The sequence below is a fragment of the Pseudomonas sp. KCJK9016 genome, assembly GCF_046231795.1.
Lineage (GTDB): Bacteria > Pseudomonadota > Gammaproteobacteria > Pseudomonadales > Pseudomonadaceae > Aquipseudomonas > Aquipseudomonas bananamidigenes.
Genome location: NZ_JBJJMM010000024.1, coordinates 1 through 97,041 on the forward strand (window position 1 = coordinate 1; position 97,041 = coordinate 97,041).

A 97,041-nucleotide genomic window follows, 5' to 3' on the forward strand; every position below is an offset into this window, starting at 1 on the left:
ATACGGCCTTTTCGTGTGTCTGGCGTTTATTTGCTTGGGTGTTTGGCCTGCAGTTCCTTGGCCGCAGCGAGGTGTTTTTCCAGAGCCGGGAGCATTTTCTGGGCGAAACCTTTCAATTCGCTGGCGCCTTTGACCTTGTCGTCGGTCACGGTATTGGCTTCTTTCTTGAACAGCTCGATGGTTTCCTCATGAGCCTTGACCTGATTGTTGGCGTAGGCCGCATCGAAGGACTCATCGCGCATGTCGAGGATTTTCTCCTTGGCTTGTTTCACCAGAGTGGTGGAATCCGGGACCTTGATGTCATGGGCCTGGGCAATGGCCGCCAGTTCATCGTTGGCCTTGCTGTGGTCGGTGATCATCATGTTGGCGAAATCCTTGATGTCCGCCGACTGGCTCTTTTCCAGCGCGAGACGACTGGTTTCGATCTCGGCGATGCCGCCGGCTGCCGCGTTATCGACAAAGCTGTTGGAGGTGGCGGCGAAAGCACCGTTCACGCCGGTGCTCAAGGCGATGGCGAGGGCAAGGTGACGCAGGTTGAATCCGTCCATTGATGTTTCTCCACGCAGGTTTTTGTAGGTGTCATTCAATGGAGGGAAGCGGGGGAAGGAAGGTTTTATCGTATTTGCGTCAGGGCGACGAACGGCTGTCGCCGGTTTGCCGCAGGGGTCGACAGAAGGGGGGCGGACGGGCCATTCTGGAGCCGGTAGCGCAATCAGTGGCGCTCGCCCTCGATCAATTATGGAGGTGTTTTATGCCGGTTCCCCACGATCTTTATCAGGATCTGAACATCACGAAGGAAAAGATCCAGCAGATACGCTCTCAGGACCCGCATCTGGATGCACTGATCAACAAATACCTGCTGGCGGACAAAGACGTCGTCGAGGCTGAGAACGCAACATCGAATGCGCCGAGCGACGATGTCTTGCGCAAGCTGAAAGAAACCCGCGTGTACGTCAAGGATCAGATTGTCGCGCAATTGCAGCCGCATCTCTGACCCGTGGTCGATCTCCCGGCCGCCGGGCGGATCCATTGAAACGATTCCCGCGATCGGCACCTCGAAAGCTCAGAGTCCATTGTCATCGACTCCCTTGCGAGGTGCCTCATGAGCGATACCCGATTCCCCAGTGAAGAGCAGGGCGCATTCGACCCGGTTCCCACCCATCCCGAGCGCAACAGCCCGGCGCACACGACTGCGAATCCCGAGGCAGAGCCGACGGAAGACGAATTGCCGGAAGACGAAGATCCCGACAAGTTCGATCGATCCGGCAACTGATTGCCCGCTATCGCCGGTCGGGGTTCACTTCAAGGCAGTCTCCAGGGGCATCCGCGCCATGTGCGTCGCCTTGAGCGAGCCGAAATACAGCCAGTCGCCATACTCGCGCGCCGTGGTGATCGGCGAGTAGTTGCCAGGGCCGCCATCCTGCAGATTGGCGATCACTTTGCCGTCCGGATCCAGCCCCAGGACAAAGGCGCGCTTCTCCACCGGTTTGGGCAGCACCGTCATGGCCCGAACGATCATCTTGCGCACGAACGGGTGTCCGGCGGTGCCATCGAGCAACGGATTGCGCGGTGTGTACAGCGCCACCCAGAAGCGGTCGCGGCCATTGAACGCGAGGTTATCCGGCAGGCCCGGCAGGTTGTCGATGAACAGGTCATGGGTGCCGGCCTTCGGTCCGGTCAACCAGTAGCGGCTGATGCGATAGGCGCCGGTTTCGTTGACCAGCACATAGGCGTCATCCGGGCCGAGGGTGACGCCGTTGGCGAACTCCAGCCTGTCCAGCAGGACACTGGTCTTGCCGGTCTGGAAGTCATAGCGCAGCAAGCGGCCGTCGCCACCATGCTCGATGATCGCTTCGCCGTCGTGGCCGTAGCCCCAGCGACTGCTGGCATCGCTGAAGTAGGCGTAATGCCCGGACTTGTCGATGGCCACATCGTCGGTGAAACCGAATTTCAACCCGTTGGCTTCAGTGGTCAGCGCGGTCAGCCGGCCCTGGGCATCGAGGGACAGCAAGCCTTTCACGGCGTCGGCAATCACCAGCAAGCCATTGGGATGCCGCGCCAGCCCGAGCGGCCGGCCGCCCGTGTCGGCGAGCACCTGGCGTTGCTGGCCGTCGAGGCTGGTGCGAAGCAGGCGCCCGTCGTGCAGGCCGGTGATCAGAAAGTCGTTTTCCAGCAGCAGGGCTTCCGGACCTTCGATGTCACTCGGGCCAACCTGCTTTACACCTTTGAGACGCTGGTTGTCCGCGTAGCGGCCTTCGGAGAGTGACGGGGCCATTTGTGGCGTCCATGCCACGGGCTCGACTTTGGTCGGCATCAGCAGCAGGAAGGCCAGAATCAGTATCACCAGCAACAGGATCAGATGGCGCAGCTTCACACGTGGGCTCCTGCAAGTGAAAGGTGTCGGGTCGCCCTGTCGCGCAGGGCCAGCATGGAGGCGGCCGACTCGCGTTCGATACGACGCTTGAGCAACAGCTGATTGGCGATGCGCATGCCCAGACTTTCGAAACGGTAATCCAGCGTGCGCACGAACCGTGTGCCGTCGTTATGGGCCGAGCATTCATAGGTCAGCAGCAGAGACAGGCCATGATCGCCCTGAGCCCGTGCACACCAGCGCCGGCCCGGCAGGTATTCGGTCACCTCCCAGCTCAGATGCCCTTCGCGGCCACCGGCGTGAATGTCTTCCTCGAAACGCGCGCCGGCATGCAGCGGGCCGGCTGGGCCGTCGATCTTCAGCGAAGACGGATGCCACTCCGGCCAGCGGCTGACCGTGGCGGCGTAGGCGAGTACGGCAATCGGCTCGCCGGTAATGTCGATCGGGTGCTGCATGCGGGTCATGGGCGTTCTCGAATCGGTCAGAGGGACGGGTTCCGGCTCCCAATAGAGGGTGCCGAACAGGTAATCCATCAGCGGCAACACGATATTGAAATTGCGCTCCTGCATGCGTTCGCGGCGATGGTGCAATTCGTGCAGACGACGCATCTGACGAATCCACGGCAGACGACTCAGGGGATGTGCTTGCGGCAGGTGTTCACAGGCGTGAAACACCTCATAGGTCAGATAACCCAGCACCATGCAGCCGCCGAACAGCCCGGCGACATTGGCGTTGACCTGTGCGAACAGCCACCACAGGGGCAAGGTGATCACCAGGGTGTGTACCACGATCAGCCATGCCGGAAACAGGATCACCCGCCAGTCGCGGGCGCTGTCCCAGGTCATGTGGCCGGGGGTGAAGAAACTGTGATGGTCGCCGGCATGGCGGGCGTAGAACATCCTGGCGAAGGCTTTTTTGTGATGCCCGAGGTGGCGATGCACCACGTACACACCGAAATTGAAGAACAGCAAAGTCAGCGGCACCGTCAGCCATTCCAGCACACGCACCTGCTGCACGCTGCTCCAGAACGCGCCGATGGCCAGCACGCCGAACAGCAGCACGAAGGCGCCGTGCAGCCATGGGTTGTACAGCGGATGAATCGCCGCACGGTAGCGGCTGCGAAATGCCTCGGTGGTCTGCCTCACTGCGGTCACCTGCGGATATTGTCGTTATCCCGGCAGATTAGCCGATCCCGCCGTTTATGCAGGGCCTGCCTTGACGACACAACGGCCATGCTTCGGTGCAAAGTGGCCGTCAGCTCAACGGGTTCCAGCGCTGCGACCAGTCGTCATCGGCCCGGATCACTTCGCGCAGCAGGTCGAACGCATGTTGCAGGGTCGCCGAGTCGCGGTCACGGGAGTAGACGAGGTAGGTCGGATAACCGAATTCCGGGGCTTTGGTCACCACTTCCAGCGCGCCGCTTTCCAGGTAGGTGCGCACGACTCGGGTGCGAAAGTAGCCGCCGCCGCCGTTCTCCAGAATGTATTGCAGGGCCAATGGGCCGAGGTTGAAGCTCAGGGCGGCCTTGGCTTTTTCCGGCAGTGCGGCGTCGTGCTGGCGGCGGAAGTCGCTGCCCCAGTCGATGTACACGTAGGGAGCGGGGCGGTTCGGCGTGCGGACCAGAATCAGTTTTTCTTCCAGCACTTGCTCGACCTGCAGTCCCGGCCAGTATTCCGGTTGATAGACGAGGGCGGCATCGAGCACGCCAAGTTCGAGCTGACGCAGCAAGTTCTCGCCGTCACGGATGTCCATGCGCAGGGCATGGCTGGGGATTTTCTCGCGCAGCTCGGCGGCCCAGCTGAGCATCAGCGGGTTGCACAGGCTGACCTCACCGCCGATGTGCAGCACGTTGTCGTAGCCTTCGGGCAGCGGCAAGTCGCGGCGGGCGGCTTCCCAGGTCTGCACCAATTGATTGGCGTAGACCACGAAGGCCTCGCCGTTGGCGGTCAGGCGCGCACCGGCGCGGTTGCGCACGAACAGTGTGCTGCCCAACTGGCTTTCGAGTTTCTGGACCCGGGCGGTGATTGCCGTCTGGGTGACGAACAGTTTTTCTGCCGCCGCAGCGAGACTGCCGTGGCGGACGATTTCCAGGAAGGTGCGGGCGAGGTCGATATCCATGGGCGGGCCGGAGGTTGAGGTGCCGGCATTGTAGGTGCAGGCTCGCGATCGCGTCATCGGGCAATCGCGAACCTGCATCGGGATTCAACCGGCCAACTCAGCCTCACGCACCCGCGCCCATTCCTCCACCAACCGCGCCGGCGTGCAGCACGTCTTGCGCTTGTACACGAAATTACGGCACTTCTCGGCGAACTGATTACGGTTGTACAGCATGTCTTCCTGCATCTCTTGCAGCTCGGTCTCGCGACATTGGCGGATCAGCTCATGATCGACCCGCAGCTTGCGTTCGCGCACCGCTGCATAGGTCGGATCGGTCAGCGCCGCGTTGGCCCGTTGTAGCAACCACAGACCAAATTCGTCCGGGCAGCGCGGGCCGACTTCCTGGATCATGCCCAGTTGCAGTGCCTGAGCAGCACTGACCGGCAGACAGGCCTGGGTCAGTTGTTCGGCCATGGCCGGGCCGACGGCGCGAGGCAGGCTGTAGGTCCAGTATTCCGAGCCGTACAGGCCCATGCTTTTGTAATGCGGGTTGAGCACGATATCGGCACGGGCGAACACGATATCCGCCGCCAGCGCGAGCATCACGCCACCAGCGCCGGCATTGCCGGTGATCCCGCTGACCACCAGTTGCCGTGCGCTGAGCAACTCGGCGCAGACATCGTCGATGGCCTGGATATTGGCCCAGGCTTCGGCGCCCGGGTCTTCGGCGGCCTGAATCACGTTCAGGTGCACACCGTTGGAGAAACTGCCGCGTCCACCCTTGACCAGCAGTACCCGGGTGTCACGGGATTTGGCCCAGCGCAGCGCTTCGACCATGCGCTGGCACTGTTCGGTGCTCATGGCGCCGTTGTAGAACTCCAGCGTCAGCTCGCCGACGTGTCCGGATTCGCGGTAACGGATCGGCTGATACGCCTCGTCGCTGAACGGCGCATTGGCGATTGACCAGTCCAGCACCGGCACGCCCGCCAGTTGCCCGGCCAGCACATGTCGCGCCGGACGCTTGAAGGTTTCTTCGCCCGGTTGCGGTTTGAGTCGCAGCGAGCCGATCCACAGGCTGTGATCACCGGTGGCCACCAGCACGGCGTCGTCGTGTACCGCGAGGATCTTGCCGGGGATGCCGGTGCGCTGATCGAAGTGCGCGTCGTACACGTAATACTGGCCGCCGGCGAGGCTGGCGAGCACGCCGGGCTGACCGTCCGCGGCGTCGATGCAGCGTTTGATGAAGCGCGAGCAGTCGTGCCAGCTGAAGGTGCGGTCATCCTGCTTCATGTTCGATTGCAGGCAACCGCGAACCTTGGGATCGGTGTAGTCCAGGGGGACCGGAACAAACCCGTCGATGAATTTTTCCACCACTTCGCGTATGCAACGGATCGCCGCATCGGCGACCCGACCGTTGTACAGCTCGGATTTGCGCAGGCCTGCCGGCAGGTTGAATTCGCAGGTGGCCCAGACCGGCCCGGCATCCATTTCCTCGACGGCTTGGAGGGCCGTCACGCCCCAGGTCGGCAGTTCGCGCATGATGGCCCAGTCCAGTGCGCTGGCACCGCGATCGCCAACGATGCCGGGATGAATGATCACCACCGGACGCTGAAGGTTGCTCCACAGTGCATGGGGGACGCGGTCCTTGAGGAACGGGCAGATCACCAGATCGGCGCCGCTGTTTTCGATCTGCTCGCACACGGCGGCTTCATCGGTGAACAGCACCACGCTGGGCGAATGCCCGGCCTGGCGCAGGTCCAGCCAGGCACGTTGGGTCAGACCGTTGAATGCCGAAGACAAAAGAATGATGTTGAGTGATCGCATGATTGCTCTTCCTTGAAAGGTCAGCCGCAGCTCCCGGTGAGCCGTCCGTGGCTATCGATGGAGGCGCAAGGTTAGAGATTGGCTGGACGGACGCCACTGATCGAGATCAACGTTGTGTCAGCCAATGTTGCCGTGGCGACAAAACGTCTTATGCTCAATGGTTTGCATATCCTGATTTTTTATTACTTCAAATGTCCGCGACGCTATTGCACAGTCGCAGCCCTGATCAACGCCGGACGATCCCGGCGTATTCATGGATTTTCGCAGCGGGTGGAGCCCGTTCTCAGGGAGCAAGGCATGGGGAGTCACAACCCGCATTACCAGGTCATCGGGCAGATGTTCCAAAAGGACTACCGATGGTTATGCGCCGCGGTCAGCCGTACCCTCGGTTGCCCGCACAGTGCGCAGGACATTGCTTCGGAAACTTTTCTGCGGGTGCTGGCGCTGCCCGATCCGCTGGCAATTCGTGAGCCGCGCGCGCTGTTGACCACGATTGCCCGGCGGCTGGTCTACGAAGGCTGGCGACGGCAGGATCTGGAGCGCGCCTATCTGCAGAGCCTGGCGTTGGCACCGGAGCCGGTGCATCCGTCACCCGAAGAACGGGCGCTGGTGATCGAAGCGTTGCTGGCGGTGGATCGCTTGCTCAACGGCCTGTCGGCCAAGGCCAAGGCGGCGTTTCTCTACCATCAACTCGATGGCCTGACCTACAGCGAAATCGGCGAACACCTCGGCGTGTCCACCAGCCGCGTGCAGCAATACATGGTCGAAGCCTTCAAGCGTTGCTATCAGGCGATGCAGGCATGAGACCGGACGAAACACTGATCGATGAAGCCGCGCAATGGATGGCGCTGTTGCAGTCGGCGGACGTCAGCCTGCAGGAGCGTGCAGCGTTCGAAGCCTGGCGTGCGGCGGATCCAAGGCACCAGCAGATCATCGAGCAGATGGGCGGAGGGCTGAACCTGTTGCGTCATTCGGACTTGCGCGGGGTGCCCCGTGAAAGTCTGTTGCGCAGCCTCAATGCACCGTCCAGCCGTCGCCGGTTTATCAGCGGCAGCCTGAGCGTGCTCGGTATCGCGGTGCTGGCCGGTCTGATCGGCCGTCGTTATGGCTGGTTGCCGGAGGCTGGCGAGTTGTCCACCGGAACAGGCGAGCGACGTGCATTCACATTGGCGGATGGCAGCGCTCTGACGCTCAACGCCCGCAGCCGCGTAGTGCCGCGATTCGATAGCGTCCAGCGGTTGCTGGATTTGCGCAGCGGTGAACTGTTGGTCGATGTGGCGAAAAATCCGGCCCGGCCCTTCGTGGTCGAAACCGGCCACGGACGGATGCGCGCACTCGGCACGACATTTCTGGTGCAGCGCGCAGAAGATGCGACGCGGCTGGTGATGCTGCATTCACAGGTAGAAGTCGTAACCGCCAGCGGCGTGCGACAGGTGGTGGAGGCGGGCGAAAGCCTGTTGTTCAACGAACGGCAAATCCTCTCTCTGGAACGCAGCAAGGGACAGGAAAGTGCCTGGGTTCAGGGGCGTCTCGAGGTGCGCGACCGTCCCTTGAGTGAAGTCATCGATAGCCTGCGCAACTACCGTCGGGGCATCCTGCACCTGAGCCCCGAGGTCGCCGGTCTGCGCCTCAGCGGTCTTTTTCCGCTGGACGACAGTGACCGCACGCTGCAATTGCTTGAGCGTTCTCTGCCGATCCGCGTGACCTGGCACAACCCGTACTGGGTGAGCGTCGAAGCGCGGTTATAAAACCATAACTTCCCGGTCTATCCGCCACCCTATAAAAAGCGCCGGCCCGCTGCTCATTCCCTGCAGACGCCTTCAACAGGGAAGCCCCTCGATGTTCTCATTCAAACAACAATTACCCCTCCTGACGCTGGCCGCCGTGCTGGTGACAGGCATCGTTCCTTCGGCCGTTCTGGCGCAAGACGCTGCCACGCAAGTGTTCACTTTCGACATCGCCCCAGGTGCGCTCGACGAGGTGCTGCTGGATATCTCGCGCCAGACCGGCGTGCCGATTTCCTTCAATCAGAATCTGGTTCAGGGCAAGCGCAGCGGTGCGGTGCGCGGCGCATTGGGAGGGCGGCAAGCGGTGGAGAAAGCCTTGCTCGGCAGCGGCCTGCAAGTCGAGCAGGGCACTCAAGGCCTGAGCATTCGTCAGGCCGATGTGCCGAGCGCCGTGCCCGTCAAGGCCACCGCTGTGGCGCCCGCCAGCAACGCCGATTACCGCATGGAAAAAGTCACGGTCACCGGCTCGCGGATCGCCCGGGCGCAGAGCGATGGCGCGACACCGGTCAACGTCATCACCCATGAAGAAATGGAAGCGAGGGGCTACAAGAACGTCTATGACGCCCTCGCCACGCAAACCCAGAACACCGGCATGACCCAGGGCGAAGACTATGGCAACACCTGGCAACCGGCGGCCAGCGCCCTCAACCTGCGCGGCCTTGGACCCAACCACACGCTGGTGCTGATCAATGGCCGGCGGGTCGCCGATTACCCGACGCCGTACGACGGCAAGGTCAACTTCACCAACCTTGCCAACATTCCGTCGGCGATCATCGACCGCATCGAAATCCTCAGCAGCGGCGCCTCGGCGATCTACGGTTCGGATGCGATTGCCGGGGTGGTCAACATCATCCTCAAGGACAAGATCAGTGGCGTCGACGTCAATCTCAAGGGCGGCACCAGCGAGCGTGGCGGCGGTGACAACCGGCGGCTGCAAATCAGCGGCGGCGGCAGTTGGGGCGATTTCGACGGGTTGTTCGGACTTGAGCTGACCAACCGCGACCCGATCTGGGCCGATGATCGCGGCTTCATGCAGAGCGGTCCGCTGGCGGATGTCGGCTACCGTCGTGACTTGACCCTCAACCGTTATCTGGGGCCGGGCTGCGGCGCTTATCAAGGCACATTCGACAACAAGCTGTTCAACAACGGCGGGCGTTGCCGCACCGACCAGATGTACAACGATTACTGGACGATCCAGACGCAAAAGGAAAATTACGACGGCTACACCCGTGGTACCTGGCATTTCAGCGACAGCGGTCAAGTGTTCGCCGACCTGATGTACGGCCTCGATCATATCCAGAACAACACCCGTGGCCCGACCTTTACTTCGCCAGACTTCATCAACCAGAACAGCGGCAATCTGGAGCGTTGGTATCGCCGTTTCGGTGAAGAGGAAATCGGTGGGCGAACCAGCAACAACAGCAAATGGCGCGACACCTCATGGACCGGCACGTTGGGGCTGTCGGACAAGATCGCCGACACCGGCTGGCGCTATGACCTGGCGGCCAACCGCTCGGAATACAAAAGCGTGCGCACCACGCGTTACACACCCTTGTCGTCGATCCAGGACTTTTATCTCGGCCCGCAGCTCGGCACCCGTGACGGTTATCCGGTGTTCGCACCGGACGCCTCGCGCCTCGACCGGCCGTTGACGCCCGAGGAATGGCAGCAGTTTCGCGGCAACCTGACTCAAAGCAGCAAGTCGGTATCCACCAGCTACAACGCCTCGGTCAATGGCGATCTGTTCGACCTGCCCGCCGGCCCGGTCGGATTTGCCGGCGTGCTGGAGGCGGGCAAGCAGGAGTACCGCATCGATCCGGATGACAGCCTCAACGACGGCAGTTTTTACGGCGTGACGCCGGCGCAAGGCTCCGGCGGTTCGCGCAAGCGTTACGCAGCCGGCGGTGAATTCAGCATTCCCGTCACCGATACGGTGCTGGCGACAGCGGCGGGGCGTTGGGACCAATACAAATTCAGCGGCCGCACCGAGCAGCAGAAAACCTACAACCTCGGCCTGGAATGGCGCCCGATCACCAGCCTGTTGCTGCGCGGCAGTTACGGCACCAGTTTCCGTGCGCCGGACCTGAACTACATCTACCAATCCGACAGCAACGGCTACTACCCGGCGCAGATCGACTACTACGGCTGCAGCCAGGGCGTGGAAGGCGCCTGTGATCGCGGGCGGGTCGACTACACCCAGAGCGGCACGGCGGATCTGGCATCCGAACGCGGAAAATCCTGGACGTACGGGTTTGTCTGGTCGCCGTCGCGCAATTTCGATTTCTCCACTGATTTCTGGCGGGTGGAAATCGACGACCTGCTGACCACCGTCGACGAAAATCGTCTGTTGCAGGAAGAGAACGAATGCCGCAACGGCACTCAGGACATCAACTCGGCCAACTGCCAGTCGACCCTGGCACGCGTCGATCGTAATCCCGGCAATGCCGCCATCGATCCCAATCAGTTGCAGCGGGTGCGGGTCAACGCGATCAACGCCGCCAGCGAGCGGGTCAGCGGTCTCGACTTCAAGAGCAACATTCGCTGGGGTGCCGGGCAGTACGGAGCGTTCAGTTCGGCGCTGGGTTACACCCTGGTTTTATCGCACTACTACAAGGAATCGGACGAGGCCCCGACCCAGGACTTGCGTACCTCGCGCAGCAACTACGACTGGCGCAGCAAGGTCAACGCCAGCCTGACCTGGGAATACCAGAAGGCCACGGCGACGCTGATGGGCATTCGCTATGGCTCGGTCACCAACGGCGCGGGCGACGGGCGTCTGTCTCCGTGGACGGTGTTCAACGCCAGCGCGCGCTACCGTTTGAACGACCGGGCGAGCGTCGGACTGACCGTGAACAACGTGCTCGATCAGATCAAGCATGACGACTCCGCAGGCTGGCCTTATTACCCCACCGGCAACTACGATCCGTATGGGCGGCAGTGGTGGCTGGATGTGAGTTATCACTTCGGGAGCTGAGTCTCTGTGGTCGGTATCGTCCTACGGAAACAAGAAGGCTTCGCGTGAAATCGGGGATATTTCCGACGACTTTTTCAGGTTGGTCGTCGGAAGCATGATCTATAGCATCGGCTTTGACATTGAAGTCGCAATCGGCCTGGACGTTAAGGCCTCTGATAATGGATGGATCATGCGAACTGCACACCTCGAATACGAAACGCCTGCTTATTCCGCTCGTCATCAATGGCGCAACGATCGTGCCAGGTGCCCCAAGGAGGATGTCGCGTTGCCCAGTGCCAAAGTACCCCGGTTGGCGGGCTTGAAGAAGGTGGAGGGCAAACCTGTCGATTTGCTTGTGCATGGCCGGAACATCGGTGATGACGCCATGCTGATCGTTCACCTTACCGATGAAGGCTTCGAGTTGAGCGACGTCGTCGACATGCTTTCGACCTCCGCGCTTTACCAGCAAGGCGAGATGGTCCGGCGCATTACTGGCAAGTCTGTCAGAACGGTTCGGCGACTGTTGAAAGAAGGCAAGCCGGTACGTCTTGACCCCCAGCAGAGCGTCATCGCCTACCAATATGCACTGGTGCTGGAGTTGGCCATCGAGGCCTTCGGTGGGCAGCCTCGGGCGGAGGCCTGGATGCAGAAACCCTCCACCTACTTTCACGATCGTGTTCCCCTGGAGTTGACCCGACACCCACTGGGCTTTCAGATGGTGGAGCAGTATCTGGGGCAACTTATCTATGGGGTTTATCCATGAACCCATTGCCCTGGGACGAGCATTGGTATGCATGGCGGCTGGATCGCGAGGTTTATGGAAGAACGTGGGACAGCGGGATGGGATCAAAGCTGAGAGGCGGTCGATGGAATAGACCCGGACGACGCGTCGTCTATGCATCGGTCGATCCGTCCTCGGCCATTCTGGAGGTGGCAGCCAACCGCAGTTTCGATGACCTGGATCGCGAACCTTACGTTTTGACGTGTTTCGAAGTCATCAACAATGCGAAGGTCAAAATCGTGCAGCCCGAAGAGGTACCGAATCCTTACTGGCTGAGCCCTGCACGGCCTTCTCCCAATCAGCGATTGTTCGCTGACGCGTTATTGGCGGAGCATCCATTCGTGCTGATCCCGTCGGCAGCGACCCGCTACTCGTGGAATCTACTGGTGAGCTGTGAACTGGCAGAAGGGCAGTTCAGGATGGTCTCGCAGGAGCGGTTCGGCCTCGATACCCGTTTACTCAGGGAAATGGCGTTGGTCTGATGAATCGCCATGCCGCATTTTGCATAACCTCAGTACCCAACGGTCTAAACCGAACTCTATAAATCTTCATTCGCCATCGCACATCCCTGCATAAAACAGAACGCAGGGATGGCTTTTCATGATTCATTTTTCACCCGTTAAATCCCGTTTGAGCCTGGCCTTGCTGCTGGCAATCAACACGTTGCCGGCTGTCGCCGGCGATAGCACGGCAACCGAGCCGACGACCCAACTGCAACGCGTCGAAGTCACCGGCACAGCGATCCGCCGGGTCGATGCCGAAACCGCCGTACCGGTGACCATCCTTCGGGTGGAAGAATTGCAGAAGCAAGGTGTGACGACCACTGAAGAGCTGGTCAGCCGGATTTCCGCCAACCAGTCCTCCGTCGGTTCCGGACGCTCGGTGGGTTCGAGCAGTGGCGGGGCGTCCTACGCCGACTTGCGGGGCATCGGACCGAACAAGACGCTGGTGCTGCTCAACGGACGCCGCTTGAGCAACAACGCAACCAACGCCATCAATGGCTCCGGTGTGGATCTCAACACCATTCCGTTCGCCGCCATCGACCGGGTCGAGGTACTGCGCGACGGTGCTTCGGCACTGTACGGCACCGATGCGATCGGTGGGGTGATCAACTTCATCACCAAAACCAGCCTCACCGAAGGCCAGATCAGCACCGGCTACGACACACCGACCCATGCCGGCGGCGGTGAAAGCCGCAATTTCAGCGGCAGTTGGGGTTTTGGTGATTTACAGGACGATCGCTTCAACGTCTTCGGCGTCGTGAGTTACGACAAGCAGCAACGGCTGGCCGCCGAAGACCGTGGTTACACCTACAACTACCAGCCCGGACGGGGGCTTGATTACACGTCCGGCACAGCATCACCCGCCAACTGGAGCCAGGGCCGCAACGCCACCAACCCGCTGGCCGGTTCCGGATGCAACGCGCCAGGCTTGCTGTTGCGTAACGGCATCTGCCGTCAGAGCCTGTGGAATTACCTCGACCTGGTGCCGGAAACCGAAAAAACGTCGGCCTTCGCCAAAGCCACCGGCAAGCTGTCGGACGATCACAATGTCAGCCTCGAATACTTCTGGGCGCGCAATGAAAACCGAACCCAGATCGGCCCCGGCACGTTGATGGGCAACCAGGTCAATCCCGGCACGGCGTTCTATCCGGGCAACGGCATCACCCCCGGACCGAGCGGTTTCGACCTTGATCCGACGCAACCGGTGGATGTGAACTGGCGTGAAACCGCTGTCGGCGCCCGCCGCCACGAAGACGACAACACCGGCCAGCGCCTGCTGCTGAGTTTCGACGGTGCGCTGGCGGGCTGGGACTACAATCTGGGCGCCTCCTACAACCAGAACAAAGTGGTCAATACCATTCGCAGCGGTTACGTAAATGATCGGGCCGTCAGCCAGGGCATCGCCAGCGGCGTGATCAACCCGTTCGGCCCGCAGAATGCTGCCGGTTCAGCATTGCTGGCGGCCAACGCTGTGGACGGCGATTACGCGACAGCCGTGGGCCGGGTGAAGGCGATCGATGGTCGTGTCAGCCGCGAGATTGGCGACTGGTTCGGCGCCGGTCCTTCGGCGCTTGCGTTGGGTGGCGAGTATCGCAAGGAAGATTTTCATCAGGACTTCGCCGCGTTTGCCGGCGATGTGCAGAGCCTCGGTGTGGACCCCAATGGCAGTGTGTCAGGGGATCGCAGCGTCTCGGCGCAGTACGCCGAGGTCAATGTGCCGGTGCTCGACAGTCTGGAACTGTCCGCTGCGGTTCGGCACGACAAGTACAGCGATTTCGGCAGCACTACAAACCCCAAGTATTCGTTCCGCTTCCAGCCGTTCAAGGAACTGGTGGTTCGCGGCGCCTACAGCGAAGGCTTCCGTGCGCCCTCGCTGTACGAACTCTACAACCCGAACTTCACGACCTTCACCAACGCCAATTACAACGACCCGCGCCTGTGTGCCGGTGGCAATCCGAGCAACGGCGGTATTGCCAACCGCGACTGCGCCCAGCAGTTCAACCGCACCACAGGCGGTAATACTGACCTGAGCCCGGAAACGGCACGCAATGTCACCTTGGGTTTCGTTTATCAGCCGTTCGACCGCCTGACCACCGGGCTGGATTTCTGGTGGATCAGCATCGCCAACCAGATCGCCGAGTTCCCCGAGTCGGCGGTGTTCGAGAATCCGGAGCTGTATCCGGAGCGTTTGATCCGCAAGCCCGACGGCTCCATCGATCACGTTGTCACCGGCCTGGCCAACCTCGGCAAGATCAAGACCAACGGCGTTGACGTCAGTTTCGACTATCGCCTGCCGAGCACGCCGTACGGCGATTTCGGGATTGCTCTGCAAGGCACCTATGTCAGTCGTTACGAGTATCAGCAGCAACTCAAGGGCGACTTCATCGACAAGCTTGGCGATTTTCGGGGTGGCGACTTCGCGTCGGCCGGCGCAGTGGCCCGCTGGCGTCACAGCCTGACCGGCAGCTGGAACTACGGCCCGTTCGGCGCGAGCCTGACCAACCGCTACACCAGCGGTTATCACGACTCGGATCGCGAAACTCACGACTACGTCGGTTCGTACAACGTCTGGGACGCGGCCGGCACCTACACCTGGCGCAAGACACTGGCCGTGACGCTGGGCGTGAAAAACCTGTTTGATCGCGAGCCGCCATTCAGTAATCAGACCTACACGTTCCAGAGCGGCTACGACCCGAAATACGGTGACCCGTTCGGGCGGACGTTGTACACGCGCATCAACTACAAGTTCTGAGATGACCAGTCAGTGCCGGTTTTAGTAACCCATCGTTCTAAAAGCGGCTCTATAAAAAATGCCCGCCTGTTGCACAACACAATCAGGCGGGCGCGGGGTTGAAGGATCTGACCATGTTCTCCCGAATCACTTTGCTGGGTGTATGTCTTTTGCTGAGCCCGGCGTTATTTGCGCAGCCACGGCACGCCCTCACGGTCTACGGCGAAGCCCCGAAATACGCCGCGGATTTCCAGCATCTGGCCTACGTCAATCCCGATGCGCCCAAGGGCGGCAACCTGCGGCGTTCCTCGCTGGAAAGCGGTCCGTTCGATCACCTGATTCCCTACGTCGACAAAGGCACCGGTGTCGCCGAAGTCGATGGCTGGCTATACGCGCCGCTGGCTTATCGCAGCAAGGATGAACCCTACAGCGTCTACGGTCTGGTGGCGCAGCGAATGGAGCTGGATGCGGATCGACGTTGGGTGCGTTTCTATCTCGACCCAAAGGCGCGCTTCGAAGACGGCGCGCCGATCACCGCCGAGGACGTGCGCTACACCTTTGAACTGTTCATCACCAAGGGCAGCCTGAAGTACCGGCAGCAGTTCCGCGATGTCGCCGAGGTTCAGGTCGAATCACCCACCCGGGTGCGCTTCGTGTTCAAGAACAACGACAGCCGCACCTTGCCGATGGATCTGGCGGTGTTGCCCGTTTTGCCTGAACACTGGTGGCGCACGCGGGACTTTGCAGAAGGCGGTGGGTTCGAGATTCCGCCGGGCAGCGGGCCTTACAAGATCAGCGCGGTAGATGCCGGGCGCAGCGTGAAATTCCAGCGGATCAAGGACTGGTGGGCCAGGGATTTGCCGATCACTCGCGGGCTCTACAACTTCGATCAGCTGAGCGTGGAGTTCTTTGCCGACACCGACGTGTCACGGCAAGTGCTCAAGGCCGGCGGGTTCGATTACAACCGCGAGTTTTCTGCCACCGGTTACACCGTCGGCTATGCCGGTGCGGCGCTGGAGCAGGGCAAGCTGCTGCGCGAACACCTTGCACCAGGCGCTGCGCAAGGTGCCCAGGGGTTTGTGTTCAACCTGCAGAAACCGATGTTTCAGGACCGCCGGGTGCGCCAGGCGATTGCCATGCTCTGGGATTTCGAATGGAGCAACCGGCAGATGATGCGCAGCATGTACTTGCGCCAGCGCAGTTTCTTTTCCCATGGCGCGCTGTCGGCCACTGAATTGCCGGACGCCGAGGAACTGAAAATTCTCGAACCGTGGCGTGGCAAAATCCCCGACGAGGTGTTCAGCCAGGTGTTTGAAGCGCCGCGCACCGACGGTAGCGGCAACATTCGCGCGCAACAGTTGCAGGCGTTGAAACTGCTGGAGGCCGCCGGCTGGAAACCCCGTGGCGATCGACTGGTCAACGCTGCCGGCGAGCCGCTGCAATTCACCTTTCTCAATGGCCAGAAAGGCTTTGAGCGCTTGCTGTTGCCGTTTAAGCGCAACCTGGCGCAGATCGGTATCGGTTTCGAAATCCGTCAGGTCGACACCGCGCAATACACCAATCGCGTGCGCAGTCGTGACTACGACATGATCGTGGTCGGTTATCCGGTGAGCCAGGCGCCGGGCCGTGAAATGTTCAATTACTTCGGTTCCGACGGTGCCGATGATCCGGGCTCCAACAACTACATGGTACTGCGTGATCCGGCGGTGGATGCGTTGCTCGAAGGCGTGGTGCAGGCCGACAGTCGCGCAAGTCTTCTGCGTCATGCCCGGGCGCTGGATCGGGTACTGCAGTGGGGGTACTACTGGATTCCCAACTATTACCCGCCCGGAATCTCCACGGTGTGGTGGAACCGTTTTGGTCGGCCGGCGATCGCGCCCCTGTACGACGCAGGCCTGGATACCTGGTGGGAAATCAGTCCGACGGCGTTGACCGCCACTCAGGCGCAAAAACAGCAAAAGGAGTTCGCCCATGTGGGGTTATAGCCTGCGGCGTCTGCTGCTGATCGTGCCAACTCTGCTGGCGATTCTGCTGGTCAATTTCGTGATCGTGCAGGCCGCACCCGGTGGCCCGGTGGAGCAGGCCATCGCCCGGTTGCAGGGGATCGGCGTCGGCGGTGCCGTGGGAGCGAGCCATGTCGAAACCATTGGCGGCGAGTCCCGCGCCACTCGCGGTCTGGACCCGAAACTGGTGGCCGATATCGAGCGTCAGTACGGCTTCGACAAGCCCGCCACCGAGCGTTTGTGGCTGATGCTCAAAAGCTACGCGCAACTGGATTTCGGCAAGAGCTTCTTTCGCGGGGCCACGGTGACCGAACTGATCTGGCAGAAGCTGCCGGTGACCTTGTCGCTGGGGCTGTGGGCGACGCTGATCACTTATCTGGTGTCGATTCCGCTGGGCATTCGCAAGGCCGTGCACAACGGATCCGCGTTCGATGTCTGGAGCAGCGCAGCGATCATCATCGGCTACGCGATGCCCGGATTTCTGTTCGCGCTGCTGCTGATCGTGGTGTTCGCCGGCGGCACGGTGCTGGACTGGTTTCCGGTACGCGGGCTGGTTTCGGACAACTTCGCCGAGCTGACGCTCTGGAGCAAGGTGGCGGATTACTTCTGGCATCTGGTGCTACCGGTCAGCGCGCTGGTCATCGGCGGTTTCGCGACCCTGACGATCCTGACCAAGAACAGCTTCCTCAACGAGATTTCTCGGCTGTACGTGATCACGGCCCGGGCCAAGGGCCTGAGTGAGCGGCAGGTGTTGTACGGACATGTGTTTCGCAATGCGATGCTTTTGGTGGTTGCCGGGTTGCCTCAGGCATTGGTGACGGTGTTCTTCGGTGGCTCATTGCTGATCGAAGTGATCTTCTCCCTCGACGGCCTCGGACGCCTGAGTTACGAGGCGGCAGTATCGAGAGATTACCCGGTGGTGTTCGGTTCGCTGTTCATCTTCACCTTGTTCGGGCTGCTGATAAAACTGCTGGGCGACCTGTGCTACACGCTGGTCGACCCGCGTATCGACTTGACTGCGAGGGCTGCGTGATGCTGACGCTTTCTCCCATCGGGCAGCGCCGCTGGGCGCGGTTCAAGACTCATCGACGCGGCTGGTGGTCGTTGTGGCTGTTTCTGGGATTGTTCGGGCTGAGTCTGGGCGGTGAACTGGTTGCCAATGACAAACCGCTGTTGCTGACGTTTCAAGGGGAATGGTTTTTTCCGGCATTCAAGCGTTATACCGAACAGGATTTCGGTGGCGAGCTGCCATTTCAACCGGACTATCGCAGCGCCCAGGTGCGCCAGCTGATCGAAGGGCAGGGCGGCCGAATGTGGTTTGCGCCAATTCCGTTCGGCTTCGACACGGTCAATTACGATCTCACGGAACCGGCACCGAGCTCGCCCTCCGGCGATAACTGGCTGGGTACCGATGATCAGGCGCGGGATGTGCTGGCGCGGGTGATTTTCGGCACCCGGGTTTCGTTGCTGTTTGCGTTGGCGCTGACTGCCGCCAGTGCTTTGATCGGCGTTGCCGCCGGCGCTCTGCAGGGCTATTACGGCGGTTGGGTCGACTTGATCGGGCAGCGTTTGCTGGAAGTCTGGTCGGGGCTGCCGGTGTTGTATCTGTTGATCATCCTGTCGGGGTTCGTCGAGCCGAATTTCTGGTGGCTGCTGGGGATCATGGCACTGTTTTCCTGGCTCAGCCTGGTGGATGTGGTGCGCGCCGAATTCCTGCGCAGCCGGGGCCTGGAGTACGTGAAAGCGGCGCGGGCGTTGGGCGTCGGAAATACACAGGTGATGGTGCGGCACATCCTGCCCAACGCCATGAGCGCCACGCTGACGTACCTGCCGTTCATTCTCACCGGGGCTATCGCGACGTTGTCGGCGCTGGACTTTCTCGGCTTCGGCATGCCGGCGGGCAGCGCTTCGCTGGGTGAGTTGATCGGTCAGGGCAAGAGCAATCTCCAGGCGCCATGGCTGGGACTGACGGCGTTTTTTGCGCTTGCGTTGATTCTTTCATTGCTCGTCTTCATTGGCGAAGCCTGCCGTGATGCCTTCGACCCGAGGACTTGATATGTGTGAACACTTGATCGAAATACGCGACCTGCGCGTGGCTTTCAAAGGCCAGGCAGTGGTTCACGGTATTGATCTGGACATTCGTCCGGGGGAGTGCCTGGCACTGGTGGGGGAGTCGGGCTCCGGCAAATCGGTGACGGCCCACAGTATCCTGCAACTGCTCGATCCGCACATTACGCAGATCCATGGCAGCATTCGCTATGGTGGCGAAGAGTTGCTTGGCGTACATGAGCGTTATCTGCGGCAACTGCGAGGCAACCGGATCGCAATGATTTTTCAGGAGCCCATGAGTTCGCTGAACCCGTTGCACAGCATCGAGCGGCAACTGGGGGAAAGCCTGGCGCTGCACAAAGGCCTGGCGGGTGTGGCGGCGCGCAAACGGATTATCGAGCTGTTGGAACTGGTGGGTATTCAACGCCCGGTCGAGCGTCTGAAGGCTTATCCGCATCAACTCTCCGGCGGGCAACGGCAGCGAGTGATGATCGCCATGGCGCTGGCGTGTGAGCCTCGGTTATTGATCGCCGACGAGCCGACCACGGCCCTCGACGTCACCGTGCAACGCAAGATCCTGCTGCTGCTCAAGGACCTGCAACAACGACTGGGCATGGCGCTGCTGATCATCAGCCATGACTTGAATCTGGTGCGCACCATCGCCCAGCGGGTGGCGGTGATGCGTGCCGGCGAAATCGTCGAGCAGGCGACTTGCGAGCAGTTATTCCGGGCGCCGCAGCATCCTTACAGTATCGAGTTGCTCAATGCCGAACCCGGTGTTGCGGCGTTATGCCGGGACCGGGCGGAGGATCTGCTGCAGGTGCGCAATCTTAACGTGCGTTTTCGCCTCGGTGGCGGCTGGCTGCGGCGCAAGTCGTATCTGCACGCGGTCAACGGTATTGATTTGACTCTGCAGCGAGGCAAGACCCTGGGCATCGTCGGCGAATCCGGTTCGGGCAAGTCCACCCTCGGTCAGGCGATCCTGCGGCTGATCGACGCCGACGGCAGCATCCGCTTTGCAGGCGAAGCCTTGGAGGGGCTGAGCGGCAAACAACTGCGGCCATTGCGCAAGCGCCTGCAAGTGGTGTTTCAGGATCCGTTCGGAAGTCTCAGTCCGCGCTTGTGTGTTGAGCAGATCATTGCCGAGGGGTTGCAGGTGCACAGTGACTTGAGCGCGAGGGAGCGTGAACAGGCCGTGATCGATGTCTTGAGGGAAGTGGGCATCGACCCTGCCGCGCGTCACCGCTACCCCCACGAATTTTCCGGCGGGCAACGTCAACGCATCGCCATCGCCCGGGCGCTGGTGCTCAAACCTGATCTGATCCTGCTGGACGAACCCACCTCGGCGCTGGATCGCACGGTGCAGAAACAGATCGTCGCGCTGCTGCGCCGGTTGCAGGAGGAACACGGGCTGACGTATTTGTTCATCAGTCATGATCTGGCGGTGGTGCGAGCGCTGGCACACGATCTGATCGTGATGAAGGAGGGCGAGGTCGTGGAGCGCGGCGAAACGGATATGTTGTTTGGCTCGGCGCGGCATCCGTATACACGGGAGTTGCTGGCGGCATCGTTTGCCGGTTCGAATGCCTGAAACGACAAATCCCGCCACAGGGGCGGGATTTGTTCGCAGTCTGGCTGCCGACTTACGCCGGGAACAGCTCGGACAGTTTCATCGACAGCATCATGTCGCCTTCGACGCGCAGCTTGCCGCCCATGAAGGCCTGCATGCCGTCGGTTTCGCCGCTGACGATGCCTTTCAGGGTTTCGCTGTCCAGTACCAGCGTGCAGTTGGCGTCGGCGTTTTCGCCTTCCTGGATGTCGCAAGTGCCGTCTTTGACGATCAGGGCGTAGTGCTTGTCTTCGTCAGTGATGTTGAAACCGAAAACCAGGTCCAGGCCGGCAGCGGCAGCTGGGTTGAACTTGGCTTGCATTGCTTTTACGGCATCGGCTACGGAGGTCATTGTTCGATCCTTTTTGGTTGATTGCAGCAGGGTCACAGTAATCCGGACTCAGCGGAAAGTGATGAGTTCCGGGGCCTTCAGCAGTTGCAGGTGCGCATGACTGTTGAAGGAAGCCAGAGCCACCTCGCGACCACGGAACTTCAGCTGGTTGAGCGAGGTGTTGACGATTTGCCAGTTCAGTTCAAAGGCCTGGCGCGCAGGCATTCGGGTGATGAGGTGGAGCAGGGCAGTGATGGTGCCACCGGAGGTGAAAACGGCGACTGTCCGGGTGTTGTCGGCTTGATCGAGGATGCGGTTCAGCCCCGCCTGGACTCGCTCGACGAATCCCAGCCAGCTTTCCAGACCGGGTGTGTCGTAGGTGCCGGCCAGCCAGCGCTCGATGATCAGGGCGAAGATGCGCTGGAACTCGCCACGGTTCTGCGCGGCGTTGCGCAGGATGTCCAGTGCTTCGGGCTCTTCGGGCAGCATGGCCGGCAGCAGGGCGCGGATCACGGCGTCGGCGTCGAATTCGTTGAAGGCCGGATCGATTTCCAGCGCAGGAACCGGCAGGCCGGCTGCGGCGAACTGTTCCAGCGTGCTGTTCGCCGTGTGCTGCTGGCGACGCAGGTCACCCGACAGGCAGCGGTCGAAGCTGATTCCGAGGTCGGCGAGATGGCGCCCGAGGATCTCTGCCTGGCGTACACCGGTCGGCGACAGGACGTCATAGTCGTCTGCACCGAAGGAGGCCTGGCCATGTCGAATCAAGTAGATGCTGCCCACGTCCGCGTCATCCCGGTACGTTGAAGGTTGTGGCGAGGTTATGGGGATGACGGTGAGCTGTCAATGAAAAAACATACGCTTGTTTGAAATGCCCGTTACAGGGCTGTTTCCAGAGGTTTCACGTCTGGCCGACGAAGCACGGCATGGGTATGCTGGATGCATTCCGCGCCTGGCAAGCAACGGCGCATCGTTTGAAGGAGTCACTGTGGAGTTTTTGACTGAATACGCCAGTTTCCTGGCCAAGACCGTGACACTGGTCATCGCCATTCTCGTGGTGCTGGCAAGTTTCGCTGCATTGCGCAGCAAAGGGCGACGCAAAGCCGCGGGCCAGTTGCAGGTGAGCAAGCTCAACGATTTTTATAAAGGCCTGCGTGAGCGTCTGGAACAGACGTTGCTCGACAAGGATCAGCTCAAGGCCCTGCGCAAGGGCCAGGCAAAGACAGAGAAAAAACAGAAAAAGCAGCACGAAACCAGACCTCGTGTCTTCGTGCTGGATTTCGATGGCGACATCAAGGCTTCGGCTACCGAGAGCCTGCGACATGAAATAACCGCGTTGCTGACCCTGGCCACGCCGAAGGACGAAGTGGTCCTGCGTCTGGAAAGCGGCGGCGGCATGGTTCACAGCTATGGTCTGGCCTCGTCGCAACTGGCGCGTGTCCGTGATGCCGGCGTGCCGTTGACCGTGTGTATCGACAAGGTCGCGGCCAGCGGCGGCTACATGATGGCTTGCATCGGCGAGAAGGTCATCAGCGCGCCGTTCGCCATTCTCGGCTCCATCGGCGTGGTTGCGCAGTTGCCCAACGTCAATCGCCTCCTGAAGAAACATGACATCGACTTCGAGGTACTCACTGCCGGCGAATACAAACGCACCCTGACCGTGTTTGGCGAAAACACTGAAAAGGGCCGGGAGAAGTTCCAGGAAGACCTGGATCTCACTCACAAGCTGTTCAAGAACTTCGTTGCCCGATATCGCCCTCAACTGGCCATCGACGAAGTGGCCACCGGTGAAGTCTGGCTCGGCGTCGCAGCTCTGGAAAAACAACTGGTGGACGAACTCAAGACCAGTGACGAGTACCTGGCGGAGCGGGCGAAAAAGGCCGAGGTCTATCATCTTCATTACACCGAACGCAAAAGCCTGCAGGAACGTATCGGCATGGCGGCCAGCGGTTCGGTGGATCGCGTGTTGCTGAACTGGTGGAGCCGGTTGACCCAGCAGCGATTCTGGTAACAGGTCTTGCACTCGTGCGGCAGTGCCGCACGAGCCTGTATCAGTTTCAACAAGTGCATCTGTCGTACATATAGCTTTCATTGTCCTGCATTGTTGTTTGATTGATTGTGAAAACATCAATTAATCGTGCTGTTTTCGAGTATCTCCACACTTTAGTCTGAGTGTTCCTATACAGATCAAAGGTGTCGGACATGGATGTCGAAAACCATATTGAAACAACGCCTGAAATGAATACGGCCGAACAAGGCGTTTTCTTTGATTTACTGAAACAGCAGATGCCATCCTGGCTGCTCAAAGCATCAGCCGACGACAGACGCGCGCTCTATGACAGTCTGAAGACCAGTTTCCGCTCCAGACAGGCCTTGCTCGAACAGTTGCAGGCACTGAAATCACCAGAGCACTTTTGTGCGCCGTTACTGACCGAAGCCATGTCGCACAAGCTGGGTGAGCCCCTCGATATCGCAGGCGCGGTTTTTCAGCATGTACGCTCTACATCCAGCCTGTTGGGTTTGCGCAGGAAATTGATATTGCCTATCGGCCGGGATCTATTGACCGCAGCCTGCGAGAACTTCGAACGGTCCGAAACGCTGCCGGGTCATTACCACGAATTCTCCCTGCTCTATATTCCTGAGCGAGTGACGGGGAAAGCGAATCGTCTACTGGCAATAAAACCCCACGAGTTCGCCATTTTGTGCCGGGATCTCGATTTAGGGAAACGATACAGAAACCATATAGAGCGTTTTTTTGGAGGCGGGAAACAACCTGCAATTCTGCTTGACGCGTCCATTGCCTGCTTTCGAGACCGCTTTGAAGTCGACAGACATGTCGCTTATCTGCGAGGCCATATCAGTGCCGATGTCTATCGCACCCTTGCATCTGTTTCAGCTCCGTCTACCGGCGATAAAGCACTCGAGTACAAGAATCTTGCAATGCTGGGAGTGACGCTAAGAGGGCCCATGTTTATCGGCTCGGTCATGGCGTCATCCGGTGACACTGATTGTTGTGTCATCTATATGCCGGAGTCTCCGGATCACCCGTTGAAGGAGTATGCGTCCTTTCTCGAATTCGAGATCGAGTTGAGCAGACGCTTGAAAGATGCCGGTTTCCGAAAGTTTTTCATGCGCTTTGTCACGCTGCGGGATCATCTGTCATTCCTCAAGGGCATCGACGTGCGATTACTGAATGCAGGACCGCTCCATCTTCCCTTTGACACCCGATATTTGCCGCTCGGGGTCATGAGTCCTGAAGGCAAAGCAAAAACGGATCTCTTTCTGGCCCTCTTTGAACATCGCGCCGAACAGGTTCGTGCCGATGCCAGAGTTCTCGTTGTGTCCACGGACGACGAAGATGAGAAAACACGCCGGGAGAGGCTGGAAACGTACCAGTCCCTTGGCATCAATACATTGCTGTTTCTGGCCTCTTTCGTGCCCGTCCTTGGCGAGTTCATGTGTGCCGTGGCCGGCCTGCAGTTGCTCAATGAAGTTTACGAAGGCGTTGAAAGCTGGGCTCATGGCGATCAGGAGAGCGCGACGGATTACCTGTTCGATACGCTTGAAAATCTGATTCTCATGGCGACGTTTTCGTCAGGAGGCGCTGTCGCGGGCAAGGCATATCGACAGATCCGTGCGTCGAGCTTCGTGCAGAGACTGAGGCAAGTTCCGATCGGGTGGATGTCCCGAAGGCTATGGAGTCCCGACGTGTCGGCTTTGCGTATGCCCGAAAGCCTGCTGAATCGACTTCCGGCCGACGAGCGAGGCTTGATTCTTCACGCCGACAACCGATTCCTGAAGTTGGGCGATCATACCTACAAGGTGCAACCTGTATCCGGCAGCGGTTTATGGGAAATCAGCCATCCGCAGGCGTCGGCACGTTACCGACCACAGCTTGAGACCAACGGGGTCGGTACATGGCGTCATGAGAGCGAAACAACGCAGGACTGGAGCCCGCTCACGCTGTTTCGTCGTATGGGATATCGCCAGGAGGCAATACCGGATTTACGTGCCTTTCAGATCCTCGCTGCCAGCAATGTCGACGAATCCGTAATGCGGCAGACAATCATCAGCCGCAGCAGACCTGTGGCGATCCTGACGGACACTGCGCGCCGCTTTCAGGCCGACACCGAGGTCGGGCATTTCATGGCCTCGATCGCATCGCCCTTGTCCGCACAACAGGCAGACGCGGACCTTCAATTGTATTTGTTGACGTCGGCCGGACACTGGCCCCGGGACATACGAATTATTGTGACGGACGACCAGGACATAGAGGTTGCACGGTATGGGGATCACAACAGTGCTCGATTCGTCACGGTAAAACAGGAAGCACTTCGAAAAGCTGCGTTCTATTCACCATTACTGAACGCGCTGGACGGAGGCGAGCTTCTGCTTCTGTTGGGAGAGATGACCGAAGATCCGGACCTTCAAAACACCCTGCTGGCCGAGCACATAGGCGAGCTCGCTCCCTTTGAGCGAGTAGCATTGATGGAGCGTCTGTATCGTCGCACGGACATCATCGAACAGCCGAACGCCAGAACGATCCGTGCGGCGTTTGCGAATCTGCCGGCCAGTGTTGCCGACGAGCTGGTGCTGAATGCCGATACCGGTGAACGGCAGCTGCTTGAAACTGGAAAAGTGCCGTTGCGGCTGGCTGAAGAGGCGCGACGGTATCAACAGATTTTGCGCCTGAATCGTGCCTACGAAGGCTTGTATCTGGACGCTGCATTCGGCCGAGATGTAAACATGCTGATTCTCGACACTTTGGCTCATCTGCCCGGCTGGCCAGGAGATGTGTATGTCGAGATTCGAGACTGGGCAATGAATGGGGAACAGTTTGCCAGTGTCGGTCCTAAAGACTCCAGCTACAAAGTGATTATCGAAGCTTACGCTGACCGGTATGCAGGCCTGGATATTCAGGAAAAACCTGTTTCCGGCTCGCTGACACGCACCCGCAGCGCTTTTTTTCAGGTGCTCTGGGAGAGCTTTCCCGGGCACATTCGCCAAGCGTTGGGCGCCGAGACTGGAGGTGACGGATTACGCCAGAAGATCACGGACCTGGCGTTACGACGGCGCGAGGAATTGTATGCAGTGCTGGGAATTGCCGTGGCAGACCCGCGATATCGCTCTCCCATGAGGCTGGCGGATCGGCGGATCGAATGCTCCGTACGTCTGACCAGCGATACGGACGCTGTCGTACGCAGGTCGCCGGTTCTGGTGCAGCGCGCACGAGAACTGTATCCCTCTTTTTCGTCAGCACAGATCGATCTGTTTCTCGCATCTCTGGACAGTGATGAGGTGTTGGCCACCAGAGCATTGGAGACCCTGCGAGACCAGTACCAGACATTGGTCCAGGCATTGGAGCGATGGACTCACCGCAATACTCATTATCAGGCGGGTGATGGTCCCAGGCGTCAGGTACCTGCGCACAACAAGGCGCGGGCGACGCAGGCCATATTGCGTGCCTGGCGCAGGGAGTCGGTTGCCACGACACGTGACGGAAACCTCTCGTATCGCCTCACGCTTGATGGCAGCCCTTTGGGTGAAATGCCGGTATTGATCGGTGACTTCAGTCATGTCGATACCTTGCATATCAATGCCGTTGCAGCCGGTTCCGGGCTGAACAGCTTTCTGCACAATTTTCCGGGATTGCGCATGTTGAGCCTGACCGGCAATGAACTGACACGCATTCCAAGCGCAATTGAAACAATGCCGGGGCTTACCGTGCTGGACTTGAGTGACAACCGGATCCGTTTGATTGACCAGTCCATGAATGCCTTGGCCTCGCTGGAGCATTTGCAGTCGCTGGATCTGAGTTTCAATCCCACGCTGGGCCGCCCGCCGCGGCTTGCCTCGCTACGCAGGCTGCGTCACCTCGTATTGCGAGACGCCGGAATCAGCGAGTGGCCCTCTGACCTGGAAGGTTTGACGGCGCTGGAATTTCTCGATCTGCGTGACAATCGAATCGTCGACATTCCCCGGTCCGTGTTCAATGCGCCCGAGAGGTTGAATCGAGGAACCAGCGTAGATGGCAATCCGTTATCGACGGCGAGCCTTCAAGCAATTGCTGCCTATCAGCAGTCCCGGGGCATCAACCTGGGTGTGCTCACTTCCGAATACGTGAGTGGGCAACATCCACCTGAAGGTACAAGCGCAGACTGGGTCAGAGGCTTGCCCGCCGTCAAGGTGTCCCAAGTAAGAGAAGTCTGGTCGGCGTTGTCGGCCGATCCGCTGTCCAGATCTTTTTTTGAGACACTCCTGCTTTTGCGTGAGACCGCTGATTATTCACGGGCACCGGGGCCATTGACACAACGGGTCTGGACAGTCCTGGAAGCCGCGTGCGAAGACGACAGGTTGCGGCGTACGCTCTTTCGGATGGCAAGAACCGGCCAGGCGAGCGTGGCCAATGCTGTCGAGGTCTTCAGTGATCTTGAAGTCAGAGTCTTATGCTCACGGGCGCAGGCGGACCAGGCGGCTGGAGAACCGCTGGAGAGTCGCCTGATCCGGCTGTTACGTAGCCGGTTTCGATTGCAGGAAGTGCAAAGGCATGCGTCGATGGACATCGCCCACCGAACCCGTGCGGGAACGTTCACCCGGGAACAGGCAATGGAGCTGAGCCTGCTTTACCGGGTGCGGCTGGCGCACCGCCTGGAACTGACGGCTCAGCCCGATGCATTGAATGTACGGCTCGACGTTGAGGTCACTGATGTGCAGGTCGATCAGGTGTATCGCAAGGTCGTCATGGCTGAACGCACCTCGCAATTGTCGGAGTGGATGAGCGGTGAGGAATTCTGGTCCGACTATTTGATGACGGTCCATGAGGATGCATTTGCCGCTGCGCTGGAACGCAGCGCCGCTTCTATGGCGCGGCTCGAGCAACATAATGAATTGCCGCGTGAAGTCGCTTCACGGCAGGTGATGGCGATCCTGGATAACCTGCGAAATGAAAACCGGCAGGTGCGGTTGCGCTTGACCAGCGAAGCGTTGGTCCGAAATCCGGGTTTGTCTTTGCCGGAACCAGGCCGGTTCGCAGGTGGGGAAAGGTGAGCATGGTCCCCGGCCCCGCCTTGGCGGGTCCGGGGCATGTTCGTCAACGACGACGGAACAGCGGCAGCGGTTCGTCAGTGGCGGCCTGATAGGTCACCGAGAAGTCCTTCAAGCTTTCAAGGGCGTCGTACGGATCCTTGTCCGCGCGCAGGGCGAAGGCGTCAAAACCGCAGCGGCGCATGTAGAACAACTGGTCACGCAGCACGTCGCCAATCGCCCGCAACTCCCCCTTGAAGCCGTAACGGTCGCGCAGCAGGCGGGCGTTGGAATAGTTGCGGCCGTCGGTGAAGGCCGGGAAGTTCAGAGCAATGACCTGGAACTGATCCACGTCGGCAGCGATTTCCTCGGCTTCCTCGTCGGCATCCAGCCATACACCCAGACCGCCATCACGGGCCTTGAGCATGCGGCTGTGATCGCGCCACAGTTGCAGCGGGACGATCAGATCGTCGCAGTTGCTGATCTCGTCGATGTTGAAATCCTTGGGCAGCAGGTGCCAGGTTTCGTCGACGACCTCGTTGTTCTTAATGATTCGCTGCATAGACGCGTTCCTTGAAGAGGTCGATGCCAATACGCTGGTAGGTGTCGATGAAGCGCTCGTCTTCGGTACGCTGTTCCACGTACACGTCGATCAGTTTCGAAATCACGTCCGGCATGTCTTCCTGGGCGAAGGACGGGCCGAGGATCTTGCCCAGGCTCGCATCGCGGCTGGCGCTGCCGCCGAGGGAGACCTGGTAGAACTCTTCACCTTTCTTGTCCACGCCCAGAATGCCGATGTGGCCGACGTGGTGGTGGCCGCAGGCGTTCATGCAACCGGAAATGTTCAGGTCCAGTTCACCGATGTCGAACAGGTAATCCAGATCGTCGAAACGGCGCTGGATCGATTCGGCGATCGGGATCGATTTGGCATTGGCCAGGGAACAGAAATCGCCGCCCGGGCAGCAGATGATGTCGGTCAGCAGGCCGATGTTCGGGGTAGCGAAACCGCTTTCACGCAACTCGCCCCACAGTGTGAACAACTGGCTCTGCTCGACGTCGGCCAGAATGATGTTCTGCTCGTGGGAAGTGCGCAGTTGACCGAAGCTGTAACGGTCAGCCAGGTCGGCGACGGCGTCGAGCTGCTTGTCGGTGATGTCGCCCGGTGCAACGCCGGTCGGCTTCAGGGACAGGGTCACGGCCACATAGCCTGGCTTCTTGTGTGCCAGGGTGTTGCGGGCGCGCCAGCGGGCAAAGCCCGGGTGTTCCTTGTCGAGGGCGGCCAGTTCGGCGTCCTGATTGCTCAGTGCCTTGTAGTCCGGATCGACGAAGTGTTTGGCCACGCGATGCACTTCGGCTTCGGTCAGGGTGGTCTGGCCGCCGCGCAGGTGTTCCATCTCGGCATCGACTTTCTGGGCGAAGACTTCCGGAGTCAGCGCCTTGACGAGGATCTTGATCCGCGCCTTGTATTTGTTGTCGCGACGGCCGTAGCGGTTGTAGACCCGCAGGATGGCGTCGAGGTAGCTCAACAAGTCCTGCCACGGCAGGAACTCGTTGATGAACGCGCCAACCACCGGGGTACGACCCAGACCACCACCGACCAGCACGCGGAAGCCGAGTTCGCCGGCGGCGTTGTGTACCGGCTCGAGGCCGATGTCGTGGACTTCGATGGCTGCACGGTCAGAGGTCGAACCGTTGACGGCGATCTTGAACTTGCGCGGCAGGTAGGCGAATTCCGGGTGGAACGTGGTCCACTGACGAACGATTTCACACCATGGACGCGGGTCGATCAGCTCGTCCGCCGCGACGCCGGCGAACTGGTCGGTGGTGACGTTGCGCAGGCAGTTGCCGCTGGTCTGGATCGCGTGCATCTGCACGGTGGCCAGTTCCGCGAGGATGTCCGGGATGTCTTCGACCGCCGGCCAGTTGAACTGCACGTTCTGGCGAGTACTGATGTGGGCGTAGCCCTTGTCGTAGTCGCGGGCAATTTTGGCCATCATGCGCACCTGACGCGAAGTCAGTTGGCCGTAGGGCACCGCCACCCGCAACATCGGCGCGAAACGCTGGATGTACAGGCCATTTTGCAGGCGCAGGGGGCGGAATTCTTCTTCGCTCAGCTCACCTGCCAGATAGCGTCGGGTCTGATCACGGAACTGCTTGACGCGGTCCTCGATGATCCGCTGATCGTACTCGTCGTATACGTACATATAAGTCCTGTTCTCAGGCTTTGGGCTACTCGGAAAACGCTGCGTTTTCGCTTGCTGGAGTCCGATGGTGCCTCGGCAATTACGCGCGCACGGCCGCGCACTCCCTGATGGAGCCGGGGCAATATACCCGTTTGCAGTTATGCGCAAAAGTGATGTTTGAGTATATGTAAAGAACCAAATCGCCTAACAGGAATGAGTGTCAACTAACCCACATTTGTCGTGCGGACAATCATCGTCTTAACTGTGGTCGAGTCTTTCTGCAATCACCGATAAAACCGACAAGAGGCGATGCAATGAGCAATCCAACCAAGGCTAGGAAAAGCGATAGCAGTGTCGATGCGTGGGCCATTCTGTTCCTGATCATTCTGGTCGTTGGAACGGCGGTGTTCTGGGTCAGTCATCAGTAAAACGACCTCTCCGGGCCCGCTTCCGACAATTGTCGGACAAAAAGCGGGATCAGGCGCTAATGGCCGGCGATTGAATGGCTATAATGCGCGGCCATTTTTCCCCGGGCCCGGATGCTTCATGTTCAAGTTTCTTCACATCAGCCTGCTGTTGCTGGGCCTGGCCTTGGGTGCCGGTGCGCGGGCCGAGTCCGTGCTGTTTCTGAACCCCGGTTCGACCAACGAAGCATTCTGGGTCAGCTATTCACAGTTCATGCAGGCGGCCGCCCGGGACCTGGGCGTCGATCTGCGTATCCTCTATTCCCAGCGCCAGCCTGAAATGACACTGGCCCAGGCGCGGTTGGCCCTGCAGGGGCCTGATCGTCCCGACTATCTGATGTTCGCCAACGAGCAATACATCGCGCCGCAGATCCTGCGAATGGCCGACAAGAGCGGCGTGAAACTGTTCATCGTCAATGCTGCACTGACCCCCAACCAGCAGGCGCTGGTCGGAGATCGGGCCGACCGGATCGGCAGCCTTGTGCCCAATGACGAAGAGGGCGGTTACCTGTTGATGAAGGAATTGATCCGTCTGCACCCACCAGTGGCGCCCGGCGAGAGCATCGAATTGCTGGCGTTCTCCGGCCTGAAGATCACCCCATCGTCGCAGTTGCGTGAGAAAGGCATGCAACGGGCGCTGGCGGAGCATCCTGAAGTGCGTTTGCGGCAACTGGTCTACGGCGGTTGGACACAGCAGCGCGCCTACGAACAAGCCAGGCAGTTGCTGGTTCGTTATCCGAAAGTGTCATTGGTGTGGGCTGCCAACGACGAAATGGCCTTCGGTGCAATGCGGGCGGTTTCGGAAACCGGAAAAGTGCCCGGCAAAGACGTGCTGTTCAGCGCGGTCAACACATCACCTGCGGCATTGCAGGCGCTGGTCGACGGTCGCCTGAGCGCCTTGCTCGGCGGTCATTTCACGCTCGGTGGCTGGGCGTTGGTCGAAGTGCACGATCATGCGCAGGGCGTTGACCTGAATCAGTACGGTGGCCGCGACCGGCAGATCCCGTTGTTGCAATTGATCGATAAGGAGCAGGCGCGTCGAATGCTGGCCATGGGCGCGGCGCCGGATTACGGCGTGCACTTCAGCAAGATGTCGGCGAAGGGCCGTCCGGTTTCGTATCGCTATCCGTTCAACCTGCAGACCCTGATGCACTGACGCCGCTCACGCAGCTGCCAGATGCACCACCAGTTGCACGATGCCGAACAGCGTCAGGGCGAACACTGCCGTGAACGCGATGCCCAGGAAAATGAAGTGGCTGGGCTTTCCATGGGTGAAGTCCCTTGCCCGGTTCTTGCCGCTCTGCACGCCGAACGCCGCCGCCATGACGCTGTGCAGCATCTGCCAGAAGGTCGGTGGCTTGTTGTCGACTGGATCGTCCATAAATCCCTCGTCTGCCGTGTGTGTCAGACAAGCATAGTCAACCCTTTTCAGACCGCAGAAATAACTGTGGGAGCCAAGAGGCTCCCACAGGGTGTCGAGTGACGCCGGATCAGTTGTCGTAACCCAGGTTCGGCGCCAGCCAGCGTTCGGTCAGGCTCAGTTCCTGGCCCTTGCGCGAGGTGTAGCTCTGCACCTGATCCTTGTCGATCTTGCCCACGGCGAAGTATTGCGCCTGCGGATGAGCAAAGTACCAACCGCTGACCGCTGCCGCCGGGAACATCGCGTAGTGTTCGGTGAGGAACACGCCGCTGCGGCCGGCGCGCATTTCCTGGGCCTCGGGATCGAGCAGGGCGAACAGGGTGGCCTTCTCGGTGTGATCCGGGCACGCCGGGTAGCCCGGAGCAGGGCGGATGCCGGAATACTGCTCCTTGATCAGCGCCTCGTTGTCGAGGTCTTCATCCCTGGCATAACCCCAGTGCTCTTTACGCACTTGCTCATGCAGCCATTCGGCGCAGGCCTCGGCCAGACGGTCGGCCAGGGCCTTGACCATGATCGAGTTGTAGTCGTCGCCTGCGTCCTGGTAAGCCTTGGCCACTTCCTCGGCGCCGATGCCGGCGGTGGTGATGAAGCCGCCGACGTAGTCGGTCACTTCGCTGTCCTTCGGCGCGACGAAGTCCGCCAGGGAGAAGTTCGGTTTGCCATCGGTCTTGATGGTCTGCTGACGCAGGTGATGCAGGCGGGCCATTGGCTTGCCGTCATCGCCGTACAGTTCGATGTCGTCGTCATGCACCTGATTGGCCGGCCAGAAGCCGAATACCGCGCGGGCGCTGATCAGCTTTTCGTCGATCAGCTTGGTCAGCATTTCGCGGGCGTCCCTGTACAGCGCAGTGGCGGCTTCGCCTACCACTTCGTCTTCAAGGATGCGCGGGAATTTGCCGGCCAGGTCCCAGGAGATGAAAAACGGGGTCCAGTCGATGTATTCGGCCAGAACGTTGAGGTCAATGTTGTCCAGCACGCGGGTACCGGTGAACGTCGGTTTGACCGGTGTGTAGGAAGCCCAGTCGAACTGCGGTTTTTTCGCGATCGACGCGGCGTAGCTCAGGCGTTCGGTACGGGCGCTGCGATTGGACGTACGCTCACGCACCTCGACGTACTCTTCGCGGGTCTTCTCGACGAAACCGGCCTTGAGTTCCTTGGACAGCAATTGCGTCGCCACGCCCACGGCACGGGAGGCATCGGTCACGTAGACCACCGCGTCGTTGCTGTACTTCGGTTCGATCTTCACCGCCGTGTGCGCCTTGGAGGTGGTCGCGCCACCGATCATCAGCGGCAGGTGGAAGTCCTGACGCTGCATCTCGCGGGCCACGTGGACCATCTCGTCCAGCGAAGGCGTGATCAGGCCGGACAGCCCGATGATGTCGCATTTCTCTTCGCGGGCCACCTGCAGGATCTTCTCTGCCGGCACCATCACGCCGAGGTCGACGATGTCATAGCCGTTGCAGCCCAGCACCACGCCAACGATGTTCTTGCCGATGTCGTGCACGTCGCCTTTCACGGTGGCCATGAGGATCTTGCCCTTGGCTTCCGGCTTGTCGCCTTTTTCCTGTTCGATGAACGGAATCAGGTGGGCCACGGCCTGTTTCATCACGCGGGCGGACTTGACTACCTGCGGCAGGAACATTTTGCCGGCACCGAACAGGTCGCCGACGATGTTCATGCCCGCCATCAACGGGCCCTCGATCACTTCGATCGGACGGGCGAAGGACTGACGGGATTCTTCAGTGTCTTCAACGATGTGGGTGGTGATGCCTTTGACCAGCGCATGTTCCAGACGCTTGTTGACGTCCCAGCTGCGCCACTCTTCGGTCTCGGCTTCCTTGACGCTGCCGTCGCCCTTGAACTTGTCGGCGATGGCGAGGAGGGCATCGGTGCCTTCCGGGGTGCGGTTGAGGATCACGTCTTCAACGGCGTCGCGCAGTTCCAGCGGGATCTGGTCGTAGATCTCCAGCTGGCCGGCGTTGACGATGCCCATGGTCAGGCCGGCGCGGATCGCGTACAGCAGGAACACCGAGTGGATCGCCTCGCGTACCGGGTTGTTGCCGCGGAACGAGAACGACACGTTGGACACACCGCCGGAGCTCAGGGCATACGGCAGCTCGTCACGGATGTAGGCACAGGCGTTGATGAAGTCCACAGCGTAGTTGTTGTGTTCTTCGATACCGGTGGCCACCGCGAAGATGTTCGGGTCGAAGATGATGTCTTCCGGCGGGAAGCCGACTTCGTTGACCAGAATGTCGTAGGAGCGTTTGCAGATTTCTTTCTTGCGCGCTTCGGTATCGGCCTGGCCGATTTCGTCGAACGCCATCACCACCACTGCCGCGCCGTAGCGTTTGCACAGCCTGGCGTGGTGGATGAACTGCTCGACGCCTTCTTTCATGCTGATCGAGTTGACGATGCCTTTGCCTTGAATGCACTTGAGGCCGGCTTCGATCACGTCCCATTTCGAGGAGTCGATCATGATCGGTACGCGGGAGATGTCCGGCTCACCGGCAATCAGATTGAGGAAGGTCACCATGGCCTTCTTCGAATCGAGCATCCCTTCGTCCATGTTGATGTCGATCACCTGGGCGCCCGCCTCGACCTGTTGCAGGGCGACTTCCAGGGCTTCGGTGTAGTTGTCTTCACGGATCAGACGGGCGAATTTGGCGGAACCGGTGATATTGGTTCGCTCGCCAACGTTGACGAACAGCGAGTTGCGATCAATGGTGAACGGCTCCAGACCCGAGAGGCGGCAGGCCTTCGGAATATCCGGTATCTGCCGTGGCGCGTAACCGGCCACAGCCTTGGCGATGGCTTCGATGTGGCCCGGGGTGGTGCCGCAGCAACCGCCGACGATGTTGAGAAAACCGCTCTGGGCGAATTCTTCGATGACTTTGGCGGTGTCCACCGGCAGCTCGTCGTACTCGCCGAATTCGTTCGGCAGGCCGGCGTTCGGGTGCGCCGAGACGTGGGTGCTGGCCTTGTCCGACAGCTCTTCCAGGTAAGGACGCAGTTCTCGGGCGCCGAGTGCGCAGTTCAGGCCGATCGAAATCGGCTTGGCGTGGGCCACGGAGTTCCAGAACGCCTCGGTGGTCTGGCCCGACAGGGTGCGGCCGGAGGCGTCGGTGATGGTGCCGGAAATCATGATCGGCAGTTCGATGTGCAACTCTTCGAATACGCCTTGCACGGCGAAGATCGCGGCCTTGGCGTTGAGGGTGTCGAAGATGGTTTCGATCAGGATCAGATCGGCGCCACCCTCAATCAGGCCTTTGGTGGCTTCGGTGTAGTTCTCCACCAACTCATCGAAGGTGACATTGCGATAGCCGGGGTTGTTGACGTCCGGCGACAGCGAGCAGGTGCGACTGGTAGGGCCGAGCACGCCAGCGACGAAGCGTGGCTTGTCCGGCGTCTCGAGGGTTTTCGCATCGGCCACCTTGCGCGCCAGACGGGCGCCTTCTACGTTGAGTTCGTAGACCAGTTCTTCCATGCCGTAGTCGGCCATGGAAATCCGGGTGGCGTTGAACGTGTTGGTTTCGAGAATGTCGGCGCCGGCATCCAGGTAGGCCTTTTCGATACCGCCGATCACGTCGGGACGGGTCAGCACCAGCAGGTCGTTGTTGCCCTTGACGTCGCTCGGCCAGTCGGCGAAACGCTTGCCGCGATAATCCTGCTCTTCGAGCTTGTAGCTCTGGATCATCGTGCCCATACCGCCATCGAGTATCAGAATGCGCTCCTTGAGAGCTTGCTTGAGAGCTTGAAGGCGGACGCTGCGATCGGACATTGGGGCTACTCGAAAAAAGACCATGACTAAGGGGTCGGATCATAACAAACCTGCGCGGATTTAGAGCATGTCCGGCTTTTACATGAATATCGCTCATGTTGGCGCAGGCGTCATAACGGTAGAATCGCGGCGATTTTCTTCAGGATCAGGATCAGGGACATGTCGTATCGCGTCGTCAGCATTTTCTTGCTGTTCTTAAGCTTGGGCGCCGCTGCGCAGCAACCCTCGATTTCCTACACCCGTGATATTCAACCGATCTTCACCGAGAAGTGCGTGGCCTGCCATGCGTGCTACGACTCGGCCTGCCAGTTGAACCTGGGCAGCGGCGAGGGGGCGGCCCGTGGCGCGAGCAAGATGCCTGTCTACGACGGTGAGCGCACTCAGGCTGCGCCGACCACGCGTTTGTTCTACGACGCTTCCGGCAAGCGGGCGTGGCAGCAGAAAGGTTTCTATTCGGTACTCGATGCCCAGGGCAGCCAGGCCGCGCTGATGGCGCGCATGCTGGAACTGGGGCACAGGACCCCGCTGACCCCCAACGCCAAACTGCCGGAGGAGATCGTTCTCGGCTTGCAACGGGAAAACATGTGCGCGATGCCTGCCGAGTTCGACGGTTATGCCGGCGCCCATCCGAAAGAGGGCATGCCGCTGGCGGTTACCGGGCTGACCGATCAGCAATACCAGACCCTGCAACGCTGGCTGGCTTCCGGCGCGCCCATCGATGAGCAGGGGCTGGCGCCGAGCGCCAGAGAAGCGCTGCAGATCGTGCAGTGGGAGAACCTGCTCAACCAGCCGGGGGCCCGGGAGAGTCTGGTCGGGCGCTGGCTGTTCGAGCACTGGTTCCTGGCGCATATCTATTTCAAGGACGGTGAACCGGGACATTTCTTCCAATGGGTGCGTTCGCGCACGCCGACCGGCCAGCCGATCGACCTGATCGCCACCCGCCGCCCCAACGATGACCCGGGCACCCAGGTGTATTACCGCTTGTGGCCGGTGCAGGGCGTGATCGTGCACAAGACTCACATCACCTACCCGCTGAGTGCGGCGAAGATGGCGCGGGTCAAGAGCCTGTTCTACAACGGCAACTGGCAAGTGCATGCGTTGCCGGGCTACGGGCCGCAGAGCCGGGCCAATCCGTTCGCGACCTTCGAGGCGATTCCCGCGCAGGCGCGTTATCAGTTCATGCTCGATAACGCCGAGTATTTTGTGCGCACTTTCATTCGTGGCCCGGTGTGCCGCGGGCAGATTGCGACCGATGTGATCCGTGACAATTTCTGGGCCTTGTTTCAGGCGCCGGAACACGACCTGTACATCACCGATCCGAACTATCGCGGCCAGGCCACGCCGTTGCTGGCCATGCCGGGGCAGAACGACGACGTCGGAAGCGTCCTTAGCCTGTGGCACGACTATCGCAACAAGCGCAACAAATACGAGGCCCTGCGCCGTGACAGCTATGCCGAACTGCCGCCGCCGAGCTGGTCGACCCTGTGGGCCGGCAATGACAATGCGCTGTTGAGCATTTTCCGCCATTTCGACAGCGCCTCGGTGACCAAAGGACTGATCGGCGAGGTGCCGCAGACGATGTGGCTGTTCGACTATCCGCTGCTGGAACGCACCTATTACCAGTTGGCGGTGAATTTCGATGTCTTCGGTAACGTCTCCCATCAGGCGCAAACCCGTTTGTATTTCGATCTGATCCGTAATGGTGCCGAACAGAACTTTCTGCGGCTGATGCCCGCCGATTCCCGTGAGGCTTATCTCGACGATTGGTATCAGAGCAGCGGCCAGTTCAAGATGTGGCTCGACTATGAGTCCATCGACGATGACAAGCCGACGGCGCTGAAACTTGACGGGAAGGACCCGAAACACGACTTCGCCATGCAGTTGCTTGCCCGTTACGGCGACCTCAATGCGCGGCCCGATCCGATCAACCGCTGCAAGGATGCTTACTGTTCGCGGCCGAATATCGATCCGGCGCTGCAAAACGCCGAGCAGGCCCTGAGCCGCCTGACGGCGCGTCCTGCAGCCGGTCTGAAAGTGATCGATCAATTGCCGGAAGCCACCATGCTGCGTATCGAAACCCGCAGCGGCAAGCGCGAGGTTTACAGCTTGTTGCGCAACCGCGCCCACAGCAACGTAGCGTTCCTGTTGGGCGAGTCGCTGCGTTATCAGCCGGGGCTCGACACCGTGACCATTTACCCAGGCGTGCTCAGCAGCTATCCGAATTTCATGTTCAACATCCCGGCGGATCAGGTGCCGGCGTTTGTCGATGCCATGGAAAACGCGAAGGATGCGCCGCAGTTCGAGAAGATCGTCGAGCGCTGGGGCATTCGCCGCAGCCATCCGCAGTTCTGGTTCTACTTTCATGACCTGAGCCAGTACATCCACGAAACCGACCCGGTGGAAGAGGGCGTGCTGGACATGAACCGGTACGAGAATCTTTGATCGTTTGAGGCAGGCCTGCTGTCCCAACCCCAGGTAAAACAAAATCTCTTGTAGGAGCGAGCCTGCTCGCGAAGGCTGAGTGTCAGGCACTGATACATTGAATGTGCCATCGCTTTCGCGAGCAGGCTCGCTCCCACGGGGTGAAGTGGCATTTTGGGAATGTGGTCGGAGCGGGCAATGTTGATTTCTGTGCAGGCCCTGCGAGCGCTCGCTGCTTGGGCGGTGGTCTGCCATCACTTCATGCAGATTTTCTTCGACTTCGAAGCGCGCGGGCCGATTGGCCAACTGTTCATCGACAAGGGTGCCGTAGGCGTCGACATCTTTTTCGTGATTAGCGGGCTGGTGATTTTTCTGTCCACCGAGGGCAAGGCGCTGCCGCCTGCGCGGTTTCTGCTGTATCGGACTGTTTCGCATTGTTCCGGCGTATTGGCTCTACACCATGCTGATGGCGTTGCTGGTGGTATTCGCCCGACCGCTGTTGCCGGATCAGAAACTGGACTGGGGGCATTTGCTGCTGTCGATGCTGTTTATTCCGACCGAAAACCCTGGCGGCTACGGGATCTATCCGACCCTGAATGTCGGCTGGACGTTGAATTACGAAATGCTGTTCTACGTGTTGTTCGCCTGGGCACTGTTGTTTCGGTTGCAAGTCCGTCTGTGGGTGGTCGCAGCGCTGCTGTTCGCGGTGTGCCAGGCCTGGACCGGGTTCGGCTGGATCAGCGAGTTCTATCGCTCGGACATCGTTTACGAGTTCCTGCTGGGGATCGGCATCGGCATGCTCTATCGCCGTGGCTGGATCGGGCCGGCGCTCTGGCTGCCGCTGTTCGGGATCGGTGCGGCATTGCTGACGATCTACCAACTGCCGCCGCAACCCCGATTGCTGAGCTGGGGCGTACCCAGCGCGGTGCTGGTGGTGGCAAGCATGGCTCTGGAGCGTCATGCGCAACGTTACAGGCTGCTCAAGCTTTTGGGCGACTGTTCATACTCGGTGTATCTGATGCACGTGCTCATACTGTCGGCCGGCGGTTATCTGGCCCGACGCTATGAGATCAACCCGTATCTGATGTTTTTTGTCTGTGCGCTGATGATCCTTATCGGTTCGTGGTTGAGTTACGAATGGGTAGAAAAGCGCAGTTATCAGTGGCTTAAAGCACGAGTCGACTGCAAACCTGCGGATTAGGCGATTGCGAACTATTCCTACGTAAATACTGGGACTTTGTGCCGCGCGCCGATTGGCGTAAACTCCGCCCAAGCCTGCGAGGAGTTTCCATGACCGCTATTACCATCACCGACGCCGCCCATGACTACCTGGCCGATCTGCTTTCCAAGCAGAACACCCCGGGCATCGGCATTCGTATTTTCATCACCCAGCCTGGCACCCAATACGCCGAAACCTGCATTGCCTACTGCAAGCCGGGCGAAGAGAAACCTGAAGACACCGCGCTGGGGCTGAAAAGCTTCACCGCTTGGATCGACTCGTTCAGCGAAGCGTTCCTGGACGATGCCGTCGTCGATTACGCCACCGACCGCATGGGCGGCCAGCTGACCATCAAGGCACCAAACGCCAAGGTGCCGATGGTCAATGCCGACAGCCCGATCAACGAACGCATCAACTATTACCTGCAAACCGAAATCAACCCGGGGCTGGCGAGCCATGGCGGTCAGGTCAGCCTGATCGATGTGGTTGACGACGGCATTGCCGTGCTGCAGTTCGGCGGCGGTTGCCAGGGCTGTGGCCAGGCGGACGTGACCCTGAAGGAAGGCATCGAGCGCACCTTGCTCGAGCGCATTCCGGAGCTCAAGGGCGTTCGCGACGTGACCGACCACACGCAGAAAGAAAACGCCTACTACTAAGGCGTTCGCTGCACAGTTGAACGGCATGTGGCGAGGGAGCTTGCTCCCTCGCCACAATTGCTTTCAGGGCCTGTAAAGATGCGCGTGCCCCGCGCGATACAGCGACGACTCACTGAAATGATCGCTGCCCAACACCCGCCCGACCAGAATCAGCGCCGTACGCCGAAAGCCCTTGGCGGCCACCTTCGCGGCAATATCTTCAAGCGTCCCCACCACCCAGTCCTGATCCGGCCACGTCGCCCGATGGATCACCGCGATCGGGCAGTCTGAGCCGTAATGCGGCAGCAGCTCGGCGAGGATCTTCTCCAGATGATTGACCCCCAGATGAATCGCCATCGTCGCCCCGTGCTGCGCCAGATTGCCCAGTTCTTCGCCGGCAGGCATTGCGGTCCTGTCCGCGTAACGGGTCAGGATCACGCTTTGCGAGATGTCCGGCAGGGTCAGTTCGGCACCCAGCAGCGCCGCGCAGGCGGCTGTGGCTGTGACGCCGGGGACGATTTCAAACGGGATGTCCAGCTCGCGCAGATAACGAATCTGTTCGCCGATGGCGCCATAGAGGCTCGGATCGCCCGAGTGCAACCGCGCCACATCGTGGCCGTTGGCGTGGGCAGTCTTGATCAGGTCGATGATCTGCTCCAGATGCAATTCGGCGCTGTTGACCACGGTTTCAGCCGAATGACCTTCGAGTACCGCCGTCGGCACCAGCGATCCTGCATAGATGATCACCGGGCAACTGCGGATCAGCCGCTGGCCTTTGACAGTGATCAATTCCGGGTCGCCGGGGCCGGCGCCGATGAAGTAGACGGTCATTGCTGAATCCTGTGAAAGTAGGGCGGGTCGAGGATCCATAAGCACTTCAGATGAAGAATGCTCATGATCGAAAGCGGGGATTATCGGGAATTCAAGCAGCGCCGGCCAACGCCAGGGTTGCCTGGGCGTACTTTTGACGGGAAATCAGCAGTTTTGCCGGGGCTTGAATGAGCTTTTCGGCTAGCGCCAATGCAGCGCTTTCTGCCACGCCGTAACAACCGGTGCGTTCGAAGGCGATCTGTGAATGGTGACTCAGCCGTTGCTGATAGCCGGCCAGTTGTTCGCTGCTGAAATACAGCAACGGCAGCGCCAGTTGTGCCGCCAGTTCCTGCAGGCCGGGCTCGTCACGTTTCAGGTCGATACTGGCCAAAGCCTTGACCGCCTCGATTTCGATGTGATGGGCCTGCAAGGCCTGGTCGAGCAAGGCGCGCAGCGTACTCGCCGGGCAACCGCGCTGGCAGCCCAGGCCGACCACCAGAGTCGGCGCTGCGCTGTCATCGGTCATGCGTGGTACTGACCTTCGCTTTTACGGCGGAACAACCAGGCGCTGATCAGGCCCAGGGCCAGCCAGAACGCCACGTTGGTCAGCTGCGAAGCGATTTTGAACCGGGCTTCCAGTGCTTCCGGAGCGAGCATCGAGTGCACTTCCGGTTGCGGCGCACCGATCACATGCGGCACGGCGAGGATCGCCACGCCGAGGATCTTCATCAGCCAGTGGCGGCTGAACGCGATCAGCGCGAGGCCGACAGCGGTCGATGCGGCAGTGCCAATCCACCATATCTGGCGCGACGCCAGGTCAGCGGCGGCTGTCCCCGGCAGCTCAGGCGGCAGGCCCATGGTCGGTGCGAGCACGAAAGTCGCGTAACCGGCCAGACCCCAGAGCAGGCCTTGCGAAGTTTTGGTCGGGGCCCGCAGGGTATACAGGCCCGCCAGCATCAGGGCGAAGCCTACGGCCACGACCAGATTGCCGCCGGTGGTGGAGACCACGCGCTGCCAGCCGTTTTCCGGCTCCCAGGCTTCGGCATCGTGGGTGTGGGCGGCGGTGCCGGCAGCGTGTTCATGGACCTCGGCCACCGGTTCGGCTTTCTCGTAGGTTTCCGCCTGCAGAATCAGCGGCGAAACCCACAAGCTTTGCAGCAAGGTCAGCAGCAGGGCGGCCAGAAGACCGCTGAAACCTGCGGTCTGCGCGATACGCTTGATCATGTCGTCAGGCCTCAGTGGCACGGGAACGCGGCACTGTGGCGGGTATCGTGCGCAGCGTTATGCACCGCTTCGATGTGCGAGAAACCGGCGAAGTAGACCAGGCTGGCACCCAGGATCGACGCGAAGATCGCAGCGGTCAGGCGTTGGCTCAGGGTGGTGGTGCTGGCGATTTTGTCCGTGTTGCCGGCGGTGCTGCTGATGATCGACATGGCGCTTCCCTCTGGAGTGTCAGCGGGTCAACGGAGCGCATGAAAACCCCTGCGAGCGGGCACGCAGCGGTTCGAACAGCGCCCGCCCACCGCGGGTTTGTTATGTTCAGCGACGCTGGATGCGCACTGTGCGTTGCGGGCCGGTCTCCGGGCTCACGAGGGGCTGGCATCAGGCCGACCTGCAAGCGTCACCTTCCCATGCCCTTGGGCACAGTGGATCTGACACTTCACTCGCTTACCGTTGCGGGGGCAGCACCGGACTGACATGGCTTTAGAGTAAAGCACATGATTCACCGGTTTCCCGTTTCACCCTTTGCAGGGCACCCGTAACAAGTTGTGTAGGAGACCATGCGGGGGGAATTCAGTCAATTGGATCGGGGGCATATCCGTTGCTTCGGGTGCTGCCGCTGGCGGTTTCGCCCTTACGGCCATCAAGGGATGGCCGTAAGGGCGGAACCCTAAGTGGCCATAACCGCAGCAACGGATATGCCCCCAATCCAAACATTGACCGGTCAACACACGATGCGTAGCCTTGCGCTTTCGAGGTTCTTCGGCCCACGCCGAAGCTAAGAAGGGAACGCGGTCCAAGCCGCGGCTGCCCCCGCAACTGTGAACGGTGCCGTTCGCTGCCACGCCACTGCCAGCCCAATCCAGGAGCCAGCGGGAAGGCGCAGCGAATACCGGGCCAAGGTCCGAACACCGTCAGCCAGGAGACCTGCCTCGTCACAGATTCTCACTTTCAACCGGGCGGGGTGATCCGGTGGCGAACTCTCCAGGCACGCCTGCGCGCTGCCGGTCTCGTCCCGTATGCCCGCCACCTTGCCAAAGGGCATCCGATGAAAACACTGGCCAAACTCCCCGTCACCATCGTCACCGGTTTCCTCGGCTCGGGTAAGACCACCTTGCTGCGGCACATGCTCGACAACGCGCAGGGCCGCCGCATTGCGGTGATCGTCAATGAATTTGGCGAGTTGGGCATCGACGGTGAAATCCTCAAGCAGTGCACCATCGGCTGCACCGAAGAAGAAGCCACCGGTCGCGTTTATGAACTGGCCAACGGCTGCCTGTGCTGCACCGTTCAGGAAGAGTTCTTCCCGGTGATGCGCGAGCTGGTAGCCCGTCGCGGTGATCTCGACCACATCCTGATCGAAACCTCGGGCCTGGCCCTGCCAAAACCGCTGGTCCAGGCCTTCCAGTGGCCGGAAATCCGCAGCGCCTGCACCGTTGATGCGGTGATCACCGTGGTCGACAGCCCGGCCGTGGCTGCCGGCACCTTCGCCGCATTCCCGGACCAGGTCGACGCCCAGCGCAAGCTCGATCCGAACCTGGATCACGAATCGCCATTGCACGAACTGTTCGCCGATCAACTGGCCAGCGCCGACCTGGTGATTCTCAACAAGGCCGACCAGACCAGCCCCGAAGATCTCGCCCGCGTGCGCCTGGAAGTCGCAGAAGAACTGCCGCCGGCGGTGAAGATCATCGAAGCCAGCAACGGTCGCCTGCCGCTGGACGTGCTGATCGGTCTGGGTGCCGGCGCGGAAGATCACATCGACAGCCGTCACAGCCATCATGATCACCACCACGACGGTGATGACGATCACGACGACCACGATCACGACGCTTTCGACTCGATCTCCATCGAACTGCCGCAAGCCGACGAGAGCCTGCTGCTCGATGCGTTGACGCAGCTTGTGGTCCAGCACAGCATCCTGCGGGTCAAAGGCTTCGCGGCGATCCCGAACAAGCCGATGCGTCTGCTGATTCAGGGCGTGGGCACGCGTTTCGACAAGCACTTCGACCGTCAGTGGGGAGCCGACGAGGCACGTGTGACGCGTCTGGTTTTGATCGGTCAGGAACTGGACGCAGCCAGGCTCGAAGCGCAACTGCGCGCCGCGCTCAGCGTTTAAGCCATGCATCTGCTCAGGACCCAGCCCGGCGGTTTCGTGTCGGATGACAACATTGCCGACCTTGGACAAACCCCCGCCGAGCTGGTGATTCTGTGCAGCGGCGACTCCAGTCTCGCGCTGCTCGCCGAGGCCGCCCAGCAACTGCCCGAGGATTACCCGAGCCTGCGCCTGGCCAACCCGATGCAAGTGCAGAACCATGCGTCGGTCGACCTGTACGTCGAGGAAGTGCTGCGTCACGCCAAGGTCATTCTGATCTCGCTGCACGGCGGCATCGCTTATTGGCGTTATGGCGTCGAGCGGCTGGTGGAATTGTCCGAGCGCGGTGTGCAGGTGATCCTGGTGCCAGGCGATGATCGTCCCGACCCGGAACTCAGCGATTTGAGCACCGTGGGCGCCGAGGATCGCGACCGGCTCTGGCAGTTCCTGCGTCAGGGCGGCATGGGCAATGCGCTGGATTTCTTCCGCTGCCTGGCCAATCGCTGGCTGGCGCGGGATTACGAGTGGGGCGAGCCGCAAACGCTGCCGCGCACGGCGATATACCACCCGAACAAAAACACCGCCGCACTGAGTGACTGGCAAGCCGATTGGCGGCCCGGTCAAGCGGTGGCGGCGGTGTTGTTTTATCGCTCGCATTTGCAAGCGGCCAACACGGCGTTTGTCGACGTGTTCTGTCAACGGTTGCAGGTGGCCGGACTCAATCCGCTGCCGATTGCCGTGGCCAGTCTGAAAGAGCCCGGCTGCCTGTCGGTGGTCGAGGACTGGCTCGATGAAATAGACGCGTCGGTGATTCTGAACACCACCGGCTTCGCCCAGTCCAGCCCGGAAGCGCCGCATCTGCGGCCATTCCGGCGGAATATTCCGGTGATCCAGGCCATTTGCGCGCAGGACAACGAACCCGGCTGGCGCGACAGCGAGCAGGGCCTTGGTCCTCGCGATCTGGCGATGCACATTGCCTTGCCGGAGCTGGACGGCCGGATCATCAGCCGGCCCATCAGCTTCAAGGACCTGGCCTGGCGCAGTGAGCGCAGTCAGTCCGACGTGGTGTGTTACCGGGCCCAGCCCGAGCGCATGGATTTCGTCGCTGAGCTGGCGCGGCGCTGGGTCGATCTGGCGCGGCTGCCGAACGCTGAAAAGCGTATCGCTCTGGTGCTTGCCAACTATCCGACCCGGGACGGACGCATCGGCAACGGCGTCGGCCTCGACACGCCAGCCGCCACGCTGAATATCCTGCGGGCGTTGCAGGCCGAGGGTTATCCGGTGCCGGGCGATCTGCCGGACAGCGGCACAGAATTGATCCGGCAACTGCTCGGCGGCGTCAGCAACGACCTCGACACCCTCGATCAGCGTCCGTGTCAGCAAAGTCTGGCGATGGACGATTATCTGGCGATGTTCAACGCGTTGCCCGAAGCCAATCGTGCGGCGGTGCTGGAGCGTTGGGGCGCGCCACAAAAGGATCCGATGTGCCGTGACGGGCGGATGATGATCGCCGGTCTGCGTTTTGGCCTGACCTTCGTCGGAATTCAGCCGGCGCGTGGCTATCAGGTCGACCCGAGCGCGGTGTATCACGACCCGGATCTGGTGCCGCCGCACGCGTACCTGGCGTTCTATTTTTGGCTGCGTCAGACCTACGGTGCTCACGGTGTGATTCACGTCGGCAAGCACGGCAACCTCGAATGGCTGCCGGGCAAAGGCGTGGGCCTGTCGGCGAATTGCTGGCCGGATGCATTGCTCGGGCCGCTGCCGAATATCTATCCGTTCATCGTCAATGACCCGGGCGAGGGCGCCCAGGCCAAGCGCCGCACTCAAGCGGTGATCATCGACCACCTGATGCCGCCGCTGACTCGCGCTGAAACCTACGGCCCGTTGCGCAATCTCGAATTGCTGGCCGACGAGTATTACGAAGCTCAACTGCTCGACCCGCGCCGTGCCCGGGAATTGCAGCGCGACATTCTGCAACTGGTGCGTGACACGCAGATCGATCGCGAACTGCAACTTGACGAAGCCCTCGACAGCGATGCCGATGCGGCGATCTGGTTACCGCGACTGGACACCTATCTGTGTGATCTGAAGGAATCGCAGATCCGCGATGGACTGCATATTTTTGGCGAGTCGCCGACCGGGCGTTTGCGCGTTGATACTTTGCTGGCGCTGCTGCGGATTCCTCGGGGCGATGGTAAAGGGGCGCAGTCGAGTCTGTTGCGGGCGTTGGCGAAGGCGTTCGAACTGGGTTTCGATCCGCTGGATTGCGCGTTGGCCGAGCCCTGGACTGGCCCGCGCCCGATGGAACTGCAATCGATTAGCGATGAAGTGTGGCGCACGGCGGGGGATACCCGAGAGCGTCTGGAGTTGTTTGCCACCCAGTTGATCTCCCAGTCACTGCCATCCCCCTGTGGGAGCGAGCCGCGCTGGGTTGAAGTCGGTGCAATCCTCGACACCCTGCACGAGGTGATCGCCCCACGCCTCGACGCCTGCGGCCCGGCCGAAATGCACGGCTTGCTCGACGCGTTGAGCGGTCGCTTTGTCCCTGCCGGCCCGAGTGGCGCACCCAGTCGCGGTCGCCTCGACGTGCTGCCCACCGGGCGCAATTTCTATTCCGTGGATGTGCGCAACCTGCCGACCACCACGGCATGGCGCATTGGTTTCCAGTCGGCCACGCTGATTCTGGAACGGCACCTGCAGGATCACGGCGATCATCTGCGTCAGCTCGGCCTGTCGGTCTGGGGGACCGCTACCATGCGCACCGGCGGCGACGATATCGCCCAGGCCATGGCACTGATGGGCGTGCGCCCGGTTTGGGCCACAGGCAGTCAGCGGGTCGACGATTTCGAGATTCTGCCGCTGAGCCTGCTCGACCGGCCCCGGGTCGATGTGACGTTGCGGGTTTCCGGCTTCTTCCGTGATGCGTTCGCCAACCTGATTCGTCTGTTCGATGCCGCCGTGCAGGCCGTCGCAGACCTGGATGAACCGGACGACCTCAATCCGCTGGCTGCCAGGGTGCGTGCCGAACGGGAGGCCTTGCGGCAGTCCGGGCTGGATGAAGAGGCTGCCCGGCGTCAGGCCGGCTGGCGGATTTTCGGTGCCAAGCCCGGCGCTTATGGCGCGGGCGTGCAGGGCGCCATCGACGGTCGCCTGTGGCAAACCCGCGAGGATCTGGCCGAGGTTTATCTGAACTGGGGTGCCTACGCCTACGGCGGTTCAGATGAAGGCACCGCCGCCCGTGAGCAATTCGTGCATCGCCTGAGCCAGGTGCAGGCCGTGCTGCAAAACCAGGACAACCGCGAGCACGATCTGCTCGACTCCAACGATTATTACCAGTTTCAGGGCGGCATGCTCGCCGCCGTGGAAAGCCTGCGTGGCGAAGCGGCGGCCAGTTATCACGGCGATCACAGCCAGCCGGACCTGCCGAAAATTCGCACCCTGAAAGAAGAGCTGAACCGGGTGATCCGTTCCCGGGCGGCCAATCCTAAATGGATCGACGGCGTCAAACGCCATGGCTATAAAGGCGCGTTCGAACTGGCGGCGACGGTCGACAACCTGTTCGCCTTCGATGCCACCACGCAACTGATCGATGATCACCAGTACGCGCTACTGGCCGACGCCTATCTGCTGGATCCGTCGACCCGGGAATTTGTGCGCGAACACAACCCCCATGCGTTGCGCGACATGACCGAGCGCATGCTGGAAGCACAGCAGCGCGGGATGTGGCAGGAACCGGGGGCCTACAAAGAGGCGCTCGAAAACCTGCTGCTGGATATTGAAGAAGAGAGCTGAACATGACCGACATCCCGCATTTCCCGCTCTGCGCCGTGGTCGGCGCCGACGATCTGAAGCTGGCGCTGTACCTGACCGCCATCGACCCGAAGATCGGCGGCGTGTTGATCGAAGGCCCGCGCGGCATGGCCAAGTCGACCCTGGCCCGGGGCCTGGCGGATCTGCTGGCCAGCGGTCAGTTTGTCACCCTGCCGTTGGGCGCTACCGAGGAGCGGCTGGTCGGCACACTGGATCTGGATGCGGCGCTCAGCGACGGTCGTGCGCAGTTTTCTCCCGGTGTATTGGCCAAGGCTGACGGCGGCGTGTTGTATGTCGATGAAGTGAATCTGCTGCCGGATCATCTGGTGGACCTGCTGCTCGATGTGGCGGCCAGCGGCACCAATCTGATCGAACGCGACGGCATTTCCCATCGCCATTCGGCGAAGTTCGTGCTGATCGGCACCATGAATCCGGAAGAGGGTGAGCTGCGTCCGCAACTGCTCGATCGTTTTGGCTTGAACGTTGCCCTGAGTGGCCACACGGCACCGGTCGAGCGCGGGCAGATCATTCGTCGGCGACTGGATTTCGACAGCGATCCGCAGGCCTTCTGCGCACAGTGGGAAACCGAGCAGCAAGCCCTGCGCGAGCGCTGTGAAAACGCCCGCAATGCGTTGGCAAGCATTCCTCTTGATGATGAAGCCCTGGCGCAGATCACCGAGCGTTGCTTTGTTGCCGGTGTCGATGGCCTTCGCGCTGATCTGGTCTGGCTGCGGGCCGCCCGGGCGCATGCGGCGTGGCGCGGCGCGCCGACGATCGCGGAGCAGGACATCGAGGCCACGGCTGACTTCGCACTGCGCCACCGTCGCCGTGAGCAGTCATCAGCCAACGCGCAAACACCGACGCAGTCGCCGTCCGGCGCTCAGGCCGAACCGGCGCAAGGGCAGGGCCAGTGGGGCGAAATGCCGGCACCGGCCCTCGCAACCGGCGCGCGCCGCGAAGTACCCGCCTGGCCAAAAAAGCCCTAGGCATTCGCCCCCGATCCGACGCGGGGGCGAATGCCAGACCCCGCGCCGGACGCCTGGACAATGGCCGACAGGGCAAGCGTCACGCCGCCCGTAGTGGCTCGGTGAACTGGCCGGGAACATTGCTCAATGGCCGACCGAAAGTGCGTGGGGATCTTTTGTTTCAATTGCGCACCCGGACACCTCATGACCTGTGGCTGGTGATCGTCGATGCCTCGGCTTCGACCCGCCGCCATCAGGCGCTGAGCGATGCCAAGGGGCTGCTGGCGCAGCTGTTCGATGACGCTTACCGGCAGCGGGCGCGACTCGCCTTGCTGACCGCCAGCGGCGCGGCACCGAAATGGCAGGTGCAGGGTTTGAAAGCTTCCAGCGGGTTGCGAGCATGGCTGGATGAATTGGGGGCGGGCGGCGGCACGCCCCTGTTGGCGGCGCTGATCGAGGCTGAGCAATGGCTGGCGGTGCGCCGCAAGCGATTTCCTGCGGAACAACAACGTCTGCTGCTGATCACCGATGGACGCCTGAAAGACGGGTCCGGTTTGCCGGCTCTCGGGTGCCCGGGCCTGTTGATCGATATCGAGCGCGGGCCGATCAGGCTGGGCCGGGCCAAGCAGTTGGCGACCGCGCTGGAAGCGGATTACCGTCATATCGACGATTTGTTGTCCATTTGAGGTCTATGCTGCATCCAGCCCATCTCACAAGGAGTGAATCATGCGCGTACTGGTCGCCAACCCTCAGGACGATTTTCGCGTAAAGGCGTACGCCGGCACCAACGGCGTGCTGTTGGCAATGGATCTTGCCGAGCCCCGCCGCAAGGGCCTGCTGGGGTTTGCCATCGAGAAACAGCAGGGCGACAAACCGTGGCAATTTCTGTTCAACAGCCTGACCTTTCCCGGCAAGGCTCACACCTTCCCGCAGTTTCACGCCACGCCCAGTGATATCGCGCCGCTGCAGAAATTTCGCTGGGCCGATTACGCGGTCAATCCGGGCACCACGCTGCAATACCGTGTGCACCTGGCTTACGGCACGCCCGATGCGCCGGTCCTGGGGGAGTCGCTGGAACTGAGCATTGCCTCGGACGACGGTCACCCGGCCAATCAACGTGTGATTTTCAACCGCGCCGTGGCCGCCAGTCAGGCGTTCCAGCGCAAGTTTCCCGACCTTGACGCGCAAATCAGCGCCAACAAAAACATGCCCATCGAAGCCTGGCCCGATGCTGCGCGGCAATGGCTCGAAAACGGGCTGCTCGGGCGTCTGCAGGGCTTCATTGAGCGTGCACCCGACAATGAATGGGCGCTGGACATCGCGATCTACGAGTATCAACTGCAAGCCATCATCGACACGGTGAACGCTGCATTCGATCGCGGTGTGCAAGTGCGAGTGCTGTATCACGCCCGCCCCGGTGACGAAGACACCACAATGAACGAGGCCAGCCTTGCGAAGCTACCGCAAACCAGCAAGCGCGGGCGGGTGACCCACGATATTTTCCATGACAAGTTCATTGTCCTCAGTCGTATCGCCGGCGGTGAGCGGCAGCCCCAGGCTGTGTTGTGCGGCAGTACCAATTTCACCGCCAACGGCGTGTATCGCCAGGCTAACGTAGTGCATGTGCTGGATGACACGGCTATCGCGGCGAGCTATCTGCAGACCTTCGAGCAGGTCTGGGCGACGCCGGCGGATGTCGGCGCTACTCGCGACTGGATCACCCAACACAATCCGATGAATCCGGCGCAACCGCTGTTTGCCGGGTTCTCGCCGCGCAGTGGCGGTGCCGATCTGCGCGAGTTCGTCGACATCATCAATGCGGCGAAGAAGGACGTTCTGTTTGTCACCGCGTTCACCTTGCCCGACGCCATTCTCAACGCGCTGCTCGGTCAGCCCCATGACGACATCCTGCGTTACGGCCTGCAGAACACCGCTAGCCGCATTACCGGATTTCACGCCGACCGCACGGCTGAATTCGCCGCCACCGCGTTGCTCAACACAGGGCTGGAAGGCTGGCTGAAAGAGAACATGAAAGGCCAGAAGGGCAACCTGCTGGTGCACACCAAGGCAATCGTCACTGATTTCACCAGCGACAGCCCGACCATCATCAGCGGCAGCCACAATCTCAGCACGGCAGCCAGCAACGGCAACGACGAGAATTTCCTGATCATCCGCGGCGACACCGAACTGGCGGACCGCTATGGCCTGGAACTGCTGCGGTTCTACGAGCATTACCGTTTCCGCTATTTCGCGAAAAAACTCGAGCTGAAACAGGTGCAGCCGCTGGCGGCGGATGACAGCTGGACCAACGACTATTACGTCGAAGGGGATCTGCGTCAGCTGTCGCGCCTGAGGTTTGCCGGGCGCTAGGGTTTATACGCCCATCGCCTGACGGTACTGGCGGGTGCGTCGGCTGAGGTACAAACGGTCGCGGATCAGCGCCCAGAGTGCCGATACTTCGGGATATGGCTTGCGGCCCCGGCTCAGGCGCGCCATCTGGAATCGCACCACGGCCATGTTCGCCAGCGCGGCCAGTGCCTTGCGCTTCCAGCGGATCGGTGGCAGTTGCGGCTCGCTGTGGCGGCCTTCGCGCCAGTGTCTGACCAGACCCGGTTCGATCGCCATTGCCGTGGCGATGCCCGCCATGGCGATGCCGCTGTCGAGTACCTTCTCGACGATGGGCAGGCGCCGGATGCCGCCGGTGACCATCACCGGCATGCGCGCCACGCCGGCCAGTTCGCTGGCCATCTCCAGAAAGAACGCCTCCCGGGCCAGGGTACGCCCGTCACGGGCTTCGCCCTGCATGGCCGGAGCTTCATAACTGCCGCCGGACAGTTCCAGCAAATCGATGGGCTGTTCGTTGAGCCACTCGATCACCTGGCGGGCATCGTTTGTGTCGAAACCGCCGCGCTGGAAATCCGCCGAATTGAGCTTCACTGCCACGCAGAACTGTGGTGAAACGGCCTGACGCACAGCCTCGATCACCGACAGCAGCAGGCGCGCACGATTTTCCAGCGAACCGCCCCAGCGGTCGGTGCGGCGATTGGTCAGCGGCGACAGAAACTGGCTGAGCAGATAGCCGTGGGCCGCGTGGATCTGTACGCCGGTGAACCCGGCTTTCTCGGCCAGCGCGGCACTGGTGGCGAAACGTTGAATGACTTCTTCAATGTCTTCTTCGGTCATCGGTCTTGGCTCGGCGAACAGTTTCGAGAACGAGCCCATTTCCAGTGCTACTGCCGACGGTGCCAGCGCTTGCTGGCCCATATTGGCGAAGGTCTGGCGGCCGGGATGGTTGAGTTGCACCCAGACCTGCGCGCCGCCACTGCGGGCGATTTCAGCCCAGTGGCGGAAACGCTCCAGATGTCGCTCGTCTTCCAGGACCACGCCGCCTGGGCCGGTCATGGCCCGACGGTCAATCATCACGTTGCCGGTCAGCAGCAGGCCGGCGCCGCCATCGGCCCAGGCCTGGTACAAACGGAACAGTTCGCGGGACGGTGCCTGATCACGATCCGCGAGGTTTTCTTCCATGGCGGCTTTGGCGATGCGGTTGCCGACGGTCTGACCGTTGGGCAGTTTCAAAATCTGGAAGGGCGACATTGCTTGACTCCTCATCAGTGATGGCGAGAGGCTAAGCTTAAAGTCAACTTTAATGTCAAGCAGGCAAAACGAGGCTGAGATGAAAATCGGTGAACTGGCGCAACAGAGCGGGCTGAGCGCTTCGAGCATTCGCTTTTATGAGGCTCAGGGCCTGATTCCCAAAGTGGAACGGCTGGGCAATGGCTATCGGCGTTACCCGCCGCAAGTGCTGCAAACCCTCAACATCATCCGCAGTGCCCAGCAGGCCGGGTTTTCCCTTGAAGAACTCAAGCAGCTGTTGCCAGTCGCAGGGACCGGAGAGTTCAAGCACGATGAACTGGTGGAGGGGCTCACGCGCAAGGTGCAACAGATCGAAGTCATGCAGCAGCATCTGGCCCGGAGCAAGGCACGGTTGCTGGAGGTCATCGACAACATTCAATCGAAACCGGAAGGCATGAGCTGCGGTGCCAATGCCGAACGGGTCCTGGCCGCGATCTACCCGGAATCCTGAGCAAGGTTGAAGACGTACAGATTTTGAAATGATTTCCAGCTGTAGGAAAAGTCATCAGAGCTTGTACGCTTCAAGACCCTTTTTCATTCAGGATTTTCATGAACACTCTCTCGGAGCCTCCCGGTTCGACTCAAAGAACCACGTTCCCCTCGCGCCATGGCGCGGTCTTGACGCACTCGCAGCATCCGGTTTTCCGACTCCCGACTATCGTTGATGGCGCAGCCTCCGAGCTTTCGCGCCGCACTTTGCCGTGTCCGGCAGCCTGAATTCACTGAAGAGAGAAGAGGTTGATTATGGAATGGTTAGCGGATCCCACGGCGTGGCTGGGCTTGTTGACACTGATCGTGCTGGAGCTGGTGCTGGGTATCGACAACCTGGTGTTCATCGCGATTCTGGCGGACAAGCTGCCGCCGCATCAGCGCGACCGCGCACGCATCATCGGCCTGAGCCTGGCGCTGATCATGCGTCTTGGCTTGCTGGCGAGCATTTCCTGGCTGGTCACCCTCACGCAGCCGTTGTTCGAAGTGTTCGGCAAGAGTTTCTCCGGTCGTGACCTGATCATGCTGTTCGGTGGTGTGTTCCTGCTGTTCAAGGCGACCATGGAACTGCACGAGCGGCTGGAAGGCCATGTCGGCGAACGCTCGACCAGTACCGCCTATGCATTGTTCTGGCCCATCGTTGCGCAGATCGTCGTGCTCGATGCCGTGTTCTCCCTTGATGCGGTGATTACAGCCGTGGGCATGGTCGATGAACTGGCCGTGATGATGATTGCGGTGGTGGTGTCCATTGGCGTCATGATCGTGGCCAGCAAGCCGTTGACCCGTTTCGTCAACGCGCATCCGACCGTCATCATGCTGTGCCTGGGCTTTCTGATGATGATTGGTTTCGCGCTGACCGCCGAAGGCCTGGGCTTCCACATTCCGAAAGGTTATCTGTACGCCGCGATTGGTTTCTCGATCCTGATCGAGGTGTTCAACCAGATCGCCCGCGCTCGTCGCAAGCGCTCGATGCAGGGATTGCGCCCGATGCGTGAGCGTACGGCTCACGCGGTGATGCGCCTGTTGGGTGGCCGCAAACTGGCGGTAGAAGAGGTGGGTGAGGAGATTTCCGACTTGCTGGATGATGGCGAGGCACCGAGTGCGGAGCTGTTCGACCGTCGCGAGCGGGTGATGATCAGCGGTGTGTTGCAACTGGCCGAACGACCGATCCGTCACTTGATGACGGTGCGTGCCGACATCGATTACGTTGATCTGGCGGACGATGCGGAAGCCATTCGTACACGACTGATGCATTCGTCCTACTCGCGTCTGCCGCTGATTCGCAACGGTACGGTGGATGAACCGTTGGGCTTCGTCCACAAGAAGGAATTGCTCAAGGAGTACCTGGCCGGCAACGAACCGAACCTTGAGCACCTGGCGCGCAAGACGCTGAACCTGCTCGACAGCTATTCGATCCTCAATGCGCTGGAGCAAATGCGGGCGGCCTCGACCCACATTGCCTTTGTGGTGAACGAATTCGGTGACTTTGTCGGTGTGTTGACCATGACCGACATTCTCGAGTCGATCGCCGGCGAGCTGCCGGACGCCAGCGAAATCGCCGGCCCGGATGTGGTCGAAGAGCAGGGCGGGTTCATCGTCAATGGTGCGCTGAACTTGACCCGCATCCGCGAGCACACCGGTTTTCGCGCCGAGCCGACCGAGGACTACCAGACCCTTGCCGGGCTGGTGATGAGCCTGCTGGATCGATTGCCGATGAAGGGTGATCGACTGGAGCATGAAGGCTGGGGCATGACCGTGATGGCGGTCGAGGAGCGGCGGGTGACACGAGTGTTGCTCAAACGTGAGGCCTGACGGCCTCACTGATGAAAGGTATACCGGTCTTTCCCGGTGTGCTTTGACTCGTACAACGCTTCATCGGCCTTGATCAGCGCCTGGTTGAGGGTGTCGCCGTCCTCGACCCGGGCCACACCGATGCTGATGGTCACCGGGTGCCGGGTGGTCTGCTCACGCACCACACGGCACAACTCACCGGCCAAGGTCTCGACGTCCTCGCGACGCACGCCGGCCAGATAAATCGCAAACTCCTCGCCACCCAGTCGCGCGTAATCGAACGGTGCCATCACGGCTTTGATGTCCGCCGCGATTCGCTTGAGCACTTCATCGCCGATGTCGTGGCCGTACACATCATTCACTTTCTTGAAGTTGTCGATGTCGATCATCGCCAGGTAATGGTCTTGCTCGCGGGGTGACGCTTGCAGGCTTTTTTCGGCGCGGGTCATGAACGAACGGCGATTGGGGATTTCCGTCAGGGTGTCGTTGTAGGCCTGGTCCAACAACAGTTTGGACATGATGTAGTTGTAGAGCTTGGTCTGGCGCAGCTTCAAAAACGTGTAGATGGTTAATGAACAGAGAAACACGCTATAGGCTATGGTCATGACGCCTTTGAGCTCCAGCAGGCTGATACCGGTGCCCATGAACGGGTTGAGCATCAGCCAGGTGACGGCCTGCGCAGCGAAGAACGACCAGCGACTGAGGGGCAGCACGGAGGCGCTGTAGAGTGTGGTGGCGGCAGCGAGTACCAGCCAGATGCCATGAAAGGTCGGCGGTAAACCGTCGATTACCATCCGTATGCCCAGGGTGATGAGAAACACGAACGTCAGGTTCAGCCAGTCAAAATGACGGGCCTTGCGCGTGAATAGCAGCACCACGGCAAGCATCGCGAACGCTGCGATGAACACCATCGAGCGCCAGGTGAAGTCCTGGTCGCCGAGGAAACTGACGATCAGGTCGAAGGCCAGCCAGATGCCCATGCTGGCCAGATAGATCAGCAGACAGAACGAATGCAGCCGTTCGAACTCATGCTGGATGAACTCGTCCCACAGCTCGGCGGGGGCGGTTCGCTTCAGGACTTCGTCTTCAATGGTTTTGTACATTGCTGCCCGAATGCTTGCGCTGGTTGTCGAGAATCACCTGGCCCCACGGCCGGTATCGCAGGGAAAATACGGCGCTTTGATGACAACCGGTCGCGGTGTCATCCGGGCGGGCCGGTTCTGCACGGAACGGCTCGCCCTCGCGGCTGACCTGGCGGAATGCTTCGCGCACGATGCCGACGGAGCAGGGCAGTGCGCTGGAGTAGCCGTTGCGCACCAGCGGCGGCAGGCGCCCGGTACCGGCGCCGTCCTGCCACCAGACTTGCGCGCCGGCTGCCGCCAGATCACCCAGCCATTGGGCGTTGACCGTCGGCGCAAGTTTTCCGGCACTGAAGGCGCTGACATGCAACGGGGCATCGAGTTTGGCCGCGAAGTCTTGCAACTGGCGCTGTAACGTTTCCCGCCGGTCGGCTGCCAAAAAGTGCAAATCATCCAGCTCCAGCGGCAGATACCAGCCGCTGACCGGCAGTTTCCATTCCTGGCGCAGCTTCTGTTGCTGCGCCAGCGACTGCCCCAGCTGCGCCTGCCAGTAGGCGCCGAGGCCGGCACTGTCCAGCTCATCAATGCGTTTGTAGTACGCCGGGTCCATCGACAACCCCAGCACCAGTTGCAGACCTTGCTGCCGGGCAAGCTTCAGACTGTTGGCGAGCCAGCCGTTGGCGCCGCCGAAGTCCGAGTCGCCGTAAGCCGTCCATTGCACGATGACTGTCCGCGCCCCTTGCCGGGCAGTGTCCTGCCAGACTTTCTGCCATTGCGCAGGCGTCAGACCGGCATCGACATTCAGCGGTTGATAGAACACCCGCTCATCGGCCCGCACGAGCGTGGCACCCAGCACCAGGCAGAACAACAACATCCAACGAGCCATCAGAAATTCCACTCCACGCCCAGCAGCACACCGTTGCCGCCTTCATACAGGTTGCCGCCCAGCGACTGTTGATACTCGGTGCGTACCGTCAGTTTCGAGCGGTAGGCGTTGTAGCGGTCCTCGTCGTACCACCATTGCCAGCGCAGCCCGACACCGGTACGCAGATCCTGCCGCCAGTCATTGCTCGGGTCCTGGCTGGCAAACTCAAGGAAGCCGTAAGGCATGATGGTCTGGGCGCCGCTGTCCGGCAGCTTCCAGGCGTGCCCCTGCTGGAACCGCGACAGCCACTGATGATCGCCAGCCTTCGTCCACCAGGCTGCATCGAGGTAGAGGAAGCGCTCATCCCAATCGTTTTCGTCAACGCGCCAGTCGTTACGGTACTTGCCCTGATCGAGAAACGAAGCCGTGGCGCGCAGCAGGTAGTCCGTGGTGGTGTGACCATCCTTGCGGTGGTCGTTGATCTGATCGAGCAACTTCTCCGGGACCAGCATCTGGCCGAGGCTCAGGCTGTGGCTGTCGTCATCGCTGAACTGGCTCTGCTTGTAGATTTCACCATAGAAGTTGATGTTCTGCGTGCCCCACGGTTTGTAGCGCAGGCCGACGCCGGCGGCGAGGGATTCGGCGTAACTGGAACGCCCCTGTCCACCGAGCAGGACCCGGCCATACACCGACAGCGTGCTGCCGGCCCGGCTCGGTTCTTCGCCAAGGGCGTGATCCCACATCGCCAGTTGCACGTTTTGCGAGTCGGCATGGCGGCGCGAGCCTTTGCTTTCGTCCGGTCGCACGAAGTCATTCGTTGAAACGCCGGCCGGTGACCAGGTGCTGGCGATCGTCCGGCTGTCGCGGCGGGAGAGTGTTTCGTGAGCGCGACGCTGACGGTAACGCCGCGCTTCCATGCTGCCGTCTTCATCGTCGGCGGCCACCGGGTTCTGTTCCAGGTCGATTACCCGGCGTAACTCCTTGCGGGCAGCAGCACTGTCTTCCACTTCGTCATACCGCCAGGCCAGGGTTTCGCCGAGTCGGTAATCCTCGGGGAAGTCGCGGGTCGCCTGTTGCAGATAGGAAATTGAGGTGGCGCGTTCTTCGCGAGTTTCGGCACCGGCCAGACGCATGCCGTAGTCGGCGCGGTAACGCGGGTTGTTCGGATCGCGGTGCACAGCCTCGGCCAGCCACGTGGTGCTTTGCGGCAAGTCTCCGGCTTTTTGCGCAGTGACCGACGCCGCGTAGAAATGCCCGGCGTCCGGTGCTTTTTGTAACGCCTGGCGCTGACGCTCCAGTCCCTGGGCATGATCACCGCGTGCGTCGGCAATGGCCGCACCCAGGGCCCATTCATTGGCTCCCCGTGTGGTGCTCTGCTGCCAGTAATGTTCGGCGGTCTGACTGTCGCCGGCATTCAGCGCACTGCGGCTGGCGGTAAGGCGGGCGTTGTCGCTCAGTTCCGTTATGGGAGTGCTGCGCCAGATGGCCAGTGCGCCAACGGAATCACCGGCGGCTTCCAGAGCGTAGGCCAATGGCAGGCGACCGCTGCGGTCACCGAGTTTTTCCGCTTGCCGGTAATACACAACGGCCTCGCCGGGTCGGTCCGGCATCGCGCAGCGACCCAACGCGCGGTAATCGCCGGCAACCTGCGGGTGGTCGCCGATGGCTTGCTGAACGGCGTCGCACTGGCCGTTTTCCGCGAGTTGCGCAAGCAACTGATCACGGGTGGCGCCGTCGACACGGCTGATCAGCAGGGCCATTCGTCGTTGCTGTTGCGGCGTCGTGGTTTTCGAAGCGGCATAAAGCCCGGCCAGCCGTTGGAGCGCAGTGGCCGGCAAACGTCCTTGATGCCGGTCGAAGGCGGTTTCGAGCAGCTGTTGCGCCTGTGCGCGATCGTCGTTGTTGACCGCCAGGAAGGTGGCCTGATCCAACGACTTCAGGTTGCCGGTCTGCCGGTAGTGAAGTTCCCACAAGGTCTGCGCTTCCGTCATGCGGCCCATGCGTTGCGACAGTTCCGCCCGACGTTTGACGATTTCAGGCGTTTGCGTCTGGCCGGCCAGCCACGCGTCGACCTTGTCGCTGCGCCCCTGATCCTGCCAGACATCCAGCAGTTGCGCCTGCCGGCGGTTTTCCCACGGCTGGGGCAGCCGCGTGCTTTGCAACAAGTCGGTGGCTTGCAGGCGTTGGGCGAGTATCAGCCAGGTTTGCGGATCGTCGTCAGGCGTGCAGCTGCGAAATTGTTTGAGTGCTGCTTCCGGATCATGGCGCGACAACCATTCGGTGGTTTCCAGGCAAGGACGCTGCAGGTCATTGCTCAAACGCTGCACGGTCGGCACGTCTTCTGTCTTGCGCGCCAGTTCCCACAAGCGCTGGCGTTGCGCCGGGTCGGCCAGGTCGGAGTCCGGCAACGACTGAATCCAGCGTTGTGCCTGTTGCTCATGACCCATGGCAATGGCGCGGTCGACCATCGCCAGACGGATCTTGCGGGCGGCTTCCGGATTCGGTGCCTGTTGCAGCAGTTGTTGTAGCGGTTTTTCGTCGAGACGCTGCACGTAAGCGTTGGCCAGACGCTGCCAGCCGTCGGCATCCAGCTGTTTGCGCGCTGCGAGCGGTGCGAGCTGATCGATGGTGCCGCTCCAGTCGCGCAGTTGCTCCGACCAGTTGGCCCGTGCCAGGCGCAGGATATTGTCGTCGCCCTTGGGCGACAGTTGCGCCAGCCAGTCATGGGCCCTGGCTGCGCCGCCAAACTTGGCCAGGCTCAGGCTGTAGGCCTGCCAGAGGCGCACGCGGTCATTCAGGTTGCTGGTGGCCATCCAGCTTTCAACCTGAGTGCTGGTGGGAGGATCCTGCTCGATCCAGGTCAGGCGCAGGTCAAGAAGGGCGTCGCTGTTGGCCGGCAATGCCTGCATGGCGTCCTTGTAGCGACGTTGTTTGGCCAGCGACTCGACCAGCAACGCTCGGGCCTCGTCGTTTTTCGGGACCTTTTCCAGCAGGTGGCGCATCAGGCGCTCGACTTCTTTCCAGTTGCCCTTTTTTGCTTCGCGGTAACTGCGGTCCATGTAGGGATAGCTGCGAAACTGTTCAAAGTCGCTCAACGGCGCAGCCTGCAGCGGGTAAGCCGTGCTCAGGCCCAGCAGCAGGCTGCCCATCAGCAAGGTGTGACGATGTACAGGCTTCATGCGACCTCCCGGACAATGCGGTAGGCGGCTTGCTGCTCACTGGCCTGGTCGGCCAGGGCCTGTTCCAGAATTTCCTGGGTAATCATGCCGCGGGAAATCAGGTGTTCGCCGAGCGACATCTGTTCGGCGTCGAAATCGATCAGCGCCTGATTGAAAAGGGTCGGCGGCACCATGCCGCGCACCTGCAACAGATTACCCAGCAGCACCTGATGGCGGCTGACCCGCTCCAGCAGGTTTTCATCGTCCTGATGGCGCTCAAGCACTTCGAGCATATGACGCACTTCCTCATTCTGACGGGGACTCGCATACCAATAGCGAATGCCCAGTGTCACGCGGCCCTGGGGTGCCAGACGGCTACGCACCGGGCGTTTCAGTTGACGGCTGATGGCGCCGAGCGAGACCTGGCTGACCGGACCTTCGGAAGCCAGAATCAGGGTCTCGCCTTCTTCGGCCACCGGCAGCACGCCGTAGTGCGATGCGACCCGGCGTGGCACGGCATCGATCAAACGCTTGTCGAGCTTGAAAGGGTTGAGCGGTGCCCATTCCAGATCCAGCTGTTCGGCCAGGGCCTGTACGAGCTGCGTGCTGTCGATGTATTCGCGCAGCAGCAATTCGCGCCCCAGACGACGGCGCACCGGGCTGGTGATTGCCGCTTCGAGCTGTTCTTCGGTGAGCAGACCTTTTTCCACCAGCCGATGGCCCAGCGGGGTCCGCTGCGCCTTGGTCAGCGCCGGAAACTCGTGGGTGGTCTTGTCCCAGGCCACGCGGCGCGAGTCGCCCATTTCCATGACCTGGCGCAGGGCGCGCAGGTTGGCGAAGAAGTTGACGAAGTTGCTCCACATCATACGCGGCGCAGACAGCAGGCCTTCGACCAGTCCGTAATAGCGGGTCACGAACCAGCCACGCTGGAACAGACGGTTGAACAGCATCAGGCCGTTGAGCCACAGCAGCGCCGAGAGCAACGAGCTGTCGGCGAGGATCGACGGATAGCGCCATGACTCGGGAGAGATCACCGTGATTGCCCACATCGCCAGCAGCACCAGGAACAGCAGGTTGACCATAAAACTGAGCAGGTAGGCGATCAAGCCGCGACGGTCGCGCCACAGGAAGTAATTGAGCAGGCCCTTGCGGCTCCAGCCGAGGTTCTTGGTGCCTTGAAACACGATACCGACGATCCACCGCGACTTCTGCCGGATCGCATGTTGCAAGTCCCTCGGGAAGTGTTCACGCACGCAGATCACCTGTGAGAATTCGCGGTTCATCCCGAACACCCACGGTTGTTCCAGTGCCAGTTTCGGATCGCTGACCGAGTAGCGGGCAAAGATGCATTTCATGCCTTTCTGCTTGAGGCGGAAACCGATGTCGTAGTCTTCGGTTAGGCTCTGTACGTCAAAGGCAATGCCGTCGCCGTCCTCCAGCAGCGCACTGATGGCCTTGCGACTGAAGCAGGTTCCGACTCCGGCACTCGGCACCTGCCCGGTGAGGGCTTCGCGGACGATGACGTCCTTGCCGTGGTTTTCGGCGAATTCATCCACATAGTGCCCGGCGGTGAAGCCTTTCCACTCCGGTGCATAGGGGTAGACCGGAATCTGGATCAGGTCTTTGTTCGGTAGCAGGTAGTTGTAGAGGCGCAACTCCATCGGGGAAATCACGTCTTCGGCGTCATGGAGGATGAACCCGGCGAACTCGATTTTCGCCTCGCTTTCGAAGCGCAGGATCGCGTCGATGATGTTGTTCAGGCAGTCGGCCTTGCTGGTCGGGCCGGGGCGGGCGCAGACCACTTTATGCACGTTGGGGTAGTGCTGGCAGACCGCATCGACGTCGGCCTGGGTTTCGGCGTCGTTGGGGTAGGTGCCGACGAAGATCTGATAGTTCTCATAGTCGATGGTCGAGGCGGCCAGCCGCGCCATTTCGCCGACCACACCGACTTCGTTCCACGCCGGCACCATGATTGCCAGGGGCTTCTCGGGAATCGAATACAGGCGCTCCTCGTCGGCACGCTTGAATTTCTCGTAGATGCGCCAACGGCGGATGAACTTGCGGCCCCAGTACACCAGATCGATGAACAGGTCATCGAGACCGAGGATGAACATCAGCAGGGCGAGGAAGATCGCCACATACTTCAGACCAAACAGCACATACGCGAAAAAGTCGACCCAACCCAGGCTCATACGCCGTTACCCGCCGCCGAGCGTGCGCTCAGCCAGGCGTGGAGGCGAGTGGCGATGCGTTCGCTGGCGTGGCCGTCACCGTACGGACTGTGGACACGGCTCATGCGTTTGTAGGTTGCCTCATCATCGAGCAACTGGCTGGCCTCCTTGACGATCTTCGCGGTGTCGGTGCCCACCAGCAACACGGTGCCGCCTTCGAGTACGGAGGGGCGCTCGGTGACGTCACGCAAGACCAGCAGCGGCTTGCCGATGGCCGAGGCTTCTTCCTGGACGCCGCCGGAGTCGGTCAGGATGAAGTGCGCACGGCCCATCAGCCAGACGAAGTTCGGGTAATCCTGAGGAGCGACCAGATAAATGTTGGGCTTGTCGGCGAGCATGCCGTACACCGCATTTTGCACCTGTGGGTTGAGGTGCACCGGATAGACAAATTGCACATCCGGATAGCGCAGGGCGAGATCGGCCAGGGCCTGGCAGATGTTCTGGAAACCGTCGCCGAGGTTTTCCCGGCGATGACCTGTGATCAACACCATGCGACGGCTGTCGTCGAGCACCGACAAGGGGGAATCGGCCGCCGGACGCCACTGGCTTTGCTGCTGGTGCGTGCGCATCCACAGCAGCGCATCGATCACGGTGTTGCCGGTGATTTCGATGTTGTCCTGCGGTACGCCTTCGCGCAGCAGGTTGGCTTCGGCCTTGCCGGTTGGCGGGAAGTGCAGGTCAGCGATCACGCCGGTCAGGCGCCGGTTGGCTTCTTCCGGCCAGGGCGCGCGCAGGTTGCCCGTGCGCAGGCCTGCCTCGACATGGCCGATGGGCAACTGGCGATTGAAGGCGGCGAGGGCGGCGATGAAGCTGGTGGTGGTATCGCCGTGTACCAGCACGATGTCCGGTTTGACCCTTTCGTATGCCTGATCGAGTTGTGCAAGAAGATGTTGCGAGAGACCGTTGAGGGTCTGGCCCTGCGTCATGACTTGAAGGTCTTCATCGACGGTCAGTTCGAACGCGTCGAGCACCTGTTTGAGCATCTCCCGATGCTGGCCGGTGGAGCAGATGTTGAGTTTGATATCGGGCCACTGACGCAGAACCCGGGCCAAAGGGGCCATTTTGATGGCCTCCGGGCGAGTACCGAAAACCATCATGACATTAAAGGACATTGACCCCTCCTGGGACGAAGCAAGGCCGTGACCAACAGGCCACCAGCACCTATCTCTTTCTGAGAAATAAAGAAAAGCAGCCGGACGGGAGCTTGTCCAATCCGGCCTCAAGGCTAGTTGTTACAGATCAATTGGAACGAAAGTGCCACTACCTGATGGCTCTTAGGTGGCACTTTCAGGAAAAGTTCCATCGTTTTGCGCGGGGGATGGTGCAGAGGGTGCTGAGGGTGTGGCGCAGCCACTTCAGGTCATGGGCCGGCTTGCGTGCGGCGGCGCAGGTTCTGGGTTTGCCCAGGTGTTGGGTGAAGTCTTGCAGCAGGGATTCTTCGGTACCGATGCCTTTCAGTTTTTTGACCAGAACGCCTTCCTTATAAAACAACACTGTCGGTGTGCCCGTGACATCCGGATGCGGGCACGACTGTGCTGTATCGAGCATGAAGATATCCATCCAGGGTCGGAAGGGCTTGGCGATATCGAGGAACACTGGACTTGCGAAAACGCAGGCGCCGCAGTGCTCGTTGAAGAAATACAGGACAACAAGGCGCCTGGCTTTCAAGACCTTCCGGTACGTGGGGGGCAACGCTGAATATCGAGTTGGCTTCGTCATTGGAGCCTCCTTTATCCAATGTGTTGGACAGCACGACGTTAGGGGAGCTGCGGCCGTTGCTGCAACTGTCAGAGTTGACAGGTGCGGCCCGTGCCGAATCGTGCATCGCGCACCAGGATGTGGCCCGGATACCCGCCATGTGTGACGCAAAGTAGCGAAATGTGGTGTCGCGTTTGGTTACACCGTTTCATGGGTTTTCGCCATCTCTTTGATTCAAAACAAAATTCAATCCATTGCAGATTCCCCGGGAATCCTGTGGCACACTTTCTGCTGTCTATTCCGTAGTAACAAACCTAGTTCCGGTATAGCGGAATAAACAACTTCTTGGAGTGCTTGCCATGCATCGCCGACCTTCCTTGTTCAAAGCGTGTGTTTTTGTTCTCGCGGCTTCGTCCGCTGTCATGGGCATGGCCCAGGCGGCCGACAGCAAGCTCGACAGCGTCCTGGCCCGTGGAAAACTGATCGTGGGCACCGGCAGCACCAATGCGCCGTGGCACTTTCAGGGGGCGGACGGCAAGCTGCAGGGATTCGATATCGACATCGCCAGGATGGTGGCCAAAGGTCTGTTCAATGACCCGAGCAAGGTCGAGTTCGTGGTGCAGTCGTCCGATGCTCGGATTCCCAATCTGCTGACCGACAAGGTCGACATGAGCTGCCAGTTCATCACCGTCACCGCCAGTCGCGCGCAGCAAGTGGCGTTTACCCTGCCGTACTACCGCGAGGGCGTCGGCCTGCTGCTGCCGAACAACAGCAAGTACAAGGAAATCGAAGACCTGCAGGCTGCCGGCGACAGCGTGACCGTGGCGGTACTGCAGAACGTGTACGCCGAGGAACTGGTGCATCAGGCGCTGCCCAAGGCCAAGGTCGATCAATACGACAGCGTTGATCTGATGTATCAGGCGGTGAACTCCGGTCGTGCCGATGCCGCCGCCACCGACCAGTCTTCGGTCAAATACCTGATGGTGCAGAACCCGGGTCGCTATCGCAGCCCGACGTACGCCTGGAGCCCGCAGACCTACGCCTGTGCCGTCAAGCGTGGCGATCAGGACTGGTTGAACTTCGTCAACACCACCCTGCATGAAGCCATGACCGGCGTTGAATTCCCGACTTATGCCGCCTCGTTCAAACAATGGTTCGGCGTCGATCTGCCAACGCCTGCCATCGGTTTTCCTGTCGAATTCAAATGATCCCCGTGAGAGCGGGGGGCCATGACGCGCCCCGCTCAAGGTACTGCCAACCATGAACTATCAGTTGAACTTTGCCGCCGTGTGGCGCGATTTCGACACTTTGCTGGCGGGGCTCGGTCTGGGCCTTGAACTGGCGCTGGTGTCGATCGCCATCGGCTGCGTGATCGGCCTGCTGATGGCGTTTGCCTTGTTGTCCAAGCATCGCGCCTTGCGGGTGCTGGCATCGGTGTATGTGACGGTGATCCGTAACACGCCGATTCTGGTGTTGATTCTGTTGATTTACTTTGCGTTGCCGAGCCTGGGGATCCGGCTGGACAAGATCCCGTCGTTCATCATCACCCTGTCGCTGTATGCCGGGGCGTACCTGACCGAAGTGTTCCGCGGCGGTTTGTTGAGCATCCCCAAGGGCCAGCGCGAAGCAGGCCTGGCCATCGGCCTGGGGGAATGGCAGGTGAAAGCCTACGTCACCGTGCCGGTGATGTTGCGCAATGTGCTGCCGGCGCTGTCGAACAACTTCATTTCGCTGTTCAAGGACACCTCGCTGGCCGCCGCGATCGCGGTACCGGAGCTGACCTATTACGCGCGCAAGATCAACGTCGAGAGCTACCGGGTCATTGAAACCTGGCTGGTGACCACGGCGTTGTATGTCGCGGCCTGTTACCTCATTGCCATGCTGCTGCGGTACCTGGAGCAGCGTCTGGCAATCCGCCGATAGGAGGCTGCGATGTACGAATCCCCTAGTTGGTTGCATGAGTTGTGGGTTGCGCGGGAGCCACTCTGGCAAGGCTTTGTCACCAGCGTGCAGGTGTCGGCGCTGGCGATTCTGTTCGGCACGTTCATCGGTGTATTTGCCGGTCTGGTACTGACCTACGGCAAATTCTGGATGCGTGCGCCGTTCCGTTTTTATGTCGACCTGATTCGCGGTACTCCGGTGTTCGTCCTGGTGCTTGCCTGTTTCTACATGGCGCCGGCGCTCGGCTGGCAGATCAGCGCGTTTCAGGCCGGAGCCCTGGGTTTGACGCTGTTCTGCGGCTCCCACGTCGCCGAAATCGTGCGTGGTGCATTGCAGGCGTTGCCTCGCGGGCAAATGGAAGCCAGCAAAGCCATCGGCCTGACGTTCTATCAGTCCCTCGGTTACGTGCTGTTGCCTCAGGCCCTGCGGCAGATCCTGCCGACCTGGGTCAACTCGTCCACGGAAATCGTCAAGGCCTCGACCTTGTTGTCGGTGATCGGTGTGGCCGAGCTGCTGCTCAGCACCCAGCAGATCATCGCCCGGACGTTCATGACTCTGGAGTTTTATCTGTTCGCCGGTTTTCTGTTCTTCGTCATCAACTACGGCATCGAATTACTCGGCCGGCACATTGAAAAGCGGGTGGCCCTGCCATGACTCAAGCTCAAGTTTCCAACGTCCAGAACGGTCAGCCCCTGCTGGATATCCGAGGTCTGCACAAACAATACGGCGCGGTCGAAGTGCTCAAGGGGGTCGACCTGAGCATGCAGCGCGGCAACGTGGTGACGCTGATCGGCTCCAGCGGCTCGGGCAAGACCACGCTGCTGCGCTGCGTGAACATGCTGGAGGAATTTCAGGGTGGGCAGATCCTGCTCGACGGCGAGTCCATCGGCTATGACGAACTCAACGGCAAACGCGTGCGCCATCCGGAAAAAGTCATTGCGCGCCATCGGGCAATGACCGGCATGGCGTTCCAGCAATTCAATCTGTTTCCGCACCTTACCGCGTTGCAGAACGTCACCCTCGGCTTGCTCAAAGTCAAAAAGATGCACAAGGACGAAGCCGTGGTCCTGGCTGAGAAATGGCTGGAGCGGGTCGGCCTGCTGGAGCGGCGCAATCACTTCCCCGGCCAGTTGTCCGGTGGCCAGCAGCAGCGCGTGGCGATTGCCCGGGCGATTGCCATGAACCCGAGTCTCATGCTGTTCGACGAGGTCACTTCGGCCCTCGACCCGGAACTGGTCGGCGAAGTGCTGAACGTGATCAAGGGCCTGGCCGAAGACGGCATGACCATGTTGCTGGTGACCCACGAAATGCGTTTTGCGTTCGAGGTCTCGGACAAGATCGTGTTCATGAATCAGGGGCGCATCGAAGAGCAGGGGCCGCCCAAGGCGCTGTTCGAGCGTCCGCAATCACCGCGGCTGGCGGAATTTCTCAAGAGCACGCGGTTCTGAATTTTCATTTTTTCAATCAGGAGAAACACCCATGAGCATTACGCGCTACGGCACCGGCAGCACCGCCGCCGGCGGTCAGCCACGACCCTTCGCGCGCGCAGTCGAGGCCGATGGCTGGCTGCACGTTTCCGGGCAGGTGCCGGCGGTGGATGGCGAGATCATTGTCGGGGGCATCGTCGAGCAAACGCATCAGACCATGAAGAACCTGATCGCGATCCTCGAAGAGGCCGGTTATGGTCTGGAGGATGTGGTCCGTGCCGGGGTGTGGCTGGACGATCCGCGGGATTTCACCAGCTTCAACAAGGTCTTCGGCGAGTACTTCAAGCCTGAGCACGCACCGGCCCGGGCCTGTGTGCAGGCGAGCATGATGGTCGACTGCAAGGTCGAGATCGATTGCATTGCATACAAAAAGAAGGCCTGAAACTTGTATTGATTTCTTCGCGAGCAGGCTCGCTCCCACAGGGGATCGCATTCCAGATCCGGGAGCGAGCCTGCTCGCGAAAGCGATCTAACGGTCGACGCTGCACTCTCGCTAAACTCCCGGCACTTTCATTGGGAACTGAAGACATGACCGAAGACACCATCAAGCGCCGGGCACGCGGTCTGGACCGGGCGTTCGATATCCTCGATTTCCTCAAGGAGATCGGCCAGCCGCTGCGTCCGAACGACATTGCCAACGGCATCGGCAGCCCGAAATCCACGGTCTACGAGCTGGTGGCCTCGTTGCTCGAACGACGGATTCTGGAACCGGTGGGCAAGGACGGCCACGTCTATCTAGGGCGTCAGCTGTACTTCCTCGGTCAGGCGCATCTGCGTCATTTCGACCTCAGCCGCGAGGCCGATCATGCGCTGCAGGAGATTGTCAGCCAGACCCGGGAAACCGCGCAGATGTGCCTGCTCAACGGGCGCAAATACACGGTGGCGCTGATGAAGGAGGGCGAGCGGCATTTCCGCATTTCTTCCGATATCGGCGAAAACGCACCGATCCCGTGGACGGCGTCAGGCCGCTTGCTGCTGGCGCACTTGAGTGACCAGCAGATCAGCGACCTGATCGACCCCGAAGATTTCATTTTGCCGGATGGCGAGCGCCTGCCGATGGAGACCTTCCTCAAGGAAATCCGTCAGGCCGGCATCGACGGGTTTTTCTCGTTCGACAGTGTCGCCGACACCTTTACCCATTGCTTTGCCGCTCCGGTCAAAGACCCGAGCGGCGTAGCCATCTGCACCTTGTGCATCGTCGCCCCGCGAGCCGATGCCAAAAACAACTACAACGACTATCGCCGGGTGTTGATCGAGAGCGCCAACAGCCTCGCCCGGCGAATCCACGAATAATCGCGACCGCCAGCGGGCGCGACTGTGAGGAGTTCGACCATGACGACTGCCAACAACACTGCTGCCGTGGAAAAGGGCGACGCCGTCCTCGGTGCGCAACTGGTGCGTGACATCAGCCTGCCGGCGCTGGTGCTGCATCGCGAGGCCCTGGAGCACAATATCCGCTGGATGCAGACATTTGTCAGCGACAGCGGCGCCGAACTGGCGCCTCATGGCAAGACCAGCATGACCCCGGCGCTGTTTCGTCGTCAGCTCGACGCCGGTGCCTGGGGCATCACCCTGGCCAGCGCCACTCAGACCCGCGCCGCCTATGCCCACGGCGTGCGCCGGGTGTTGATGGCCAACCAACTGGTCGGCACGCCGAACATGGCGTTGATTGCCGATCTGCTGGCGGCCGATCCAGGCTTTGACTTCTATTGCATGGTCGACCATCCGGACAATGTCGCCGATCTGGGCGCTTACTTCGCTTCGCGCGGCGTGCGCCTGAACGTGATGATCGAGTACGGCGTGGTCGGCGGCCGTTGCGGTTGCCGTACCGAGCAGGAAGTCATCGAACTGGCCAGAGCCATTGGTGCGCAACCGGCGTTGGCCCTGACCGGGATCGAAGGTTACGAAGGTGTGATTCACGGCGATCACGCCGTCATCGGCATTCGTGAGTTCGCGGCCTCGCTGGTGCGCCTGGCGGTGCAATTGCAGGACAGCGGCGCGTTCGTCATTGCCAGGCCGATCATCACGGCGTCGGGTTCGGCGTGGTACGACCTGATCGCCGAATCGTTCGAAGCGCAGAACGCGGGCGGGCGCTTCCTCAGCGTGCTGCGTCCGGGCAGTTACGTGGCCCATGACCATGGCATCTACAAAGAGGCGCAGTGCTGCGTGCTTGACCGTCGCAGCGATCTGCATGAAGGCCTGCGTCCGGCACTGGAAGTCTGGGCCCACGTGCAGTCGCTGCCGGAGCCGGGATTCGCGGTGATTGCCCTCGGCAAACGTGACGTGGCGTTCGATGCCGGTCTGCCGGTACCGCTGCGACGTTACAAGGCCGGCGTGGTGCCGGCGGTGGGTGAAGATGCCAGTGCCTGCAAAGTCACAGCCGTGATGGACCAGCATGCCTTCATGAACGTGGCGCCGGGAGTGGAGCTGCGGGTCGGCGACATCATTTCCTTCGGCACTTCTCACCCGTGCCTGACCTTCGACAAGTGGCGCGTGGGGCTGCTGGTGGACGAGCAGCTGTCGGTGATCGAAACCATGGAAACCTGTTTCTGATGAGTACGCTCAGCCCTCTGGGCCCGAATATCCCGCGCATCGCTCTGATCGGCGAATGCATGATCGAACTCCAGCAGCGCGCCGATGGCAGCCTGCAACAGAGCTTCGGCGGCGATACGCTGAATACCGCGGTCTATCTGTCCCGCGCCATGGGCGACAAGGCGCAGGTAGATTACGTTACAGCGCTGGGCGACGACAGTTTCAGCGACGCCATGTGCCGCAGTTGGGCCGCTGAAAACATTGGCCTGGATCTGGTCCAGCGCTTGCCCGGTCGTTTGCCGGGCCTGTATTGCATCCAGACCGATGCTGCCGGCGAACGTCGCTTTCTCTATTGGCGCAACGAAGCCGCCGTGCGCGACTGCTTCACTACGCCTGCCGCCGCGCCGATTCTCGCGGCGTTGCCGGACTACGACGTGCTGTATTTCAGCGGTATTACGCTGGCAGTGCTCGGCGCGCAGGGGCGGGAAAAGCTGATCCAGACTTTGATCGAAGCCCGTCAGCGCGATGCGCGGATCGTTTTCGACAACAACTACCGGCCACGGCTGTGGGCCTCGGTAGAAGAGGCGCGGGCGGCCTATCGCAGCGTCCTGCCCCATGTCGATCTGGCGTTGCTGACGGTGGACGACGAACAGGCGCTGTTCCATTTCGAAGACTGTGACGCGGTGTTTGAGGCTTACGCGCAGATCGGCACGCCGGAAGTGGTGCTCAAGCGCGGTGCCGAAGCCTGTCTGATCCGTTGCGACGGGGAAGCGTTCGAAGTGCCGGCACAGAAGGTCGTGAAGGTGGTGGACACCACGGCGGCGGGGGACTCGTTCAGTGCGGCGTATCTGGCCAGTCGCTTGTCGGGCGCAAGTCCTGCGCAGGCGGCGGAGGCGGGGCATCGGTTGGCGAGTCGGGTGATTCAGGTGCCGGGGGCGCTGATCCCCAGGGATTGACCCGATCCCTGAAGGCGCTGCCGAAAGCCGCGCCTTCAGGGCACCTTATCAGTCGCGGAAAAACACCTGCACCAAGTGATAACCGAACTTGCTCTTGATCGGCCCGTGCACCGTGCGCAGCGGTTTCTTGAAGATCACCGCGTCGATCGCGCCGACCATCTGCCCTGGCCGCACTTCACCCAGATCGCCGCCGCGTTTGCCGGAAGGGCAGGTCGAAAACTTCTTTGCCAGTACATCGAACGCTTCACCGTTGGCGATGCGCTGTTTGAGTTTTTCAGCCTCATCGGCAGTCTTGACCAGGATGTGGCGGGCTTGGGCTTTCATCGTGCAATACCTGTAGCGGGGTGACGGCGGGGCGCGGATTATGCCTCAAGTCACGGGGTTTGGCTGAACATCGCGCGGATCTTGCCGGCCAGCTGTTCGATGGAAAACGGCTTGGCGACCATGTCCATGCCGTCCTCGAGAAATCCCTGACGCTCGGCGGCTTTCTGCGCATAGCCGGTCATGAACAACACTTTTAGCCCTGGACGATGCTGGCGGGCGATCTCCGCCAGTTGCCGGCCATTCATGCCCGGTAGCCCGACATCGGTCACCAGCAGGTCGACACGCAGGTCGGATTCGAGCAACGGCAGGGCACCCTTGGCGTCTTCGGCCTCATGGGCGCGATAACCCAGCTCTTTGAGCAGGTCCATGACCAGCATGCGCACCGCCGGATCGTCTTCGACCACCACCACGGTTTCGCCGGTCGCGACGGCGGGTGTCTGCGTTGCTTCTTCAGTCACCGCCGGCTCCGCCACCAGAGAATGCAGGCGAGGCAGGTACAGGCGCACGCAGGTGCCCTGACCCGGCAGGCTGTCGAGGCTGACGTGCCCGCCGGTTTGTTGGGCAAAACCATAAATCATCGACAGCCCGAGCCCGGTGCCCTGGCCGATCGGTTTGGTGGTGAAGAACGGATCGAACGCTTTCGAACGCACCGACGGCGTCATGCCGGTGCCGTTGTCGCTCACCGCCAGCATCAGATAATCCCCGGCCTTGACCGGTTCGAGGGTGGTGATGTCGTTGCCGTCGAGGTAAACGTTGGCGGTCTCGATCAGCAGCTCGCCGCCATCTGGCATGGCGTCGCGGGCGTTGATCACCAGGTTGAGCAGGGCGTTTTCCAATTGGCTGACATCGGTACTGACGGGCCAGACGTTGTCGGCCAGGCGCAAGGTCAGTTCGATCGGGTCGCCTTTGGTGCGGCGGATCAGGTCCTCCAGCGAATGGATCAGTTCGTTGACGTTCAAGGTTTTGCGATCCAGCGACTGGCGTCGGGAAAACGCCAGCAAGCGGTGGGTCAACGCCGCGGCGCGATTGGCCGATGACACCGCGGCGTCGGTGAACCGGCCGATCTCTTCGGCGCGGCCACTGGCGATGTAGCGCTGCATCAGGTCGAGGCTGCCGATGATTCCGGTCAGCATGTTGTTGAAGTCATGGGCGATGCCGCCGGTGAGCTGGCCGACCGCTTCCATTTTCTGTGCATGGCGTAAGGCATCTTCGGCGCGTTCGCGTTCGAACATTTCGTTCTGCAAGCGCTGGTTGGCCTGGGCCAGTTGTTCGGTGCGCGCACTGACACGTTCCTCAAGGGTCTCATTGAGGTTGCGCAAGGCTTCTTCGGTCTTTTTGCGTTCGGTTTCGTCGATCACGAAAATGTAGAAACCGTTCACCGCACCATCCGGACCATGACGCGGCAGGTAGTTCATCAGGGCATGGCGCTGGCTGCCATCGCGATGGGGCGTGTACAGGCTGAACGAGCAGGGGCGGCCAGCCAGGGCTTCGGCAATGTACGGTGCTCGCAGGAAATAGGCCTCTTCGCCGATCACCTCGCGAATCGTACGACCGCACAGCTCTTGAGGCGTGAGTCCATACCAGTCCAGGTAGGCGGCGTTGTTCAGACGAAAGCGTTCTTCGCGGTCGACATAACTGATCAGGATCGGCATCGCGTTAATGATCAGTTGCAATTCGGTCTGGCTCTGGCGCAAGGCCTGTTCGGTGTGTTTGCGCTCGGTCAGGTCCAGTGCCGCGCCGAGAAAACGCATCGGCCGCCCATGATGATCCTTGTAACAGCGGCCCCGGGCGAAAACCCAACGCACTTCGCCATTGGCTTGCAACAGGCGATATTCCTCGGCGTATTCGGTGCCATGGGTGATGCAGTGTTTGATACTGCGAGCAATCAACGCGCGGTCTTCGGGATGCACGCCGTGCAGGTATTCACTGATGGGCAACTGGCTGGCCTGTGCCGGGTCCACTCCGTGCAACTGGGCGAAGTGCGCATCGGCGATGAAACGATCCTGACCGATGTCCCAGTCCCAGGTGCCAACCGCGTCGGTGGCTGCCAGCGCCAGTTGCAGGCGCTCCTCGGTCTGTTTTTGCGCCTTGAGGCTCTCTTCTGAACGCTGCTTGAGTTCCAGGGCAATGCGCCGGCGCTCATTGGTTTCGATGGCGGTGACCAAAATGCCGGCCACCTGCGCACTTTCATCGCGAATCGGGCTGTAAGTCAGGTCCAGCCAGAAGTCGGACTCCTTGCCGTCCCGTTGCAGGGTGAAGCGTCGCTCGCTGTAGGTCCGCACCTGGCCTTGCAGGACGGCACTGTAAATCGGATCGGTAAAGTCTCGAAGTTCTGGCCATATCTGGTGCGCCGGCTGTCCGAAAGCGTGCGGATGCTTGTTTCCGGCGAGCAGCGCAAAGCCGTTGTTATAGATCTGGGTGAGTTGCGGGCCCCACAACAACAGCATCGGCATCGGCGAATGAATCACGATGTCCACCGCGGTCCGCAGGCTCTGCGGCCAGGTGCCTGCGCTGCCCAGCGGGCTGCGGCTCCAGTCGGTGCGGGCGATCAGTGCCTGGGCGTCGTGGGTGTTCGGTACAGCGTTCATCACATCAATCCTGAGCATCGGTCGGTGAAGCGGCGTCTACTATCCTAGTGCGGTAGACACCGTAAGGCCCGTCGCGTCACGACGCACGGACTTGTGTTCATTGAAAGCTTCGCAGGTGTTACTGGCCATGGAAATCGACGCACTGCTCAAACAACTGTCGAGCCGTCACGGCTCGGATCTGTTCCTGTCCACGGGGGCGCCGCCAAGTGCACGGTTTGAAGGTGTGCTGACGCCATTGAGCGAACAGCCGTTCAAGCCCGGTGAGGTAGCCATCGTCGCCGCTTCCTTGATGGACGTCGAGCAGCAACGGGAATTCGATCGGGACCTGGAAATGAACCTGGCGATTTCCCGTACCGGTATCGGCCGGTTCCGGGTGAACATTTTCAAGCAGCGTAATGATGTTTCGATCGTGATCCGTAACGTCAAACTGGATATCCCGCGCTTCGAAGACCTCAAACTTCCCTCGGTATTGCTTGAAACGGTCATGCTCAAGCAGGGCCTGATCCTGTTCGTCGGTGCCACCGATTCGGGCAAGTCCACATCCCTGGCCGCACTGATCGATCATCGCAATCGCCATAGCAGCGGACATATCGTCACGATCGAAGACCCGATCGAGTATATCCATCGCCACAAGAAGTCGATCATCAATCAGCGAGAAGTCGGTGTCGACACCCGCAGTTTTCACGCCGCGCTGAAAAACACCCTGCGACAGGCACCGGATGTGGTCTTGATCGGTGAGATCCGCGACCGAGAAACGATGGAGCATGCACTGTCGTTTGCCGAAACCGGGCATCTGGTGTTATCGACGTTGCACGCCAACAACGCCAACCAGGCTCTGGACCGGATCATCAATTTCTTTTCCGAGGAGCGGCGTCCGCAATTACTTCATGCTCTGGGGAATCACTTGAAGGCGTTTGTATCCCAACGACTGGTGCGAACCCTCGATGGCCAGCGCCGGGCAGCGGTGGAAGTGATGCTGGGCTCTGCGACCATCGCCGACCTCATTCGACGCAACGAGTTGGCTGACCTGAAGAACATCATGGAAAAGTCGTCTGAACTCGGGATGCAAACCTTTGATGATGCACTTTACAAACTGGTGGTCGAAGGTGTTTTAAGTGAAGAGGAAGCGCTGAAAAATGCTGACTCAATAAACAATCTCAAGTTGCGCCTGAAACTTAAACTTCAACAAAATGATAAGGCTGGAGGGGATTCGGAAGACTGGGGATTGATCTGAGTTTTTCTCATCAAGGCACTGGGCTGGAAACTTTAATTAATACAGACCTGCTGGATTACCGAAGTTCGGGCGTTTAAGTTGCGCGTGTCCTGAATTGGCAGGCTGATTTAATCAAGGTGCTTTATGAGTGTAGTGTTGGCAGGGAAGTTTAATAAATATGCCGTTGATCAAAATGATCGGCAGCACGAGTTTGATCTGAAAGAGCGTGAGCTGATCATGATTGAACTCAAGCGGTTGCTTCAGGCACCACCGGCGGAGGCACCGATCGTATGGTGGGACTATCAGATCGAGTTGCAGGAAGGCTCGTCTCTCCACAAGATCCACCGACCTGGACAGAAGCTGCTGTCGAAGCTGATGGACACGGTGGCCATGAGAAGCGCGTTGACCCAAAACGCTATTGAACAGGACGCGCTCATTTGTGTCGGTGCGGACGGCAAGCTTGAAGTCTGGAGTGATATCGGTTGGCTGGATTTCGTGCAACGTGGCTATTTCAGACACTTCACCCAAGGACGGGAAGTGCTGCCGGTTATTGTCGACATTGCCAGAATCTCAGGCGGCTATGTATGGCTGGATGACGCGATTGCCGTGGACCAATGGCTGCGTTTTCATGATTTCGATGTACCGAAAACCGTTGATCAGGTCAAAAATCTGTTGGCCTTTTTCGAATTTGAATTTCCGATGGTGGACGATCTCGGGAATTACTGGGGACAGATCGTCAACGATGATCCTGCGTTATTCGTGTTGTCTTCGGATCAACGGAAAACCATTAAAAATATCACGCGTGAACTGATAGGGGATGATGAACGATTACTCGATAGTCTTTTTCGCAAGACACGTTCAGATATCGCACTACATGACAATGCGGCTGCCGTTATCAAAAAGCTGCTCAGTCATCCGATTTCCCGAAAGTACGCAGAAAAGTATGTAGAGCTACAAGGCTGGTTCGGAGCGGAACGCGGTCAGATCATGGCACCACAGCAACTTGAGCAATCACTTCTTACTGTGATTTTGCTGGATATCAATCCTTTGATCGGGAAGGTTCAGGGACGAAAGTCTGTCGGGAGTTACGAGGTATACGCCAGAGAGTACCTGGGCAGGCCGCCTGCCATCGCGCTCGAAGGTTTGCGTGCGCACATGGTCAGTAACCGCTGGGCGTCCCACGACACGGCGCCCCTGGCGATTCACCTGGTATTGGCAGCAGTCGCTCCCGAGTTTCTGGTCAGGCAGGTGCCAGGTAATGTGCTGATCGGTTCGCTGGAGTGGGTCAACTTCTGCCGCGCCGTCGCGCTGGTCGAGGCCGTCGTTCAGGGTGCGGCGCGTGTGATGACCTATGAGCAAATCATGAGTTTCGCGCAGTTGGAGCCTGTCAGTCAGGCGTTGGCGGATTTGCACACTGTAGCCCTGATCGATCCGATCGTGGACTGGGCTTTGATGAACGGCATCGTGGACCCTGATGAGTTGCGCAATGCCGAGCAGGCGAGCACACAGAAAGCCCTGCAGGCTTACCAGCGGTTTGTGGAGGATTTCGCGCAGGTCAGCCGTGCGTATGCCAAGCCGTTGCCTGATCGAAAAAACATCGCCCTCGGCGCGCTGCGGCAGACGGCACCGGACTGTGATTTCCTCGAGTCGCCGTTATTGGTGCAGCGCCCGGGCCTTTATGCTTCGCCTGCTGTGATGTCGATGGTCGATTTGCACATTTCCGGCGATCTGCTTAAGCAAGAGTGGGATTTTCGCGGGGTTTTTCCCGACAGTACTGCTCCGGATCTTCTGTCCGGAATCAGTGGATACCGCCGACCGGTTCTTCACGATCCTGCCGTCATGAGCATTTACAGCCGTTATCCAGAGATGCTGAAAATGCCGGCAAACAATGTTGAGTTTCACCGTCAGCTGCATGTTTATCTCGGCGAAATGAACAGGGCGCTCGCGACTACCCTTAAATGGTCGTTGGCCAGGCTTTCCTCCTTTGAACTGCAAGGGATCCTGAACGGTGAGATCACGTTTTTCACCCTTCGAAAGTCGGCCATCATTACTCGCACCACGCCGATCGGAGGGCCTCTGGTCCGCGAGGAACCGGTGGAGAGTCAAGAGGGCAAGGACGCGGCAACGGGGCGTTTCGGTATCGTAATGTGTGTTTTGTACCGAGGGCGGACCAGTTGCTATGAGGTGTTCACGCTGCGCGGCGAGATCCATCGCAATGATGAACTCGGAAAACTGATCGTCAACACCGGCAAGCTCGATTCGGCGGCACGGGTGGACTTCAGTGGTGACAGGAGGGCCCATGTACCTTCCACACCTGAAGAACGCCTGCCGATCAATCTCCAATGCTACGTCGAAGGGGTCGCGAATGACTTCAGGGTCACCAGTAGTCTGGCGATCATCGACAAGCTGGCAACGCTGGCCCGACCCTTGTCGGAATCCAGCCCGCTGCGAAGCGAATATCGCAATTACGCGGCGCCGCAACTGGCTCGTATTGCCCAGTTGATTGTGTCCCATCACCCGCTGATGACTTTCGAACAGCTCGAGGCGGCTGCGACCCGGCCTACGACACTGGAATTGGAGCGGGAGAAGGGAGAACGGGTGGCCACCTACATCGTCGACCTGGCGGTACCGTTCAAAAAGTGCGTTCAGGATCTGACCTCCGGTGAACACAACCAGGTGGTTGACGGTATCTATGGTTGCGCGATGGATGCCATTGCACTCGTGGGAACGTTTGCCGGCGCGGGTACCAAAGTGGTGTCCATCGTGACAAGGGCGAGCCGCACATCCTCGGCGCTCGCCAGCCTGGCCAGACTCATCGTCGGCACGGGTGTTTCCATTTTCAATCCGCTGGACGACGTTCCGTCGATAGTGCGAGGGACGGGAAAACTGGTTTACAGGGGCGGGCTGCGTCTGAGCCGCGAAGCTCAGCAAGTCCTTGCAGTGGCGAAGGCGCAGTTGGGGCATCTGAAGGGCGTACCTGCACGACGTCTCGGCAGCCCCTCGAACGTTGTTCAGGGCACGTGGCGTCCACATCCGGGAAGCACCGATACGCTGACCGTACTGGCGGCACGCGAGGATTTTCACTGGTATGCCCTTGACCGCACCGGCAAAGCCTGGGGGCCGAAGCTGAGCAATTTCGGCTTCGATTCACCGTTCATCGCGGCTCGATTTGATAAGACGCTACCGCTCAGTTATAGCCGGTATGTGCTGCAGCACAGCCTGTCCCGAGTGAAAACGAAGGTGGAAACCGCGATCAATGCCTTGAGCGGTCATGACTTCACCCAGGAACGGAATTTCATCATCAAGATGTTTCTGGGGGACGACTCGCAGGACGCACGTGATCGGGTATTGAAGTACCTGAAGCTGATCAAGACCGATTTCGATGGGTTTTCGCTGAGCAATTTCATCCTCGATGCCTACAAGGACGTCGGCCACATTGCGGCCTTCAATCGGGAGATCTACCAGCAATGGATCGCGTCGGGTGCAGAACAGCGAAGCAATCTTGCCTTTATCGAAATCCACATCCGAGGACTCAACCGGCACTTCATCCGGCATGGTTACAACCACGACGTCGTAGCGGATGACTTGATCCATGAGATGCTCCATGGCGCCGCGCGCACAGACGACGTCTGCTATGCCATCGACAAGGCGGGTGACGGCGCCACCGCTCAGGTGCTTGACGTGGCGCCGCTGCTGAATCTGGCCATCGGGCGGCAAGCGGTCATGCCGGAGCAAGCGTCAAGCCGGTTTCACGAGGCAACGAAGACCTTCGAAAACGCCGATTCCCTGGCCGTCGCCACTTCGCTGCTGAGCCAACTGCTGACCGACAAAACCGGCCATGACAGCAATGCGGCCACATTGGCGGCTGTCGCGAATCAGATCGACAAGGCGATCGACGGTCCGGTGTTGATCACCCTGAACAAGACTGCATAAGACCGTTCAACTCGCCAGTTCCGGCCGGTCCCGAAATTGTTCCAGCGCTTCGGGATTGGCCAGAGCGTCGGTGTTCTTGACCGGCTCGCCATGCACCACATTGCGCACCGCCAGTTCCACGACCTTGCCGCTGATGGTGCGCGGAATGTCCGTGACCTGGACAATCCTGGCCGGCACATGTCGCGGCGTGGTGTTGGCCCGGATGATCTGGCGGATCCGCTGTTGCAGAGCGTCATCCAGCGTTACGCCTTCCTTGAGGCGCACGAACAGCACCACTCGCACGTCATCCTGCCAACGCTGGCCGACGGCGACACAGTCCAGCACTTGCGGGATTTTTTCGACCTGACGGTAAATCTCCGCCGTACCGATGCGCACGCCGCCAGGATTGAGCACGGCATCGGAGCGGCCGTGGATCAGCATGCCGCCGTGGGGCAGTTCTTCGGCGTAGTCACCCTGGGCCCAGACGCCGGGGAACTGGCTGAAATAGGATCTTCGCAGTTTCTCGCCATCGGGATCGTTCCAGAGTCCGATGGGCATCGCCGGGAATGGCAGGGTACACACCAGTTCGCCCTTTTCGCCAATCACGGGGTGCCCGGCGTCATTCCACACCTGCACCGCCATGGCCAGACTCTTGCCCATGATTTCACCCCGGCGTACCGCCGACATCGGGTTGCCGTTGACGAAACAGGACACGATGTCGGTGCCGCCGGACATCGAGGACAGGCAGACATCCGGTTTGAAGTCGCGATAGACAAAGTCGTAACTCTGCGGCGACAACGCAGAACCGGTGCAGAGCAAGGTCTTCAGGTGGCTCAAATCATGACGTTCACGAGGTTTGATGCCGCTGCTTTCCAGGGTCGCGAGGAATTTCGGGCTGGTGCCGAACACGCTGACCTGCTCGTCATCGAGCAGCTCCAGCAGACGCAGGTTATCCGGATAAAACGGTGAACCGTCATACAGCACCACCGCGCTGCCGACGGCCAGCGCCGAGACCAGCCAGTTCCACATCATCCAGCCGCAGGTGGTGTAGTAGAACAGCCGATCACCGGGGCCCAGATCGACATGCAAGCCATGCTCCTTGATGTGTTGCAGCAACACGCCGCCGGTGCTGTGAACGATGCACTTCGGCACGCCGGTGGTGCCGCTGGAATACAGCACGTACAGCGGATGGTCGAACGGCACCGGGACGAATTGCGGCTCGTCGCCCGGTTCATAGAAGTCGTCCCACAGCGTGACGTTGGCGGGTGTCCGGTAATCCGTGGCATGGGCGTGAGGTCGCGCATAAGGCACGATGATCAACTGCTGCAAGGTTGGCAGCTGTTCGAGGATTTCATTGACCTTGACGGTCTGATCGATCTCCTTGCCGGCATATCGGTAGCCGGCGCAGGTGATGAGTACTTTCGGTTCGATCTGGCCGAAACGGTCGATCACGCCATGGGTGCCAAAGTCAGGCGAAGAGCAGGACCAGATCGCGCCGAGGCTGGTGGTCGCCAGCATTGCTACCAGCGTTTGCCAGGTGTTGGGCATACAGGCTGCCACTCGATCGCCAAGTACGACGCCGGCCGCTTGCAGGCTGGCCTGGAACCCGGCGACTTGCCGGGCCAGTTCGGCCCAGGTCAATAATTCACGCTGGCCGTTTTCCCCAATGGCGATCACGGCGATGGCATCGTCTCGTCGGCTCAGCAGGTGTTCAGCAAAGTTCAACGTAGCGCCGGGAAACCACTCGGCACCGGGCATCTTCAAGCCTTCGCGCAAGACCGCGTCAGGCTGAGTGTGAAAACCGATACCGAAGAAATCCACGATCGCCTGCCAGAATGCTTCGCGCTGATCGATGGACCATTGGTGCAGGGCAGGGTAGTCATCGAGGTGTACGTGGTGGCGCTGAATGATGAAGCGCCGAAAGCCGTCCATGCGGGACCGGGCAATGCGTTTGGCATCGGGCTGCCAGAGGATGTCGGACATGGTTTGCCTCTTATTGTTTGTCAGAAGGCTCCCACCACAAAGCGGGAGCGATCAGTTGCAAGCTTACTGTGCGAGCCATCCACCATCGATATTCCATGCGGCACCGCGCACCTGACTGCCGGCCTCGCTGCACAGGAACAACACCAGTTCACCGAGGTGCGCAGGCGTGACGAACTCCAGCGATGGCTGTTTCTCGGCCAGCAGATCGTGCTGCGCCTGCTGCGGGTCGACTCCCTTGGCGGCACGATCGTCGATCTGCTTCTGCACCAGCGGCGTCAGCACCCAGCCCGGGCAAATGGCGTTGCAGGTGATGTTGCTGGCGGCGGTTTCCAGGCCGACCACTTTGGTCAGCCCGATCACGCCATGCTTGGCTGCCACATACGCCGCCTTGCCGGTGGAGCCGACCAGACCGTGCACCGAGGCAATGTTGACGATCCGCCCCCAGCCTTTGGCGCGCATGCCCGGCAGGCTCAGGCGGGTGCTGTGAAACACTGACGACAGGTTGATGGCGATGATCGAGTCCCAGCGCTCCACCGGAAACTCTTCAACCGCCGCGACGTGCTGGATGCCGGCGTTATTGACCAGAATGTCCACGCCACCGAACTCGCGCTCGGCGTAGGCGATCATGTCGGCGATCTGCGCCGGGTCGCTGACGTCTGCCGGGTGATGGCCGACCTTGCCGCCCAACTGCTCGACTTCGGCAATCACCTTCGAGGCATCGCCAAAACCGTTGAGGATCAGGTTGGCGCCGGCCCTGGCCAGCGTGAGCGCAATGCCCAGTCCGATGCCGCTGGTGGACCCGGTGACCAGTGCGGTCTTGCCAGTAAGAGTCGTCATGAATACCTCACACAATGCCAGTGGCGTAGAAAGTGCCGATGACCACGAAAACCGCCAGGGTCTTGATCAGCGTAATACAGAAAATGTCCTTGTAGGCCTCTCGGTGGGTCAGGCCCGTCACGGCCAGCAAGGTGATCACCGCGCCGTTGTGCGGCAGAGTGTCCATGCCCCCGCTGGCCATGGCGGCCACCCGGTGCAGTACTTCCAGCGGAATGCTGGCGGCGTGGGCGGCGCTGATGAACTGTTCGGACATCGCCGCCAGAGCGATGCTCATGCCGCCCGAAGCAGAACCGGTGATGCCGGCCAGCAGCGTGACCGTAATTGCTTCATTGACCAGCGGATTCGGGATGCCCTTGAGCCAGTCGGCCAGCACCAGAAAACCCGGCAACGAGGCGATGACCGCGCCGAAACCGTATTCCGAGGCGGTGTTCATCGCTGCCAGCAATGCACCGCTGACTGCGCTTTTACTGCCTTCGGCGAGTTTGCTTTTTATCGCTTTGAAACCGAATGTCAGCACCATCAGGATGCCCACCAGCAAAGCCGCTTGCACCGCCCAGATGGCCGTGAGTTTGGCGATTTCGGTGGTGATCGGCGCGGCCATGCCCGGTAGCGCGAGGCTGTGGGTCTTGCCGTACCACTGCGGAATCCACTGGGTGAACAGCAGGTTCATGATGCCCACCGCCAGCAGCGGCGACAGGGCAATCCACGGGTTGGGCAGTTTCAGGTCTTCGGCGGTTTCCGGTTCGTTGCGCAGTTCGGTGCCGTAGCCTTCGCCGGCGTGCCGGGCCTTGTTGCGCTGACGCTGGAGGAACAGCATGCCGGCGCAGAACACGAAAACAGTGCCGATCACACCCAGCCACGGCGCTGCCCACGCGGTGGTGTTGAAGAAGGTGCTGGGGATGATGTTCTGGATCTGCGGCGTGCCGGGCAAAGCGTCCATGGTGAACGAGAACGCGCCGAGAGCGATGGTCGCCGGGATCAGGCGCTTGGGGATGTCGCTTTGACGGAACATCTCGGCCGCGAACGGATACACCGCGAACACCACCACGAACAGCGATACGCCGCCGTAAGTGAGCAAGGCGCAGACCAGCACGATCACCAGCATCGCCTGGCGGGTACCGAGCAAGCGAATGGCCGCCGCGACAATCGAACGCGAAAAACCGGACAGCTCGATCAGCTTGCCGAACACGGCACCGAGCAGGAAAACGGGAAAGTAGAGTTTGATGAAGCCGACCATCTTCTCCATGAACACCCCGGTGAAGGCCGGGGCAACGGCGGACGGGTCGGTGAGCAGTACGGCGCCGAGGGCCGCAATCGGGGCAAAAAGGATAACGCTGTAGCCACGGTAGGCTGCGAGCATCAGCAGCGCGAGGGCTGCCAAGGCGATGATCACACTCATGGTGTGCTCCTTCGATTGTTATTTTTGTGGGTGGAACGGGTGCAGGACGGGGCTTTAGCGAGAACTGTGCCAGATGGTTAAGTTGTTGAAATATAAGAAATTAATGTTGGACCAAGGATTGAGCGGAAGAAATTTGTCTCGTTTTGGAGAATCTGTGTGGTTGATCGGGCGCCTTCGCGGGCAAGCCCGCTCCCACAGTTGAGCGTATACCCCTGTGGGAGCGGGCTTGCCCGCGAAGCTTTTGATTTTTTCCCTTTTTGGAGATTTGTGTCTCTTTATTGAGACTCCACAATTCCCAGCGCAATCATCTTCTTGTACAACGTCGAACGCCCAAGCCCCAATTTCTCAGCCGCTTCAATAACCTTGCCCCCGCATTGCGCGAGGGTCGATTGAATCAGCTGCCGGTCAAAACGCTCCCGCGCCTGGCTGAAGGTCTCGTGGGTTACAGGTTCTGGCAGGGGCGTCAGTGCGCGCTCGACGGGGGTGAACGTCCCGATTGCGGAACGAATGTCGTTCGCCGTGAGTATCAGGTCATCACTGAGCAGCGCCGCTCGTTCAAGCACATTGCGCAACTCACGGATATTCCCCGGCCAGGCATGCTGACCCAGAAGCTCCAGCGCTTCGCGGTTCAACTCGTGCTGACTGCGCAGCTCCTCCAGAATCGCCTCACTGAGTGCCGGCAGATCGTCCAGGCGCTCACGCAGCGGCGGCACCTGAATCGGCAGTACGTTGAGCCGGTAGTACAAGTCGGCGCGAAATTCGCCACGCTTGATCGCTGCTTCCAGATCCGTCGAGGTCGCGGCAATCACTCGCACGTCGCTCTGGATCACGACGTTGGAGCCTACGGGTTCGAATTCCTTTTCCTGCAATACCCGAAGCAATTTGCTTTGCAGCGGCAGCGGCATGTCGCCGATTTCGTCGAGAAACAGCGTCCCGCCCTGGGCAATCTCCAACTTGCCGGTGCGCCCCTTGCGGTCGGCGCCGGTGAAAGCGCCCGGCGCGGTACCGAAGAACTCTGCTTCGAGCAATGCTTCGGGAATCGCCGCACTGTTGATGCTGACGAACGCCTTGTGCGCCCGGGGCGAAGCGCCGTGAATCGCCTGGGCGAGCAATTCCTTGCCGCTGCCGGTCTCGCCCAGCAACAGAACCGGCGACTCGGCACTGGCACTGCGACGGGCCCGGCGTTTGACTTCCAGACTGGCCGCGCTGGTGCCGATGAAATGGGCGAAGTTGTATTTGGTTTGTCTTGCACGCAACAGTGAACGTGTCGAGGCCAGTTCTTCCTGCATGCTCAGGTAGCGCTTGAGCATCGGCGACAGCGTGCGCAACTCGTCGAACAGGGCGAAACCGATGGCGCCGATCACCGCGCCGGCATCGTCATGAATCGGCAGGCGCATCACCACCAGTGGCTCTTTCGGCGTGTCCTGCATGTCCAGCAGAATCGGTCGTCCGGTACGCACCACCTCACGCAGCAGGCTGCCGGGAATCACGCTTTCACAAGGCTTGCCGATGGCGCCTGCGGCGGAGTCGAGCCCGAAGCGTCGGGCGTAGCGCTCGTTCATCCAGACGATGTTCGCATCGCGATCGACAATCACCGTGCCTTCACTGGATTGCTCGATGATCTCGAACAACGAACGGATCGCCAGCGTGCGAACCCGTTGGTAATCCTTGAGGCTTTCGGTGGTGTTCATGGTGGCGTCCATTGGCGGAGGTCAGGTCGCGCGATTATGCCTATCCCGGATGCGCCGCCGCCAACAGCTCTTTGGTATAGGGGTGCTTCGGCGAGTCGAACACGTCATGGCTGGCGCCGCATTCGACCACTTTGCCGTCCTTGATCACGATCATGTCGTGGGCCAACGCGCGCACCACCGCCAGGTCGTGGCTGATGAACAGATAGGTCAGGCCATGTTTTTCCTGAAGCTGGCGGAGCAGGGCCACCACTTGTTTTTGTACGGTGCGGTCCAGCGCCGAAGTCGGCTCGTCGAGCAGAATCAGCGCTGGTTTCAATACCAGCGCCCGGGCAATGGCGATGCGCTGACGCTGGCCGCCGGAAAATTCGTGGGGGTAGCGATGACGGCTTTCGGGGTCGAGGCCCACTTCCTTGAGTACGCGGATTACCTGGTCGTCGCACTCGTCAGCCGTGGACTGACAATGCACCTCCAGCCCTTCGCTGATGATCTGTGCCACCGACATGCGCGGGCTGAGGCTGCCGAACGGGTCTTGAAACACCACCTGCATCTGCCGGCGCCATGGGCGCAGCTGTTTCTGGTTGAGGCCGTTGAGGGACTCGCCCTGAAAACGGATGCTGCCTTCGGAATCGAGCAGGCGCAGGATCGCCTGACCCAGCGTCGACTTGCCCGAACCGGACTCGCCGACGATGCCCAGGGTCTTGCCGCGCTGGATGTTCAGGCTGATGCCGTCCACCGCGCGCAGATACTGCTTGCGCTGAAACAGTCCGCCACCGACCACGAAATCGACCCGCAGGTCATCGACTTCCAGCACGTTTTCCCGTTCGTCCCGGGGCAGGGCTTCGCCTTCGGGTTCGGCATTGAGCAACACGCAGCTGTAAGGATGCTTTGGATGCGTGAACAAGGTTTCGCAAGGCGCCTGCTCGACGATTTCTCCGGCCTTCATCACGCACACCCGTTGGGCGATGCTGCGCACCAGATTGAGGTCATGGCTGATCAGCAGCAGCGACATGCCAAGGCGTTGTTGCAGGGACTTGAGCAGCAGCAGGATCTTGCGCTGCACGGTGACGTCGAGGGCCGTGGTTGGCTCATCGGCGATCAGCAGTTCCGGTTCGCAGGCCAGGGCCATGGCAATCATGACCCGCTGGCGCTGGCCGCCGGACAATTGGTGGGGGTAAGCCTTCAACCGGTCTTTCGGTTTCTGGATGCCCACCAGTTCGAGCAGTTCGAGAATACGTTTCTGCGCTTCTTTACCGCCCATGCCTCGGTGCAGCAGCAGGGTCTCACCGATCTGCTTTTCGATGGTGTGCAACGGATTGAGCGAGGTCATCGGCTCCTGGAAGATCATGGCGATGCGGTTGCCCCGCAGGTCGCGCAAGGTCTTGGGGTCGGCACCGACCAGTTCCTGACTTCGATAGCGGATGCTGCCCGTGGTTTGGGCTTCGCTCTCCGGGAGCAGTTGCAGGATCGAGTGGGCTGTCACCGATTTGCCCGAGCCCGATTCGCCAACCAGCGCCAGACACTCGCCGGGGCGGATGTCCAGACAGAGGTTGCGCACCACGGGCTGGCCATGGAAGGCGACGCAGAGGTCACGGATTTCGATCAGGTTGTCAGTCATTTCAAGGATCCGTTCATGAGCGTGGGTCAAAGGCATCGCGCAGCGCTTCGCCGATGAACACCAACAAGGAAAGAATCAGCGCGAGGGTGAAAAACGCGGTCAACCCGAGCCACGGTGCCTGCAGGTTTTGTTTGCCCTGACTGATCAGTTCGCCCAGCGAGGCGCTTCCGGCGGGCATGCCGAAACCCAGAAAGTCCAGCGCAGTCAGGGTGGAAATGGCCCCGGTCAGAATGAACGGCAGATAACTCAACGTCGCATTCATTGCGTTGGGCAGGATGTGCCGGAAGATCACCTTGCGGTCGGTCAGGCCAAGGGCCCGGGCAGCCTTGACGTACTCCAGGTTGCGCCCCCGCAGAAACTCGGCACGCACCACGTCCACCAGTGCCAGCCAGGAAAACAGCGCCATGATTCCCAGCAGCCACCAGAAGTTCGGCTCGACAAATCCCGACAGAATGATCAGCAGGTACAGCACCGGCAGCCCCGACCAGACTTCGAGCAGGCGCTGGCCCATCAAGTCGACCCAGCCACCGTAGTAGCCTTGCAGGGCGCCGGCCGCAATGCCGATCAGGGCACTGACGAATGTCAGCATCAGTGCGAACAGGATCGAGATACGGGCACCGAAAATCACCCGCGCGAGGACGTCCCGCGCCTGATCGTCGGTGCCCAGCCAATTGACCGTGGTCGGCGGGCTTGGCGCTGGCTTGTTGAGTTCGTAGTTCGGTGTGTCGTCACTGAACGGTATCGGCGGGAACAACAGCCAGCCACCATCCTTGCGGATCAGGTTCTGCACATAGTCGCTGCGGTAATCGGCCTGAAATGGCAATTGGCCGCCGAACGCCTGCTCGGTGTAACGCTTGAACACCGGGAAATACCATTGGCCCTGATAGCTGACCACCAGTGGCTTGTCGTTGGCGATCAGCTCGCCACCGAGACTGATCACGAACAGACCGATGAACAACCACAGTGACCACCAGCCCCGGCGGTTTTTCTTGAATCGCTCGAAACGGCGACGGCCCAACGGCGAGAGCTTGAACATCAGGCGTTCCTCGCGGCGAAGTCGATGCGCGGATCAACGAGCGTGTAGCACAGGTCGCCGATCAGTTTTATCAAGAGGCCGAACAGGGTGAAGATGAAGAGCGAGCCGAAGACCACCGGATAGTCACGAGAAACCGCCGCCTCGTAACTCATGCGTCCGAGACCGTCGAGGGAAAAGATCACTTCGATCAGCAACGAGCCCGCAAAAAACACGCTGATGAAGGCCTGGGGAATACCTGACACCACCAACAGCATCGCGTTGCGAAACACATGGCCGTAAAGCACCCGGCGCTCACTCAACCCCTTGGCCCGGGCGGTGACCACGTACTGACGGGTGATTTCGTTGAGAAACGAGTTCTTGGTGAGGATGGTCAGGGTCGCGAAGCCGCCGATCACCAGCGCTGTGACCGGTAGAACAAGGTGCCAGAAATAGTCGGCAATCTTGCCCAGGGTCGACAGCGATTCGAAGTTGTCGGACACAAGCCCGCGCACCGGAAACCAGTTCAGCGACGTACCGCCGGCGAACACCACGATCAGGAACATCGCGAACAGGAACGCCGGCATCGCGTAACCAATCACGATCGCCGTACTGCTCCAGATATCGAAATGACTGCCGTGGTGCACGGCTTTTCGGATGCCCAGCGGGATCGACACCAGGTAGGTAATCAGCGTCGCCCATAACCCCAGGGAGATGGTCACCGGCATTTTCTGCAGGATCAGGTCGGTGACCGTCGCGCCGCGGAAGAAGCTCTTGCCGAAATCCAGCTGTGCGTAGTTCTTGAGCATCAACCACAGGCGTTCGTGGGCCGGTTTGTCGAAGCCGTACTGTTTTTCGATGTCCTTGATCAATTGCGGGTCGAGGCCTCGACTGGCACGGGAGGTGCTGCCCGTGGTCTCGCTTGCACCGCCACCGACACTGGCGCCGCCGATCCCTTGCAGATGGGCGATGGCCTGTTCCACCGGTCCACCCGGTGCGGCCTGGATGATCACGAAGTTGACCAGCAGAATGATCACCAGCGTCGGGATGATCAGCAGCAGACGCCGCAGTATGTAAGCCCACATCAGTGTGGCCCTCCGGGTCTGCCACGGCTGATTTTCTCGGCCGTCATCTGTTGGTTGGTCAGCGGCGTGCTGCTGATTTCCCACCAGCTCTCGATCGCTTCATCGTTGCTCGCCTGTACGGTCGGGATGCCGAACCGGTTCCACCACACGGTCGAGGTGCCGGGCGGGTAATAGTTGGGAATCCAGTAGTAGTTCCATTGCAGCACGCGATCCAGCGCGTGGGCATAGTGCAGCATGTCCGACTGGGTCGAGGCGCGGATCAGGCCGTTGATCAGGATGTCGACCGCCGGATTCTTCAGCACCATGTAGTTGTTGGCGCCCGGATCGTTGGCCGACGCCGAGCCGAAGTAATTGAGCAACTCACCGCCGGGGGAGGTGGTGACCGGGTAGCCGGTGACAATCATGTCGTAGTCGCGGCTCATCAGTCGGTTGACGTATTGCGAGGAGTCGATGCGGCGGATGTCGAGGTTGATGCCGATCTGTTTCAAGGTGCGCTTATAAGGGAGCAGCAACCGGTCCATGCCGTTCTGGCTGACCAGGAAGGTGAAGCTCAGCGGTTCGCCCTGGTCGTTGACCAAACGGTCGCCGTCCGGCTTCCAGCCAGCCTGTTCCAGCAGATCGAGTGCCTGAAGCTGCTTGTCACGGATCAATCCGCTGCCGTCGGTTTTCGGTGCTTCGAACACCTGAGTGAACACCTCGTCGGGGATCTGCCCGCGCAACGGTTCAAGAAGCTTCAGTTCGGCCGCATCCGGCAGCTCACGGGCGGCAAGGGCGGTGTTGGAAAAATAGCTCTGCTGGCGGATGTACATGTTGCGCATCATCTGCCGGTTGCTCCATTCGAAATCCCAGAGCATGGCGAGCGCCTGGCGCACACGGCGGTCCTGGAATACCGGCTTTTGCAGATTGAACACGAAGCCCTGGGCCGATTGCGGAGCTTCGGTGGCCAGGTGAGCCTTCTGCAGACGCCCGTCGCTCAGGGCCGGGCTGTCATAGCCGATGGAATAGCCGGTGGCAGAGAATTCGCGGTTGTAGTCATAGGCGCCGCCGCGCAATACCTGCCGGGCGACATCGGTGTCGCCGAAGTACTCGATGCTGAAATGGTCGAAATTGTAGAGCCCGCGGCTGACGGGCAAGTCCTTGCCCCACCAGTCGGGATTTCGTTCGAACGTAATGCTGCGCCCGGAGTCGACCTTGCCGACCCGGTACGGGCCGCTGCCCAGCGGTGGTTCATAGCCGCCACCACCGGCGAAATCGCGGGTTTTCCACCAGTGCTCAGGGAAGACCGGCAAGGTGGCGATGTCCAGCGGCAATGTGCGGTTTTCGTTGCTCTTGAAGTCGAAGCGTACGGTCAGCGGCCCTTCGACTTCAACGCCTTTGACGTCAGCGAACTGCGTGCGATACCGCAGGCTGCCCTGGGTCATCAGCAGATCGTAGGTGTAGCGCACGTCTTCGGCGGTGATCGGCTTGCCGTCAGCGAAGCGTGCCTTGGGGTTGATGAAGAAACGCAGGGACAACCCGTCTTCGGAGCGCTCCATTTTCTCCGCGACCAGTCCGTAGACGGTATACGGCTCATCCATCGAGCGTTGGGCCAGCGGGGAGTACAGCAGACCGTCGATCTGAGTGACGCCAATGCCTTTGTCGATATAAGGCAGGATATGGTCGAAATGACCGATCTCGATCGCCGAGCGACGCATCGTACCGCCCTTGGGCGCGCGGGGATTGGTGTAGTCGAAATGGCTGAAATTAGCCGGGTACTTCGCCGGCTCGCCATACACGGTCAAGGCATGTTGCGGTGCAGCGTTCACCCCGGCGGCGCCCATCAGCAGAGCCGCGGCGGTGAACATCAAGGTGGAGAAAGCCAGTCGCATTGTCAGCCTTAAAGCCGGGTAAACGATAAGCGCAATTTGTACTCGAGCGCCGCACCGTTCGCCAGCCAAATGGTGTGTCCGGAACAAAACGGCCCGCTATCCGGCGGGCCGTTACGCAACAGGGTGGGTGAAAATCAGTCCTGACGACTGGTGACTTCCAGCAGGTGATAACCGAACTGAGTCTTGACCGGGCCTTGCACGACATTGATCGGTGCACTGAACACGACGGTGTCGAACTCCTTGACCATCTGGCCCGGACCGAACGAGCCCAGATCGCCACCCTGGCGGCTGGAAGGGCAGGTGGAGTTGGCCTTGGCGATTTCAGCGAAATCCGCACCGGCCTCGATCTGGGCCTTGAGTTCGTTGCACTTGTCTTCGCTGGAAACCAGGATGTGGCGAGCAGTGGCTTTAGCCATGGGGAAAATCTCCAATCAAATCTGTAAAAGGTGGAGCCTACCGGATTCAGTGGCCGATTTCTTTGCAAAGTTCCGTCCGGATGCCGGCTTTCAGAGACCGGTTGCCTGTAAGCGCAAGGCGTGCTCGACATACAACTGGACCGAATCGACTGCTCCGGCATGCTTGCCCGCAGTTCGACCCAGGCTGCGCAAATGATCGAATGGATAGTCAGAGCGAATCACAGTGCCCAGATGAGAGCTGTAGCGCCCGACGAAACCATCGTTCTGCGAGGGCTCGGTCATGAAGTACTGCGAGAGGGTCCGACAGATGTCCTGCACCGGATCGGGTTTCTGCAGGTTGATCGACGGCACGATGCCACTCCAGGAATAGTAGCGCACCTCATTGACCTGCTCGGCGCCTTGGCCGCCCCAGCTTTGCGGCAAACCCTGCGGGTACTTGTCATTGAAGTCGCCGACGCCTTCGGTCGTCAGGGCATTCAATGCGGCCAATGCATGCTGCGGCAGGGCTGCGGTCCCACTGAGCAGGCACAGCCAGTCACAGAACACTGTGGCCACTTTCCGGGCGACGGTTTCCGGAAGTTTGCCGGGAATCAGTGCCTTGCGCAGGTAATCCGCGAGTTCCGAACCGTGGTTCGGCCCGCTGACCGATGTCACGGATGCGACCTTGTGTGGGGCAAGCGCTGCTGCGTAGCGAGCCGCGAGTGCACCTTGACTGTGCCCGATCAAGTTGACTTTTTTAGCGCCGGTGCCTCTGAGCACAGCATCGATCTGACAAAGCAGCTGTCCGCCTCGTACTTCGTTGTCGTGAATGGCTGACAAGTGCGGCACGAAAACCTGAACGCCCATGATCTTCAATGCTTGCCTGACGTCGTGGAACAGCTCAAAAGTGCCGATGCGCTCGAATCCGAACAATCCGTGCACCAGGAGGATGGGATAAAGGGTGGTGTTCCGTAGCATTTTTCATCCTTGATCGCAGAGGTTCATCGATAGTTGCCGGGTGCCACTCTAAAGCAGTATCGGGGATCCAGATGTATGACGCGTCTTCCTTGGGCGAAGGAAATCGGGGCGGTGTGCGCAGGAAATATCCTCGAAGTTTGAAATCCGGATCGGAATATTTGGACATCTTTTACCTTGCCCAATGTATTTGCTCGGTCATTGCCTACTTGATGTGATGCGATTGCTGCCGGTACGTCGGGTGGTTGGACGACATCATTTTTCTCTGCTGGCGGGTTGAATAGAGGTTCCTCGACGCAGCAAACCGGCTGCACGGCGTTTCCATGGAGTGGACCTACGAATGAACAGGCAGAACGTGTGTGAGGCGCAACACATAGAAGATGTAGCCATAACGATGATTGACTCACCGGGGCACACATGTCTCTTCGAACAACCGGACAGTTTGCCCCCGGTCATCCTCGAGCGGGTGGAAGGAGGTGTCCTGGACCCTTCGTTGAGCAAGGTTGTCGTCCGGATCGAACCCTATCCCGATATGGCATGTGGTGACAGAGTGATGTTGAGCTGGCATGGCCTGGATAGCGAGGGTTCGCCGTATCGCCAGGAATTTGCGCGATCGATCAGCGAGGCTCGGCTGGGGAGGGATATCGTGTTCGTCATCAGAAGTCCTCATGTCGCCGCGCTGGATGGCGGTTCGCTGGAGGTGTTCTGGACATTGCACGGCAAAAAGCAGCTTTTGCCCCGGAGCTCCGTCAGAATTCAGCTGAATGTCGGGGACGTTTTATACAGTTTGCTGCCGCCCACGGCTGACGATGCTGTTGGCGGACATCTGGATCCGTCACGTGTAAACGATGGCACCACGGTCACTCTCCAGCCATATGCCGGAATGTCGGTCGGTGATCGGGTGGAACTGATCTGGCAAGGGCCGGCAGAGCATGCCTGCTTGCGGGACAGGCTGGTCGTCGAATCCTTTGCGGTTGGAATGCCGCTGGTATTCGGTGTCGAACCTCAATTCATCGACCCGCACCTTGGCAATGAAGTGTTCGTTCGATATGTCATCGAGCAAAAAAGTGGCGCGGTACGCGAGTCGGGAACCCTGAGCCTCTTCGTTGCTCCGCTGGTACGGGCAGAGCCGCCTGCACCACAGGTGCTTGAGGCCCAGAACGGGGTGCTCGACGTACGCGACACCCTGGATGGCGTCAGCGTGCTGATCAGCAATGCGCAGATTGAAGCTGGCGAACTGGTTTATCTCAAGTGCGATGGTGAACACTACTTTCACCGCGATGAGCGTGAAATCACCAGCGTGATGAGAAATGAGCCGCTGGTCTTCATCATTCCCTATCGTTTCTGGCGTGAGCACGTCGATACGGATGTCCGATTGTCATATTCGGTCGAGCGGCTGGACGATGTCAGCCAGAAATCCGATGTGACACAGGTACGAGTGCAGGGGTGACCGAGCAGCCTTCCGGATGCAGTGCATTCCGGAAGGCTGGTTTCATTTCAGGTCAGGGAGACTTTGCGAAGACGCTCGGCAGAAGCGAGCAGCAGGCGCTCCGTGGCAGAGAAGCCCAGGCAGCCATCCGTTATCGAAACACCGTAGCGCAACGACTCGTTCAATGGCTGGCACCCTTCGAACAGATGCGACTCGATCATCATGCCAATCAATGAGCGATCTCCCTGAAGGCGCTGTTCCAGCACATCGTTGAACACCTCCGGTTGCCGCAATGGATCCTTGCCGCTGTTGGCATGGCTGCAGTCGACCATGATTCGACCCGGAATCTTCAAACGGTTGAGTTCTGCATGGATTCGGGCAACGCTGGCGGCGTCGTAGTTCGGTCCTCTATGACCTCCACGCAGAACCAGATGCGTGTCCGGATTGCCCGAAGTCGTGATGATTGCCGGATGCCCTTGGCTGTCTACCCCGAAATGACGATGGGGGTGAGCGGCGGAGCGCATGGCGTCGACGGCGATGGCGACGCCACCATCGGTGCCATTCTTGAAACCGACCGGCATGCCCAGTCCACTGGCCATCTCGCGATGGATCTGGGATTCGGTGGTCCGCGCACCGATGGCCACCCAACTGAGCAGGTCATCGAAGTAGCCGGCGGCCATGGGCTGCAGCAGTTCGGTGGCCACAGGCAGACCAAGGCGGATCATTTCCAGCATCAGTTCCCGGGACAGTGTCAGGCCGGCGGCCATGTCATCACTGCCATCAAGATGCGGATCGTAAGCCAGACCTTTCCAGCCAACGGTGGTGCGAGGCTTTTCGACGTAAGCGCGCATCACCAGCAGCATCTCGTCACGGACGTCATCGGACAGTCGAGCGAGTTTGCCGGCGTATTCCAGAGCGGACTGCGGGTCATGAATCGAGCAGGGACCGACGACGATCAGCAATCGCTGGTTTTCGCCGTTGAGGATGGCACGGATCGCCTGGCGATGATGGGCAACTTGCTGACTCAGGGCCATGTCGAGGGGCAGTTGCTGTTTGAGCTGCAGCGAGCTGGGCAGGCGCTGGGTCAACGCTTCGTTGGCCGGGTTCAGGGTAGACAGTGGCAGAGCAGTAACGGACGAATTCATAGGGTGTCTTCCTGGGCTGGTCGCGGGTCTTTCCCGCCGACTCGGCCCTATTGGGGTGTTCGACAGTTGGCCGGATTGGCTGCGTGTGTTGGCTTGCCACCTGTGGGTGACCGATCGGAGGCGGCAGGCTGTCCCGAGCGGAGGCTGCTAAATCGCCAGGCGGCAAAGGTGTCGTAGCGGTAATAAGTGGCGTAGTTCATGTCGTGATTCCTTAAAATGTCTGGTGTCGCTGTAAGTTCGGGGCCTGAAAAAACAAAACCCCCGGTCGGGAGGCCGACCGGGGGTTGAGATTTCTCTGGTGGGCGACCCGTCTGTATGGGCGCCGTGTGGGTATCAGGCGCGCCAGTGGCTAAACCAATACCCAAAATAAACACTGGCAGGAGCGCAAACGCTGTTCACGCGGGCAGCCGCAACCGAGCGCAAGGCGCGGGTGGCAGGCAGCTGTACGATGGCGTTGAACATTGTGCTTCTCCGATCAATGCGGCGAGCTTACTAGAGCCCGAGGCGCGTCGGCAATCAGAAAATACTATCGTATGTCAAAGTGCATACCTATGGCTTGAGGCTTTGGCAGGCTATGACACACTTTGGCTTGTTTCTGCATCAGAGCTGAGACGCGTTGATCCGGTTGGACGTAATAAGATCATTCATGAAAGAGGGGGAGTATGCAGGGACGTTTTCAATTGCGACCGGCAACGCCTGATGACCTGTCGTTTACGCGAGAAATCACTTGCCGGAACATGCTCCGCTATTACATCCACTACGATTTGTTGTGGCAGGACGAAGCATTCGACCTGGCCTGGGGCGGTCGCGACAACTGGTTGATCGAGTGCGAGGGTTCCGTGGTGGGTTATTTCAGTCTGAGTCGTGACGCGCGAGCGTTGTACATTCGCGAATTACAGGTCAGCAAGACTTTCCAGAGGCAGGGTGCAGGTTCCTGGGCAATCGATCAGATAGTGGCAATGGCATGCAAGGAGCGCCGACCGGCATTGCGTCTCACGGTATTCAAGAACAATCCGGCGCAGAACCTCTATCGTAGAAAGAGAATGATTGTGCAGGGTGAGGATGAATGTTTCCTGCGAATGCAGCTGGATTTCAGTACAGATGTGCTCTGAAACGCAGATCCGGCAAGCCTTCAATGATGGATTGAAACTTTTTAAATTTTGCTTGCCGCTAGGTCTGTCTGGCACTTTTTGCTAAGGTGTCCGGCATCCCAATAAGACCATATCGCGAGGTGTCTGCTTGATTAGGGTGCTAGTGGTCGATGACCATGATCTCGTTCGTACAGGCATTACACGTATGCTGGCCGATATCGATGGCCTGCAGGTGGTTGGCCAGGCCGAGTCCGGGGAAGAATCCCTCATCAAGGCCCGTGAGTTGAAGCCCGATGTGGTGCTGATGGACGTCAAGATGCCGGGTATTGGCGGCCTGGAAGCCACGCGCAAACTGCTGCGCAGCCACCCGGACATCAAGGTCGTCGCTGTGACCGTATGCGAGGAAGATCCGTTTCCGACGCGGCTGTTGCAGGCCGGCGCAGCGGGCTACCTGACCAAGGGCGCCGGACTGCCGGAAATGGTGCAGGCCATTCGCATGGTTTTTGCCGGTCAGCGCTACATCAGCCCGCAGATTGCCCAGCAACTGGCGATCAAGTCCTTCCAGCCTACCAATGATTCTCCGTTCGACGCCTTGTCCGAGCGGGAAATCCAGATTGCCCTGATGATTGTCGGCTGTCAGAAGGTACAGATCATTTCCGACAAGCTGTGTCTTTCGCCCAAGACCGTCAATACCTATCGTTATCGCATTTTCGAGAAGCTTTCGATCAGCAGTGATGTCGAATTGACGTTGCTTGCCGTGCGGCATGGCATGGTCGATGCCAGCGCCTGATCATGACTGAGACATTCGATTCCGGCGCGTTCCTGTCGACGGTCAGCGGGCGCCCTGGCGTTTACCGCATGTTCGACGCCGATGCGCGTCTGTTGTACGTCGGCAAGGCCAAGAATCTCAAGAAGCGTCTGGCCAGCTATTTTCGAAAAACCGGACTTGCGCCCAAGACCGCTGCGCTGGTGGCGCGAATCGCTCAGGTCGAAACCACCATTACGGCCAATGAGACCGAAGCGCTGCTGCTTGAACAGACGCTGATCAAGGAGTGGCGGCCTCCCTATAACATCCTGCTGCGTGACGATAAGTCTTACCCGTACGTGTTTCTGTCTGACGGACAATTCCCCAGATTGAGCATTCACCGTGGCGCGAAGAAGGCCAAAGGCAAGTATTTCGGACCTTACCCGAGTGCCGGGGCCATTCGCGAAAGCCTGGCTCTTCTGCAGAAGACGTTTTTCGTGCGCCAGTGCGAAGACAGTTATTACAAGAACCGGACGCGTCCCTGTCTGCAATACCAGATCAAACGCTGCAAGGCCCCATGTGTCGGGCTGGTCGAGCCACAAGTGTACGCCGAAGATGTTCGCCACTCGGTGATGTTCCTGGAGGGGCGCAGCCATGCGTTGACCAACGAGTTGTCGAGTGCGATGGAGGAGGCTGCGATCAACCTTGAGTTTGAACGCGCCGCCGAGTTGCGCGACCAGATCGCATTGCTGCGCAGGGTTCAGGACCAGCAGAGCATGGAAGGC

At 60.3% G+C, this 97,041-nt stretch carries 73 protein-coding genes, 1 pseudogene and 2 riboswitches; of the genes and pseudogenes, 39 read left to right on the plus strand and 35 right to left on the minus strand.

Annotation, left to right across the window (positions count from 1 at the left end):
- Positions 1 to 26: 26 nt before the first annotated feature.
- Entirely contained in the window at positions 27 to 548 is a 522-nt protein-coding gene (locus ACK6BI_RS21330; RefSeq protein ID WP_409318601.1) for a DUF4142 domain-containing protein, read from the minus strand.
- A 203-nt stretch (positions 549 to 751) separates the two neighbouring features.
- Between ACK6BI_RS21330 and ACK6BI_RS21335 the strand changes: the two genes are divergently transcribed.
- Both ACK6BI_RS21335 and ACK6BI_RS21340 read left to right on the plus strand, forming a co-directional pair.
- Positions 752 to 994, plus strand: a complete 243-nt coding sequence (locus ACK6BI_RS21335; RefSeq protein ID WP_065257831.1) for a hypothetical protein — start codon at positions 752 to 754, stop codon at positions 992 to 994.
- Positions 995 to 1,102: 108 nt separating this feature from the next.
- Positions 1,103 to 1,273 carry a hypothetical protein gene (locus ACK6BI_RS21340; protein WP_409318602.1) on the plus strand — a complete coding sequence of 57 codons (171 nt, stop codon included), beginning with the start codon at positions 1,103 to 1,105 and terminating at the stop codon, positions 1,271 to 1,273.
- A 24-nt stretch (positions 1,274 to 1,297) separates the two neighbouring features.
- On the opposite strand, the gene ACK6BI_RS21345 is transcribed toward ACK6BI_RS21340, so the two are convergent.
- From ACK6BI_RS21345 to ACK6BI_RS21360, 4 genes are all read right to left on the minus strand, one after another.
- The gene (locus ACK6BI_RS21345; protein WP_409318660.1) at positions 1,298 to 2,314 is read right to left on the minus strand and encodes an SMP-30/gluconolactonase/LRE family protein; all 1,017 of its coding nucleotides are present in this window, start codon (positions 2,312 to 2,314) and stop codon (positions 1,298 to 1,300) included.
- Positions 2,315 to 2,370: 56 nt separating this feature from the next.
- The gene (locus ACK6BI_RS21350) at positions 2,371 to 3,516 is read right to left on the minus strand and encodes a sterol desaturase/SRPBCC family protein (RefSeq protein WP_409318603.1); all 1,146 of its coding nucleotides are present in this window, start codon (positions 3,514 to 3,516) and stop codon (positions 2,371 to 2,373) included.
- 109 nt (positions 3,517 to 3,625) lie between these two features.
- Positions 3,626 to 4,489, minus strand: a complete 864-nt coding sequence (locus tag ACK6BI_RS21355) for a LysR family transcriptional regulator (protein ID WP_409318661.1) — start codon at positions 4,487 to 4,489, stop codon at positions 3,626 to 3,628.
- An 84-nt stretch (positions 4,490 to 4,573) separates the two neighbouring features.
- The gene (locus ACK6BI_RS21360) at positions 4,574 to 6,292 is read right to left on the minus strand and encodes a hydrogenase maturation protein (RefSeq protein WP_409318604.1); all 1,719 of its coding nucleotides are present in this window, start codon (positions 6,290 to 6,292) and stop codon (positions 4,574 to 4,576) included.
- A 297-nt stretch (positions 6,293 to 6,589) separates the two neighbouring features.
- Between ACK6BI_RS21360 and ACK6BI_RS21365 the strand changes: the two genes are divergently transcribed.
- The 10 genes from ACK6BI_RS21365 to ACK6BI_RS21410 all read left to right on the plus strand — a co-directional run bounded on the left by ACK6BI_RS21365 (position 6,590) and on the right by ACK6BI_RS21410 (position 20,690).
- Positions 6,590 to 7,096, plus strand: a complete 507-nt coding sequence (locus ACK6BI_RS21365) for a sigma-70 family RNA polymerase sigma factor (RefSeq protein WP_065257826.1) — start codon at positions 6,590 to 6,592, stop codon at positions 7,094 to 7,096.
- Positions 7,093 to 8,040 carry a FecR domain-containing protein gene (locus ACK6BI_RS21370; RefSeq protein WP_409318605.1) on the plus strand — a complete coding sequence of 316 codons (948 nt, stop codon included), beginning with the start codon at positions 7,093 to 7,095 and terminating at the stop codon, positions 8,038 to 8,040. Before ACK6BI_RS21365 ends, ACK6BI_RS21370 begins: the two co-directional genes overlap by 4 nt.
- Positions 8,041 to 8,131: 91 nt before the next feature.
- A complete protein-coding gene (locus tag ACK6BI_RS21375; protein WP_409318606.1) occupies positions 8,132 to 11,053 on the plus strand; it encodes a TonB-dependent receptor domain-containing protein in 2,922 nt (973 codons plus the stop codon).
- A gap of 265 nt (positions 11,054 to 11,318) precedes the next feature.
- Entirely contained in the window at positions 11,319 to 11,795 is a 477-nt protein-coding gene (locus ACK6BI_RS21380) for an antitoxin Xre/MbcA/ParS toxin-binding domain-containing protein (protein WP_409318662.1), read from the plus strand.
- Entirely contained in the window at positions 11,792 to 12,295 is a 504-nt protein-coding gene (locus tag ACK6BI_RS21385; protein ID WP_065257823.1) for an RES family NAD+ phosphorylase, read from the plus strand. The genes ACK6BI_RS21380 and ACK6BI_RS21385 overlap by 4 nt, the downstream gene beginning before the upstream one ends.
- Positions 12,296 to 12,413: 118 nt before the next feature.
- Positions 12,414 to 15,068: a TonB-dependent receptor gene (locus ACK6BI_RS21390; protein WP_409318607.1), complete on the plus strand. Its 2,655-nt coding sequence runs from the start codon at positions 12,414 to 12,416 to the stop codon at positions 15,066 to 15,068.
- Between the two features lie 113 nt (positions 15,069 to 15,181).
- Positions 15,182 to 17,032 (plus strand): extracellular solute-binding protein, encoded by a 1,851-nt coding sequence (locus ACK6BI_RS21395; RefSeq protein WP_409318608.1) that lies wholly within the window; start codon positions 15,182 to 15,184, stop codon positions 17,030 to 17,032.
- The gene (locus ACK6BI_RS21400; protein ID WP_409318609.1) at positions 17,019 to 18,083 is read left to right on the plus strand and encodes a microcin C ABC transporter permease YejB; all 1,065 of its coding nucleotides are present in this window, start codon (positions 17,019 to 17,021) and stop codon (positions 18,081 to 18,083) included. Before ACK6BI_RS21395 ends, ACK6BI_RS21400 begins: the two co-directional genes overlap by 14 nt.
- Positions 18,083 to 19,105: an ABC transporter permease gene (locus ACK6BI_RS21405; protein ID WP_409318610.1), complete on the plus strand. Its 1,023-nt coding sequence runs from the start codon at positions 18,083 to 18,085 to the stop codon at positions 19,103 to 19,105. The genes ACK6BI_RS21400 and ACK6BI_RS21405 overlap by 1 nt, the downstream gene beginning before the upstream one ends.
- Before the next feature lies 1 nt (position 19,106).
- Entirely contained in the window at positions 19,107 to 20,690 is a 1,584-nt protein-coding gene (locus ACK6BI_RS21410; RefSeq protein ID WP_409318611.1) for an ABC transporter ATP-binding protein, read from the plus strand.
- A gap of 52 nt (positions 20,691 to 20,742) precedes the next feature.
- Here the strand turns inward: ACK6BI_RS21410 and ACK6BI_RS21415 are convergent, their stop codons facing one another.
- Together ACK6BI_RS21415 and ACK6BI_RS21420 are read right to left on the minus strand one after the other, a co-directional pair.
- Complete coding sequence (locus ACK6BI_RS21415; protein ID WP_010223709.1) at positions 20,743 to 21,060, minus strand: SCP2 sterol-binding domain-containing protein; 318 nt, start codon at positions 21,058 to 21,060, stop codon at positions 20,743 to 20,745.
- A gap of 48 nt (positions 21,061 to 21,108) precedes the next feature.
- The gene (locus ACK6BI_RS21420; RefSeq protein WP_409318612.1) at positions 21,109 to 21,819 is read right to left on the minus strand and encodes a histidine phosphatase family protein; all 711 of its coding nucleotides are present in this window, start codon (positions 21,817 to 21,819) and stop codon (positions 21,109 to 21,111) included.
- 205 nt (positions 21,820 to 22,024) lie between these two features.
- Here ACK6BI_RS21420 and sohB point away from each other — a divergent pair, with 205 nt between their 5' ends.
- The gene (sohB, locus tag ACK6BI_RS21425) at positions 22,025 to 23,047 is read left to right on the plus strand and encodes a protease SohB (protein ID WP_409318613.1); all 1,023 of its coding nucleotides are present in this window, start codon (positions 22,025 to 22,027) and stop codon (positions 23,045 to 23,047) included.
- Between the two features lie 191 nt (positions 23,048 to 23,238).
- Positions 23,239 to 28,083 carry a dermonecrotic toxin domain-containing protein gene (locus ACK6BI_RS21430; RefSeq protein ID WP_409318614.1) on the plus strand — a complete coding sequence of 1,615 codons (4,845 nt, stop codon included), beginning with the start codon at positions 23,239 to 23,241 and terminating at the stop codon, positions 28,081 to 28,083.
- A gap of 43 nt (positions 28,084 to 28,126) precedes the next feature.
- Here ACK6BI_RS21430 and ACK6BI_RS21435 read toward each other — a convergent pair whose 3' ends face one another.
- Together ACK6BI_RS21435 and ACK6BI_RS21440 are read right to left on the minus strand one after the other, a co-directional pair.
- Positions 28,127 to 28,621 (minus strand): DUF934 domain-containing protein, encoded by a 495-nt coding sequence (locus tag ACK6BI_RS21435; protein ID WP_065257813.1) that lies wholly within the window; start codon positions 28,619 to 28,621, stop codon positions 28,127 to 28,129.
- On the minus strand, positions 28,605 to 30,263 hold the full coding sequence (locus tag ACK6BI_RS21440; RefSeq protein ID WP_409318615.1) for a nitrite/sulfite reductase: 1,659 nt from the start codon (positions 30,261 to 30,263) through the stop codon (positions 28,605 to 28,607). The genes ACK6BI_RS21435 and ACK6BI_RS21440 overlap by 17 nt, the downstream gene beginning before the upstream one ends.
- Before the next feature lie 525 nt (positions 30,264 to 30,788).
- On the opposite strand from ACK6BI_RS21440, the gene ACK6BI_RS21445 reads away from it, so the two are divergent.
- Complete coding sequence (locus ACK6BI_RS21445) at positions 30,789 to 31,862, plus strand: ABC transporter substrate-binding protein (protein WP_409318616.1); 1,074 nt, start codon at positions 30,789 to 30,791, stop codon at positions 31,860 to 31,862.
- A gap of 6 nt (positions 31,863 to 31,868) precedes the next feature.
- Here the strand turns inward: ACK6BI_RS21445 and ACK6BI_RS21450 are convergent, their stop codons facing one another.
- Both ACK6BI_RS21450 and metH read right to left on the minus strand, forming a co-directional pair.
- Positions 31,869 to 32,087, minus strand: a complete 219-nt coding sequence (locus ACK6BI_RS21450) for a DUF2970 domain-containing protein (RefSeq protein WP_409318617.1) — start codon at positions 32,085 to 32,087, stop codon at positions 31,869 to 31,871.
- Positions 32,088 to 32,196: 109 nt separating this feature from the next.
- The gene (gene metH / locus ACK6BI_RS21455; RefSeq protein WP_409318618.1) at positions 32,197 to 35,907 is read right to left on the minus strand and encodes a methionine synthase; all 3,711 of its coding nucleotides are present in this window, start codon (positions 35,905 to 35,907) and stop codon (positions 32,197 to 32,199) included.
- A 159-nt stretch (positions 35,908 to 36,066) separates the two neighbouring features.
- Between metH and ACK6BI_RS21460 the strand changes: the two genes are divergently transcribed.
- From ACK6BI_RS21460 to nfuA, 3 genes and pseudogenes are all read left to right on the plus strand, one after another.
- The gene (locus tag ACK6BI_RS21460) at positions 36,067 to 38,349 is read left to right on the plus strand and encodes a fatty acid cis/trans isomerase (RefSeq protein ID WP_409318619.1); all 2,283 of its coding nucleotides are present in this window, start codon (positions 36,067 to 36,069) and stop codon (positions 38,347 to 38,349) included.
- A 177-nt stretch (positions 38,350 to 38,526) separates the two neighbouring features.
- A pseudogene (locus ACK6BI_RS21465) lies at positions 38,527 to 39,529 on the plus strand (acyltransferase family protein).
- Between the two features lie 89 nt (positions 39,530 to 39,618).
- Positions 39,619 to 40,203 (plus strand): Fe-S biogenesis protein NfuA, encoded by a 585-nt coding sequence (gene nfuA, locus ACK6BI_RS21470; RefSeq protein ID WP_065257806.1) that lies wholly within the window; start codon positions 39,619 to 39,621, stop codon positions 40,201 to 40,203.
- A 63-nt stretch (positions 40,204 to 40,266) separates the two neighbouring features.
- Here the strand turns inward: nfuA and cobM are convergent, their stop codons facing one another.
- The 4 genes from cobM to ACK6BI_RS21490 form a co-directional block, all read right to left on the minus strand.
- The gene (gene cobM, locus ACK6BI_RS21475; protein ID WP_409318620.1) at positions 40,267 to 41,013 is read right to left on the minus strand and encodes a precorrin-4 C(11)-methyltransferase; all 747 of its coding nucleotides are present in this window, start codon (positions 41,011 to 41,013) and stop codon (positions 40,267 to 40,269) included.
- Between the two features lie 91 nt (positions 41,014 to 41,104).
- The gene (locus ACK6BI_RS21480; protein WP_409318621.1) at positions 41,105 to 41,518 is read right to left on the minus strand and encodes a cobalamin biosynthesis protein; all 414 of its coding nucleotides are present in this window, start codon (positions 41,516 to 41,518) and stop codon (positions 41,105 to 41,107) included.
- Complete coding sequence (locus tag ACK6BI_RS21485) at positions 41,515 to 42,216, minus strand: CbtA family protein (protein ID WP_409318622.1); 702 nt, start codon at positions 42,214 to 42,216, stop codon at positions 41,515 to 41,517. Before ACK6BI_RS21485 ends, ACK6BI_RS21480 begins: the two co-directional genes overlap by 4 nt.
- 11 nt (positions 42,217 to 42,227) lie before the next feature.
- The gene (locus ACK6BI_RS21490; RefSeq protein WP_065257802.1) at positions 42,228 to 42,425 is read right to left on the minus strand and encodes a CbtB domain-containing protein; all 198 of its coding nucleotides are present in this window, start codon (positions 42,423 to 42,425) and stop codon (positions 42,228 to 42,230) included.
- A gap of 120 nt (positions 42,426 to 42,545) precedes the next feature.
- Positions 42,546 to 42,768, minus strand: a riboswitch (cobalamin riboswitch).
- Between the two features lie 183 nt (positions 42,769 to 42,951).
- A riboswitch (cobalamin riboswitch) is annotated at positions 42,952 to 43,163 on the plus strand.
- Positions 43,164 to 43,261: 98 nt separating this feature from the next.
- On the opposite strand from ACK6BI_RS21490, the gene cobW reads away from it, so the two are divergent.
- Genes cobW through ACK6BI_RS21515 form a run of 5 tightly spaced genes read left to right on the plus strand, consistent with a single transcriptional unit; the run spans position 43,262 to position 51,456 of the window.
- The gene (gene cobW / locus ACK6BI_RS21495; RefSeq protein WP_409318623.1) at positions 43,262 to 44,332 is read left to right on the plus strand and encodes a cobalamin biosynthesis protein CobW; all 1,071 of its coding nucleotides are present in this window, start codon (positions 43,262 to 43,264) and stop codon (positions 44,330 to 44,332) included.
- A gap of 3 nt (positions 44,333 to 44,335) precedes the next feature.
- The gene (gene cobN, locus ACK6BI_RS21500) at positions 44,336 to 48,103 is read left to right on the plus strand and encodes a cobaltochelatase subunit CobN (RefSeq protein WP_409318624.1); all 3,768 of its coding nucleotides are present in this window, start codon (positions 44,336 to 44,338) and stop codon (positions 48,101 to 48,103) included.
- Between the two features lie 2 nt (positions 48,104 to 48,105).
- A complete protein-coding gene (locus ACK6BI_RS21505) occupies positions 48,106 to 49,107 on the plus strand; it encodes an ATP-binding protein (RefSeq protein WP_409318625.1) in 1,002 nt (333 codons plus the stop codon).
- Positions 49,032 to 49,772 (plus strand): vWA domain-containing protein, encoded by a 741-nt coding sequence (locus ACK6BI_RS21510; RefSeq protein WP_409318626.1) that lies wholly within the window; start codon positions 49,032 to 49,034, stop codon positions 49,770 to 49,772. The genes ACK6BI_RS21505 and ACK6BI_RS21510 overlap by 76 nt, the downstream gene beginning before the upstream one ends.
- Before the next feature lie 40 nt (positions 49,773 to 49,812).
- Positions 49,813 to 51,456: a phospholipase D-like domain-containing protein gene (locus ACK6BI_RS21515; protein ID WP_409318627.1), complete on the plus strand. Its 1,644-nt coding sequence runs from the start codon at positions 49,813 to 49,815 to the stop codon at positions 51,454 to 51,456.
- A 3-nt stretch (positions 51,457 to 51,459) separates the two neighbouring features.
- Here ACK6BI_RS21515 and ACK6BI_RS21520 read toward each other — a convergent pair whose 3' ends face one another.
- Complete coding sequence (locus ACK6BI_RS21520) at positions 51,460 to 52,683, minus strand: NADH:flavin oxidoreductase/NADH oxidase family protein (RefSeq protein WP_409318628.1); 1,224 nt, start codon at positions 52,681 to 52,683, stop codon at positions 51,460 to 51,462.
- A 79-nt stretch (positions 52,684 to 52,762) separates the two neighbouring features.
- On the opposite strand from ACK6BI_RS21520, the gene ACK6BI_RS21525 reads away from it, so the two are divergent.
- A complete protein-coding gene (locus ACK6BI_RS21525; RefSeq protein ID WP_409318629.1) occupies positions 52,763 to 53,173 on the plus strand; it encodes a MerR family transcriptional regulator in 411 nt (136 codons plus the stop codon).
- A 293-nt stretch (positions 53,174 to 53,466) separates the two neighbouring features.
- Positions 53,467 to 55,023 carry a TerC family protein gene (locus tag ACK6BI_RS21530; RefSeq protein ID WP_409318630.1) on the plus strand — a complete coding sequence of 519 codons (1,557 nt, stop codon included), beginning with the start codon at positions 53,467 to 53,469 and terminating at the stop codon, positions 55,021 to 55,023.
- Positions 55,024 to 55,028: 5 nt separating this feature from the next.
- Here ACK6BI_RS21530 and ACK6BI_RS21535 read toward each other — a convergent pair whose 3' ends face one another.
- From ACK6BI_RS21535 to ACK6BI_RS21560, 6 genes are all read right to left on the minus strand, one after another.
- Positions 55,029 to 56,105 (minus strand): diguanylate cyclase domain-containing protein, encoded by a 1,077-nt coding sequence (locus tag ACK6BI_RS21535; RefSeq protein ID WP_409318631.1) that lies wholly within the window; start codon positions 56,103 to 56,105, stop codon positions 55,029 to 55,031.
- Complete coding sequence (locus tag ACK6BI_RS21540; protein ID WP_409318632.1) at positions 56,089 to 56,967, minus strand: DUF4434 family protein; 879 nt, start codon at positions 56,965 to 56,967, stop codon at positions 56,089 to 56,091. Before ACK6BI_RS21540 ends, ACK6BI_RS21535 begins: the two co-directional genes overlap by 17 nt.
- On the minus strand, positions 56,967 to 60,125 hold the full coding sequence (locus tag ACK6BI_RS21545) for an NfrA family protein (protein WP_409318633.1): 3,159 nt from the start codon (positions 60,123 to 60,125) through the stop codon (positions 56,967 to 56,969). The genes ACK6BI_RS21540 and ACK6BI_RS21545 overlap by 1 nt, the downstream gene beginning before the upstream one ends.
- The gene (nrfB, locus tag ACK6BI_RS21550; RefSeq protein ID WP_409318634.1) at positions 60,122 to 62,296 is read right to left on the minus strand and encodes a cyclic di-3',5'-guanylate-activated glycosyltransferase NrfB; all 2,175 of its coding nucleotides are present in this window, start codon (positions 62,294 to 62,296) and stop codon (positions 60,122 to 60,124) included. The genes ACK6BI_RS21545 and nrfB overlap by 4 nt, the downstream gene beginning before the upstream one ends.
- Positions 62,293 to 63,447, minus strand: coding sequence for a non-hydrolyzing UDP-N-acetylglucosamine 2-epimerase (gene wecB / locus ACK6BI_RS21555; RefSeq protein ID WP_409318635.1), 1,155 nt, complete (start codon positions 63,445 to 63,447; stop codon positions 62,293 to 62,295). The genes nrfB and wecB overlap by 4 nt, the downstream gene beginning before the upstream one ends.
- 175 nt (positions 63,448 to 63,622) lie before the next feature.
- A complete protein-coding gene (locus tag ACK6BI_RS21560; protein WP_409318636.1) occupies positions 63,623 to 64,054 on the minus strand; it encodes a thioredoxin family protein in 432 nt (143 codons plus the stop codon).
- Positions 64,055 to 64,392: 338 nt separating this feature from the next.
- Here ACK6BI_RS21560 and ACK6BI_RS21565 point away from each other — a divergent pair, with 338 nt between their 5' ends.
- The 8 genes from ACK6BI_RS21565 to ACK6BI_RS21600 all read left to right on the plus strand — a co-directional run bounded on the left by ACK6BI_RS21565 (position 64,393) and on the right by ACK6BI_RS21600 (position 70,949).
- The gene (locus ACK6BI_RS21565; protein WP_409318637.1) at positions 64,393 to 65,241 is read left to right on the plus strand and encodes a transporter substrate-binding domain-containing protein; all 849 of its coding nucleotides are present in this window, start codon (positions 64,393 to 64,395) and stop codon (positions 65,239 to 65,241) included.
- Between the two features lie 52 nt (positions 65,242 to 65,293).
- The gene (locus ACK6BI_RS21570) at positions 65,294 to 65,956 is read left to right on the plus strand and encodes an amino acid ABC transporter permease (RefSeq protein WP_059405928.1); all 663 of its coding nucleotides are present in this window, start codon (positions 65,294 to 65,296) and stop codon (positions 65,954 to 65,956) included.
- A gap of 9 nt (positions 65,957 to 65,965) precedes the next feature.
- Positions 65,966 to 66,628 (plus strand): amino acid ABC transporter permease, encoded by a 663-nt coding sequence (locus ACK6BI_RS21575; protein ID WP_409318638.1) that lies wholly within the window; start codon positions 65,966 to 65,968, stop codon positions 66,626 to 66,628.
- A complete protein-coding gene (locus ACK6BI_RS21580) occupies positions 66,625 to 67,422 on the plus strand; it encodes an amino acid ABC transporter ATP-binding protein (protein WP_409318639.1) in 798 nt (265 codons plus the stop codon). Before ACK6BI_RS21575 ends, ACK6BI_RS21580 begins: the two co-directional genes overlap by 4 nt.
- A gap of 31 nt (positions 67,423 to 67,453) precedes the next feature.
- Positions 67,454 to 67,843, plus strand: coding sequence for a RidA family protein (locus tag ACK6BI_RS21585; protein WP_039768794.1), 390 nt, complete (start codon positions 67,454 to 67,456; stop codon positions 67,841 to 67,843).
- Between the two features lie 146 nt (positions 67,844 to 67,989).
- A complete protein-coding gene (locus ACK6BI_RS21590) occupies positions 67,990 to 68,754 on the plus strand; it encodes an IclR family transcriptional regulator (RefSeq protein ID WP_409318640.1) in 765 nt (254 codons plus the stop codon).
- Positions 68,755 to 68,793: 39 nt separating this feature from the next.
- Positions 68,794 to 70,014 (plus strand): amino acid deaminase, encoded by a 1,221-nt coding sequence (locus ACK6BI_RS21595; RefSeq protein ID WP_409318641.1) that lies wholly within the window; start codon positions 68,794 to 68,796, stop codon positions 70,012 to 70,014.
- Positions 70,014 to 70,949, plus strand: coding sequence for a sugar kinase (locus ACK6BI_RS21600; protein WP_409318642.1), 936 nt, complete (start codon positions 70,014 to 70,016; stop codon positions 70,947 to 70,949). Before ACK6BI_RS21595 ends, ACK6BI_RS21600 begins: the two co-directional genes overlap by 1 nt.
- 48 nt (positions 70,950 to 70,997) lie before the next feature.
- Here ACK6BI_RS21600 and ACK6BI_RS21605 read toward each other — a convergent pair whose 3' ends face one another.
- Positions 70,998 to 71,273 (minus strand): peptidylprolyl isomerase, encoded by a 276-nt coding sequence (locus ACK6BI_RS21605; protein ID WP_065260528.1) that lies wholly within the window; start codon positions 71,271 to 71,273, stop codon positions 70,998 to 71,000.
- Positions 71,274 to 71,323: 50 nt separating this feature from the next.
- A complete protein-coding gene (locus ACK6BI_RS21610; protein ID WP_409318643.1) occupies positions 71,324 to 73,861 on the minus strand; it encodes a PAS domain S-box protein in 2,538 nt (845 codons plus the stop codon).
- 127 nt (positions 73,862 to 73,988) lie between these two features.
- Here ACK6BI_RS21610 and ACK6BI_RS21615 point away from each other — a divergent pair, with 127 nt between their 5' ends.
- Positions 73,989 to 75,095: a PilT/PilU family type 4a pilus ATPase gene (locus tag ACK6BI_RS21615; protein WP_409318644.1), complete on the plus strand. Its 1,107-nt coding sequence runs from the start codon at positions 73,989 to 73,991 to the stop codon at positions 75,093 to 75,095.
- A 123-nt stretch (positions 75,096 to 75,218) separates the two neighbouring features.
- Positions 75,219 to 79,007: a hypothetical protein gene (locus ACK6BI_RS21620; protein ID WP_409318645.1), complete on the plus strand. Its 3,789-nt coding sequence runs from the start codon at positions 75,219 to 75,221 to the stop codon at positions 79,005 to 79,007.
- Positions 79,008 to 79,013: 6 nt separating this feature from the next.
- Here the strand turns inward: ACK6BI_RS21620 and ACK6BI_RS21625 are convergent, their stop codons facing one another.
- The 10 genes from ACK6BI_RS21625 to ACK6BI_RS21670 form a co-directional block, all read right to left on the minus strand.
- The gene (locus ACK6BI_RS21625) at positions 79,014 to 80,969 is read right to left on the minus strand and encodes an acetoacetate--CoA ligase (RefSeq protein ID WP_409318646.1); all 1,956 of its coding nucleotides are present in this window, start codon (positions 80,967 to 80,969) and stop codon (positions 79,014 to 79,016) included.
- A gap of 63 nt (positions 80,970 to 81,032) precedes the next feature.
- Positions 81,033 to 81,806, minus strand: a complete 774-nt coding sequence (gene hbdH / locus ACK6BI_RS21630; RefSeq protein ID WP_409318647.1) for a 3-hydroxybutyrate dehydrogenase — start codon at positions 81,804 to 81,806, stop codon at positions 81,033 to 81,035.
- A 7-nt stretch (positions 81,807 to 81,813) separates the two neighbouring features.
- Entirely contained in the window at positions 81,814 to 83,205 is a 1,392-nt protein-coding gene (locus ACK6BI_RS21635) for a GntP family permease (protein ID WP_409318648.1), read from the minus strand.
- Between the two features lie 275 nt (positions 83,206 to 83,480).
- Positions 83,481 to 84,896 (minus strand): sigma-54 interaction domain-containing protein, encoded by a 1,416-nt coding sequence (locus tag ACK6BI_RS21640; RefSeq protein WP_409318649.1) that lies wholly within the window; start codon positions 84,894 to 84,896, stop codon positions 83,481 to 83,483.
- 40 nt (positions 84,897 to 84,936) lie between these two features.
- Positions 84,937 to 86,511: an ABC transporter ATP-binding protein gene (locus ACK6BI_RS21645; protein ID WP_409318650.1), complete on the minus strand. Its 1,575-nt coding sequence runs from the start codon at positions 86,509 to 86,511 to the stop codon at positions 84,937 to 84,939.
- A gap of 13 nt (positions 86,512 to 86,524) precedes the next feature.
- Positions 86,525 to 87,547 carry an ABC transporter permease gene (locus tag ACK6BI_RS21650; RefSeq protein WP_409318651.1) on the minus strand — a complete coding sequence of 341 codons (1,023 nt, stop codon included), beginning with the start codon at positions 87,545 to 87,547 and terminating at the stop codon, positions 86,525 to 86,527.
- Entirely contained in the window at positions 87,547 to 88,608 is a 1,062-nt protein-coding gene (locus ACK6BI_RS21655; RefSeq protein ID WP_409318652.1) for a microcin C ABC transporter permease YejB, read from the minus strand. The genes ACK6BI_RS21650 and ACK6BI_RS21655 overlap by 1 nt, the downstream gene beginning before the upstream one ends.
- Positions 88,608 to 90,476, minus strand: coding sequence for an extracellular solute-binding protein (locus ACK6BI_RS21660; protein WP_409318653.1), 1,869 nt, complete (start codon positions 90,474 to 90,476; stop codon positions 88,608 to 88,610). The genes ACK6BI_RS21655 and ACK6BI_RS21660 overlap by 1 nt, the downstream gene beginning before the upstream one ends.
- Positions 90,477 to 90,610: 134 nt before the next feature.
- Positions 90,611 to 90,892, minus strand: a complete 282-nt coding sequence (locus ACK6BI_RS21665) for a peptidylprolyl isomerase (protein WP_017339136.1) — start codon at positions 90,890 to 90,892, stop codon at positions 90,611 to 90,613.
- A gap of 90 nt (positions 90,893 to 90,982) precedes the next feature.
- Positions 90,983 to 91,849: an esterase/lipase family protein gene (locus ACK6BI_RS21670; RefSeq protein WP_409318654.1), complete on the minus strand. Its 867-nt coding sequence runs from the start codon at positions 91,847 to 91,849 to the stop codon at positions 90,983 to 90,985.
- Between the two features lie 490 nt (positions 91,850 to 92,339).
- On the opposite strand from ACK6BI_RS21670, the gene ACK6BI_RS21675 reads away from it, so the two are divergent.
- Positions 92,340 to 93,296 carry a hypothetical protein gene (locus tag ACK6BI_RS21675; protein WP_409318655.1) on the plus strand — a complete coding sequence of 319 codons (957 nt, stop codon included), beginning with the start codon at positions 92,340 to 92,342 and terminating at the stop codon, positions 93,294 to 93,296.
- 47 nt (positions 93,297 to 93,343) lie between these two features.
- On the opposite strand, the gene ACK6BI_RS21680 is transcribed toward ACK6BI_RS21675, so the two are convergent.
- Complete coding sequence (locus tag ACK6BI_RS21680) at positions 93,344 to 94,420, minus strand: 3-deoxy-7-phosphoheptulonate synthase (protein ID WP_409318656.1); 1,077 nt, start codon at positions 94,418 to 94,420, stop codon at positions 93,344 to 93,346.
- A 662-nt stretch (positions 94,421 to 95,082) separates the two neighbouring features.
- Between ACK6BI_RS21680 and ACK6BI_RS21685 the strand changes: the two genes are divergently transcribed.
- The 3 genes from ACK6BI_RS21685 to uvrC all read left to right on the plus strand — a co-directional run.
- Positions 95,083 to 95,532, plus strand: a complete 450-nt coding sequence (locus tag ACK6BI_RS21685; protein WP_409318657.1) for a GNAT family N-acetyltransferase — start codon at positions 95,083 to 95,085, stop codon at positions 95,530 to 95,532.
- Positions 95,533 to 95,659: 127 nt separating this feature from the next.
- On the plus strand, positions 95,660 to 96,301 hold the full coding sequence (uvrY, locus tag ACK6BI_RS21690) for a UvrY/SirA/GacA family response regulator transcription factor (RefSeq protein ID WP_409318658.1): 642 nt from the start codon (positions 95,660 to 95,662) through the stop codon (positions 96,299 to 96,301).
- A 2-nt stretch (positions 96,302 to 96,303) separates the two neighbouring features.
- Positions 96,304 to 97,041 (plus strand): excinuclease ABC subunit UvrC (gene uvrC / locus ACK6BI_RS21695; RefSeq protein WP_409318659.1); only part of this gene is annotated, 738 nt, incomplete at its 3' end.

Excerpts from the sequence above, each read along its gene's own strand:
- ACK6BI_RS21565 (WP_409318637.1), top strand. The coding sequence starts at position 64,393 with ATGCATCGCCGACCTTCCTTGTTCAAAGCGTGTGTTTTTGTTCTCGCG.
- ACK6BI_RS21460 (WP_409318619.1), top strand. The coding sequence starts at position 36,067 with ATGTCGTATCGCGTCGTCAGCATTTTCTTGCTGTTCTTAAGCTTGGGC.
- ACK6BI_RS21480 (WP_409318621.1), bottom strand. The coding sequence starts at position 41,518 with ATGACCGATGACAGCGCAGCGCCGACTCTGGTGGTCGGCCTGGGCTGC.
- ACK6BI_RS21340 (WP_409318602.1), top strand. The coding sequence starts at position 1,103 with ATGAGCGATACCCGATTCCCCAGTGAAGAGCAGGGCGCATTCGACCCG.
- ACK6BI_RS21645 (WP_409318650.1), bottom strand. The coding sequence starts at position 86,511 with ATGACTGACAACCTGATCGAAATCCGTGACCTCTGCGTCGCCTTCCAT.
- ACK6BI_RS21605 (WP_065260528.1), bottom strand. The coding sequence starts at position 71,273 with ATGAAAGCCCAAGCCCGCCACATCCTGGTCAAGACTGCCGATGAGGCT.
- ACK6BI_RS21640 (WP_409318649.1), bottom strand. The coding sequence starts at position 84,896 with ATGAACACCACCGAAAGCCTCAAGGATTACCAACGGGTTCGCACGCTG.
- ACK6BI_RS21435 (WP_065257813.1), bottom strand. The coding sequence starts at position 28,621 with ATGCAGCGAATCATTAAGAACAACGAGGTCGTCGACGAAACCTGGCAC.
- cobW (WP_409318623.1), top strand. The coding sequence starts at position 43,262 with ATGAAAACACTGGCCAAACTCCCCGTCACCATCGTCACCGGTTTCCTC.
- ACK6BI_RS21650 (WP_409318651.1), bottom strand. The coding sequence starts at position 87,547 with ATGTTCAAGCTCTCGCCGTTGGGCCGTCGCCGTTTCGAGCGATTCAAG.
- ACK6BI_RS21390 (WP_409318607.1), top strand. The coding sequence starts at position 12,414 with ATGATTCATTTTTCACCCGTTAAATCCCGTTTGAGCCTGGCCTTGCTG.
- ACK6BI_RS21445 (WP_409318616.1), top strand. The coding sequence starts at position 30,789 with ATGTTCAAGTTTCTTCACATCAGCCTGCTGTTGCTGGGCCTGGCCTTG.
- ACK6BI_RS21440 (WP_409318615.1), bottom strand. The coding sequence starts at position 30,263 with ATGTACGTATACGACGAGTACGATCAGCGGATCATCGAGGACCGCGTC.
- ACK6BI_RS21330 (WP_409318601.1), bottom strand. The coding sequence starts at position 548 with ATGGACGGATTCAACCTGCGTCACCTTGCCCTCGCCATCGCCTTGAGC.
- ACK6BI_RS21405 (WP_409318610.1), top strand. The coding sequence starts at position 18,083 with ATGCTGACGCTTTCTCCCATCGGGCAGCGCCGCTGGGCGCGGTTCAAG.
- ACK6BI_RS21370 (WP_409318605.1), top strand. The coding sequence starts at position 7,093 with ATGAGACCGGACGAAACACTGATCGATGAAGCCGCGCAATGGATGGCG.
- ACK6BI_RS21415 (WP_010223709.1), bottom strand. The coding sequence starts at position 21,060 with ATGACCTCCGTAGCCGATGCCGTAAAAGCAATGCAAGCCAAGTTCAAC.
- ACK6BI_RS21385 (WP_065257823.1), top strand. The coding sequence starts at position 11,792 with ATGAACCCATTGCCCTGGGACGAGCATTGGTATGCATGGCGGCTGGAT.
- ACK6BI_RS21600 (WP_409318642.1), top strand. The coding sequence starts at position 70,014 with ATGAGTACGCTCAGCCCTCTGGGCCCGAATATCCCGCGCATCGCTCTG.
- ACK6BI_RS21560 (WP_409318636.1), bottom strand. The coding sequence starts at position 64,054 with ATGACGAAGCCAACTCGATATTCAGCGTTGCCCCCCACGTACCGGAAG.
- ACK6BI_RS21655 (WP_409318652.1), bottom strand. The coding sequence starts at position 88,608 with ATGTGGGCTTACATACTGCGGCGTCTGCTGCTGATCATCCCGACGCTG.
- nfuA (WP_065257806.1), top strand. The coding sequence starts at position 39,619 with ATGACCGCTATTACCATCACCGACGCCGCCCATGACTACCTGGCCGAT.
- ACK6BI_RS21665 (WP_017339136.1), bottom strand. The coding sequence starts at position 90,892 with ATGGCTAAAGCCACTGCTCGCCACATCCTGGTTTCCAGCGAAGACAAG.
- ACK6BI_RS21345 (WP_409318660.1), bottom strand. The coding sequence starts at position 2,314 with ATGCCGACCAAAGTCGAGCCCGTGGCATGGACGCCACAAATGGCCCCG.
- ACK6BI_RS21635 (WP_409318648.1), bottom strand. The coding sequence starts at position 83,205 with ATGAGTGTGATCATCGCCTTGGCAGCCCTCGCGCTGCTGATGCTCGCA.
- ACK6BI_RS21450 (WP_409318617.1), bottom strand. The coding sequence starts at position 32,087 with ATGGACGATCCAGTCGACAACAAGCCACCGACCTTCTGGCAGATGCTG.
- ACK6BI_RS21530 (WP_409318630.1), top strand. The coding sequence starts at position 53,467 with ATGGAATGGTTAGCGGATCCCACGGCGTGGCTGGGCTTGTTGACACTG.
- ACK6BI_RS21505 (WP_409318625.1), top strand. The coding sequence starts at position 48,106 with ATGACCGACATCCCGCATTTCCCGCTCTGCGCCGTGGTCGGCGCCGAC.
- ACK6BI_RS21355 (WP_409318661.1), bottom strand. The coding sequence starts at position 4,489 with ATGGATATCGACCTCGCCCGCACCTTCCTGGAAATCGTCCGCCACGGC.
- ACK6BI_RS21580 (WP_409318639.1), top strand. The coding sequence starts at position 66,625 with ATGACTCAAGCTCAAGTTTCCAACGTCCAGAACGGTCAGCCCCTGCTG.
- ACK6BI_RS21395 (WP_409318608.1), top strand. The coding sequence starts at position 15,182 with ATGTTCTCCCGAATCACTTTGCTGGGTGTATGTCTTTTGCTGAGCCCG.
- ACK6BI_RS21615 (WP_409318644.1), top strand. The coding sequence starts at position 73,989 with ATGGAAATCGACGCACTGCTCAAACAACTGTCGAGCCGTCACGGCTCG.
- ACK6BI_RS21575 (WP_409318638.1), top strand. The coding sequence starts at position 65,966 with ATGTACGAATCCCCTAGTTGGTTGCATGAGTTGTGGGTTGCGCGGGAG.
- ACK6BI_RS21595 (WP_409318641.1), top strand. The coding sequence starts at position 68,794 with ATGACGACTGCCAACAACACTGCTGCCGTGGAAAAGGGCGACGCCGTC.
- ACK6BI_RS21585 (WP_039768794.1), top strand. The coding sequence starts at position 67,454 with ATGAGCATTACGCGCTACGGCACCGGCAGCACCGCCGCCGGCGGTCAG.
- cobM (WP_409318620.1), bottom strand. The coding sequence starts at position 41,013 with ATGACCGTCTACTTCATCGGCGCCGGCCCCGGCGACCCGGAATTGATC.
- ACK6BI_RS21375 (WP_409318606.1), top strand. The coding sequence starts at position 8,132 with ATGTTCTCATTCAAACAACAATTACCCCTCCTGACGCTGGCCGCCGTG.
- ACK6BI_RS21570 (WP_059405928.1), top strand. The coding sequence starts at position 65,294 with ATGAACTATCAGTTGAACTTTGCCGCCGTGTGGCGCGATTTCGACACT.
- nrfB (WP_409318634.1), bottom strand. The coding sequence starts at position 62,296 with ATGAGCCTGGGTTGGGTCGACTTTTTCGCGTATGTGCTGTTTGGTCTG.
- ACK6BI_RS21625 (WP_409318646.1), bottom strand. The coding sequence starts at position 80,969 with ATGTCCGACATCCTCTGGCAGCCCGATGCCAAACGCATTGCCCGGTCC.
- ACK6BI_RS21620 (WP_409318645.1), top strand. The coding sequence starts at position 75,219 with ATGAGTGTAGTGTTGGCAGGGAAGTTTAATAAATATGCCGTTGATCAA.
- ACK6BI_RS21485 (WP_409318622.1), bottom strand. The coding sequence starts at position 42,216 with ATGATCAAGCGTATCGCGCAGACCGCAGGTTTCAGCGGTCTTCTGGCC.
- ACK6BI_RS21520 (WP_409318628.1), bottom strand. The coding sequence starts at position 52,683 with ATGTCGCCCTTCCAGATTTTGAAACTGCCCAACGGTCAGACCGTCGGC.
- ACK6BI_RS21610 (WP_409318643.1), bottom strand. The coding sequence starts at position 73,861 with ATGAACGCTGTACCGAACACCCACGACGCCCAGGCACTGATCGCCCGC.
- ACK6BI_RS21535 (WP_409318631.1), bottom strand. The coding sequence starts at position 56,105 with ATGTACAAAACCATTGAAGACGAAGTCCTGAAGCGAACCGCCCCCGCC.
- hbdH (WP_409318647.1), bottom strand. The coding sequence starts at position 81,806 with ATGACGACTCTTACTGGCAAGACCGCACTGGTCACCGGGTCCACCAGC.
- ACK6BI_RS21590 (WP_409318640.1), top strand. The coding sequence starts at position 67,990 with ATGACCGAAGACACCATCAAGCGCCGGGCACGCGGTCTGGACCGGGCG.
- ACK6BI_RS21430 (WP_409318614.1), top strand. The coding sequence starts at position 23,239 with ATGGATGTCGAAAACCATATTGAAACAACGCCTGAAATGAATACGGCC.
- ACK6BI_RS21660 (WP_409318653.1), bottom strand. The coding sequence starts at position 90,476 with ATGCGACTGGCTTTCTCCACCTTGATGTTCACCGCCGCGGCTCTGCTG.
- wecB (WP_409318635.1), bottom strand. The coding sequence starts at position 63,447 with ATGTCCTTTAATGTCATGATGGTTTTCGGTACTCGCCCGGAGGCCATC.
- ACK6BI_RS21540 (WP_409318632.1), bottom strand. The coding sequence starts at position 56,967 with ATGGCTCGTTGGATGTTGTTGTTCTGCCTGGTGCTGGGTGCCACGCTC.
- ACK6BI_RS21490 (WP_065257802.1), bottom strand. The coding sequence starts at position 42,425 with ATGTCGATCATCAGCAGCACCGCCGGCAACACGGACAAAATCGCCAGC.
- metH (WP_409318618.1), bottom strand. The coding sequence starts at position 35,907 with ATGTCCGATCGCAGCGTCCGCCTTCAAGCTCTCAAGCAAGCTCTCAAG.
- ACK6BI_RS21360 (WP_409318604.1), bottom strand. The coding sequence starts at position 6,292 with ATGCGATCACTCAACATCATTCTTTTGTCTTCGGCATTCAACGGTCTG.
- ACK6BI_RS21335 (WP_065257831.1), top strand. The coding sequence starts at position 752 with ATGCCGGTTCCCCACGATCTTTATCAGGATCTGAACATCACGAAGGAA.
- ACK6BI_RS21365 (WP_065257826.1), top strand. The coding sequence starts at position 6,590 with ATGGGGAGTCACAACCCGCATTACCAGGTCATCGGGCAGATGTTCCAA.
- ACK6BI_RS21685 (WP_409318657.1), top strand. The coding sequence starts at position 95,083 with ATGCAGGGACGTTTTCAATTGCGACCGGCAACGCCTGATGACCTGTCG.
- ACK6BI_RS21410 (WP_409318611.1), top strand. The coding sequence starts at position 19,107 with ATGTGTGAACACTTGATCGAAATACGCGACCTGCGCGTGGCTTTCAAA.
- ACK6BI_RS21545 (WP_409318633.1), bottom strand. The coding sequence starts at position 60,125 with ATGAAGCCTGTACATCGTCACACCTTGCTGATGGGCAGCCTGCTGCTG.
- ACK6BI_RS21680 (WP_409318656.1), bottom strand. The coding sequence starts at position 94,420 with ATGAATTCGTCCGTTACTGCTCTGCCACTGTCTACCCTGAACCCGGCC.
- cobN (WP_409318624.1), top strand. The coding sequence starts at position 44,336 with ATGCATCTGCTCAGGACCCAGCCCGGCGGTTTCGTGTCGGATGACAAC.
- ACK6BI_RS21515 (WP_409318627.1), top strand. The coding sequence starts at position 49,813 with ATGCGCGTACTGGTCGCCAACCCTCAGGACGATTTTCGCGTAAAGGCG.
- ACK6BI_RS21400 (WP_409318609.1), top strand. The coding sequence starts at position 17,019 with ATGTGGGGTTATAGCCTGCGGCGTCTGCTGCTGATCGTGCCAACTCTG.
- ACK6BI_RS21525 (WP_409318629.1), top strand. The coding sequence starts at position 52,763 with ATGAAAATCGGTGAACTGGCGCAACAGAGCGGGCTGAGCGCTTCGAGC.
- ACK6BI_RS21670 (WP_409318654.1), bottom strand. The coding sequence starts at position 91,849 with ATGCTACGGAACACCACCCTTTATCCCATCCTCCTGGTGCACGGATTG.